A 115343-nucleotide genomic window follows, 5' to 3' on the forward strand; every position below is an offset into this window, starting at 1 on the left:
GAAAGCTTCGTAGGAGCCTGTACATTTCAAACCTGCTACTATAAATTGCCCCCTTTATATAATTATGGAAACTGAAGAATGGTTTAAACCGAAAAAATATCCGCATATTGGTTCCCCAATTACATTATTTGATTATAATTGGGTGAAAAATTATGTTATAAATCCAGAAAAAATAAGGGTTCATAGTTTCCTGCCTCTTATTCATAAAACAATTAAACAAAGAAAATTTAGAGCTGATAATAATAACAAGAAAAAAACTCCAACTAAAAAGCGATTTAGAAAAAAGGATGAAAAAAATCGTGAAATTTATTTTGCATCACATTTGGACGCTCAAATATTTTCATACTATAACAATAAGCTTGTAGAAGCTTATGAAGACTTTATTAGTAAAGAATCATTTAATGACAGTGTTGTCGCATACAGAAAAATATCAGTTTCAAAGTCATCTAATAATAACAAATGTAATATTGAATTCGCTAAGTCAACTTTTGAATTTGTTAAGAATAATCAAGATAAAAAATTATCAGTCATTGTTGCTGATGTAACATCTTTTTTTGATAACCTAAATCATAAAATTCTAAAAAAACAGTGGTGTAAAATATTAAAAGTAAAGACACTTCCACATGACCATTATAATGTTTATAAAACTCTAACAAACATTAAATATGTAGAATCTAAACAACTATTTAAGTCTTATAATAAAACTATGATTGTAGAAAGAGGAGTTCCAAATTCTTCAACCAACAAAGAATTTAAACGAAAACCTATTAAACAATCATCATATTTTAAAGAAAAGAAAGCAGTTGCTTTTTGTACAAAATCTGAATTCATTGCAAATAATCTCAATCTAATTATTTCAAAAAATAACACCAAGGGAATTCCGCAAGGAAGTCCTATAAGTGCAACATTAGCTAATGTATATATGTTAGATTTTGATAAAGTTATTTACGAAAAAATTGAACAATTAAATGGATACTATCAAAGATATAGTGATGATCTTATAATAATTTGCGAACAAAAATATGAAGACGAAATTATAAAATTATTAAGAACAAATATTGCAGATAAATATATTGCAGGTTTAGAAATTCAAAGTAAAAAAACTAAAGTTTATAGATTTGAAAATATAAACGGACAATATAAAGGATTTCAAATAGATGAAATTACAAAAGTTCCTAATTACAATTTAGCACTTGAATACCTTGGATTTACATTTGATGGAAAAAAAGTACTAATTAAAACTTCAGGTTACTCAAAATTTTATCGTTCTATGATAAAATCATTTAAGAAATCTGCATCTTTAGCAAAAAACAGTAAAAACCCTGATAAAAGCATATTCAAATCAAAATTATATAAGAGATTTACTTATAAAGGATCGAAAAGAAAACTCATATATCATCCATCAAAAGACAATCCAACTGAATATTTAAAAACAAAAAAATTCAACTGGGGAAATTATCTTAGTTATGTTGAAAAGTCAAATACAGTAATGTTTGAAATCAATAATGGAAATCATATAATAAAACAAAGCAAAAAACTTTGGAGAAATTTCCATAAATTAATGAATGAATATAAATAAAAGGACGATCGGCTAACATTGTATTGGCAAAATGCGGGTTAAATCTTGAATTGAAAAGCAGAACATTTTTTGCCGCAAATGCTTTTCAATTCTGCAATTTTTTGTAAGTTAGCATTATTGAAAAAGCATTCGCTACGTTTGGTCTGAAATTGAATATTCGTTCATTTTCTTCCCGCACTTCGCCAATACTTTTTCCGTTGCACGACATTTTGTGAAAACGACGATGAATAAAATAAAATAAAATTTTTCAATAAAATGGCAGTAAAAAATTTGATTAAATCTATTTTCTTGATAATAATATTATCGATATTTAGTTGCAATTCTATAAAAAATAATTACAAACTTGAAAAAAATCTGCCAATAGTTGATTATAATAAATCTTATGAATACTATGATAATTCTATTAGCCTGAATAATGCAATTCAGAAAAAAAATGAACAAACTCTGATTTTATACAATAAAAAGCAAATTAATAAAGAAAAATTTAATAATCTTCTAAATAAAAAGAAAATAAAATCTATTGAAATAATAGAAGATAGTGCTAAAATATCGTCTTTCGGATTTTCATTTAAAAATGTTAAAACTATAATGTTTACCAAAAGCGACGCTTCAAATTGATTATAGAATAAAAACGTCGTACAACATTGTATTGGCAAAAACGGGCTTGAATATCCAAATTGAAAATTTGAATATTCTTTGCCGCCAATGCTTTTCGTTTCAACTTTTTTTGTAATTTAGTTTCCACGAAAAAGCATTGGCTTCTACTACTCAAAATTGAATTCTCCGAATTCCTTTTTGCCCGTCTTCGCCAATACTTTTTCCGTTGTGTGCCATTTTAAACACGACACACCCGAAAAACAAATTAAAAATGAAAAACATTTTGACCATTTTAACTTTTATTCTTTTGACAAATTTTTCATTTGCACAAAGCGAAAAAGAAACCAATAAAACTGTTGCAACTAATTTTGAAAACAATTATAATACTGACAATTTTAAAGAAATTTTCGAGAGCTTTTCACCTGAAATGCAATCAGCATTACCACTTGACAAAACAACAGACTTTCTTATTGGATTAAAACAACAAGCTGGTAAAATAATTAAAAGAGAATTTGTAAAATACGAACAGAGCTACGCCTCATATAAGACAAAATTTGAAAGAGCATTATTTGCAGTAAATATTTCAATAGATGATAATTCTAAAATAAACGGACTTTTTGTAAAACCTTTTAAAGAAGACAATCTTCCTAAACTTGAGAGAAACAAAACTAAATTGACATTACCCTTTTATGAAGAATGGACTGTAGTTTGGGGTGGCGACACAAAAGAACTTAACTATCACGTTGAAAGTGAAGCTCAAAAAAACGCTTTTGATTTAGTAATTACAAACGATAAAGGAAATTCATTTAAAACCGACGGAAAAAAGAACGAAGATTATTATGCTTTTGGAAAAGAATTAATAGCACCTTGTAATGGAGAAATTGTTTTAGTGGTTGATGGTATAAAAGACAATGTTCCAGGAACTTTAAATCCCATTTATATCCCTGGAAATACCGTAATCATAAAGACTGAAAATAACGAATATCTGTTTTTCGCCCATTTCAAACAACATTCAATAGTTGTAAAACAAGGACAGAAAGTTAAACAAGGACAACTACTTGGACTATGCGGAAATTCGGGCAACTCTTCGGAAGCTCATTTACATTTTCACATACAAAATACAGAAGATATGAACTTGGCAACAGGAGTAAAATGTTACTTCGACAAAATTCAAGTTGACGGACAAATAAAAACCGATTATTCACCTATTCAAAAAAACAAAATAAGTAGCCCTAAATGAAAAACGGCACACAACAAGGGTTTTGCAATAGTGGGGCGAAACTGCAAAGTTCAACGGCAGTTCTTCGGTTCAACTTTTGTGCAAAATTGAAGATTTGTGCTTCGATTGCCCCGCCATCGCAAAGCCCCGAAACGTTAGCAGAAATAGCAAACCAAACTAATCGCATGAACAATAAAATTATTTTGAATGGATGTATTGATCAATTCAAGAATCAAAACGAATTAACAACAACAGATAGCGAGACATTCGAACTTTTTTCTTTAACTCAAATTACTAAAGATTTTGATTTAACATTTGAAACCATTCAAGATTCGGTTGTTGATGGCGGTCATGATGGCGGAATTGATTCTATAATTACAATTATAGATGACTTTGTGCCTGAATCAATTGAAGATTTAGAAGATATCGTATTTAATAGAAAAACAAATGTAAAGATTGTTATAACTCAATGTAAAAAAGAAAATTCATTTAAAGAATCTGCTTTAGATAAATTAATAACTTCTATACCTGAACTTTTTGATTTAGGAAAATCTACTGATGCTCTATTGCAAAGATTTAATTCTAGCGTTGTTGAAAAAGGAATTATAGCAAGAGAAAGTTGGAAAAAATGCACTATAGCTGGAGGAAAGCTAGAAATCATTTTTAACTATTGTGCAAATTCAGAAATAATAGAAATTAATACAACCTTTGAACAAAAAGTAACTCAATTGTTAGCTTTATGTCAATCAATTTTTGTTGGCTCATCAATTAGTTATGATAATTATAGTTGCCATGAGTTACTTAAATTATATCAAACTCAAAAAAATGAAAGACTACAAATAATTTATAAAGAAACACCGCTTTCAACAAGTTATAATGATAATGGAATTGGTTACGTTGGAACTGTGAAACTTGCAAATTATAAATCTTTTCTGACTGACGAGGAAGGAAAGATTAGAGAAGATCTTTTTGAAAGTAATATTAGACATTTCCAGGGTGCAGTAGATGTTAATACAAAAATAAAAAATTCGATTGAAGACATTTCTACCGAAGATTTTTGGTGGTTGAATAATGGTATAACAATAATTGCTTCGAATCCTTCACTTGTTGGAACTACACTAAGCCTAGACAATGTACAAATAGTAAATGGATTACAAACTTCATATTCTATTTTTTTACATCATAATAATGATCAAAATGACACAAGATCTGTACTTGTTAAAGTTATTATCAATGAGGACAAAAGAACAATTGATCACATAATTGCATCAACTAATAGTCAAAATCCTGTGTCCCCTTCATTATTAAGAGCTACCGACGATATTCAACGAGAATTGGAATTATTTTACGGGAATGAAGGATATTTCTATGATCGAAGAAAAAACTATTACAAAAATCAAGGTAAGCCCGCTAGCAGAATTTTCAGTATTCAAACATCTGCTCAGATCATTGAATCATTGTTATTTAACAATCCACATTCTGCACGTTCTAAACCTACATCATTAATAAAAGATGACACAACATATAATAGAATCTTTGACCAAAGTCGTAATTACAAGGTTTACTTAAATAGCTGTTTATTAAACAAAAAAGTTATTGAGTTTTGGACTAGCATTGAAGATAGAGATATGAAAAATAATTTGACAAACTTTAAATTGCATATCTCTAGAGTGATTACTTCCTTTATTTTTCAAAAAACAAATATCACTGCAAATGATATACAATCATTGGAGCTTGAATTGGTAAATAACGAGAATTTTGATTCTGCATCTGAGTTTTTATTAGCTAGTATAAACGGCTATCAAATTGAAAATCAAGATGCTAATTTAATTAACATGGCGAAAACCAAAAGCTTTACGGATTATTTAGTTAATAGACTAACTACACAATTCCAATAGCTACTTCTGCTAACATCGCATTGGCAAAATGGCGGGTTAAGTGCAAACTTCAACCTTTGTGCTTTTTATTCCGTCGAATGTGTTCCACATTCAGCTTTTTTTAATAATTTAGCTTCTGTGGAAACACATCGGCTAACGTCACTGCTAAATTGAACTTTTTGTCCAATTTATCCGCCACTTCGCCAATGCGTTTCCCATTAGCAGAAACGGTTCTAAATATCACGCTCAAAAGTATTTACTTAATTTTAAAGGCTTTGTTTTCTTCCTCTTTTCTTGAAAAATTAACGTTGCGGAATGCAAAATTTTAAAATGATATTTCTAGCAAAATGAAATGCAGAATTGAATTGCGAAATGCTGAAAAAATGAATTTTGAAAAAGTATGAAATGGAATTTCAAAATATTTCTGGAATTCAAAATTGGAAAAATATAAATTTCTGAATTCAACCAAATTAAGTGAATGAAATTTTCATTGAAAAACCACGAAATTGAATTCTGAAATCTATAAAAAATCGAATTCCTAAAAGAATGAAATTGAAATAAAATAATCGCAAAAAATTACCTACTGAAAGTCAATTACCGCTTCTGCTAACATCGCATTGGCAAAAACGGGCTTGAATATCCAAATTGAAAATTTGAATATTCTTCGCCGCCAATTGCTTTTCGTTCCAACTTTTTTTGTAATTTAGTTTCCACGAAAAAGCATTGGCTTCTACTCCGCAAAATTGAATTCTCCGAATTCCTTTTTGCCCGTCTTCGCCAATACTTTTTCCGTTGTACGCAATTTTACACCAACCGTTTACAAATTCCAAAGTGAAAAAACAACTTCTATTTTTAGTTTTATTATTTTCCATTACAAGTTGTTTGAATAATAAATTTATCAAACCTAAAGAAAGTACAAATGAATATAATGAAACTTTATATTTTGCAACATATGATGAAAATAGGTATCCAAAAGACACAATCAGAAATGGACCAAATGATTCACTTTCTCTATTTGTAAATAAATGGTATTCTAAGCATCTAAATTCGTTAAAAGAAACACCTATTTATAACAGAAAAAAAGAAAACATAAATATTATAAGATACACAAATTTAGGAACTTGGTCACATCCATTTATGTATAGAATTGAACAAAAAAATGGAAAGATAATTGAAATTTACAAACAAACAAATGGTTTAGGTGGTTATCAAACTGGAAAAATCACAAAAAATTCTGAAAAACAAATTAGTAATAAGAAATGGAATGAAATTATTTCAAAAACTAATGAAATAGATTTTTGGAATATAAATACTCACGATCCAAATTTTATACTTGACGGCGAAGAATGGATTTTGGAAATCTTGATTGATGGAAAATATCATTTAGTTACGCGAAATAGTCCAGAAAATTATGGTGGAAAAAAATTTGCTGAACTATGTAAAATGATAAGTAAATAAAAACTGCGTACAACATTGTATTGGCAAAATGCGGGGTTTAAGTCTGAATTGAAAATCCACAGCTTTTTTGCCGCCGTTGCTTTTCAATTCCACATTTTTTTGTAATTTAGTTCCATTGAAAAAGCATCGGCTTCATTTGGTCTTTCTTGAACTAAAGTTCTTCGAATTCCCGCACTTCGCCAATACTTTTTCCGTTATCTGTAATAACATCAAATGACTGTCCCTCAAATAATTGAAGTTATCCAAAGTGAACTAAAAAATAAAGCTTGGGGAATAACTGAACAAATTTTAGAAATTCACAATCCTATTTTTGTCGACAATAAAATTCAAATTGAAAATATTGTTAAAAATGAAAATGAAATAAGTGTATTCATTCCTATCGAAAACGAAAAATTTTATTTGACTTTTTATATTAATTCTGAGAAAATGGAAATTATTGGAATTTCAACGGAACCAAATATTTCAATTTATTTTAAAGCAACTTCTGAAGAATTAAGTGAAACCGAATTACAAAATTTCACAAAATTAGAAATCACAAAAAGTTGGAATAAAGGAGAATTAAGAAAACTTGGAAATACTTCACACAGTTTTAGCTGCATAATTATTGAACCGAATAAAAAACCGAATAATTTTGAATCCAAAATCGCTGAATTAATTGAAGAATTAGAAAAAGACAAATCTGGGATTCAAAAATTATCGGAAAATGCAAATGGTTATATTCAAGTTATAATGGAATTTCATAATGGAAATGGAATGATTGGAGGACCAAATTTATCGGAAGAAATAATAAAATCTTTAAATGGATTGAAATTGTCATTAGATTTTGATTTTTATGTCTCTGGAAATCCATATAAATCTTAAAATTGCTACTACAGATAACACGGTATTGGCAAAATGCGGGGTTTAAGTCTGAATTGAAAATCCATAGCTTTTTTATCGCCGCTGCTTTTCAATTCCACATTTTTTGTAATTTAGTTCCATTGAAAAAGCATCAGCTTCGTTTGGTCTTTCTTGAACTAAAGTTCTTCGAATTCCCGCACTTCGCCAATACTTTTTCCGTTACCTGCAATTTTCCAAAAACACTCTACAAAAACAATGAATAAAAGAATTTTTGCTTTTTTAATGATTATTGGATTTTTAAATTCTTGTGGAAAAATTTCACATAAAAAATTTGACTCTGAAATATGGAAAAATTCTAATTTAAATACTGAAGAAAATTGGGATTTACGTTGGCAAATGATGAATGATTTAAGAAATAAAAATAATTTAATTGGGATGACTAAAATTGAAATCGAAAATTTGCTAGGAAAACCTGATGAAAATTCAAAAACAGTATATTTTTACTATTTAGGTTATACAGAAAAGGGAATAAATACAGGAAGATTATCGATTACATTCAACACAAATAATATTGTAACAAAAATAAACGTAACTCAAGGATGAAAACCACCATAAAATTAATTTCTATATTTTCATCTATGTTTATAATTTTAGCTGGTTGGATGAGCGGAATTCCATTTATTCTTTGGTTACTATTTTCATTATTCGATTTCGGAAATATTGATCAGTTATTTGCATTTTTGGGAATTTCTGGAATAGTTTTAAACTTTACTAAATGGAAATCAAACATTTTAATAAACATACTTGCTTTTATATTTATGCTATCTCCAATTGTTAGCAATTAATTCAAGTACCAATTGAGGCGTTTAATTATTTGGCATTTAAAATTCCTTTAGGGATTTTCATTATAACTTATATTACATATATGATATTAAATACAAAACAAAAAAACTGCAGGTAACAAGGTATTGGCAAAATACGGGGTTTAGTCTGAATTGAAAAACCTCACCTTTTTCGCCACCGCTGCTTTTCAATTCCGTATTTTATTTGTAAGTTTACTTCATTGAAAAAGCATCGGGTCAGTTTCGTCTTTCTTGAACTAAAGTTCTTCGAAAGCCCGCACTTCGCCAATACTTTTTCCGTTAGCAGAAAGTTTCCCAATATTGCGCTTAAAATTCACACATTGAAAACGAAACTAATCATATTTATAATTTCATTGAATTTTTCACTCATTTTTTCACAAGAAAAAAAACTTGTTGAAAATTTCATCGCGGACTTTATTGAAAATAATAAAGAATATTTATCATTCAAATTAAATCCACAAAGTTTTATTCCAGAATTGAATAATGAATTGAAAAATGATGAAAATTATAAATACACAATGAATGAAGTTAAAGACAAAAATTTCATTCAATATTTTGAAAAAGCAAAAATCACAAATCAAATAAATTGGAATAAATACAAAATTCCAAAGCTCAAATTAGATGTTAAAAATTATACATTACAAATTTCTACTCCAATATTTATCAATAACAATAAAGAAGTATTAATTCAAATCAAAACAAATTATCTGAATTGGTATAATGTTTACAAAAAGAATAAAAATAATAAATGGGAATTATCCTACACATTTGGAAATAAAAGATTACCAAAAAATAAGTAAAAAAACCTTCTGCTAACACGGTATTGGCAAAATGCGGGGTTTAAGTCTGAATTGAAAATCTTCCGCACTTTTTGCCACCGCTGCTTTTCAATTCCACATTTTTTTGTAATTTAGTTCCATTGAAAAAGCATCGGCTTCGTTTGGTCTTTCTTGAACTAAAGTTCTTCGAATTCCCGCACTTCGCCAATACTTTTTCCGTTAGCTACAATTTTTGACCAACTTACAGTGAAAGACAAAGATTTTTTAAACATTGAAATTCTTAATTCAATTTTAAGTTATATTACAAATGACATTCGAAAACAATTTAAAAAACATTTAATATATGATAATAGAACTGAATATTTGTTAGAAATAAATAAGTATGAAAGAAGTAGCGTTTTACTTGCAAATTATTATGAAACTGATTTAATCGGTAAAAATTTAGCAGATACATTATTAGATTTAGTTTATTACACTTTAAATAATCCATATTTCATTTTCGACTCAGATGATAGTTTCTATATTGAAAACTCAATAAACAATACTAATTCCGATGAAAATTTTATGTTTAATAATCCTATTTACTCTTGGTTTGATTACGCAGATTGGGAATTTAATCATAGGAATGAAATAAAAACGATTATTCAAAAAATATTGCTTTCAAATGAACAAAATAGAAAGTATAATCTCAATGAAATTGACTTACAAGTTTATAAAGAAATAATAAGTAATCCAGAATTAGCAAAATCTATTAATTGGCGAAACTTTGAATATTTATTGGCTAAAATTCTTGAAAAATTTGAATACGAAGTTGAAGTATTAAAAGGTAGTAAAGATGGAGGCATTGACGTTATTGCTCTTAAAAAAAATTCCACTTTTGGTAATGAAAGATATTTAATACAGGCAAAAAAATGGTCAAACAAAGTTGGAGTTGACCCTGTAAGACAATTATTATGGGCACACAATGAATATAAAGTTACAAAATCGTGTCTTATAACAACTTCTAAATTTACAAAGGGAGCTTGGGAATTGGCTGATAAATATAAGTGGCAAATAGAATTGAAAGACTATGAAAAATTAAATGAATGGATTGATGAAGCTTCAAAAAAACTGTAGCTAACAAGGTATTGGCAAAATGCGGGGTTTAGTCTGAATTGAAAATCCAGAGCTTTTTTGCCACCGCTGCTTTTCAATTCCACATTTTTTTGTAACTTAGTTCCATTGAAAAAGCATCGGCTGCGTTTGGTCTTTCTTGAACTAAAGTTCTTCGAATTCCGGCACTTCGCCAATACTTTTTCCGTTAGCTGTAATATTTACCAAAATGACCGATAAAATAATATCAAGTTTCAGAGAAATTGAAAACCCCAATTTTAATAGTGAATACGATTTAAGATCTTGGAAATCTAAAGCAATAAATATTATAATTAGAGTTTATGGTGAAAATTCTAAACAAGAAAAAAGTATTGATGGAATTAAATTCACAACATATATAAGCATTAACGGTGCAGGAGGTGGAAATAATGGAAAACATTGTGAAAAGGAAGCCCAAGAAATAATTAAAGGTTTCATTTCTGATATTGCAAACTTTGGAATTCCTGACAAAAAAGAAACTCAAAATTCTGGCATAAATATATCATTAAATCAAAGTCAAAATCAAACAGTTAATGTAAATATTATTTGGGAAACTATAAAAGATGAATTGACAGGAAAACAAGCGAAAGAAATAGAAGAAATTGTAAACGGAAATGATGAACCCGAATCGAAGAAAAATAAAATATTCGAAAAGATTAAGAGTTTCGGTTCAGATGTAGCGTCTAATATAATAGCTGGAATACTAACAAATCCATCAATTTACGGAGGATAAAAATACTACAGCTAACACGGTATTGGCAAAATGCGGGATTTAAGTCTGAATTGAAAATCCACAGCTTTTTTGCCGCCGCCGCTTTTCAATTCCACATTTTTTTGTAATTTAGTTCCATTGAAAAAGCATCGGCTTCGTTTGGTCGTTCTTGAACTAAAGTTCTTCGAATTCCCGCACTTCGCCAATACTTTTTCCGTTATCTGCAAGCAATTCACAGCGTAACCTAAATATTATTAATTGAAGAATATCATTAACTTTTTAACCGAAAACTTTCTGAGAATTATCATTTTTGAAATTATTTTCATGATTAGTTGCTATGTTCTATTCAATTTCACAACAGAAAGTAAATTTGAAAAAAAGGAAACCCTTTCACTCTTAATTTCAATAATTTCAATAATATTTGCAATATTAGTTACATTTATATTTTCAAAATTATTTGCAGAAAAAACAATTCGTATAGAAAGAAAAAAAGAAATCGATGAATATTCGCTAAAAATAACTAATCTAAGAAATATTGCTTATCATATTTTAGGATTTCATGACTTTTGGAAATTCCGTGATGCTAATATAAAATCTGCTGTTGATTACCATTATCCAAGTTTAACCTATGAGGAATTTAGAGGCTATGATTTACCTGGCATTACACAATTTACACATGAAGAATGGACAGAAATTAATGAAAAAATTTATTCAACTAGTGGTCAAGCCTATTTAGCTCTAAAAGGATTAACAAATGGAGAAAATAATTTTTCCTTTTATCAAGTAGTTAATCCACAAAACTATTCATTAGAAACAATACGAAGTTATACCGAGTATTGTAATTCTTTCTGGTATTTACTAGAAAATTCTGATGACGGAATTGTCAACTTTAATAAGGTTCATAATTACTGGCTAGAACCTATCTATGAATCTTACTCAAGAATAACAGGAAAAAAAAATAAAAAAGAAAACCTAAAAGAAGAAATTAAAAATTTAATGGTTTTATTCACGACCTCAATTTTTGAAAAACATTATTATTTAACAAAATTAAATTCTGATTTTTTTCCAAGTATTTTTAAACATAATCTTTTTAATTTATTTATTTTCCTCATAATTTTGTTAGCTTCTCTTTTTGTTTACATAATAGATTTCTCAATATTTTATAGCTTTTTCATATCGATTATTCTTGTATCATTATTTGTGGCAAATACAATTGATTTGTTTGTACTTACTATAAAATCAATAAGAACAGAATTAGAAATTACGGAAATATTTAAGATTTAATATTTGCCTGCAGATAACAGTGTATTGGCAAAAACGGGCTTGAATATCCAAATTGAAAAATTGAATATTCTTCGCCGCCAATTGCTTTTCGTTTCAACTTTTTTTGTAATTTAGTTTCCACGAAAAAGCATTGGCTTCTACTCCACAAAATTGAATTCTCCGAATTCCTTTTTGCCCGTCTTCGCCAATACTTTTTCCGTTACCTGCAATGTTGCAAAAAACTGCATAAAATGGAAACTCTAAGTCAACAATTAACTCCAACAGATATTTTAAATATTTTAATTGAACAGCATCGAATTTCAAGCAAATTAGATTTTGAAGCAGATCCTGACGCAATATTAACATTTTATTCTACGATAAATTATTGGAGAAATGCTGGAGATTTACTTCCATGGAAACCATTATCTGAGTTTCTCAATGAATGTTTTGGAATTTCAATTACTGAAACTAAATGGAAACAGACATTAACTCCTTCTAGAAAAAGAACATTAAGAGAAGTTTGCAAATTAATTGCTGAAAATTGTGATTATCAAGATATAAAACCAATAAGAATACTTGGAAATGAATGTTTAAGTGCTTCCGTTTTTCTGACTTTGAAAAAATATTTAAAACGTAGAAATGTTGATGTTTCTAACATAAAGCCATCATCATTAATTGCACCATATTTGGAAAAATATTATTCGGAAATGTTGGAACAGATTGGAATTATTTCAAAAGGAAGTAAAATATTTGAAGAATTTGACTATAACCCAACAAGAAATTTAAAGCCGTTAGAGAAACTAAATATTTTTGATAAATCAAGATATAGTTTCCAAACAGGTGAAATTTTAACTTTCAGAGATTTAACTATGAAAATAATCGAAACAAAATAAAAAACACTGCAGGTAACATAGGTTTTGCAAAATGCGGGGTTTAGTCATTAATTGAAATTTCGTCAAAATATTTCACAACTGCTTTTCATATTGTTTTTTTAACTAATTTAGACAATCTGAAAAAGCATTTGCTTCGTTTCGGAATTCTTGAACTTTCGTTCTTCGAATTCCCGCACTTCGCAAAGCCTTTTTCCGTTGTACGTAATCTCATAAAAAAACCGTGTTAAATATTGAATATCAATTTAATATGAAGATTATTAAGAATATAACAATCATAATATTAATTATTATTTTAAGTTTGATTGGATTCTATAAATTTATTACTTATGATAGAAATTATGAATGGGCAAAACTATTTTATGAAGTAACTGAAAATACACTTAAAAACACCGAATTTAAAATCATAAAAACTAATTCAATTAATATTGATTCAATTAAAATTCTACCTGAAAAGAAGATTAAACTTGAAATTCAAAAAAAACTGAATAAAATTGGATTGATGAATTACGGAAATGAATATGGAGAACAAGTCATAGTTCAGAATCTAAAAAATACTAAATCTAAATTACTAAAAATAAAAGGGTTTTGTGTTGGAGATCATTTAATTGCGATTGAAATTGAGTATTCAAATTTAACTAAAAACGAAGTAAACAAATTACAAGATAAATTTTCTCAATCATTCAAAAATTATAAAATAACTTGGACAAACAAATCATAAAAAGAGACTACGTACAACATTGTATTGGCAAAATGCGGGGTTTAAGTCTGAATTGAAAATCCATAGCTTTTTTGCCCGCCGCTGCTTTTCAATTCCACATTTTTTTGTAATTTAGTTCCATTGAAAAAGCATCGGCTCCGTTTGGGCTTTCTTGAACTAAAGTTCTTCGAATTCCCGCACTTCGCCAATACTTTTTCCGTTGTGCGAAATTTTACAAACACACCGCTAAAAACATGGGTATAACAATTCACTTTGAAGGAAAACTAAAAAATAATGAAAATTTTGACTTGTTAATTCGAAAAGTTATTGAATTCTCTCAATTCGAAAATTGGGAATATTTCCAATTCGAAAATGATAATAAAATTCTTGAAAGAGTAAGAAATGATGAAGATTGGGATTATGAAGGTTTAACAAAAGGAATTCAAGTTCAACCTCATGAAAATTCTGAACCTTTAAATTTTGAATTTGATAAAGATTTGTACATTCAAGAATATTGCAAAACTCAATTTGCTGAAATTGAAACTCACCTAAAAATAATAGAATTGATAAAAGTTATTCAAGATAATTTTGAAACCTTGAAAATTTTCGACGAAGGAGAATTTTGGGAAACAAATGATATAAATTTACTGAAAGAACATTGGGAAAATTTTTATATTGCTATGAACGAAGCAATTGAAGAAAATAATGAATTACAAGGTCCATTCAAAATGGAAAATGGAAGAATTATTGACTTAATGTAAACAAAAACTTCGCACAACATTGTATTGGCAAAATGCGGGGTTAAAGTCTGGAATTGAAAATCCATCACTTTCCGCCGCCGCTATTTTTCCATTCCATATTATTTTTGTAAGTTTATTCCATGGAAAAAATATCGGCTTCGTTTGGTCGAACTTGAACTAAAGTTCTTCGTTTCTCCCGCACTTCGCCAATACTTTTTCCGTTAGCCGTAATCGTAACCACAATACTGCAAATAATGAATAAAATACATTTTGATCAACTAAATTTTAGAAATAACAAAGCGGAATTCTTTATATTAATTTTATGTGCTACAATTTTAATTTTTAACTTTTTTGAATTTATAAATTTTGAAAATAAAACTTGGAATAAATTAATAAACGTAATTCCTTTTTTGATTTTAATATTCTTTCATTCAAAAATATTTTGGTTTAAAAACTTTGTGCAATGGAATAAAAAAGGTATTGTGATAAAGCTAAATAATTTTTGGAGTAAATCCTTCAAATTTGAAGATATTAATAAATTTGACATACAAAATCAAACTCTTGAAATTAATAAGTACGATGGAACTAAAAATATTTTTCAATTGAATAATATTGACACTACAAGTATTGAAAAACTACAACAAATACTTATTCAAAACTTAAAATAATTACGACTACGGCTAACAGGGTATTGGCAAAAACGGGCTTGAATATCCAAATTGAAAATTTGAATATTCTTAGCCGCCAATGCTTTTCGTTCCAACTTTTTTTTGTAATTTAGTTTCCACGAAAAAGCATTGGCTTCTTTCAGTCAAAATTGAATTCTCCGAATTCCTTTTTGCCCGTCTTCGCCAATACTTTTTCGTTATACGACATTTTACCAAAAATGACCGAACAGAAATTAAAAGAATATTTCGAGAATAAAATTACGATAGATGAATTAAAATCTGACGTAAAAAATAGTCAAACAAAAACTGGATATGACACAACAAGTGTTTATATCAAACAAATTAATGAAGGAGAATTTGAAGTTAAAAAAGAACATTTAGTAAAATTGTGTGATGATTTTATTGCTCAAAAACTTGATAGTGAAGATTTAAACTCAATCGCTTTTTCATTAATTGCCTCTGAATATTTTGATTGGAATGGCGACGAAATGAGTAATGTTATTTTCGATTGGGACAATCCAATAATTGGACACGACATAAATCTAAAAAATGTTCAATTATGGAAAAATTATCTTGAAAATGGAAATTACAATCTTGACCAGAATGAGTTAAAAGAAAAATTTAGAAGCAAAGGAAAATTTCTAAATCTTTATCAACAAATTGACAAAATTTTATGGGAAGATTGGAATCCAATTGGAATTAATGATGACGCTCCAAGAGATGAATATCAAGGTTATACTCCAATAATTCTCAAGCTCGTAAAGTCTAAATCTGATTCAACCAAAATTGCGCGAAAACTTTACGAAATTGAAACAGAAACAATTGGTCTTTCTGGAAATTACGAAAATTGCTTAAAAGTAGCCGAAAAAATAAATAATTTGGAAAAGAAAAACGTCGTATAACATTGTATTGGCAAAAACGGGCTTGAATATCCAAATTGAAAATTTGAATATTCTTCGCCGCCAATTGCTTTTCGTTCCAACTTTTTTTGTAATTTAGTTTCCACGAAAAAGCATTGGCTTCTACTACTCAAAATTGAATTCTCCGAATTCCTTTTTGCCCGTCTTCGCCAATACTTTTTCCGTTAGCCGTAATTTTATGACCGAGAGTAATCAAATTCAAGAAATTTTAAATCAAATCGAGGAAGAACTATTTTCTCTAAATATTGATGTTGAAATAAAATCAAATACGATTGAATGGAAAGATAATTTCGGTGCTGAAAATTATATTGATATAAACTATTGTGCTAAATATTTAGAAAATCTTGCTTGGTGGAAATTTAATGATTCTGGAAAAGATTTAGTAATGTTCACAAAAAATAACTTTATTATAAGTTGGGATCCAACACCTCTAAATAATATGGGGCAATCTTTCGGCTGTATTTATTTAAAATTTTGTAGAGAAATATTAGTAATTGCATACCAAGATAAAAGCACACAAAGAGTTTTCAGCATAAACACAAATAATTTAGATATCAGACAACTATATTGTTGCAATAAAATTGGAGTTGCAATTTGGAGAGACTCTTTATTCATTAAAGATTATGATAGAAATGAATGTTTTTCTGTTAATCTTCATATGCCATTAATTGAAAAAACATTTCACAAAGAAGAATCTCTAAAATCTAATCAAATATATTTATCGACAAGTAATGGAATTGAGAGATTTCAAAATTTAGACTTATGAGTTATATAGTTGTAGATATAGAATCAGATGGTCCAATTCCTGGAGATTTTTCAATGATTTGTTTTGGAGCTGTAATAGTGGAGGAAAATCTTAGTAAAACCTTTTACGGTAAACTAAAACCTATTTCTGAAAAATGGATTCCTGAAGCAATTGCAATTTCTGGATTTAAACGAGAAGAAACTTTGGAATTTGACAATCCAACTGAAGTTATGTTAAACTTTGAAGATTGGATTAAACAAAACTCTAAAGGAAGACCAATATTTATAAGTGATAATAATGGATTCGATTGGATGTTTATATGTTGGTATTTTCATTATTTCATTGGGCGAAATCCCTTTGGTTATTCATCAAGAAGAATCTCAGATTTATATTGTGGACTCGTAAAAGATACTTTTGCACAATGGAAACACTTAAGAAAAACGGAACACACTCACAATCCAGTTGATGATGCAAAAGGAAATGCAGAAGTTCTACTTTATATGAAAAATGAATTGGAGTTAAAAATTAGCTTAAAATAAAAACTACGGCTAACATCGCATTGGCAAAATGGCGGGTTAAGTGCAAAACTCAACTTTTGTGCTTTTTTATCCGCCGAATGTGTTCCACATTCGCTTTTATTTTGTAAGTTAGCGATGTGGAAACACATCGGCTACGTTCTCGCTAAATTGAACTTTCGGTTCAATTTATCCGCCACTTCGCCAATGCGTTTCCCGTTATGTGCAATCACTCTAAAACTCATCCTAGAAATAAATGAACAACATTTACGAGCCAGAATTTGTCAAAAAATTGTTTAATCAAATGTCAAGTTCGTATGAAAGAATGAATTACATAACTTCATTCGGTTTTTCTATTCGTTGGAGAAAACAATTTCTAAAAAAATTAGGGAAATCGAAAGAAAATTTAAATATAATTGATTTGCTTTCTGGACTAGGAGAAAACTGGACATTTTTAAAATCTAATTTTCCAAATTCTAATTTTTATGCATTAGATTTTTCAGAGAACATGGTAAATTATTCAATAAATAAAGCGAAAAAAGTATTTCAAAATGAGCTGAATATAATTTGTGACAATATGCTTGAAAATAATTTGGAATCTAGCAATTTCGATATTATTTCATGTGCATACGGATTAAAAACATTTAATGAAAATCAACTTGAAATATTTGCGAAAGAAGTATCTAGAATTCTAAAACCGAATGGAAAATTTAGTTTTGTAGAAGTTTCAAAACCCCAAAATAAATTTCTACTCTATTTTTACAGTTTCTATTTAGGAAAAGTTATTCCCATTTTGGGAAAAATATTTTTAGGAAATCCTGAAGACTATAGAATGTTGTGGGTTTACACAAAACAATATCAAAACTCAAAAAAAGTAAAAGAAATTTTTGAAAAATATAATTTAAAAGTAAATTTAGATTATTATTTTGGAGGTTGTGCAACTGGAATTAGTGGAAGAAAATTGTGACTGCACATAACACGGTATTGGCAAAATGCGGGGTTTAAGTCTGAATTGAAAATCCACAGCTTTTTTGCCACCGCTGCTTTTCAATTCCACATTTTTTCGTAATTTAGTTCCATTGAAAAAGCATCGGCTTCGTTTGCTCATTCTTGAACTAAAGTTCTTCGAATTCCCGCACTTCGCCAATACTTTTTCCGTTGTCTGCAATTGATTCAATTCGGCGTTTTAAAAGCAGAAAATATCTGAAAATCTCCAACACTACCGTTCTCTTGCGAATGATTTGACACGTAAATCCGGTGGAGATTGCGCAAAATTAAATTCTCCAAAAATCAACTGGGTTTAAAAAACTTACGTAATATGTGAAAATAGTTGGCTGAAAAAAACTTGCTGTAAGTTTCAAATCAACCTGGAAAAAAGTAAATGTCCAAATGCTGAATTCTAATGGTCAAAATGAAAAATATTATGCTGATTTTTAAATTATGAGCGTGAAAACCTTGATTTTAGTGAAGGTAGGAGCGCAAAAAATTTGTGAAAATTAAAAAATAGCAGAGCAACTGCAGACAACATAGGTTTGGCAAAATGGCGGACGAAGTACTTTATTGAAATTTTGTGCATCTTTTTACGCCAATTGCGTTTTTATGTTACTTTTTTTGTTAATTTAGTCACAGAAAAACGCATTGGCTACGCTCGGTCTGAATTGAACTCACCTACAATTCAAGCCGCCACTTCGCCAAGCCTCGGACCGTTATGCGACATATTATCCAAAATTGCGCAAATGAAACAAAACCAAATAATTGCAGTAATATTTTCGTTATTTTTTAATATTTTATTTTCAAACTTGTATTCGCAGGATTTGGAAAACGAAATGTTTTTTAACAAAAACAAAATTGATTATAAATTTGAACAAAATGCTAAAATTGAAAAATTTTTCAATAAGAACAGTATCGATTCAATAAAAATTATATTAAGAAGTGAAAATGATTCAACTTTTTCAGTCTTCATAAAAAACAACTTAAACAAAACTCTAAAACTAAATCCTCAAGACAGTAGTTTATATCTAATTCAAGAAGCATTAGACAAAAATGGAAAATGGAATCCAATCGAATTTTGGGCATATTCAGATTGTGGAAATAGTTACGATAATTTTCTTGATTTTAAGAACAATCAAATTCTACATTTAACAACTAATAGGTATAATGGAAACTTTAAAACAAAAGTGAGAGTTAAACTTTTAATGAACAAAAAAAACTATTATTCAAATTCCATTACTGGAAAAATAAACGCTTTAAAGTTTAAAAAATCAACTTGGTATTTTCAAATTAAGGAAATGTTTTATCCTGAAAAGTCTGAAAAAGAGGCTGAAAACGAAATGTTTTTGAATACAAATCTCTAAAAAATACGTCGCATAACAAGGTATTGGCAAAATGCGGGGTTTAGTTTGAATTGAAAATCCACAGCTTTTTTGCCGCCGCCGCTTTTCAATTCCACATTTTTTTGTAATTTAGTTCCATTGAAAAAGCATCAGCTTCGTTTGGTCTTTCTTGAACTAAAGTTCTTCGAATTCCCGCACTTCGCCAATACTTTTTCCGTTACCTGCAATTTTCCAAAACACTCTACAAAAACAATGAATAAAAGAATTTTTGCTTTTTTAATGATTATTGGACTTTTAAATTCTTGTGGAAAAATTTCACATAAAAAATTTAACTCTGAAATATGGAAAAATTCTAATTTAAATACTGAAGAAAATTGGGATTTACGTTGGCAAATGATGAATGATTTAAGAAATAAAAATAATTTAATTGGGATGACTAAAATTGAAATCGAAAATTTGCTAGGAAAACCTGATGAAAATTCAAAAACAGTATATTTTTACTATTTAGGTTATACAGGAAAGGGAATAAATACAGGAAGATTATCGATTATATTCAACACAAATAATATTGTAACAAAAATAAACGTAACTCAAGGATGAAAACCACCATAAAATTAATTTCTATATTTTCATATATGTTTATAATTTTAGCTGGTTGGATGAGCGGAATTCCATTTATTCTTTGGTTACTATTTTCATTATTCGATTTCGGAAATATTGATCAGTTATTTGCATTTTTGGGAATTTCTGGAATAGTTTTAAACTTTACTAAATGGAAATCAAACATTTTAATAAACATACTTGCTTTTATATTTATGCTATCTCCAATTGTTAGCAGATTAATTCAAGTACCAATTGAGGCGTTTAATTATTTGGCATTTAAAATTCCTTTAGGGATTTTCATTATAACTTATATTACATATATGATATTAAATACAAAACAAAAAAACTGCAGGTAACACGGTATTGGCAAAATGCGGGGTTTAGGTCTGAAATGAAAATCCTCAGCTTTTTTGCCGCCGCTGCTTTTCAATTCCACATTTTTTTGTAATTTAGTTCCATTGAAAAAGCATCGGCTTCGTTTGGTCTTTCTTGAACTAAAGTTCTTCGAATTCCCGCACTTCGCCAATACTTTTTCCGTTATCTGCAAGCGTATCCGAACAAACTGCCAAAAGAAATGAGCAAAAAAATTGTTTACATTTTTCTTTTATTTTTTATCATTTCCTGTGAAAAGAATGATAAAAAAGAGATTGAAAATAAACAAATTGAAATTTGGAATAATAGAATTTCAGCCAAACCCCAAATTCTATCATTTATTTTTCAACCTGCCTTAAATGAAAATTGCGAAATCATTATTGACATAAACAGAAAAAATCTAATTTTTAGAAGCATTTATCCAGAAAGAATAATTGAGCCAAAACCAAATAATGAAAATGAAATTAATGAATACAACAATCCTGCAAATCCAAAATCTTACGTTTCAAAACTAGACGAAAATCAAATTAAAATTTTAAATATTGCAATTAACAAACTTGAAAAAAAAGATTTTAACAGAATTGAAAAGACATACGTTGATGGAATTTCATATAATTTCAGTATAATTTACTCTGACAACACAATTAAAAATGGAAATATTGCAGGTAAAAAAACGACAAATCAAAATGAGTTTGTGGATATGTTGTTAAGTTTAATTTCTGAAACAAATAAATATCCTGAAAATACAAAAATCATAAATTATTACTACAAATTTCAATAAAACGCCTGCAGATAACACGGTATTGGCAAAATGCGGGATTTAAGTCTGAATTGAAAATTCATAGTTTTTATGCCGCCGTTGCTTTTCAATTCCACATTTTTTTGTAATTTAGTTCCATTGAAAAAGCATCGGCTTCGTTTGGTCTTTCTTGAACTAAAGTTCTTCGAATTCCCGCACTTCGCCAATACTTTTTCCGTTAGCCGACATTATAAAAAAACTCAACCTCAAATTAAATTATGGAACTAAATGAAATAATTCAAAATGATTATGTCGACAAGATAATTTTAACTTTAATTCCAATAATTTTAAAAGGAATTTTTGGAAATAAAACTGAAACAAAAAAATATCTAAATATCTTCATCAATTATCTATTACCAACTATAACAATCATTTGGATAAATCTGGACGAAAGCATTTCTCTTAACAAACTAACCACAACTTTAATAGTATTTAATTTTGCATTTATTCTGTTAAGTTTTCTAAACCAAACACTTATCAAGCATTACAAAATGATTTCAACTTTTACTGAAGCAGAAACAGACAAAGTAAAACAAATAAATCACGTAAATGAAGTTCAAATTGAAAAAGTAAAAGCAATAAATGATAATCAAAAATATATTTTAGGGGAATTATCAAAAATAAATGATAGAATAATTAAATATTTTACTGAAAAATAATAACGTCGGCTAACACTGTATTGGCAAAAACGGGCTTGAATATCCAAATTGAAAATTTGAATATTCTTCGCCGCCAATGCTTTTTGTTCCAACTTTTTTTGTAATTTAGTTTACACGAAAAAGCATTGGCTTCTACTCCTCAAAATTGAATTCTCCGAATTCCTTTTGCCCGTCTTCGCCAATACTTTTTCCGTTATCTGCAAGCAGTCCAAAAATATTCATAAACTATGAAAAAATCATTATTCTTTTTAATTACAATTTTTGTTTTATCGTGTAATCAAAACTCGAAAACAAATCAAACTGAAAATTCACAAACTGAGTCTAAAACTGAAACTACCGAAAATTTTGATTGGTTAACTGGAAAATGGAAACGTTTAAATGAAGAAGCCGGAAAAGAATCTTTTGAAAATTGGGACAAAATTAGTGCAACTGAATATTCCGGAATTGGATTTACTATACAGAAAGGAGATACTGTAAGCCAAGAAAAAATGAATATAATTGAGAAAGATGGAAAATGGACTTTACTTGTTAAAATGCCTAATGAAAAAGAACCAACGAAATTCAAAAATGCAGAATTAAAAAATAATGAATTTGTTTTTGTAAATGACTCCATTGATTTTCCTAAAAAAGTCAAATATTGGATTGAAGGCGAAAAAATAAAAGCAACGGTTTCAAATGAAAAAATGGAAATTCCTTTTGAATTTGAAAAAATAAATTAATTCAAAAATTGCCTGCAGATAACACGGTATTGGCAAAAACGGGCTTGAATATCCAAATTGAAAATTTGAATATTCTTTGCCGCCATTGCTTTTCGTTACAACTTTTTTTGTAATTTAGTTTCCACGAAAAAGCATTGGCTTCTACTCCGCAAAATTGAATTCTCTGAATTCCTTTTTGCCCGTCTTCGCCAATACTTTTTCCGTTATTTGAAAGCCTATGCAAACCGTCAAAACAAAGGAAATCTTAGAAACAAATCGACTTTTATTAAGAGAATTATGTATAAATGACGATGAAAATTTCTACAAACTTAATTTGAACCCAAACGTCATAAAATATACTGGAAATTCGGCTTTTGAAAATATTGATGAAGCTCGAAAATTTTTAGAAAATTATTCTGATTATAAGTTGAATGGATTTGGAAGATGGGCCGTAATTGAAAAAGAATCTAATAAATTTCTTGGTTGGTGTGGACTTAAATATGACAATAATATTAACGAAACAGATATTGGATTTAGATTTTTTGAAGAATATTGGAATAAAGGTTTCGCAACAGAAAGTGCAAAAGCTTGTTTAGAATTTGGATTCGAAAAATTAAATCAAAAGATAATAATTGGACGAGCAATGTCTGAAAATATTGCTTCAATAAAAGTTCTTGAAAAAATTGGCCTTAAATTCGAAAAAGAATTTGACTTTGATTCAAAAAATAAAGGTGTAATCTACAAAATTGAAAATAAAAAGGCCTTCACATAACAGTGTATTGGCAAAATGCGGGGTTTAAGTCTGAATTGAAAATCTTCCGCACTTTTTGCCGCCGCTGCTTTTCAATTCCACATTTTTTTGTAATTTAGTTCCATTGAAAAAGCATCGGCTCCGTTTGGGCTTTCTTGAACTAAAGTTCTTCGAATTCCCGCACTTCGCCAATACTTTTTCCGTTGTACGCAAGCTTAAATCAAATTTACGCTTAAAATGAGAAAATCGCCAATTGATGAATTATTTTATGAACTTTATGGATTTTATCCAAATAAAGCAGGAAGTGCCTATGAAATAATTGTTGCAAGTGCAATAAAAATAATTTCAGGTGACAATATTAAATATAATCAACACTTAAAAGGAATTTATAGTGAATCTGATTATCAACTTGATGGGCTGAATATTGATAAGAAACAAATGATTGAGGCTAAAGACTATACTATAAATAAAAAAAAGGTTGGTCGAGATGATTTACAAAAACTTCAAGGAGCACTTTCTGATTTAGATGTTGAAAAAGGTATTTTTGCGTCGGCAACAGATTATACAAAACCTGCTAAAAAATATTCTGAAAGCACAGGAAAAAATCCACTTAATAAAGAAATTGAATTATACAATATTAGAGAATCAACGAAATTAGATGAAAAAGGCAGAATAAATAAATTTGAAGTAACCTTAAGTATGATTACTCCAGATTTTAAATTAGGGAAGATGAATTTTGCTTGGACAAATGATGCTATTGAAAAATTTAAACAAAACGGATTAATTGGAAAACCAATTAAATTATCAACAGATAGATTTTATAATGAAGATGGAAGTATTAATTGTTTGATCGAAGATTTTACATATAACAATCAACCAATCCACGTAAATATGGACGATGAATATGGTGAAGGATGTTGGCTTCTCCCAAATAGATTTATAAAATATGAAAATGAGCTTTATGGGTTTAAAGGCATTGAATATAAAATTCCATACAAAAAAAGTGACACAACTTTTACAGTAGAAAGTGACGGTCAACCTAAAATACTAATTAAGTCAGAAGATGGTAACATAAACAAGCTACTTACAGATGAACAATTTAGAAAATTAACAATAGAAAACGGAGAAATAAAATAAAGCCTGCGTACAACATTGTATTGGCAAAATGCGGGAGGAAGACCAAAGTTGAAATATTAGAAATATTTAGCCGCCACTGCTTTTCATATTGTTTTTTTTCTTAATTTAGACAATCTGAAAAAGCATCGGCTCACAACGGTTCTGAATTGAACTTTCAGTTAAATCCAGCCCGCACTTCGCCAATACTTTTTCCGTTAGCTGCAATATTTACCAAACGCTTTACCAAAAAGAAATGAGGACAATTAATCGAAATGAAGTTTTTCAGAATTTTCCAAAAATAAGAGATCTGATTTCCAATTTTCAAAATGCATTTTTTGATGATGAATATGACTCAAAAGATGACGAAATGTTTGACGCAATTAATTATGAAAACAAATTTGAAACCGAGAATTTTTCTCTTAGAGTTCCAAATAAAAACCTTGAAAAGCATTCCGAAAAACTAGCTGAAAAGATTAAGCAACTTCTTGATTTTCTAAAAACAAACGAATTAATTATAATTTCGCATTTGAAACTTAACTTTTTTGGAAATTTAGAAAATGATTATCCGAAAGTTATAAATGCTTATGAAAAACTTTCCAAACATTTCCCAGAAAAGAACTTCAAAGAAGCAATCGAAATTGAAAAATCTGAATTATCTGATTTTGTAGAAATATTCTTTTGGCTTGAACGTTGTGATTCAAGTATTCCTGAATATGTTTTTTGGTTTGATAAAAGTGAAAAATTTTGTTTTTATTTGTGTAAATATGGAAATATTCATTTTGTAGATTTAACAAACGGAAATTTAATAACCCATGAAGAAATATCAAATCTTGGTTTTGAATTTGACGACGAAGACCAATTTGAACAAAATGCAATTGAAGGAAGACAAATAAAAATCTAAAAAATACTGCAGCTAACAAGGTATTGGCAAAATGCGGGGTTTAAGTCTAAATTGAAAATTCACAGCTTTTTTAACGCCACTGCTTTTCAATTCCACATTTTTTTGTAATTTAGTTCCATTGAAAAAGCATCGGCTTCGTTTGCTCATTCTTGAACTAAAGTTCTTCGAATTCCCGCACTTCGCCAATACTTTTTCCGTTGTCTGCAATATTACTAAAAGCGGCGTCAAATAGGGACTTTTTCAAATTTTCAAACAATTTAAACGTGCTTTAATTTCTAAATTTTCGCCTCAAAAATCATTCTAAAAATCTCAAAATAAGTATTGAATTTAGTTTGAAATAATTCTGAAATTGAACTGAATCAAAACGCTCTGAATTTGCTTGAATTAAAGCAGAATTAAAGTGAAGTAAATCCAAAAAAGCAAACTAAATTTAAAATTAGAACAAATATTACTGAATTCAAATCATGAAAATTGGTCATGAATAATATTAAATTATGGAATAAAATTCTAAATCTAAAAACTGAATATTCAAATATTGGTTTTAATCTTAAATTCTTAAATATTGGTTTAATCTCGAATTCTAAAAAAGGGAACTCAAAAATTAAAAATCTAAAAACAAAAACGTAAAACTGTCGTCTTTGATTTTGAATTCTTCGAAACTGAATTTCACTGAAATTCATTCCCTCGAATTAAAAATACTGCAGACAACAGGATATTGGCAAAATGCGGGCTTGAATTCCCAATTGAACTACTCCACTTTTTTTGTTCGCAAAATGCTTTTTCGTTTCGACTTTTTTTGTAATTTAGTCTTCACGAAAAAAGCATTTGCTCAGTTTGGTCTTGGTTGAACTTTTAGTCTTTCAAAAGCCGCACTTCGCCAATATTTATTCGTTATCTGCAATGTTGCCAAAAAAACCGTTAAAACTATGGAAATTAACCACATAACAATTTGTGAACTATAATAATTTTATTGAAATTGAAAATGACAATTATCAAGATGAAATAATGCAAGAATTTGTGAGTAGAAATGGATTTAATGTTGATGATATTTTCGATTTTAGAGGCAAAGTTTTTTTAACAAAGGAAATTGCACTAAATATTAAGAATGGAATGTGTAATATTAATTTATACGTCGAATTTGTTGCATTCCAAAAAGACCTTGAATCAATAAATATTCTCAAAGAAGGAAACTGATAGAACTAGTTTAAAAATGGAAACTAAAAAATTGAGCGAGTCTTTCAGCGGAGCATTGAGAACTTTTGTATATTTTATGTCAAGTGGAACCCAAAACACATTAAAAGATATAGAATATTTATCTCTTTATGGTGAAGAACCTAGTGCAATTGAGCAAGTTTTTGCAATTTATGCAAATGTTATTGAACTTGATGAAAACGGACAAGTTCTAAACGCAAAATACGCAGAAAAAAGAGCAACCGATTATTTAAGAGCATATTGTGACGCTAAATTTGTGGTTGACCCACCTTTTGAAAGTTGGGAAATAAAATTACACGAACCACCACCAAAAATAGACATAATCTAAAAAAAACACTGCAGATAACAGTGTATTGGCAAAAACGGGCTTGAATATCCAAATTGAAAATTTGAATATTCTTCGCCGCCAATGCTTTTCGTTTCAACTTTTTTTGTAATTTAGTTTCCACGAAAAAGCATTGGCTTCTTTCAGTCAAAATTGAATTCTCTGAATTCCTTTTTGCCCGTCTTCGCCAATACTTTTTCCGTTGTACGACATTTTATCCAAACTCACGCAAATGAAAGAAGATTCACTAAAACGAATTGAAACTGATTTAAAAAATGGAAAAAAATTTATTGCGTGTGATAAGTTGCGAAATTAAATTAACGAGAATCCGAATGATTTTAGTTTGAGAAAAAAACTAGCTGAAATTTATTTTCAAAGTGGATTTTATGATAGAGCTGGATTATTCTGGATGCTAACAGAACCAAGAACTGAAAATATTAAAAAATGTCAAGAAATTTATCTTTCGACCGTAAATAATTCTGGAAATAAAATATTGCATGATTTTCAATTTCGTGGTGACGAAAATATGCTAAATGAATATGCAAAAACAAAATTGCATAACTTTCAAACTGATAGTTTGGAGAAAACTGGAAATGTTCCAATATTCAAGGAAAAATCAAAATATTCTAAACGAAAATCAAACATTATTACTGATAATTCTAAATTTCCAACTTTTATCTTTTTCACTGTAATAATCTCAATTATTTCACTAATTATTCTCGGAATTTATAAATTAGTTGAAATTCTTGTTGCATAAAAAAACGTCGTACAACATTGTATTGGTAAAAACGGGCTTGAATATCCAAATTTTCAATTTGAATATTCTTCGCCGCCAATTGCTTTTCGTTACAACTTTTTTTGTAATTTAGTTTCCACGAAAAAGCATTGGCTTCTACTCTACAAAATTGAATTCTTTGAATTCCTTTTTGCCCGTCTTCACCAATACTTTTTCCGTTGTACGACATTTTATCCAAAATTTCGCTTTAAAAAGAAAAATAGTTTTAAATTTGAGAAAAGATTTAAAAATGAATACGGATTTACAAATACAAAATAAAAAACTGGAATTGATTCAATGGTTATCAACTATTGAAGATTTGAATTTTCTTGAAAAAATTTCAGATTTAATTTCTCGTGAAAATAAAAAAGATTGGGCTGATGAAATTTCAGATGCGGAAAGAAAATCTATTGAAAAAGGAATCCTTCAAGCAAATGCCGGAAAATTAAATCCACATTCTAAAGCAAGAGAAATTTATGGAAAACAGTTATGAAATTCTTTGGACTGACCTATCGTTAGAAGAACTTGACGAAACTGTTAAATATCTTGAAAGAGAATTTTCTCAAAATGAAATTGATAATTTGGGAGATGAAATCGAAAGAATAACCTTAATTATTTCACATAATCCTACTATTTTTCCTTTGTCTGACAAATTGAAAACTAGAAAAGTTGTAATTCTAAAATTCAACACTTTATATTACAGAGTTATAAACGAAAAAATTGAAATTATTTCTTTCTTTTCAAATCGGCAAAGTCCTAAAACAAGGAAAATATAAAAAAACGTCGTACAACATGGTATTGGCAAAAACGGGCTTGAATATACAAATTGAAAATTTGAATATTCTTCGCCGCCAATTGCTTTTCGTTTCACCTTTTTTTGTAATTTAGTTTCCACGAAAAAGCATTGGCTTCTACTCCGCAAAATTGAATTCTCCGAATTCCTTTTTTCCCGTCTTCGCCAATACTTTTTCCGTTGTCTGCAATTTCAAACAAAATCGTACATGAAAACAAAATTATTTATTTTTCTCATTTTGGCTTTGGGAATTTTTGTGAAATCCCAAAACTGTATTGATATAGAAGAAAAGGTATTACTTAAAGATAATTTGAGCTTAAATGTGACTGATGAAGTGAGAAATTTGCTAAATGGTAAATGGCAACTCCAAAAAATAACCGATGACAAAAATAAAATTAGAACTTTATTGAATGAAAAATTCAATCCTGAAATGGATTATATTGAAAATAATTATGATGCATTCATCACATACAATATTGAAAAAGAAGGATATGAATCAATTATGACTTTTCCTGGAAATGAAGAAGTAAAACAAATTGATAACTTCAAATTTATTTATCTCAAAAAAAAAGGAACAATAAAATATTTTCCAAAAATTCAAAAAAATGGAGAATGTTGGGGCGATGCAAATGAATTTCCTTTAAATTATGTGGATGAAACAACATTAAAAACATATTACAATAAAATAAAGAAACTGCAGACAACATTGTATTGGCAAAATGCGGGGGAAAGTGCAAAATTGAAAAGCAAAAATATTATTCCGCTCATGCTTTTCAATTCTGCATTTTTTTGTAAGTTAGCAGTATTGAAAAAGCATTCGCTACGTTCAGTCTTCCTTGAACTTTCAGTTCTTCGAAATCCCGCACTTCGCCAATACTTTTTCCGTTAGCTGCAATATTTACCAAAATTATGTCTGAAAATAAAATATTTGTAACATTTGTCCTTCTTTCAGGATTATTTTATATTATATTATTGATTGTTAAATCAAAATCCAGTGAAAAAATATTACAAAAATTAAAAACTGATGATTCAAAAATATTAAAAAGCTTGGGAGGAAGTATTTGCAAATCAGGATATTTTTTAGATTTCAAATGGCATCCAGATTTTTTTGATATTATAATGAATTCTAAAGGAATTTATATAATTCCTCAAATGAATTTAAATATGTTTCAAGCTTTTGTATTCACAAATACTAATGAGAAATCTAATAACTTCTTGTATTTTAACAGAATAAAAATAGATAATAATAACAATTTAATAATAAGCTACAACCCAAATTTTTACAATTTAAGTTTAATTGGATATAAAGAAATAACTTTGAAAATAATATTAAACGAAACTGATAAGGAAATTATCAAAAAATACTGCAGCTAACATTGTATTGGCAAAATGCGGGATTTAAGTCTGAATTGAAAATCCACAGCTTTTCTGCCGCCGCTGCTTTTCAATTCCACATTTTTTTGTAATTTAGTTCCATTGAAAAAGCATCGGCTTCGTTTGGTCTTTCTTGAACTAAAGTTCTTCGAATTCCCGCACTTCGCCAATACTTTTTCCGTTAGCAGAAATTTTATACCAACAAAAATCAAATGAATCCAAAGCAAATTATTCTATTATTTTTATTGATATTCACAAACATAACAATTTCATCTCAAACTAAACAGAATTTAGTCTTGCAAAAGCAAATTGAGAAAATTCTTGAAAATAAAAAAGCCGATGTGGGTATTTCAATTATTGGAATTAAAAAAAATGATTTAACTCAAATAAATGGAGACAAATTTTATCCAATGTTAAGTACTGTAAAATTCCAAATTGCTTTGGCTATTTTGAACAAAGTTCAAAAAGGAGAGCTTTCGATGAATCAAAAACTATTTGTAAAAAAGGAAGAATTATTAGAAAATACTTACAGTCCATTTAAAAAAGAATATCCTAATGGAAATATGTCAATTACACTCGAAGAAGCAATCAAATGGATGGTTTCATATAGTGATAATAATTTGACAGATATTTTATTACGCTTAATTGATGGTCCAGAAACTGTACAGAATTTTATTAATAGTAAAAACTTTGTAATAAAAAATGATGAAGAAGATATGCACAAAGATTGGGAATCACAGTTCGTAAATAAAGTAACTCCAAATGAAGCAGCTCATTTGCTTAAAAAATTTAATGATAAAAAACTTCTAAATAAAGAAAATACAATATGGCTTTATAATGCAATGCTAAATAATAAATCTGGAGCCAACAGAATCAAAGGAAATTTATCTGAAAAGACAAAAATAGCTCATAGAACCGGTACATCATTTACAAATGACGCAGGAATGACAGGAGCAATTAATGATATTGGAATTATTGAATTGCCAGCAAATAATAAAAAAATATTCATAGCAATTTTTGTTCACGATACATATGAAACTTTCGAAAATTCAGAAAAGATAATAGCAGAAATTTCAAAATTAGTATTTGATTATTATAACAAAAAATAAAAACTTCTGCTAACACGGTATTGGCAAAATGCGGGATTTAGGTCTGAATTGAAAATCCACAGCTTTTTTGCCGCCGCTGCTTTTCAATTCCACATTTTTTTGTAATTTAGTTCCATTGAAAAAGCATCGGCTCCGTTTGGGCTTTCTTGAACTAAAGTTCTTCGAATTCCTGCACTTCGCCAATACTTTTTCCGTTAGCCGACATTTTAGAGCCAACCCTAAATCAAATTGACAGAAATTAGAAAACTAGACGAAAAAAAAATGGACAAAACTTTAGATGATCTTTTACATTATTTAAAGACAACCATTTTTATTGAAGATCAAAACTATATTCAAAACTTAAACGCAATTGACATATTCTTTTTTTGCTATGGCGAAGAGAAGGCACAAATACATAACTATACTGAACCAAAATTATATTTAGAAAAACTTTATAGTGATGGATATGTGAACTTTAAAGATTCAGAAAACACATACCAAATCAATCTAAACGGCATCGAATTCATTAATAATGGAGGTTATAAAACTAAATCTCGAAATTTATTTTACAAAAAAATATGGAATATTATAAAGGTAGTTGCTGTTTTTTTAAATGCAATAATTCTATTGATTTTTGCTTACTTTAGTTTTATGGAAGACCTAAAAGAGGCTTATAAGAATAATAAAAAAGAATTGAAAATTGAAAATCGAAAATCAAAGTAACATAAATAGTTAATTAAAAATAAAAACGTCGGCTAACACGGTATTGGCAAAAACGGGCTTGAATATCCAAATTGAAAATTTGAATATTCTTCGCCGCCAATGCTTTTCGTTCCAACTTTTTTTGTAATTTAGTTTCCACGAAAAAGCATTGGCTTCTACTCCGCAAAATTGAATTCTTCGAATTCCTTTTTGCCCGTCTTCGCCAATACTTTTTCCGTTATCTGTAATTTTATGAAAAAATACGCAAACACATTAACAAAAACAACACTTATCTCAGCTTTGTTTCTACTTTTTAATTGTACTTCTGACAGCGATGAGATAAACCAAAGTACTGATTCCCAAATAAAATCCTATAAATTAATGTATATGGAGTCTCCATATTATACTAATGATTTAATATACATTGATTATATTGATAACAAACCAAAAAAAAGGACGAGTGATTATTCGATTGTTTCAGGAACTACATCAACCATATTAGTAAAACAGTACGAAGACATATCCTATAATGGTAATGTTATTAATGTTGTTTCTAAATCCTTAATGGATAACACTGAAATTACAGGAACTAAAGAAAAAATCACAATGAACGGAAGTAATATTCAACAAAAAATATATTATAAAACAGATTTTACCCGAACAAGTAATTATTTTTATTCCGGAAATAAGTTAAATAAAATAGTTTCTACACAAGAAGGTCTTTATCCTGGTTATCTAAATTATCAGAAAGATTTTTATTACAATACAAGTAACAATTTGGATAGTATTGTTACCAAATATTCTGAATATAATACTTCTACAAACCAATATGAATTAAATTTAAACACAAAAAAACGAGAAGTTGAATATTTTTATGATTATGATAATTCAACGAATACAACCAAATTGTTAACTATTTTTGATGATGTATTTAATAGAACTCTTTCAAAAAATTGTTTTAAGAAATATAGGAAAAACATGTATGATGAAAATGGTAATCAGAATGGCTTTTCTACCAAACATTGGGAATACATATATGTGAATGATTTAATTGATTATTCAAAATAAAAGCTACAGATAACAAGGTATTGGCAAAATGCGGGGTGAAGTTCTAAATAGAAAATCCTCAGTTTTTTTGCCGCCGCCGCTTTTCAATTCCACATTTTTTTGTATTTTAGTTCCATTGAAAAAGCATCGGCTTCGTTTGGTCGTTCTTGAACTAAAGTTCTTCGAATTCCCGCACTTCGCCAATACTTTTTCCGTTGTCTGCAATATTACCAAAGCGGCGTTAAATAGAGACTTTTTCAAATTTTGAAAGAATTTAAAAGGGTTTTTCCTACTTAAATATTTTACTTAAAAATCATTCTAAAAATCTCAAAATAAGTATTGAATTTAGTTTGAAATAATTCTGAAACTGAACTGAATCAAAACACTCTGAATTTCCTTGAATTAAAGCAGAATTAAAGTGAAGTAAATCCAAAAGAGCAAACTAAATTTAAAATTAGAACAAATATTACTGAATTCAAATCATAAAAATTGGTAATGAATAATATTAATTTCTGGAATAAAATTCTAAATCTAAAAACTGAATATTCAAATATTGGATTTAATCTCAAATTCCGAAAAAGAGAACTCAAAAATTAAAAAACTAAAAACAAAAACGTAAAACTGTCGTCTTTGATTTTGAATTCTTCGAAACTGAATTTCACTGAAATTCACTCTCTTGAATTAAAAATACTGCAGACAACAGGATATTGGCAAAATGCGGGCTTGAATTCTCAGTTGAACTACTCCACTTTTTTTGTTCGCAAAATGCTTTTTCGTTTCGACTTTTTTTGTAATTTAGTCTTCACGAAAAAAGCATTTGGCTTCGTTTGGTCTTGGTTGAACTTTTAGTCTTTCAAAAGCCGCACTTCGCCAATATTTATTCGTTAGGCGACATTTTACAAAAATTCTGCATTAAAATCAAAATTTGAAATATTTTACTTATCTTTGACGTTAGTAACGTTAAAAGTATGATTGTAAATTTTGGAAATAAAGAAACCGAAAAAATATGGAAGGGAATTGTTTCCAAAAAACTTCCAAGAGAAATTCAAGAAGTTGCAAGGCGAAAGTTAAGAATGATAAATAATTCAATCGATGTAAATGACTTAAGAATTCCGCCAGCAAATCGACTTGAAAAACTAAAAGGAGATTTAAAAGAATTCTATAGCATAAGGATTAACAATCAATGGAGAGTTGTTTTTAAATGGGAAAATGGCAATGCTTTTGAGGTTGAAATTATGGACTATCATTAAAATTATAAAAATGGAAAAATTAAGAAATATAACACCTGGAGAAATTTTATTAGAAGAATTTTTAATTCCTCTTGAAATTTCGCAATATAGATTATCAAAAGATTTAGAAATTCCGCAAACAAGAGTTTCTGAAATTATCAAAGGAAACAGAAGAATTTCCGCAGATACAGCTGTAAGACTTAGTGCTTATTTTGGTAATTCTGCGAAATTTTGGCTCGGACTTCAAGATGATTATGATATTGAAAATGAAATGAACGAAAAATCAAATGAGGTAAAAAGAATTATACGAATAAGGAAAGATAAAGAAAAAAACGTCGCCTAACAAGGTATTGGCAAAAACGGGCTTAAATATCCAAATTGAAAATTTGAATATTCTTCGCCGACTATTGCTTTTCGTTACAACTTTTTTTGTAATTTAGTTTCTATGAAAAAGAATTGGCTTCGTTTGGTCTTTGCTGAACTAAAGTTCTTCGAATTCCCGCACTTAGCCAATACTTTATCCGTTAGCCGAAATTTCATGAAAGCACTGCAATTAATTGCTATACTGTTATTTACAAATTTGTTTTCTCAGAAAATCAAATATGAAATTTCATTATGTGGAAGGAATCAGAAAATAATTTTGACAAGTAAGAATGATAAAGCTTACAAAGGTTTGATAGTAAATGAATTTTTCAAAAAAAGTTCTGACAAAAAAATAATTAGAAGAGTGAAGATTAAGAAAGATGTTGCAAAACGAATTTTCAGTGAATTAACTAAGTATGGAATCTATGAACCCAAAAAAAATACTGATAGCACAGGTTGTGGCGATTTTTACCTTGATAGCGATTATTTATCTTTTACAGTTCTAAAAAATGATTTAAAACTCTTTGAAAAAAGCTTTGCGGAAGTTTATCCTGAATCCGAATCTAAAATAGAACAAAACCAATGTAGACGACAATCACAAATTCTAGTCACATTAATAGATAAAGAGCTGAATCTAAAGAAAAGATATTTTGAAATTTTCAAGAAACTTCCTGAAAAAACTTGTTATTGGAGTGGATATTCTATGGTTTGTAAAAAATAACCATAAAAAAATCATACAAAATTGTATTGGCAAAAACCAAATTTTCAATTTGAATATTCTTTGCCGCAAATACTTTTTCCGTTAGCTGTAATATTAAAAAAAATCACAAATAATGAAAAACATTAAATTTATAACTTTTCTTTTTCTAGCAAATTTTATTTTTGGTCAGAACAAAATATTTCTTTATGACTATAAATTCATTCCAGATTCCACAAATAAAAAAAATGTTAGGGATGAATTAATGATTTTAAATATCCAAAAAGGTAAATCGGAATTTTATAGTTCTGAAATGTATAATGCTGACTCAATTATGTTAGCAGAAAGTAATAAAGGAAATTTTGCAATGCCTCCAAATAAAGAAATGATTCGTGATAGAGTTATAAAATATTTTGATTCAAACCCAATAGATTATATAACTTTTATGTCTGTTAATAAGTTTATTATTAAACAGAACATTGATTTAAAATGGAAATTAGAAAATGAATTTTCAAAAATTTTAAATTATGATGTTCAAAAAGCTACAACGGAATTTGGAGGAAGAAAATGGACAGCTTGGTTTACCAAAGAAATTCCAGTGCAAGATGGACCCTACAAATTCAAAAATCTTCCTGGATTAATTTTAAAAATTGAAGATTCTAATCAAAATCATATATTTGAAATAAAAGGAATTAAAAACAATACAACAGATTTTGAATACCCAAATTTGAATAATTATCAAGAATTTAAATTAAGTTATGATCAATTTGCTAAAAAATTTAAAAATTATCGAAAGAATCCAACAGCCGATTTAGCTGATCAAATCCCTGACCAAACAGACGCTGACGGAAACTTTAGAACTTCTACACAAATATTAAAGGAATGGAACGATAAATTGTTAGACCGTTTTAAGAAAGATAATAATATAATTGAAATAAACTTGCTCAAATAAAAGATACTACAGCTAACAAGAACTATGGTAACAACCAACTTTCCTATAAGGTTTTTAGCGAAAATTCTAAAAATACACTTATCCCAATTTCAACGCAAAAAATACTATTTTAGGAAATATGGGATTAAATCCTTAATTTAAAACCCATAATATTTTTGCACGAGTTAACTTCTTACCTTAGCTAAAAGTTTAAAACAAAATCTCATTGAAAATAAATAGAAGAATTTTTAAATATTTCAATTTAATTGCATACATATTCTTTGTAAGCAGTTGTAATTCACAAACTTTCCAAAAAAAAGAATATTCATTTTCTAAAGCAAAGAACGAAAAAGCTACATTAATCCTCTTTCCCTGCTTTGTATGTGATAAAACCAATACTCAAACAGAAGCATTTTTTTTGAAAAACATCCAAAAAGCCGGAATTTCAACTCTACTTTTAGACTACAATCAAAAACTATTTTTATACGAAAATGAAAAAGAAAAATTAGCAAAAAAATTGAATTCAATTTTTAAAGAAATCAATATTTCAAATCAAAATGTATAATACATAGGCGGTTTTTCTAGCGGAGGAAATATCACTATTCTTATTTCTAACTATTTAATAAAAACTAAAAATAAGTTACAACCTAAGGGAATTTTTATTATTGACTCACCGCTCGATTTAGAAGAATTATATAAAAATGCTCAAAATGATGTTCAACTCAACAAAAATGCTGATGCCGTTGAAGAAGGAAAATATCTGATTAAATTACTGGATGAAAAAATCGGAGTTCCAGAAACTAATCTTGAAAATTACAAAAATCTTTCTCCTTATTTAATATCACAGAATTCAATTAAAAATATTGAATATTTAACTAAAATTAAAATTAGATTTTACACTGAACCTGATTTAATATGGCAATCTGAAAATAGAAATAGAAAATACGAAGACTTAAATGCCTATAAACTCGAGAAAACATATAATGCTTTAAAACAACTAGGAAATCAGCAATTAGAATTAATAAAAACTGAAAATCGCGGTTATCGAGCCAACGGTAAAAAGCATCCACACTCTTGGAATATTGTGGAAAAAGAAAATCTCATAAAATGGATTTTAGAATAAAAAACTTCTGATAATACAATGTTGGCAAAATTATCAAATACAGATTTCAGAGTTTTTACTGCTTCTTATATTCTCATTTTTTAATGTCTTAGTTTATTTAAAAAACATAAATTATCTAAAAATAACCTTGATAATGATTATTGAAACAGAAGAACTGAAAATAATTCCCCTAAACTCAAAACAACTTTTAAGTTATACGGAAGGTAATCAACTTGAAAAAGAACTGAGAATACATGAAAAAGATCGCTTCATGTCTGAAACAGTAAAAATGAAAATTCTAAGCAAAATTCTTAAAAACATTAACGAAGATGAAGAAAACTTCTATTTTTACACTTTTTGGATAATAATATTAAAAAAAGAAAATGAAATAGCTGGAGAATTTTGCTTTAAAGGAAAACCAAAAAACGGAAGAGTAGAAATTGGATATGCCACTTTTCCGAAATTTCACAATAGAGGAATTATGTCTAAATCTATAGAAAAAATTATAGAATGGGTTTTTATTAATACTGAAATTACCAATATAATTGCTGAAACAGATTCTCAAAACCTTTCATCCATTCAAGTTTTAAAGAAGAATAAGTTTAAGCTATTTCAATCCCAAGCAAATAATTTTATTTGGATGAGAACAAAATAATTGTAGTTTTCTCCTTCAAAATATGAGCATAATTGGATTAAAGACTGAATTGAATTCAGAAAAACTAATGCTTCAAATAAAGACGTAGCTATAACAAATTTCTCGTAATAAAATATTTCAAGTTATGCAGAATTTCTGCTTGCGTTAATATTTCCGAATAACGATCTCGTTACCAGTTTTTTATACGCTTCTATATCGCCTTCTCCTTTTTGAATTTTCATAAGTGCATATTGCTGAATGCTTAAAAGCGGAAGTACAATTTTCTCACGAATTTTAACAGATTTTCGGGACAGAGGATCTTCCTGCTGAAGAATTGTAAAGCCAGTCAGCTCCAACATGATGTCTTTAGAAAGATTAAATTCCTGAAAAAGTATTTCCCAAAATGCCCCAAACTTAGGATTTTCTTTAATGTAATAAGTTAGCGGAAAGTATGATTTATTCATGCTCATCATTGAATTTAAAACAAGTGTTTTAAAGAAATCAGAACCTTTGTAAAGCTCTTTAACTTCATCAAATCTGCCTTCTTCTTTCAATTGTTGCATTGCATATCCAAACCCGAAAAAACCTGGTACATTCTGTTTCAATTGCGACCAGGATCCTACAAATGGTATAGCTCTCAAGTCTTCAAATTTAAGCTCATTATCTCCACCACGTTTAGATGGTCTGCTTCCTATATTGGCTTTACCATAATATTCTAACGTACTCATTTCCTGAAGATAAGGTACAAACATTGGATGAGCTTTCAGATCAGAATATTTTTTATAACTGATGTTGGCTAACTCAGTAATTAAAGCTCTTTCTTTCGCCGATAAATCTTTTTTGGAATTTTTGAACACATCATTTTCTACACCGGCTGTTAAAAGCTGTTCAAAATTATATTTTGCCTGTTCTTTATTGCCAAAAATACTGGTAATGGTCTGTCCCTGAATGGTTAATTCAATTTTATTATTGGCAATTGTTTTACCTTGAGAAGCATAAAAATCATGGGTTTTACCGCCACCTCTTGCTGGTGGACCTCCCCTTCCGTCAAAAAACACTACTTTAACCTCATTTTCTTCTGAAATTTTTGTTAAAACTTCTTTAGCTTTATATATTTCCCAGTTTGCTTTCAAATATCCACCGTCTTTAGTACCATCCGAAAAACCGAGCATAATGGTCTGCTCATTTCCTCTTCGTTCTAAATGCTTTTTATAAATAGGATTTAGATATAATTCTTTCATGACATTTTCAGCATTCTCAAGGCCTTCCATGGTTTCAAAAAGGGGTACAATATCCATATTGATATCTTCATCACGATAACCACAGATCTTGAAAAATGTATATACATTCATAACATCTTTTACGGCATCAGAATTAGAAATAATGTAGCGATGCATTCCTCTAATACCATTAAAATCCTGAATTTCTTTAATTTGAGAAATATTTCCCAAAGTTTCTTTTACAATTTCACTATAATCATCAAAATTAAATTTCTCATTAAATTCAATAAGTTTATTGTATTTTTCAGTATAATCAGCTTCCTTTTTTCCAAAAATCGCATCGAAAATTTCATCCACAACAGTCTGATGAATTCTGCTGTCTTGTCGTATATCTAAAGTCGCAAAGTGAGTTCCGAAAATCTTTACACGATCTTTAAAATCAACCAAAATTTCTAAAAACAGAGAATTATGCTCATTAATAAGTATTTCCTCTGCTTCATCAAGCCTTTTCAGAATATCTTCACTAGATATTTTTTCGTTTTTAAAAATGGCTGTATATAATTCTGCACTCAGTTTTGTCAATACTTCGGAAACTCCACGGAAACTCAATCTCCGTCTTACATCTTTAAGATTGGCGTAATAAGATTTCAAAATAGCGGTACGCAGTTCCTCAGAAACTTTTTTAGTAACTTCGGCAGTAACAAATGGATTTCCGTCGCGATCTCCTCCAGGCCAAAAACCAAGTTGAATGATATTTTCATGAAGATGAGAATTACTGTTGCCAAATGTTTTCTTTATTTTACCATAGAGTTCTCCAATAGAATCGTAATAAACGTACCTAAGATAATGAATGATGCTTAAAGCTTCATCTATAGGAGTCGGTTTTTCTTTATTTACAAATGGAGTTTTCCCAAGCTGTTGAAGCAGCATATCGATATTGGTGATTGAATCTGCACCTATTGCCTGTCTTAAATCCTGCAGGATTCGCTGGACAGAACTTGGATAAAACTGCGTAGGATGGGCAGTAAACACCACTTTTACGGTGAAATCCTTCAGTTTTTCATGTACTTTTTCCAGTTTATGGTCATGATACGCTCTTTCGTACAGATTGGTAATGGTACCACTATCGCTTTCAGAATGAAGTCCGGGAAATGCAGCATCTTCAATACTATCAAACAAAACCACCTGTCTTTCAATATATTGTATAATTTTAAACAACAGTTCAAGCTTTTGATCTTCATTTACCAAATCGGTATGGTTGACGAAAAATTCTTCTACAATTTCCACTGGAGTTTTCCCAACCAAATATCCTTCTTTACTTTCTTCATACAGAAAAGGAAGTAGCATCCCAATATTAGTCATCTTATCATAAGGAAGACTCATGAATAAAGAATTGTAGATTTGAAATTTATTTTCTACAATCTGTCTGAATTTTTCTGCGCGCTGGTCTTGTATCATAATAACAAATTTAGGAGATTTTCAGTAAAAATTATTTGATTTACCGATAAAATTCAGATTAAAAATATTGATTATTTTTACTTATTACAAAAATTATATTTAAACATGAAAAATTTACTTCTTCTTATACTAATAATCTTCTCACTGAGCTCTTGTGGCGAAGAATGTTATAATGCACCGCAACCGGTTGTTTTTGAATTCGTAAATTCTAACAACGAAAACCTCATTGCAGACGGAAGTCTTTCTCCTTTTTACGTTCGAGATGAAAATAAAAATCTTGTGGAACTTACCACCACCTCAGATCATAAAATTATTATAGAGAATATTGGTGCCTATAACGGTACAAAAAAATATACTTTTTACTCACCAATAAGAGAATTTAATTTCGAAGTTGAGTCATCAGAATATAAAGGTGGTTGTAACGGATTTCAGATAAAGAAAATTACGTTTACCGGTTATGCAATCGACATTACGGATGAAAGTGGATTTTATAAAATAGTTTTGAAATAGAGAATTTATGTTGCAATTAAAAATATTTTTTTTCATCAAATTGAGAATTAATGCATAAAATTTGTATTCGATTAATTAAATTTGTTTCAATTTAAATTAAAATATTATGATAAGCAGAGTATTAATGTTGTTAAGTATTTTATTACTAACCTGTTCTTGCAAAAAAGACTGTTATACTGCTCCTGAAAAAGTAGTTTTCGAACTGGTGAATTCTTCAGGACAGAATCTTTTAGAAAACGGAACTCTTACCACTGTAGGAATTTCCGACAGCGATGGAGTTGGTGTACAGATTACAAAAACTAATGATTTTAAAATTGTTTTAGAACGTGTCGGAAGTTTCAACGGTACTAAAAATTACAAATTATACAATACGATTAAAATTGCAGAATTTTCGATAAAATCTTCTCCGGTTACTGATGACTGTGATGGTTTTAAAATAGATGAAATTAAGTTTGATAATGTTTCGTACACCAAAGAAAATGGGTACTACAAAGTTGTTTTAGAATAGGCTTTTAAACTATTTTATGTAAATTAAATCATTTAAAAACAAACAATTAATCATACCACAAACTTCAACATGAAAAAAATATTCTTAAGCTCTTTATTTTTATTTTTAAGCATTAAAACATTTTCGCAATATCAAAAAGTTTACCGTTTCGATGAATATCAGAAGAATTGGGCTTTAGTAAAAACAAAATCCGGTACTTTTGGATTTATTGATAAAAATAAAAAAGCTGTGGTGGCTCCAATCTACTCTAAAATTGAGAAATTTGGAATTATTCATCCAGATTTAGCATTAGTAAAATCTATTGCGGACACTTATGGACTTATTAACAGAGAAGGAAAAGAAGTTACACCCGCTATTTATGAAAAAATAGGAAAGTTTGGCGACTTTAAAAAAGGTTTCGCTGTGGTAGAATCTACGACCAACCATTTCGGACTTATCGACGAAAACGGAAAAGAGTCTGTACCGCCCAACTATTCTCTGGAAGAACTTAAAATGAAATTCCAATAGTTTTAATCGAAATAAATAATTAAAATTTTAAACTTTTATTAAGAACTATTTTGTTTTTGTATTCATAAATTTGATGTCAAAATAAAATATAAACAATGCTTAATTTCGAGTTTAAAAATCCAACAAAAATACTTTTCGGAAAAGGAGAAATCGCTAAAATTTCAAAAGAAATACCTCAGGATTCTAAAATTTTAATGATTTACGGTGGCGGAAGTATTAAAAAAAATGGTGTTTACGATCAGGTAAAAGATGCATTAAAGAATCATGAAGTACATGAGTTTGGTGGCGTTCCTGCAAACCCTGAATATGAAGTGCTTATTAAAGCATTGCACTACATTAAAGAAAACAACATTACATATTTGCTTGCAGTAGGTGGAGGATCGGTAATAGATGGAGTTAAATTTATTTCTGCAGCAGCAAACTACAACGGCGAACCGTGGGAAATTCTCACAAAACCTGTGAGAACAATGGAAGGTGAAGGAATGCCTTTCGGAACGGTTCTTACATTACCTGCAACAGGTTCTGAAATGAATTCGGGATATGTTATTTCCAGAAGAGAAACAAATGAAAAGCTTTCCAGCGGTGGTCCTGGCTTATTTCCTCAGTTTTCGGTATTGGATCCTGAAGTAATCCGGTCTATTCCTAAAAACCAAATTGCTAATGGAATTGCAGATGCATACACGCACGTTTTAGAACAGTATATGACTGCTCCTTCTTCTGCTGATCTGCAGGAAAGAATAGCAGAAAGTATATTGATGAGTCTTCAGAATACGGCTCCGAAAGTAATGGCAGAAGAATTTAATTATGATGCTGCTGCCAATTTTATGTGGTGTTGTACGATGGCTCTTAACGGACTTATCCAAAAAGGTGTTATCACAGACTGGGCGGTGCACGCAATGGGGCACGAACTTACTGCACAATTCGGAATAGATCATGCAAGAACACTTGCTGTAATTGCTCCTTCGCATTATCGCTATAATTTCGAAGCCAAAAAAGAAAAACTTACACAATACGCAGAAAGAGTTTGGGGAATTTCTGAAGGAAGCACCCATGAAAAAGCTGAAAAAGCTATTGTAAAACTTGAAGAATTTTTCCACAGCCTTCATATACAGACCAAACTTTCAGATTATACAAAAGATTTTGCCGGAACTGCAGAAAAAGTTGAGAAAGCATTTACCGAAAGAAAATGGCTTGGCTTAGGAGAACATAAAAATCTAACGCCTAAAGACGCCTTTAAAATCGTAGAAATGAGTTATTAAACCGTTTAATTTTTATTATTTTGTAACAAGAATCTAAAAACTAAACTATTTTTGAAATTAAAAAATATATTTTCTTCAAATTATTGTTTAAAAAAGCACGTTTTCATTATATATATTTCAAATTTATTTATATTTTAGCATATTATAAAATTTGTGAAAATGAAAAAACACCTACTTTTATTTGCCTTTTCTGCATTAGCACTGACTTCTTGTGAAAAAGATGACAACCAAGGGTATGAACTAGATATGCTTAAAGGCGAATGGAAAACTGTAAAAACCGAAGTAATATCGGGTGCTGATAACAAAACTGTACTTCAAACGATGATACCAACAGGTTGCGAAACAAAAAATGTTTTGGAATTCCGAACAGATTATTATGCTTCATACAACGCATTTACAGGATCTGGTGCAAACTGCAGCAATACAAAAGTTGAGGGAAAATATTCCTATGATAATGAAACTAAAATATTGGTTACAGATTTTGTAAATGATGTAGATCGACCTTACAAAGTTGTAATTCTCAGCAGTTCAGAATTAAGAATAATGACGATGAGTGACAATATAGACCAGAACGGCGATACAAAAATAGATTACACTTACATTACTTATAAAAGATAACTTAACTCCCGAAAATTTCGGGAGTTTTTATTACAACTCAAATTTCAAAAATAAACAGAAATGAAGAACATCTTTTCATTCATACTTATATTTACATTCGGTTTTTTTCTAGCTCAGATTAAAAAACCAATTTTTTGGGACGACATTCAGAATTTTAAAAAGATAGATCAGCAAACAGCACCTCCAGAAAATGCCATTCTTCTGTTAGGCAGTTCATCTTTTACCAAATGGCAGGATGTTTCAGATTATTTTCCTGGTAAAACTATTATCAACAGAGGTTTTGGGGGTTCCAGACTTAAAGATCTTAATGATTATGCCGATGATTTGCTAAAACCTTATCATCCAAAACAAATTATCATCTACTGTGGTGAAAATGATTTAGCAGATAATACTCATCTTAAACCTGAAACGGTAGTGGCTCGCTACAAAGAATTTTACGCAAAAATTAGAGAAAGATTCCCAATGGTTCAGGTAGATTATATTTCTATAAAATTTTCTCCAAGCAGAGAACACTTATGGCAGAAAATAAAGGAAGTAAACAGTAAAATATCAAAATTTATGAAGAAAGAAAAAAATGCAGATTATATTGATATTACTCAGGTAATGAACGATTCTAACGGCAACATCAGAAGAGATCTTTTTCTTGATGACATGCTTCACATCACTCCGGAAGGTTACCGGCTTTGGTCTTCTGTTATGAATCCTTACATAAAGTAGTTTCTGTTTTTTCAAAGAAGTTTATTTTCATTAGCATTATTTAAAATTTTTACTCGTGCAGAAAAGGGTATCAAAAAACATTTTGCAGATTATAAAATTTTTCATTACTTTATGAACTTTATAAACTATTTTAAATGAAAAAAATATTATTAATGGCAGTTGTAGCAGGATTCGCTCTTACTGCATGTAAAAAAGACGATGATGAAGTTCCGTCTATCGTAGGTACCTGGAAGGTTAATAAATACACTTACAAATATGCCAATGGTAAATTTGAAACTGAAACTCCAGATGCTTGTGAAGCTAAGACCAATTTTACCTTCAAAGAAGGCGGAAGCTTAATTAGTGATGAATATTATTCAGGTTCAGGAACGTGTAAATCAGATTATTCTACTGGTACTTACAATTACAAAGAAAACGAAAAAGATCTTTACGTAAGTCTGGATGGAAATACTATGCGTTTCAAAGTCATCACCATCAACAATTTTGAACTTGTTTTGTTAGGTGAAAAAGACGATTATGATGGAGACGGAAAAGATGATGAATATACAATGTATTTAAAGAGATAAAAACAAAAAAGTCCGTTATACAAATTGTAAAACGGACTTTTTTTATTTCTTTCTTTTAGATTTGGATATCGCTTTCTGTTGCGCTCTGTTGGCTCCAAATTTTTTAGGAGCTTTTCTTTTGGAAGGTCCGCCCCAGTTTTCTTTCTTGTTTTTATCTTTTTTCTCGTGGAAAGCACCGCCTCCTTCATACATTTTAACCTGATTAAGGTTTTTCATTACCACATGTTCTTCTTCTGAAGCAATCTTTTTAGGATTAATTTTAACTTCTTCAGGAAAAGCAAGATATTGTAGTTCTTTATCCATTAGAAGTTCAATATCTAAAGCAAGTGTTTCTTCTTTTTTAGTGACAAAAGTAACCGCTTTCCCGTCTTTATCGGCTCTACCCGTTCTTCCTATTCTGTGAATATATTGTTCCGGTACCTCAGGAATTTCAAAATTAACTACATGGGTAATATCGGAAATATCCAACCCTCTTGCCATGACATCGGTTGTAATTAAACCTCTTATTTCCTCATTTTCAAATCTTTTCATCGCTTTCAAACGATAATTCTGAGATTTATTGGAGTGGATTACATCAAACTGACCAGGAAATAATTCGTCTATTTTCGTAAAAACAAGATCCGCATGCTTTTTGTTGTTGGCGAAAACCAAAACTTTAGACATGTCTTCATTTGTTTTCAATAAATGCTCGAGTAGATTTATTTTAGTATTGAAATTTTCTACTTTATAGGCTGTTTGTTCTATTTTTTCGAGCGGAGTTCCAGATTTTGCCAAAGATATTTCTACTGGACTCGCAAAATACTCATCAAGCATATCATCAACAGCTTCTGTCATGGTTGCAGAAAAAAGAATATTCTGTCTTTTTTCTTTCATCATTTCAAAGATATGGGTAAGCTGTGGTCTGAAACCTAAATTCAGCATTTCATCAAACTCATCAATAATGAGTTTAGTAACTTCACGCAGGGAAATAGCATTATCAATCGCCAAATCCATCACTCTTCCCGGAGTTCCCACTAAAATATCGCACCCGTCATTAAACAATAATTTTTGGGTATTGATGTTTTTACCTCCGTAAATTCCGATTACTCTTGCAGTAATATTTTCTGTAAGCTTTTCCAGAATTTCAGTTACCTGAACAACCAATTCCCGGGTTGGAACCAAGATTAAAACAGTTGGATTTCCCGTTTTATTGTACTTCCAGGTTTTAAGAACAGGTAAAAGATAGGCTAAAGTTTTACCTGTACCCGTTTGTGCAATTCCCATTACATCTCTACCTGAAAGAATGGGTTTCAAGCTTTTTTCCTGAATTGGTGTAGGCTCAAAAAGATTGAGATCTGCCAAAACATCCAAAATTTTTACGGGTAATTCGAAATCTGCAAAAGTGATTTTATCCATTTTGCAAAGATAGGCAATTATTTGAATTGCTTTTTAAACCAATAACAGGAGTAAATTTTACAGTTCAATTATTGAATTTCAGGTAAAGTCTTGCCAACTTAAACGGTTAGATTACTTTCTGGTAATTCTCAGCAAAAGAATTACCGTTAACACCATAGAAAAGCTAAATCCTAAAACTGCAACTAAAGACAGCTCTCCTATTTTGGGACCTTTTTCGGACACAAAAACGATTGCTGTAGCAATAATATTAGCTCCTAAAACCATTGTAAGTATTAAATTGATGATGCTTGATTTAATTAAATGGTTCGTCTTTTCGATATTTTTAATTTCGCTTGAGATAGTAAACTGCTCATCATCTAACTTTTGGAGCACAGATCTGAGTTCTTTAGGAATTTCATCTACATTATCCGTGAAATTCTGAATTTTTTCTAAACTCTTTTTAAAAATTTTTTCCGGACTTAATTTTTTGGTGAAAATTTTCTTGGCATACGGATGCAGGCTTTTTACGATGTCCAAATCCGGGTTAATAGTTCTGCCAACTCCTTCAATAAGACCAATTCCTTTAAAAAGCAGATAAAAATAATCGGGCATGTAAAGTCGGTTTTCCTTCAAAACATCTTTCATTTTATTCATGATTACCTGAGGATCAATATCTTTCAGAGAGGTACTGTGAACAAAATTAACTACTTCTTCTACATCGTTTTCAAACTTTCTGTCGTTGGGAATTTCATAACTAACAGCCATTTTTTTGAGATAACGAACAATTTTTTTAGAATTTTTTGCAACAAAACTTACGATAAGATTTTCAAGAATTTCTTTATCATTTGGTTGAATTTTTCCTACGGCACCAAAATCTATAAAAACGACTTTTCCATCTTTTTTCACCATTATATTTCCCGCATGAGGATCTGCATGGAAGAAACCGTAATCTAAAATCTGAGAAACAAACAGTCTTAAACCTCTTTCTGAAACCATTACGGGATCAATTCCGTATTTTTGAAGAGTTGTGGTGTCGGTAACTTTTATTCCGTCGATAAATTCCATGCAGAGAACATTATTATTGCACAGCTCATCGTAAATTTTAGGAACATAAGTTTCCGGATTATTTTTAAAATTCTGAGTAAACTGATGAATATTATTTCGCTCATTTACCAAAGAAACTTCTTCCAACAAAGATTTTTCGAAAGTGGAAACTGCCTGTTTTAAGTTGAGTTTAGAACCTATTTCAGAATAAGTAGAAATAAGTTTTACCAAGTCTTTAATAATGAGCAAATCATCTTCGATTACAGGAAGAATATCTGGCTTTTTAATTTTCAAAATAACATCTTCACCACCGATTAAAGTTCCTTTATAAACCTGAGCAATAGAGGCTGTTGCCAAAGGTTGAGGAATAATTTCCTGAAAATAATCCGGTACAGAAATATCGAATTCATTTTCCAGAATTTCCTGTATGTTCATATCAACCGTTTCTACTCTGTCCTGAAGTTTCTGCAACTCCTGAATCATTTCAGGTGGAAGCAAATCTTCGCGGTTGCTGAAAGACTGTCCTAATTTAACAAACGTTGGTCCCAACTCTTCCAATGCAAGACGAATACGTTCATAAATGGTTCCTTTAGAAATGACTTCTTCAGAATTTTCCGGTTTTTCATCAGATTTTTTATTCCCATTCATTCTGGAAATTAAATCTTTAAAACCATACTTACTAAGAACGGAAATTAGTTTTGCAGACCTTTTGAGTTTTCGCTGTTGTTTATCGAACATAATCTTGAAAATAATAATGTAATTTAAGTCAAAAACTATTCCTTGTGCGAAAATTTATTTTGGAATATTTTTAAATACAAAGAACACAGAGATTTTTATAGCTGAAAATTTTTAAGATTTCAGCAAAAATTCTTTATAATTACCTAGAAATTTAACTTCTGCTCCAATTGCTTTTAATTCATCAATAGAATTAATATAGAGAACATTATCCCAATCGCCAACCACTGTCAGAAAAAAGAAATAATTACCCAAACCCGTTTTTAAGGTACGGCTTTCTATTTTGGAAAGATTCATATTTCGCCATGCAAAAACCGATAAAACCTGATGAAGACCTCCAGCGTGATCTTGCGGAAGCGTAATAAGAAGTCCGGTTTTCTTTCCGGAAGCATTTAAATTACTGCCAAAGCTTTTTCCTGCTGTATTTGAAGATGAATTATTAGAAATTACAATAAATCTGGTATGGTTTTGCTCAAAATCGTGTATGTTTTCATCTACAATTTGAAGACCATACAAATCTGCTGCAAATTTGTTGGCAACTGCCGCAATTTTTCTGTCCGGATTATCGGAAACCCTTTTTGCTGCCGCTGCTGTTGATGCAAAATCCTGTTTTGGAACTTGGGGATATTTATTATTCAGAAAATGAAAACTTTGGGCTAAAGCTTGTGGATGAGAGTAAATTTTCTCAATAATGTCATTGTTATGATGATTGGGATGAACCATCAAATGATGAGCAATTGGGAGAACAGCTTCCGCTTCAATTTTAATATCCTGTGTGAGATAAAGATAATCTAAGGTCATAGAAACCGTACCTTCGATAGAATTTTCTAATGGAACCACTGCTTTATCTACTTCATTGTTTAAAACTGCCAAAAAGCAGTCTAAAATATTTGCCTTCGGAACCAATTCTTCTCCTAGAAATAACTGAATCGCTGTTAACTGTGTAAAAGAAGCTTCCGGACCTAAAAATGCTATTTTCATTCCACTAATTTAAAAATTAAAATTAGAAAATGTTTGTTTTACTCTTTTTCGATGAATATTCATCATGAAAAAATCTTCGTTTAATGAATTTTCAAGAATTAAAATTAAATCTTTGCTATTCCTAATTAATTTATTATCATTACCATATAAAAATCTAATCTTTAAAAATGAGGAAAAATTTACTCACTTTATTGGGAATCTTCACATTACTGAGTTGCGGAAGAGAAATTATAGATGATGAATATATAAATTTATTTAATTATAAAAATGATACCCCATCTAACATTACTATTTTTTCTTATCAACAAGGAATAAAAACCAGACACGACTTACCGAAAGACAAGATTTACAGTCAGAAGTTGGATAATAATTTTGGTTCTACAGACAAGATTATTTTTTATGCCGACAGCGTAAAAATTGTCTATGATAATTCGAAATTTAAAGTTTGGAAATCTTCTGATGAAAGCCCAAGAAACATTATTAAAAGATTTGAAAATTACACGAAATTAAAAGAAGAACCCAATTATTCTGAATACTCATTTGCATTCGTACCATCAGATTTAGACCAGACTGCCGTTTGTAAAGGAAACTGCGATTAGTTAAAATTAATACAATCTGAAATAGTTATCAATTTGTTATTTATTGTCAGATTTTTAATCATTCGCCGTCATTTCCTTCACTGCTTACAAACATTTCGTTGGATTCTTCAGATACAATAGTGAGAAAACGCTCGTAATGCTTTAAAACATCACTAATTAATTCATTTTTTGTAAAATACTGTATATCATAACCTTCCCGCGTGTCGCCAAAATAACTTTTTGGAAAATATCTAATACTTCTATCCATTCCCGGTAAGTTTTCATCACTCACCACCTGATCTGAAATTTTACTCTTAGAAACCCGAACTCCATATAAAAATTTATTAACTATTTTGTGGCGAATTTCAAATTCTACCTTCAATGGCTTGGTGTAAATATTAATTTCTGCGTTGATTCCGTTGTTTAAAAATTCGTGTTTTAACTCCTTTAAAGCGGTAGTAACTTCTGTATTGATGAAGGTTTCGACAGATGATTTGGTTTCATAAGATAACATTTGCTTCAAACGTTCTCTCCAAAACTTTCCGGACCATGGAATTGTGGTAACAGAAATCCCTTTTTCATAATATTTATAATCTATTATCAAAGCTTTCATTAAGGATATGGCGAACAAAACCATTATGACTGCAAATGGCAAAGCTGTGATTAGAGTCATCGTTTGTAAAGCTTGTAAACCACCCGCATTCAACAACATTAAAGAAAGCACAGCCAATAAAACTCCCCAAAATATCATTTGCCATTTTGGAGTATTCTTGGCATTTTGAGAAGATATACTGTTCATCACTAAAATCCCCGAATCTGCTGATGTTACAAAAAAGATGATGATAATACCAATAACAAGATAACTCAGTATAGACGATAGTGGTAAATATTCTAAAAACTCGAACATTAGACTGTCTGGATCAGAAACTAATGAACTTAGAGCACCGTTTGCAACATTAATATCTATCCAAATAGCACTATTCCCAAAAACAGTCATCCAAATAAAATTAAACAATGTAGGAATGATAAGAACGGCAGCGATAAACTCTCTTATTGTTCTTCCTTTTGAAATTCTTGCAATAAAAAGACCTACAAATGGCGACCAAGAAATCCACCATGCCCAGTAAAGGATTGTCCAATTATAAAACCACGGAAGCGTTTCTTTTTCATAAACGTGTGTATTAAAAGTAAGATCGAAAAAGCTGTTGATATAATTTCCCAATCCGTTGGTAAAACTTCCTATTAAATATACTGTCGGACCTAATATCAAAACAAAAAGCAATAAAATAATTACCGCCAGAATATTAATATTACTCAAAATTTTTATTCCTTTATTCACCCCTGAAGTAGCAGAAATAACAGAAATTGTTACCAATACCAGAACAATAATTACCTGATAAAGAAAACCTGTATCCGGAAAAAGATTCAGTTTATCTAGACCCGAATTAATTTGGACAACTCCAAAACCTAAAGTAGTTGTAATTCCGAAAAACGTACTGCATAAAGCAAAAATATCGATTATATTTCCCCATTTTCCGGTAATTTTATCTTTCAATAAAGGATAAAGACCACTTCTTAATGATAACGGAAGACGATAACGATAGGCAAAATACGCTAAAGTAAGTCCTACCAAACCATAAATTGCCCATGCATGAATTCCCCAATGAAAGAAAGTGTAAAGTTGCGCATTTTTTGCCCGGTTAATAAAATGATTTTCTTTAAAAACATCGCTCGAATAATGCTGCATAGGTTCTGCAACGCTAAAATACATAAGACCAATCCCCATTCCTGCTGCAAAAAGCATAGAAATCCACGAGAAAAATGAATGTTCTGGTTTACTGTCATTAGAACCTAATTTGATGTTTCCGTACTTACTGAACATTAAAAAAACGAGAAAAATCACAAAAATAGTTACGCACCAAACGTATATCCAGTTGAGATTAATAAATATGAAATTTTTAATGATATTCAGCACCGAATTAACCTGCTCTGGAAAAAGCACCGAAAAAATGCAGACTCCGAAAATAAAAATAAGACTTGGTACTGTAACTCCTCTATCTAAATTGGTCTTGAATAACTTGGATAAAAGTTGATTTTTCATGGTATAAGTATAATTAAATTTTGAAATGACAGAAAAACTAACTTTAAAATCAATTTTTATGAGAAATAAAAACTTGGTTTTCTAATATTTAATTGAAGCTTTAAAAAATTAATGAAGAAAGTTTTTAATACTTCTAAAAGCGTAATAGTTACTTAGGTTACTAACAATTCTAGTTTTAGAATTATCATTTAACCGATCTGTCATTTAATAAGATTTTAAAAGCTTACAAATATTAAGCCGTTGCTATGCTACAAATAAGTAAAAAGAAAATGTATGACAACTAGAGTTTCGATAAACATTTATTTAACAATGGATTAAGCATTATTTAAAAAACTAATTCATTAAATACAAAATAAATCCCTTCTTTTAGAATAATATATTTTTATTTACATTTACTATAAAATTTCTAGAGATGATAATAAGAGAAGCTAAAATTGAAGATATAAAACAAATCCAAATAGTTAGAAATGCAGTAAAAGAAAATGCACTTTCTAATCCAAATCTCGTAACAGATAAAGATTGTGAAGAATTTATAAGTGAAAGAGGGAAAGGTTGGGTTTGCGAAATTGAAAATAATATTGTGGGATTTTCAATTGTTGATTTAAAAGAAAACAATATTTGGGCATTATTTGTACATCCCGATTATGAGAAAAAAGGAATCGGAAGATTGCTTCATAATATTATGCTAGATTGGTATTTTAATCAAACTAAAAAAAATGTTTGGCTTGGTACAGCTCCAAACACGAGAGCGGAAATTTTTTATAGAAAAAGTGGCTGGAAAGAGATTGGAACGCATGGAAATGGAGAAATAAAATTCGAAATGACAGAGGAATATTGGGCTAAAAATAATTAATAATACAGTTAATACTACTTTTAATTTGCTTAAAATAAAACTCTTCAATTCAATCTTCTGTGACTTCGCCAATTCTTTTTCCGTTAATTAAACAACAATTAAAAATCATGAAAATTATCAAACAAAAAACATTAAATGAAATTCAAAAAAAAGAAATTCTTGAACTCTGGAACAACGAATATCCCGAAAAACTCACCTATAAATCAATTGAAGATTTTGAAAATTATTTGAATAAACTTACCGAACAAAATCATTATTTGCTCATTGATGAGTATAATAAGATTAACAGTTGGGCAACAACTTTTAAAAGAGAAAATGAAACTTGGTTTGCCATAATTATTTCAGAAAAACTTCACGGAAAAGGCTTTGGAACAAGAATTTTAGACACTATTAAAGAAAATGAAACCATTTTAAACGGCTGGGTTATTGATGGTGATTCAGACAAAAAATTGAACGGGAACAATTACCGTTCGCCTTTAGAATTCTATATTAAAAACGAGTTTGAAGTGCTTAGTGACACACGTCTGGAGCTGGAAATAATGTCCGCAGTAAAAATTAAATGGGTAAAATAATTTAAAAACAAAATATTGTTTTATTCCAAAATTATAAAAATAGAATTGGGTAGTTATTTAAAGATTTGTTTAAATAAAATATTGTTAGTTATCATTTTTTTATAAATTTACAATCTAAAACAACTTTTAGATGACACAATGAGGAATCAAAATTAAAATTTTGATAACTATTTCTGTATAACTAACAACCATTATTTGAATTTTAAAAATTAAAGTTCAACATAATTTTTATAATTAAAAAAAGATTTAATATGAATGATTATAGACTCTCTAATGAAGTTTGGAAACCTATTGAATTTGACTTTGAATTTACAAGCAACAGTCGTTGGGAAATTTCTAATTTGGGAAGAGTAAGAAGTTTTAACAGAGCTTCGGATGGTAGAATTCTGAACGGTTCTTTAACAGAAGGCTACAGAGTGATAAGACTTAAACTTTATAAACCAAGAGAGGAAAAAGATCAGGAGAAATTCGACGAACTTAAAAAAGAAATCTCAGATCTGCACAAAACCCGAAGAGAAAAAATTGCCGAAAAAGATTTTTCTCACAATATTGAAAGACTCACGAAACTTATCGACAAAAAGAAAAATGAACTCAGCAAAAAACTGGATCGAAATCTAAAAAAAAGAACCATAAACCACCATTTTATGATCCACAGAATGGTTGCCACTTATTTTCTTCCTAAAACAAATCCCAATGCAACAATTGTTGGACACTTAGATTTTGATAAACTTAACAATCAGGCGAACAATCTAAAGTGGATGACACCCGAAGAAAACATCATCCATCAAAGTAAAAGCCCAAAAGTAATTACCGAAAAAAAATGGAAGAAATATACCCAGAAAAAGAGACAAAGCGGGATGAAACTTACATCTACACAGGTAATTCATATTAAACAACAGCTGAAAAGAAATAGACCTTACAAACAGATTGCTAAACAGTTCAATATTACGTCCATGCAGATTTGGAGAATAAAAAGCGGTGAAAACTGGGCACATGTTGAAATCCCTGACTAACAAGAAGTCTTTTCCTTCTTTTTCAACAATCATTTAATTCAAATAAAAAGTTTCACGATGCCGAATTAAGAATCTAACCATAAAAAACACAAATTGAAAAATAAAAGATATGGAATGCTTAGAATGTGGTGAAAAAATCTTAGGAAGATCAGATAAAAAGTTTTGTGACGACAATTGCAGAAATGCTTTCAATAATAAGCAAAATAAAGATTCTACCAATCTCATGCGTAATGTGAACAACAAATTGCGTCGTAATTACCGAATCTTGTCTGAAATAAATAAAGAAGGAAAAACAAAATTTCCTAAATCTAAACTCGATGGCTTAGGTTTTGATTTTAATTATTTTACCAACATCAAAATTTATAAAAACGGTTCAGAATACAAGTTCATCTATGATCAGGGCTACAAAATTCTGGAAGATGATTTTGTTTTGATTGTCAAAAATTAATTATGAAAGAGACAGTACTCATCACAGGAGCAAGCGGAGGAATAGCAAAAGTTCTTTCGGCAAAGTTGAAAGAAAATTATTCAATCCGATTTCTTACGAGAAAAAAAAGAGCTGAAAATGAGTTCGAATGGAATTTGGAAAATCAAACTATAGATGAGAAGGCTTTTGAAAATGTTAATCATATAATTCATCTTGCAGGAGCCAATATTTCTGAAAAAAGATGGAGCGAAGAACGAAAAAAAGAACTAATTTCCAGTAGAATTAATTCTGCAAAACTGATTTTTGAGACTTTAAAAAAGAATAATCAAACAATACAATCTTTCATTTCTGCATCGGGAATAAATTATTATGGAACAGAAACTACCGAAAAAATCTTTTCAGAAAACGATCCTCCGGGAAATGATTTTTTAAGTGAAGTTGTAATAGCCTGGGAAAATTCAGCAAACCAATTTTACACTGAAAATATCGCTGAAAGAGTAGTAAAAATCCGAACAGCTGTAGTTTTATCCGAAAAAGAGGGGGCTCTCCCAAAAATTTCAGCACCAATTAAATTGGGAATTGGTTCACCAATAGGTTCTGGCAAACAGTATGTACCGTGGATTCACATTGATGATATTTGTGGAATTTACGAATACACTTTAAAAAACAATGAACTACACGGAGTTTACAATGCTACTTCACCAGAGCATACTACAAATGAAAATTTAACCAAACTCATTGCGGAAATCCTTAAAAAACCTTTATGGATGCCGAATGTTCCGGAATTTATGCTAAAACTGATTTTTGGTGAATTATCTACCATTTTATTGAAAGGTTCCAGAGCATCTTCGAATAAAATACAGAAATTAGGATATCAATTTAAATTTCCAAATCTTAAAATGGCATTAGAAGATTTATTAAAAAATAATAAAAAAGTATTATGAAAAAGAAATTTTCAATTATAGCTCTTACGCTTTTCTCTGTTTTTTATTTTTCACAAAATACTGAAAAATTGAATGATCATAAAGCAACTGAATTTTTCAAAACTCATTATAAAAAGAAAAATTATAAAAAATTCGAAGGGAAAATGATGGTTAAGAATCATGTAATTTCCTTTGATAATAAAACAATTTATTACGATAAAAATGATAAAATCGTAGCGACAATATTAAAGCAGGGTCTTATTTATCCACAGCTTTTAACCGATTATCAAATGCAGAAATTTTTGGATGAAACAACCGATAAAACTCAGAAAAGATTTCTCAAAATGCAGAAAGATCCTAAAGCTTCTTTCGATGTAAATAATATCGAACTGAGTGATTTTTCAGAAATTTCTACTGGAAAATTAAATAATAAAGTGCGTAGATTTAAGGTCGATTTAAGGGATAACCGATTAAACACCCATTCCATCTATTATTTTGAATTAACCAACGATAATGCCTCAGCAAACCTATCACTGGAGAATTTCATTTTGGGTTCTAAGCTTACTTATATTGGTAATTAAACAAAATTTATTATTCTACAACGAAACAAAATTCTATATAACTTACAGTTTATCAATTTAAAAGCTTAATTTTGCAACCCGAAATAAGGAATTACCCACATGAAAAAATTAGGCGAATACAGAAAGCTTCTGGAAGTAGATAAAAATGTAACTTTGAAAGAGTTGAAAACCATTTACAGAAATGTAATGAAAGATACGCATCCCGATAAATTTATTAATGATGAAATCGGTAAGCAACAAGCTGAAGATATGAGCAAATCTGTAATCGAAGCCTATCATTTTTTAGTAAGCATTAATCCTGAAACTCAGGAAAAATATAAAGAAGAATATACAGAAACCATTACAAAATCTAATATTCAGGATTTTTATTTGGAGAAATCTATTCTTACCGTTCAGCATCTTAACGGAAATATCTACGAGTACATCGGCGTTCCGAGAAATACTTATATTAAAATGGTGAATTCTGATTCTCCAAGCCGTTTCGCAAGAAGACACATTTATGGCGGGTTTGTTTACAGAAAAGCAGGCGAAGTAATGGCTGACTAATTACTCATCTAAAAAAATATTGAGAGCTTCTGGATTAATTCAGGAAGCTTTTTTTATTACTCAATACTGTTTCTGATTTTTTAAATTGAATTATTCAACTCTTTTTTTTTGCTTTTAATTCTTAATAAAAAAAGTGCACCATTTCTGATGCACTTTAGGTTAATTTAAGGTTGTTATATTAATCTACATGTTTTGGCGTAAAACCATCTTCACTTAATTCTCTGTGTTCATAATCTGCTTTCATTTCTGCTTCATAATCTACTTTTTCATCTTTACCCATTCTTCGCAAAATAGAATCGAATAATGAATATACAACAGGAACAATAATTAAGGTTAAGAATAACGATGAAGTTAAACCACCAATTACTACCCATGCCAAACCTTTATTCATTTCAGCTCCTGCTCCATTTGCCAAAGCGATAGGCAACATCCCGAAAATCATGGCAATTGTTGTCATTAAAATCGGACGAAGACGTGCATGGTTTGCCTGAATTAAAGCATCATGGGTGTCTGCTCCAGCAGCTTTTCTGGAGTTGGTAAAATCTACAATTAAAATTGCGTTCTTAGCAACCAGACCAATCAACATAATCATTCCTAACATGGTAAAAATATTCAGTGAGTTGGCTGTTAATGCAAGAATTACCATAACACCAATCATCGCCAGAGGAATAGAGAATAAAACGACGAAAGGATATACAAAACTGTCATACAGCGAAACCATTACAAGATATACCAATACTACTGCCGCTAATAATGCAATCCCTAAAGTTCCAAATCCTTCCTGCTGATTTTCCATATCACCGCTCCAGATATATTCTACTCCAGCCGGTTTCTTACCACTGTTCATAAATTTTGCCGACCATTCGTTGGCAACATCTCCTACCGGTCTACCCACTGCTTTAGCTTTAACTTTTACCGAAGGAGATTTATCTCTTCTTTCTAGTAAACTAGGTCCTGAACCCATTTTAACCTCAGCAAACTGACTTAATCTCACCTGCTCTCCGCGAGGATTGGTAAACATTAAATTTTTAACATCATCAATAGACTGTCTGTTCGCATCGCCAAATCTGATGTTGATATCATATTCATATTCTCCCGCTCTGAATTTACCATCTGTATTTCCGTTAAAAGCAGTCTGCATCGTTTGTCCGACAGCCGATAGATTAAGCCCTAAAGAAGCCATTTTATCTCTGTCGATATTTACCTGAACTTCCGGGCTACCAGAATCTGTAGACAATTCTGCATCTACCGCACCAGGAACTTTTTTAAGTAAATCTAAAATTCTTGTTGCTTCTTTTACAGCAGTCTCGTTATCCGGAGCAGTTACTACCATTTCGATAGGTGCATTTTCTGCACCCATAATACCAATTGGAGCTGTTTTAAATTCTACCCCGGTAAATTTCTCTTCTAATGTTCTTTTTACTTTTGCAGCCTTAATATCTGTACTCTCAGAACGTTCAGACTTATCTGTAAGATTTACCTGAACTTCAGATTGATAAGTAGTTGCCTGTGCACCTCCAAAACCTGTAGATTGCTGACCAACAGTGGTAATAAGATCTACAACATCTTTATCATTTCTTAAAAATCTTTCCACTTCCAGAGTCAGTTGATTGGTTTTTTCGATGGTTGCATCTTTTGGAAGTTCCATCTGTACTAAAAACTGACCACGGTCTGTTTTAGGGAAAAATTCTCCCCCAATAAATCCGAATGCCACCAACATGAAAGATCCTACCAACAAAACAAATGTAATTACTACAGTAGAAATTCTTCTTAAAGTGGTTTTTAGACACCATTCAAGAATACCGGTGATCCAATGAGTAAACTTATCAATTAAACCTTCAAACCAAAGTATGAATTTCTCGAACCAGTTTTTTCCTGTTAAATGTTCCAGCTTACCAAATCTTGATGACAACCAAGGAATAATGGTAAACGAAGCCAATAAAGATAACATGGTTGCAATAACTACCGTGACGCAGAATTGTGCTAAAATATTGGCTACAAGACCAGAACTCATCGCAATCGGAAGGAATACCACCACAATTACCAATGTAATTGCCGCTACGGTAAAACCAATTTCCGAAGCACCGTCATAGGCAGCTCTAATTTTGCTTTTACCCATTTCCATGTGTCGGTAAATGTTTTCGAGTACCACAATGGCATCATCCACCAAAATACCAACTACAAGAGAAAGTCCCAGTAAACTCATCAAATTCAGCGTATATCCCATAAGATTCATTCCGATAAATGTTGCTACCAACGAAGCAGGAATGGATATCATTACGATAAATGCATTTCTGATACTGTGTAAGAACAGCAACATTACGATTGCCACCAAAATAATCGCCAAAAACAAGTCAAAAATTACGTGGTTGGCAGATTCTAAGGTAAAATCTGTTGTATCGTTTACCACTTTTACTTTTACGCCCTGATTTTTGTAGGTTTCCTGAACACTCTGAATTGTTTTCTGAATGCTTTCTGAAACGGTAACCGCATTGGCATCAGACTGTTTCTTAACCTGCATTAAAATAGTAGGAAGCTGGTTGAATCTGGCTACTTTTTCAACATCTTTCTGAGAATCGAAAACAGTTGCAATATCTGAAAGACGAACCTGTGCTCCGTTTTTATTGGAAACTACGAGATTGTTCATTTCAGCAACAGACTTATATTTCCCAGATAATCTAATGGTAGATTTTGAGGTTCTTGTCTTTAAACTTCCGGTAGGAAAATCTAAATTCGAAGATAAAATTGCCTGCTGTACATCACCTATTGAAAGACCATAACCCTGTAACTTTTTTTCATCCAGATTTACCTGAATTTCTCTTTCCTGTCCTCCGACAAGATCAACTTTAGCTACCCCATTCACACGGGAAAAAATAGGCTCAATTTTTTTGTCTAAAAGATCATAAAGTTCTTTGTTATTCAGTTTATCCGAAGAAATACTCATGGTGATAATCGGTAAATCATCTAAAGAGAATTTGTTAAGCGAAGGTGCCTTAACATCATCCGGAAGATCTGCCTGAATAGCATTTACTTTTCTTTGAGCATCATTTAGAGCATAATTTACGTCTGCTCCATTATTCAGCTGAACCATGATAACCGATAAACTCTCAAACGAAGAAGATTCTACCTTTTTTACGTTTTCCAGAGAACCTACCGCATCTTCAATTTTTCGGGTCACCGAAGTTTCTACTTCCGCAGGAGAAGCTCCCGGATAAATGGTAGAAATTGTAACCATATTGGTTTCGAATTTCGGGATCAGCTCGTACCCCATCATGGAGTAACTTAAGATACCTCCCAACGTAAGAATCGTAAACAATACGATTACTATGGAAGGTCTTTTTATTGATATTTCTGCTAACTTCATCGGTTTTCTACTTTACAATATTTACTTTAGCTCCGTTATCCAGATTAATCTGTCCGCTGGTTACTACTTTTTCTCCACCATTCAAACCGCTCAATACCTGAACTTTATCTCCAAAAACTTTCCCGGTTGTTACTTTAATTAATTTTGCAACCCCATTCTGAACAATAAACAACTGCCCGGAACTCACACCATTTACGAAAGCTTCTGCAGGCACAGTAAGTATATTTTGAGTTTCTGCACCGTTGTTGGTTTTAAATATTGCAGTAGCATACATCCCGGCTTTTAGATTTCCTCTGTTAGGCACTTCAATTTCTACAGGAAAATTTAAAGATGCATCACTTTTAGGAGCGATAAATGTAATTCTTCCACTGAAAGAATCTTCAGGCAATACATTTACATTAATCGGCACTACCTGACCTAAAGAAATTTTCCCGATTTGGCTTTCGTCTACCAAAACAGAAAGTTTAAGGGTATTGATGTTGACAATTTCGAACAAAGGCGTTCCCGGAGAAACTACACTCCCAGGTTCTACCATTCTTTTATTGATGGTTCCGCTAATACCGGCTCTTATACTGGTATCATTTACTCTTACGCCTTGTGCTCTAATTGCCGCCTGAGCATTTTTAAGCTGTAATCTTGAATTATCAAGCTGTTGTTTAGTAACACCTCCTGTTTTAAAGGCATTTTCATAACGCTGATTATCTATAATTGCATTTTGAAGGTTATTTTGAGCTTGAGAAACATCTACTTCAATAGCATCTCTTTTAATGGTTGCCAAAACCTGCCCTGCTCCTACTCTTGCTCCTTCTTTTACCATTACGCTTACAATACGTCCTGCTATTTCTGCAGACTGATTCATTTCCTGTTTCGGAATAAATGTTCCGTTCGCAGAATAATCTGTATTGATGTTTTCTCTGGTAACATCTACCACATTCACGTTGATTTTATCTACCTGCTTTGCAACTTCTTTTACTTCTGTCTTCTGTTGCTTTTTGTTATCTGCGATTTTGTATCCTGCCAAACCTATTAAAACAGCAGCTACAATAATGTATATTAAAGATTTTTTCATAACTTAATTATGGGTTTTGTAGTGTATTGAGTTCTCCTTTAGCTTTTATTAATTTAATTTCTGCCTGTTTATAATCCAGCAATGCATTGGCATAATTCTGTTTTGCCTGTGTAAGTGCATTTTCGGTATCTAAAACTTCGGTAAGTGGTGCAAGACCGTACTGATAGTTTGCCTGCGTATCTTTCTGAACTTTTTCTGCAAGAGTTACATTATTTTTCATGCTCTCAATATTAATGAGTGCATTTTCTATATTGGTAACCGCATTTTTATAATCCAGATTAAGGCTTTGTTGAGTATTTTGAATATCCTGATCCAAATCCTGAATATCTATTTCAGTCTGCTGAATTTTAGATTTTGTAGCTCCACCTGTAAATATTGGAATATTAATATTTAAACCTATTGCAGAATAATCGCTCCACAAAACACCATTGTTAAAGCCGTTGGTAAGAGGAAATTTAGAACCCATTCCTGCCCATCCGTAATTTGCCTGCAATGCTACAGTAGGATAAAGATATGCTTCGGTTGCTTTTTTATTGAAAACCAAAAGTTCTCTGTTTTTATTCAAAACTTTAAGTTCTGTTCTGTTGTCTAGATTTACAGCACTTTCTAAAAGTTGTGGTTTTGGTTCAATAGATTTTTCTTCAACTTCAATTGCAGTATCAATAGGTATTCCCATGTAAAACTTCAATGCATTTTTCGAAAGCTCAACTGCATTAATTAACTGCTGTCTGCTAGAACCTATATTGGTAAGCTGTACGTTGGTTCTATCTAAATCTATCGCTTTTGCCAAGCCATTATCCACAAGACTTTTAATAACGTTTCTTACTTTTTCTGTATTGGCATAGCTTGCCTTAATGGTTTTCAGATTTTCTTCCTGTACAAAAACCTGATAATAAGCAGTTGCTACATTTTCGATGAGCTGTTCGTTGGTAAGCTGAGCATTTAAAATATAAAATTCTCTTGTAGATTTGGCAGCTTTAAGACCTGTGAAAACTCTTTGGTCGAAAATATTCTGATGAAGCTGAACGGCAGCCTGCGAAACCCAAGGCTGCCCCAATTGAGCTCTCATTCTTTGTCCGCTAAATTCAAGAAGCGATTCCTGAATTATGGGGTTATAAGTTAAACCCGCAGTCGCACTAATTTGCGGTAACGCTCCGGCTCTAGCTTCATTAATTTTGTACTCAGCTTTTTTTATCTGCAGTGCAGCTTTTTTAGCTTCAGCTTTATTTTCAAGAGCCTGTTTTATGGCTTCCTGCAAAGAAATCTGCTGTTGTGCAAATAAAGAAGAAGAGGTAAACAACATAAATGCAGCAGCAACTCCCATTTTGAGTTTTTTAGCAGTTATACGTTTTCTGTTCATAATTTATATTTCGTTTATTATTTTAATGTTATTGTTAAAAGACGGCGTAAACCAGCATTTACTTTAAAAATTATTTTTTAAAAAGCATGTTGATAATTATTTCCCGACGTTCAGATATTATTTTATTGAATTCGTCTTCGTTAATCATCAAATTCTCCATCAATAAAGGTCTTACTGCACTTGGGAAAACCAAAAGAGAAATCATGTTGATAATAAACTGAATAGGTGACATTTTTTCTATATTCCCTTTATCCATTTCTAATTCAATATCGTTGTATAGCTTTTTAAGATCTTCTTCCTCAATATCTTTCTGATGGCAAGTTCCCTTGTTGAGCTGCGAAACAATGTACGTTTCCAAGTAAGGATATTTTAAACTTGCAGAAAGACTACTTTCTATAAACTGGCTTATTTTCTGTTTAAAAGGAAGATCAGAATTCATAATAATTTCCGATTTTTCTTTATCCACACGTTCTGCTTCATCAAAAACTATCTGAATAAGATTATCTCTGGATCTGAAATAATAATTAATCAGCGTTCTGTTAACCCCCGCTTCATCGGCAATCTCCTGAGTTGTTGCATTAAATTTTCCCTGTACAAAAAATAAATTCTTCGCAGTTTCTTTAATTAACTCCTGAGTTTGTTCCTTTTTAGTAAGATTTGACATTTTTGTTAAACAAATTTGTGCAAATTTATATCAAACAAATGTTTTGACAAAATTGTTAAACAAAATAATTAAAATTAAAACTATGATATGCATCATATTTTTAATTGATATTGAATCGAAACTTGAAAAATTAACGCAAAAAAAACGGACAAATTTTGTCCGCTTATAATAATCTTATTTTATCTTCGAGTATATCGATAATTTTATCTTTGTAAAGTCCGCCAATGGCTTTTTTAAAATTCTTTTTACTCATCTGAACTTCATCTTTAATTTCTTCCGGCGAAGATTTGTCGGACAAATGAAGCAATCCAAAATTTTCTTCAAGCTTATCTAAAATTTTCTGTTTAAATTCATCAATATTTTCAAAACCTTCAGGCTGCAACGACACATCTATTTTGCCATCTTCCCGAATCGTTTTAATATATCCCGATTCCTCAGAAAGCGGATAAATCTTTTTAAACACATCCGAACTGTAAATTAGTCCTATATATTTTTTGTTAATCACCACATTCCATCCCAGTTCACTTTCATTCATCATAATTAAATCTACTTTGTCTCCTTTTTGAAATGGAAGATTTTCATACTGAGGATTTCTCTTGAACTTTGTAGTACCGGTAATAAGCTCCAAATCTTCATCTACATACAAGTAAACCAAATATCTTTTTCCTTCGATAATTTTGGTTTTTTGCTGTTTGTAAGGAATAAAAAGGTCTTTAATAATTCCCCAATCCATAAAAGCACCGCTTGGAAGACTTTGCACACAATTCATTACCGCATACTCTCCTACTTCTGCCAAAGGAATTTCGGTGGTTGCTTTCAGTTTATTGTCGTCCTGAAAAATAAAAACTTCAATCTCCTCTCCGATTTCTTTTTCTTCATCAATAAAAATTTTAGACAGAAAAGCCTTTTCTCCTGTAGCATCTTCCAAGATCCATCCTGAATTGTTTTTTTCTGAAATTTTTAAAGTCTGAGTTTTTCCGGGTTGCATTGATGATTGATTTAGTTGGCAAAGGTAAGAAAATTAGTTGGAGCAGATGAATTAGAGAAAAATTCGGAATTGATTAAAAAAAAATTTACTTGTATTGTTTTAAATCATTAATGAGATCCAAAGATTCTCGAACATAATCGGGATTTTCTTCTCCGTCTTCATTTCCTGTTTTTTTATATAATTTAAAATTCATAAAATAGAATCTTTTCTCCGACACCAATTTAGGGTTAATTACCTCCGCATTTTCTCCTCTTGTTAAATATCTTTTTTCATAAACAAAAATTATTTGATTTTTTTCTGAGAAAAAATATTGGGTAATAACATTCCAGACAGATAAACCCACAAAATACTCCATCTTTCTAAGTTTTCCATTTTTGTAGAAGCCTTTAAGTTCAATTCCGCTGTCGGTTACCACAGATTTATTTAAATAATAGGAATATGGAACTGTTTTAATCTTAAAATCTTTAGTTTTATTAATAGATTGTACCATATTTTTAATTTCATTCATACTTTGTCCGAAAGTAAATCCAGAAACAGAAATAAGTAAAAACAGAAGTAAATTTTTCATTGAATTTTAAAATAAACTGCAAAAAAAGAGAGACCAAAGCCTCTCTTCGTAATATTATAAAATCTTATTGAGATTACATGTGAATTGCTCTTTTCCCTGTAGCATCCAAAGCAGCTTCTTTTACAGCTTCTGCATACGTTGGGTGAGCGTGAGAACTTCTTGCGATGTCTTCTGCACTTGCACGGAATTCCATTGCCATTACACCTTCTGCAACCAAATCTGCTGCTCTTGCTCCAATCATGTGGAAACCAAGAACCTCATCGGTTTTTTCGTCTGCAATAATTTTCACCAAACCGTCTATATCACCACTTGCACGGCTTCTTCCTAATGCTCTCATTGGGAAAGTTCCTACTTTGTAGGCAACACCTTCTTCTTTCAATTGCTCTTCAGTTTTACCTACTCCGGCAACTTCAGGCCATGTATAAACCACACCAGGAATTAAATTATAATTAATGTGAGGCTTTTGTCCTGCTAAAGTTTCAGCAACAAAAACTCCTTCTTCTTCAGCTTTGTGAGCCAACATTGCCCCTTTTATTACATCTCCGATAGCGTAAATATTGGCAACATTAGTCTGTAAATGATCATTGGTTTTAATTCTACCTCTTTCATCCAGCTCAACACCTGCTTTTTCTAAGCCTAAACCTTCTGTATAAGGTCTTCTACCTACAGAAACTAAACAGTAATCTCCTTCAACAGTTACCTCTTCACCTTTTTTATCTTTAGCAGTAATTTTAACACTATCTCCGTTTCTTTCTACTGCAGAAACTGCTGTAGAAAGCATAAATTTCATTCCCTGCTTTTTAAGAACTTTAGTTAATTCTTTACTTAAAGCACCATCCATTGTAGGGATGATTTTATCCATAAATTCTACTACAGTAACCTGAGAACCTAGTCTTAAATAAACAGAACCCAATTCCAGACCGATTACTCCACCTCCGATTACGACCAAATGCTTAGGAATTTCTTTTAAATTTAAAGCTTCTGTAGAAGTAATCACTCTTTCTTTATCTAAAGTAATGAAAGGTAAAGATGACGGTTTAGAACCTGTTGCAATAATGGTATATTTAGATTCGATGGTTTCGGATGAACCGTCGTTTTTAGTTACTTTAATCTGAGTGGCAGATTCGAAACTTCCCAAACCTTCAAAAACAGTAATTTTGTTTTTATCCATCAAAAAGTTGATTCCTTTTGTAGTCTGGTCTACCACTTCATTTTTTCTGGCAACCATTCTCGCAAGATCTGCTTTCGGCTCGTTGATGATAATCCCGTGGTTTTCGAAATTATGCTTAGCGTTTTCAAAATGCTCAGAACTGTCTAAAAGTGCTTTTGACGGAATACATCCTACGTTAAGACAAGTTCCTCCCAAAGTTGAATATTTTTCGATAATTGCAGTTTTGAAACCCAATTGTGCTGCACGAATAGCAGCTACATAACCTCCAGGACCAGAACCGATTACGGTAACATCGAATTGACTCATTTTATATTTTAATTTATTTATTATCTGATGATTAATTCTTACAAATTTACTGATTTATTACCATGTGAGAAAGTGAATTTAATCAAGTTTTTTTTCAAAACTGAATGAGGGTTGATTAAATTTAAAAAAACGATTAAAAATCCAAAGCCAGTTTACCTTCTCCAAAAGTTTCTTTATTTCCAAAAAAATTTCCACCACAAACATACCATGGTAGATTTTCTAAATATTCTACTGCATTTTCAGGTTTCATTTCTGCAACTTCTTTTTTGGCGATAATTCCTTTATACCATCTGCTTAATTCTGGAGATTTTTCTGATTCTACGAGATATTTAAGCCAGATTCTTTGGCAAAGTCTGCATTGAATAATGCTTACTTCAGCATTTCTACCTTCTGTAAAATCTGTTCCGACAATTGAAGTTCTGTATTCAGATTCTATTAAATCATGCTTTTCACAAGCACACCCTAATTTCGGGAGTTTTTTCATGAGAATAAAAAATTTGTCCGCAAATTTAGAAATATTATCGGTTTATGTTTATTTTACAATATCCATTAAAACCTTTTCGTAGCGGTTAAGAATAATATCTTTGGAAAATTTAGATTGTATACAGTTTTTAATGGCGTCTTCATCATGTTCTCTGTGCAAAATCTGAAGAATCATTTGCGAAAACTCTTCATGGTTTTCAATATCTGAAATTTCTCCATTTATTCCTTCCTGAATAATTTCAGTAATTCCACCAGGACAGTTGTTGGCTAAAGCATACGTTCCACACGCACCCGCTTCTAGCAAAACATTGGGAAAACCTTCGTAGCGCGAAGAAAGTATAAAAAGATCTGCAAACTTCAAAAATTCATACGGATTCTCCTGCCTTCCGTGAAAAATTACGTTTTTCAATCCCAAAAATTCTTTCATCTGATGAAGAATTTCTTTATCTCTCCCATCTCCCAAAATATGAAGAAGAACATTCTCATTTTTCAGTCTTGAGAAAACTTTAAGCAGATTATCAAACCCTTTTCTGGCAGATAAATTGCCAATTGCAACCACATTTTTAAAATTATATTTAAAGCTTTCAGGTTTTGAAGAAAAATTCAGTTTAGAATTGATAAAATCGAAATCTATAGGATTATTAATTTTAATAATTTTAGATTCTCTTACACTAAAATTCCCGATAAGATCCTGTTTCATATCATCACTTTGAGCAATGATCTGATGGTAATTATTGTAAAATTTATAAAAAAACCTTATCTCTTTTCTGGTAACGTGTTCAGAAACAACATTGGTTTCTCTCGCGATAAATTTTGTACTTGGAAAAAGCTTTATGAATAACGATAAATAAGCATTAACTTCCCCGAATCCTGAAAAAACTATCTGTGGTTTTCTTTTGTATATTTCTTTCAAAATAGGCTTCAGAGAATGACGTATTCTTTCGGTATCTATATCTATAATTTCAACATCTTCTTTTACTAAATTCAGATAACCGCCTTCTTTCCTGAGAAGGAGAATTTTAGGATCGAAAAGATCTCTTGACAAATGATTGGCAATGGTGGTGACAATTCTTTCTGCACCTCCGGTTTCCAAATCTGGCAAAATAAATATGATGGAAATCTTCTTTTTCATAATAAAAAACCTTACCCAAAACGGGATAAGGCTGTATTCTAATTGGCTACGTCGCTAATAAACTTAATTCTGAGCATTCTTACTTCTTCATCCGAAAGTTCGTCTCCAAACTCATCTAACAAAACTTTCATATTGTCGCTTTCAGATTCCCGCATAAATTCCATGAAATCGTCTACGATATCTTCATCAAAATTATCTTCAATGTAATAATCAATATTCAATTTAGTACCCTGATACACAATACGTTCCATTTCTTTCAAAAGTTCACTTATGGAAAGATTTTTGGCTCTTGCAATATCTTCAAGATCAATTTTTTTATCCGTATTCTGAATAATGAAAACTTTATGGCTGGATTTATTCGCAACCTGCTTCAGAACCATGTCCTGAGTACGTTCTATATTGTTATCTTCAACATATTTCGCAATAAAATCGGCAAATTCTTTACCGTATTTTTTAGCTTTACCCTCACCTACGCCGTATATTTTCGCGATTTCTTCTACTGTAACGGGATACTGAACGGTCATATCCTCCAAACTCGGATCCATAAACACCGTGTAAGGCGGAATTTCGTGCTTTTTGGCAATTTTCTTTCTTAAATCTTTCAGAAGTGCAAAAAGATTTTGGTCTAAACCTCCACCAGACTGCATCTGAACCTGATCGCTTTCTGCTTTTGTCTGAGATAAATCGAACTCCCTATCTTCTGCAATTTGAAAAGGTTCTTTAAAATTACCATTCAAAACCTGTTTTCCCTTTTCGGAAATTTTTAGCACACCGTAGGTTTCTATATCTTTATTTAAAAAATTCTGAACAGTTGCCTGTCTTAAAATTGTTTTCCAATAATTATCTTTCTCATTTTTCCCGAAACCAAAGAATGAACTCTGCTCTAATTTATACGACTTTGTAACAGCATTTTCTTTCCCGACAATAACAGAAATTAAATCTTTGGATTTGAATTTTTCTTTTGTATCATCTATAAGTTCAAGAACCCGTTTTAAATCTCCGGTAGCATCTTTCAATTTTGGAGGATTGGAAGAATTATCGCACATATTGGCTCCATCACCATGCACAGGATCAAACTGTTCACCAAAATAATATAAAATATATTGCCTTCTGCTCATGGAAGTTTCGGCATAACCAACTACTTCGTTAAGAAGCTGCAAACCGATTTCTCTTTCGGAAACAGGTTTTTGAGCAAGAAATTTTTCAAGTTTTTCAATATCTTTAGGATCATAGAAAGCCAAACAGTAACCTTCTCCGCCATCTCGACCTGCACGACCCGTTTCCTGATAATAACTCTCCAAAGATTTTGGAAAATCGTAATGAATTACAAAACGTACATCCGGCTTATCTATCCCCATTCCGAATGCTATTGTTGCAACAATAACATCGGCTTCTTCCATAAGGAACTTGTCCTGATTGGCAACCCTTACTTTTTGGTCCAGACCCGCATGATAAGGAAGTGCATTAATGCCGTTTACCTGCAGAAGCTGTGCAAACTCTTCCACTTTTCTTCTGCTGAGACAATAAACAATCCCCGATTTTCCTTTATTTTTATTGATGAATTTTACAATTTCCTTATCAATATTTACTTTCGGTTTTACTTCATAAAACAAATTGGGTCTGTTGAAGCTTTCTTTAAAAACCATTGCATTAGTCATCCCTAGAGTTTTCTGAATATCATCCTGAACTTTAGGAGTTGCCGTTGCGGTTAAAGCAATAACAGGCACATCTGCTATTTTATCGATAATAGATTTTAAATTTCGGTATTCCGGGCGGAAATCGTGTCCCCATTCTGAAATACAGTGTGCTTCGTCTATGGCAAAAAAAGATATTTTTACATCTTTTAAAAAATCCACATAATCTTCTTTAATTAAAGATTCCGGAGCTACATATAAAAGTTTGGTTTTTCCAGATTTAATATCATCAAAAACCTGCTTGGTCTGAGTTTTGTTGAGAGAAGAGTTAAGAACATGCGCAACGCCGTTTTCTGAAGACAATCCGTTAACTGCATCCACCTGATTTTTCATCAGGGCAATTAATGGGGAAACAACAATCGCTGTACCTTCCGATATAAGAGCCGGAAGTTGGTAACAAAGCGATTTTCCTCCACCAGTAGGCATTAGCACAAAAATATCTTTACCTTCCTGAAGATTACTGATGATTTCTTCCTGCTGTCCTTTGAAGGTTGAAAACCCAAAGTATTTTTTCAATTCGCCCGATAAATTGGCTTTTTTTGCACTCATCTAATTTTGTATTGCTAAATTTGCATCTAATTCAAAGTTATAAAAATTTTAGTTAAAACAAAAGCAATAGAATTTTTAAGACCTTTATTTATATATTTTACAAATTAAGAACTTTGATATTCTATACATTAATTTTCAATGAAAAATGGAAAGAGACAAGATCATTTCAATTGCAACAAGTACACTTTCGATAGAAATTTCAGAACTGGAAAAACTTAAACAGAGAATAGGTGACGAATTTGTAAAAGCCGTAGAAATTATTCATTCAGCAAAAGGAAAATTAATTGTAGTAGGCATCGGAAAATCTGCCCATGTGGGAAATAAAATTGTTGCTACACTCAATTCCACCGGAACTCCTGCACAGTTTTTACACGCTTCGGAAGCAATACACGGAGATTTAGGCGTTATCCAAAAACAAGATGTCGTTCTATGTATTTCCAATTCCGGAAATTCTCCTGAAATTGTTAACCTTGTAACCTATCTTAAAGATTATTCTTCCGCTTTAATAGGAATGACGGGTAACAGAAAAAGCAAATTGGCAGAATTTTCTGACGTAATATTAGATACGCACGTAGATGTTGAAGCCTGTCCTATACAATTGGCACCAACAAGTTCTACCACAAACCAAATGGCTTTGGGAGATGCATTGGCAATCTGTCTGATGGAATGGAATCATTTTAAAGAAAATGATTTTGCAAAATTTCATCCGGGTGGCAGTTTGGGTAAAAATTTAACCGCCAGAGTGGAACAGTTTGTATCTTCGCAAAAACCTCAGGTAAGCCAGGAATCTTCCATAAAAGAGGTAATTATTTCCATTAGTGCTTCAAGCCACGGAATTACAGTGGTTACCGACCACGAAGAAATTATTGGAGTTATTACCGATGGAGATTTACGAAGAATGCTTCTAAATGGAGATGATATTTCTAAAGTTTTGGCAAAAGACATTATGTCTGTAAACCCTAAAACAATCGAAAAAGATGCTTTGGCAAAAGATGCTATGAAAATCCTAAAAAACAACAATATAGGACAACTCATTGTTACTGAAAACAGCAAGTATTTTGGGATTATCGATTTGCATAAACTGTTGGATGAAGGAATTAATTAAATGTTAACTGCTTTCTTAAAAATCTCAGAAAACATATCAGAATTTGTAGAGATAAAGGATTAAACTTCTTTTACTGAAACTTTTTCCTAAATTTGAATCTTTAAAAAATTACCCGTGAGTGAAGAAAAAGAAATGTCTTTTTTTGGACATATTGGCGAACTGAGAGGGCATCTTATCCGAGCTATCATTGCAATAGTAATTGCTGCATTTGTAGTAGGTTTTAATATTAACTGGATTATGGACCACATCTTTTTTGGTCCTACAAGAAACGATTTTCCTACTTTCAAGCTTGTAAACGATTTTTCAAGATGGATTCTTGGGAGCGACAGCATTACTTTACCCGAAGAATTTCCTGTGCGTGTGCAAAGGTTATATCAGCAGTTTAATGTAATGATGGCGGTTTCTATTTTTGGAGGTTTGGTTATTGCATTTCCTTATATTGTTTGGGAACTTTGGAGATTTATAAGTCCGGCACTGCATCCCAACGAAAGAAAAAACTCAATCTTTATTATTAATGCCGTCTGGATTCTTTTCATGACCGGAGTTTTATGCGGATACTTCCTTATTTTGCCTTTTGCTGTAAATTTTGGGGTGATTTTTAAAATATCGGATATTATCATTCCCCTGTATGATTTAAGCGATTATACTACTCTTTTTTTACAGGTGGTTTTAGGTATGGGAGTTGTTTTTCTGTTTCCTATCGTTATTTATTTTCTTACCAGCATAGGAATTCTTACTCCAAAATTTATGAAAACATACAGAAGACATGCAATTGTACTTATTATGATTGTTGCAGCAATTATTACTCCTGCAGATGTTTTAAGTATGATTATGGCAGCGTTGCCACTATTGTTTTTATATGAATTCAGTATTATTATGTGTTCTTACACCTATAAAAAAACACTTAAACGAGAAATGGGTTTAGAAAAAATGAAATAAGCTAAAATATAATTCAATTCCGTTTACAAAGACACTTATTTTTAAATATCATTCATTACAGATATTCAAAAATATTTATATGATATCAATCCGTTACACTTCATTGTTGTAACGGATTTTTTTAGTTTAAATCTTATCATTAAAACGCCTAAAGTCATCCTGAAATACAGGATTTATTAAATTTCAGAATTTGTTGAATAATATTCTTTATTTTTGAATATCATTTATAAAATTTAAGATGAAAATAATTTCGTTGGCACTTTTATTCTGTTCAACTTTACATTTTGGGCAACTTTTTAATCATGATAAAACGTTCACAAAACAGGATACTTTAAAAGGATCTAACACAGAATACAGAAATTTTTGGGATGTAAAAAGGTATGATCTGTCTATTGAGCCTGAATTTGAAAAGAAAAGCATTTCAGGAACTAATAAAATCAGTTTTGAAATTACCAAAGATATTTCCAATCCTATATTTCAGATAGATTTGCAGCAACCCTTAGTTGTTCATGCAGTACAATGCAGTTTTCCGACTTCTAAAGCTTTTAAAAGAGACGGCGATTTTATTTTTATTTCTTCTAACAAAGATTTCAAAAAAGGAGAAAGATTCTCAATAGAAATTTCTTATTCCGGAGAGCCTATTATTGCTAAAAATGCACCTTGGGACGGCGGATGGATTTTCACTAAAGATGAAAAAGGAAATCCTTGGATGAGTGTTGCAGACGAAGGAATTGGTGCTTCTGTCTGGCTTCCTGTAAAAGATATTTGGAGCGATGAGCCAGATGAAGGAATGACCATGAACATCATTACCAAAATGGGATTGGTCGGCGTCGGTAACGGAAGACTGATAGACAAAAAAGTAGCAATTGGAAATTCTATTGGAGATAACAGAACGGTCTGGACTTGGGAAGTAAAAAATACCATTAATCCTTATTCTATTATCCCGAGTATCGGAAAATATGTCAATTTTAAAGATACTTATGACGGCGAAAAAGGAAAGCTGGATTTAGATTATTGGGTAATTGACTATAATTTAGAAAAAGCAAAAAAACAGTTTCAGCAGGTAAAACCTATGTTGAAATCTTTCGAATATTGGTTCGGTCCGTATCCTTTTTATGAAGATTCTTACAAGTTGGTAGAAACGCCGTATTTAGGGATGGAACACCAAAGCAATATTGCTTACGGTAATGGTTACGCAAACGGTTATTTAGGAACAGATCTTTCGGGAACCGGAGTGGGGCTTAATTGGGATTACATTATTATTCATGAAAGCGGACACGAATGGTTTGCCAATAATATTACGGCAACCGACAAAGCAGATATGTGGATTCATGAAGCTTTTACCATGTATTCTGAAGTTTTGTTTACTGAAAGTTTTATGGATAAAAAGTCTGCTGATATTTATGCCCAAGGGCTTCAAAAAAATATAGAAAACGACATTCCGCTTATTGGGAAATATGGTGTAAATAATGAAGGAAGCAGCGATATTTACAATAAAGGAGCAAGTTTAATCCACACCATAAGACAGGTCATTAACAATGATGAAAAGTTTAGACAAATTCTTAGAGGATTAAACAAAGATTTCTACCATAAAAATATTACTACACAACAGGTTGAACGATATATTTCTGAAAAATCGGGTATCGATTTTTCTACGGTATTCAATCAATATTTAAGAACTACAAAAGTTCCGGTCTTAGAATATGTACAAACAGGTAATAAACTGAAATTCCGTTATACGAATACAGTAAAAGGCTTAAAGCTTCCCATTAGAATTGATAATCAAACAATTAACCCGACAGAAGATTGGCAGACTGTAAAGCTTTCCAACTCAAATGCAGTGGAATTCAACAGAAATTATTATATCAAATATAAAACGGCTAATTAAGAGCCACTTAAAACTATACTTACTCAGTAAAAATTAAAAAGTCGGAAGAAAAATCCTTCCGACTTCCACAGGAAAATCCCTGTACTTTACTACTTCAAAATTATTTATATAAATCTGGTTCTATAAAATTATTATTCTTTTTAAAACTCTCTCTTAGGTTTTTTTCGATTTCCCTAAAAACTTGGTTTGGATCTGAAATCTCTCTACCATCTGCAGATTTGGATTTAAAAATAACCTTATTATTACCATCCGAATTCTTCATCATCATTTCCCGCATATTTTTAGTAGGATCGTTTACGTAGTTTTTCCATACTTTTTTAAATTGCTTTTCATTGGTTTCGATTTCTTTACCACCCATCCCGAACAATTGAATCCCTGCCGGAAGATCCTGCTCCTGAGTTTTTACGGTTTGAAAAGTTTTATTACCCACCAAAGTCATCGAGTGAGAACCTGTTTTATCTTCAATTTTCACAATTAAACCGGGAAGACCGTAAAATTTATAAGGTCCGTCCTGAAAAGGGATGTCTGTAGAAAACCAAGCAACCCATTCTCTTCCGCCAAAATTGGTAGTTGCTTTTTGAGCATTATATTCTCCTATTTTCTGCTTATCCTGCAATATTTTCCATTCTGGTTTCTGGTCTTCTTCAACTTTGTAGGTATCTGAAGAAACTTTTAAGTAGATAAACGTTTTAAAATCCGGATACTGCTTTGTTACTTTATACCCTACTACGCCACCTTTTTCGGTTCTTTTAATGGTGAAATTTCCGGAAGAAACTTTCATTTGCTTTTCCAGTTCCGCTTTTGTGGTAGAATCTGAAATATATTTGTCTTGACTATAATAACTGGATCCGTTTTTATCAATATCCAAAAGCATCATTTCTTTTTTTACATCCGCTTTATTGGTAGAATCCGGGATAAATTTATACTCGTAAAAAAAACGATTTTGTGCAAAGCTGAAAAAACCGCTTATTATCATTAAAAAGGCAATAATTTTTCTCATTATTGGGTTTTGTTTAATTTAGTTCTATTAGTTTTTTTCATTTAGAATAAATGATACTGTATTTTGAAAGCTATTTTTTCTTCAATTTAATATGAATCTCTCCTGCTTGCTTTCCATCAACCTTTGTTTTATTAACATTCATAGATTCTATATCTTTAGGATTAATATTCTGCATTTCTTCTTTTGATATAGGATTTCCATCGACAAAATATTTAATATTTTCATCAGAATTAGCTTTAATCATCTCTGCAGCAGTAGTTTTGAAAACCGTGCCACGAGAAAGAATTGGAGCATTTGGTGGAATTGGAGGATTTGGAGTTTCTGTATATTTCGTTGTTGCAGTATATTTTACTTTAGAATCGTATGCATTCACAGAAATCATCCATGGATTTCCCTGCAAATCTTTTTGTTGCTTTTTAATATCGCGTAACTTTTCTTCAACTTTAGCTCGCTCTTTTGCAAGTTTTTCTAGTTTTCGAAGTTCTTTTTTAGAAAGGTTTCCTTTGCCATTTATAATTTCATTATTCAAATTACTAAGTTCATTAAATAAAAATTTACCGCCAAGATCTTTATCCAAATCAAGTCTTTTAACACTTGGGAAACTACTTTTACTATCTCTACTCTGTATATAAATATTATTAGTTTTACCAAGCTTTTCTTTAAAATCTGAAGAATTAAACTTATCTCTTAAAAATTTTAATACTTTGGCATCAACATTCAAATCTTTAAAAACTTTTGCATCAAAAATTTTATCGAAATCTTTTTCCTCTCCATTTACGGTTACTTTATAATTGTCTCCGTCCGGAAAAATTCTTTTAATCTCTACTTTATCAACATTAAATTTGGGACTAATTGCTGCAATATTATTTCTAATATCTTCTACCCTTTTCATATCCATATCGAATAATTTGTCTTTATCGACAATTTTATCCATTTCTCGGGTAAGACTTTTAAGTTCTTTTGCTTTTAGCTCAAACTCATAGCTATTCTCACCCTTTTCTTTGGCAATTTTTTTAAGTTCTGCAGATTTTTCTTTGGATTTTTCGCTTAGTGTTTTTAGTTTTTCAGATTGTATTTTCAGTTTTTCATTGGCATTAGAAATTTTATCCTGCTGCAATTGTACTATCTGCTCAACTTCATTTTTGGGTGATAAAGTGTCTTTTTTTATTTCGGAAACAGCTTTATCGATTTCGATATTGGTTTCCTTAATTTCTTTATTTTTTGCATTTACCATATAAGCAAAGGCAACAGTAAAAAGCACAGGTAGGGCAAATATTCTTCGCGCATAACCGAATTTTGTTTTGGGTTTTTGTAACATTTTAAGTCTTTTTTTAAGGTTTGAACTAAGAAACGGACTTGTAGCAGGCAACTGTGTTCCGGAAAAGTGGCTTGCTAAAAGCATCTGCGCAAATGCTTTGGTATCCGATTGTTTAACGGCTTTTTTATCAGCCAGATATTCGTGTATAAGATTGATTTCTTTTTTAATGATGTGGAAGAAAGGGTTAAACCAAAAAACTGAAGTTATAATTTCCACAATAATTTTGTCGACAGAATGTTTCTGTTCAATATGAACCATTTCGTGCTTCAGAATCTGTTTTCCTACTTCAGAGTTCAGCGTAATGGTGTTTTTCCAAAAAAGATTTTTGAAATAAGAAAATGGTGCTTCCGAAAGATTGGTCTGATAGAAATTAACTCCTTCAAAACTTTCTTTCTGAAACTGTGTTTTCAGTTGTTGTATTCTGAAAATTCCGTAAAGAAATTTCCCTAAAAAATAGAAAGAAACCACTCCCAGAGCTGAAAAAATAATTTTAAGATAAATGTAGTCATTGTTTATAGTATTTTCTTGGTTAATATTCTGAAACTGACTGAGTAATAAAAACAGATTCTTACTTACTTCAATGGTAAAATCTTCTACTTTTATTAAAGGCAGCAAAATGGAGATTCCCATAGCCGAAAGAAGATAAAACCTATTGTAATGATGAAACGTCTTGTCTTTTAAAGACAACTGATAATAGAGAAACATTACACCGGAGCATAAAATTACTTTACCTAAATAAAAAAATACAGCTTCCATCATTAATCTTTATTTTTTAGTTCGTTAAGCAGCATCTCCAGATCTTCTACGCTCATTTCATTTTTTTCTACCAAAAAAGACACGGCACTTTTGTAAGATCCTTTGAAATAATTTTTCACAAGATTTTTCATGGTTTTACCAGAATATTGTTCCTTCGTTATTAAAGGGTAATACTGATGTTGTCGCCCAAAAACTTCATAATCAACAAAATCTTTTTCCTTCAAAACTTTAAGAATCGTAGAAACCGTATTGGTATGAGGTTTTGGTTCCGGAAAAAGATCCAGTACATCTTTAAGGAAACCTTTCTGTAATTTCCATAAAAACTGCATTACCTGTTCTTCTGCTTTGGTTAAAGTGTGTATTTTCATAATTTTATTTCAATCTAAATGGTAGAAACATCTACTTTTTCATTATATAAAAAGCATTTAACTTTTTACTGTTTTAAACTACGATCTGCATTGGTACAGATTTTAGTTTTCCGACAATTATTTTCAAACTTCACTTTGAAAAACTATCACTAATGAATTAGTTATACAAATGTAGAAATTATTTCTAATCATACAACTATTTTTATAGTTATAAACTGTTAAATTATATAACACCTTGAAAATAAAACAATTAAATTAAAATTGAATATCAAATCTAACTGATTACCAATCTCAAGTTATCAGTAAAAGTTAAATAAATGGAGAAAATCCCTAAAAATTGTTAAATTATATTAAATAAAATCGAAATGAATAGGCATAAAATGAGAAAATATATTTATTTTAGTGCTTTAAAAATTACTCATGAAAAGATATACGTTATTTTCTGTATTATTGTTATTAATATTTAATGTTGCAGCCGCACAGTCTTCATCTGTTTTTGGAGCTGTTTCGGAAGCAAAATCTAAAATTGAAAACACTGTTCCTGTTGTTTTAGAACATCTTAAAAAAATAAGTGAAGCACAAGGCGACAATTCTATTTATACCAATGGAAAACAAGCTCTGAAAAAAGAATATGAAACCTTATCTGCAGAATTTGATCTCTACAAAGGCAATATGGCAAGCTGTATTGTAAACAAAAAAAACTCTACAAAATGTATGAACTATCATACATTATACTTTAGAAATACTTTGGGAAATTATAATAACTACATTAATTACATCACCAAAAAAAATGGTTACCTTGGAGTAGAAGATGAATCTGTAAAAAAAGATTTTAAACCAACAGAGATTGCTACAAAAGTAGATTCAGATTTCTTAGCAGCTTCCAAAGCCATGAAAAAACTTAAAAGCAACAGCAAATCTTCTTATTTTGAGCAGGTAAAATCTGATGATTTTAAATTGGCACCTTTCGACACGCTCGTTAAATAAAAGATACTTTATCTAAATATTAATCCGGCTTAATGCCGGATTTTTTTGTTTTTACCTAAGTTTGAGATAAGGATTTATAAAACGCAAAGCTAAACAATAGGTTAAATTTTTGATTTATATATGTTTAAGATAAACCATGACGTATAACTTAGCAAAGTAATACAAAACTTTGTGTTATTTTGCTAAGCAAAGTGCCTTTGTATAGCTCAAAAGCATTTCAAGAAGTAAACTTATCTTTGTTTTTCTTTGCGATAAAATAATTAATATCTGAATATCAGAACTATTTAAATATTTCTTATCCGAACTCAGGTTGAATTAGCCATTTTATTAAACAAAAAAATTGGGAATGCACATTCTGTACATTCCCCAAAATATATTATTGAAAAAATTTCAATTACATATAAGCTTCAATAGGTTCGCAAGTACAAACCAAATTTCTGTCGCCATAAGCTTCATCAATTCTTGAAACCGAAGCGAAGAATTTATGATCTCTTACCCAATCCAACGGGTAAGCTGCTTTTTCTCTAGAATAAGGCTTATCCCAAGAATCTGAAACAACAATTTGTTCCGTATGAGGAGCATTTTTCAACACATTATTCGCAGGATCTGCTTCTCCATTGGCAATCTCATCAATTTCATGCTTAATGGAAATTAAAGCTTCCGCAAAACGGTCAATTTCTGCTTTACTTTCAGATTCTGTTGGCTCTATCATTAATGTTCCGGCAACCGGGAAAGAAACTGTAGGAGCGTGGAATCCGTAATCCATTAATCTCTTTGCAACATCAGCAACCTCAATTCCTAGAGATTTAAACTGTCTGAAATCTACAATACATTCGTGTGCTACTCTTCCGTTTGCATTAGAATATAGAATCGGGAAATGTTCTGCCAAAACTTCTTTTAAATAGTTGGCATTCAAAATTGCATGTTCGGTAGCTTTTTTCAATCCTGCTGTACCCAACATTTTAATGTATGCGTAAGAAATATTTAGAATTAAACCAGAACCGTAAGGTGCAGCCGAAATTCCTTCGATAGCTTCTTTAGAACCTACATTAATATTGGCATTGGTTGGAAGAAATGGAACCAAGTGTTTTGCTACACAAATAGGACCAACTCCAGGACCTCCACCACCATGAGGAATGGCAAAAGTTTTATGAAGATTTAAATGACAAACATCTGCACCAATATTTCCCGGACTGGTATAACCTACCTGTGCATTCATATTAGCTCCGTCCATATAAACCTGACCTCCATGCTCATGAACTAAAGAAGTAATTTCTTTAATGTTGGCATCAAAAAATCCGTAAGTAGAAGGATAAGTAATCATTACACAAGCAAGATTTTCAGAATGCTGCTCTGTTTTAGCTTTCAAGTCTTCGAAATCTATTTCCCCGTTTTCAAGGTTTTTAACAACAACAATTTTCATTCCTGCCATTGCTGCAGATGCAGGATTGGTTCCGTGTGCAGACTGAGGAATTAAAACAACATTTCTGTGACCTTCACCTCTCGAAATATGATACTCTCTAATTACCATTAAACCTGCATACTCTCCTTGAGCTCCGGAATTCGGCTGTAAAGAAGTTCCTGCAAAGCCTGTAATTTCTGCAAGATCCTTTTCCAATTCATGAATCATTTCCTGATAACCTTTAGCCTGTTCTACAGGAACAAAAGGATGTACACTTCCCCAGTTATCCCAAGAAAGCGGAAGCATTTCTGTAGCTGCATTCAACTTCATTGTACAAGAACCAAGAGAAATCATAGAATGTGTTAAAGACAGGTCTTTTCTTTCCAAACGCTTGATATAGCGCATTAATTCGGTTTCTGTATGGTATCTGTTGAATACTTCTTCTGTAAGAATTTCATCTTTTCTTAAAATATCCGACGGAATGCTGAATTCTTCTTTTAATTCTAATTTGAAAGCCTGCTTATCTTTAAACTGGGCAAAAGAAGTCATAAGATAATTCAGTTTTTCTAGCGTAGTACTTTCATTAAGAGCAATACTTACCACGCCTTCTGTGAAATAATTGAGATTGATTTTATGATCTTTCATCATTCTCATCAATTTCGATTTTTCATCTTCATTCATCAGGATTTTTACAGTATCAAAAACAGGTTCTTCCACTGTGTTATATCCTAAAGCTTTTAAACCGTTATTTAAAGCATTTGTTTTAAAATGTATTTGGTCTGCAATATAATTTAATCCTTTCGGACCATGATAAACTGCATACATCCCTGCCATAACAGCCAATAAAACCTGTGCTGTACAGATATTAGAAGTCGCTCTTTCTCTTTTTATATGCTGTTCTCTTGTCTGAAGTGCCATTCTTAAAGCACGTTTGCCGTAAGCATCCTGAGAAACACCAATAATTCTTCCCGGTATATCTCTTTTGTAATCTTCTTTACAAGCGAAAAATGCTGCGTGAGGACCACCGTATCCCATAGGAATTCCGAATCTCTGCGTAGTTCCTACAGCACAATCTGCTCCCATAGAAGCAGGTGATTTTAATTTAACCAATGCCATCGGATCACAAGCTACAACAACCTGAAGATCTAATTTCTTGTATTCTGTAATATTTTCTGTATAATCTAAAACAATTCCGTTCTTACCAGGATACTGCAATAGAACACCATAATAAGATTCATCAAAAGAATGGTTACTGTGATCTCCAACTACGATTTCTATACCTAAACCTTCTGCTTTAGTTTTAAGAACAGATACTGTTTGAGGCAACACCAAATCTGATACAAAAAATTTGTTGGCATCCGATTTTTTCTGATCTTTCGTTCTGTTGTTAAAAAACATGTGCATAGCTTCTGCAGAAGCTGTAGCTTCATCTAAAAGTGATGCGTTTGCTAAGCCAAAACCGGTAAGATCGCATACAACAGTCTGGAAATTAAGGAGAGCTTCTAATCTTCCCTGAGCAATTTCAGCCTGATAAGGAGTGTACGCAGTGTACCAACTTGGGTTTTCGAAGATGTTTCTCTGAATTGCCGATGGAAGCAGCGTATTGTAATATCCAAATCCTATATAGCTCGTAAACTCTGTATTTTTAGAAGCTAATTCTTTAGAATGATTCAGCATTTCGTATTCGGAAAGCGGCTCCGAAATCTGAAGATCTTTTTCTAAACGGATAGATGTTGGGATAGTTTGAGAAATAAGTTCCTCGATATTCGAAACGCCAATTTTCTCCATCATTGCCTGCTTATCTGCTTCATTCATGGAAATGTGACGGCTCACAAACTGTTCTGTATTCATTTTTATATTAGATTTTGTTTGTAAAAAAGATTCGTAAAAATACGATTTTTTCAAAGATTGTGCAACAGTCGTTCACATAATGAAAATAACAAATACTATTGTTTAAAATCTAAATTTTCCTACAAACAAGCAATCTTTAAAACAATCTCCTATTTAAAGTTAAAATTCAAAAAAATTAATTATATTTATTCTAAATTAATATATTTGCAATATGAATGCAATAATTCCTTTTAAAGTTCCGCCATTGGTTCCCATATTTTCTTCAGCAGGCCAAGAAATGCTATGTGAGAAAAAGTCTTGTTGTAAAAAATTCAAAAAAGGTAAAAGGTGTAAGAAATGCCCTGGAAGAAAGAAATTGGCATAAAAAATATCTACTTACAGTAAACTGTTGATTAAAAAATACAACGCCAAAGCCAAAAGCAAAATAGCCAATATTATTTTTACTATTTTTGGCTGACCGTGAGGGTTTATCGCTGTTTTTGGCTGCGATTTGAACAAATCTTCGGCCTTATCTATAATTCTTTCTTTATTACTTTCAAAAACTTCGGTAATAGTAATACCCTGCACCACCGTTTTATGTAAAAGTGAGTTAGTTGCGTGCAGCAAAATCTGAAATTTACCGTCTTTAAACTCAGTTATTCTAAAAATTCTTTCCCCGTAAGCTTTTTCAAGACCAAAAGGCAAAACTTTTACCACATCTGCGTTCTGAGTCTGCCATGTAATGATGATTTCTTCACCCTTTTTAGCATGAACTTTATTAGAACTGAAGCTTTTGATGGATGGCGGAGTATTATATCTGAACGTTTTTTGATGACTATCCAAGTTTTCGTCGTAGGTTTTTCTTTTGCTTTTATCACTCAGCATTTCATACGCTTCCTGAATTTCTCTAAATCGGTTTGCAAAGAAATCATCATTATCATTTTTATCCGGATGATATTTTAATGAAAGTTTTCTGTACGATTTTTTGATGTCTTCTTCTGAAGCATCCCGAGAAATTCCAAGAAAATAATAGTAATCTTTCATAGACTGCTGCAAAAATAAGGATTTGATTTTTTATTTTGAGAAAACAGTTCAGTAATTAAATAACCATTTTTTAAAGTTTCAAAAAATCTATTATTAATAGTAAAAAGATCACTTTATATTATGTTGGATTTTAAATATCACATTGTTCAAATAAAAAACAGCTATACGAAAAACGTAAGCTGTCTTTTATTTTTTTTCAAGAAAATTTAAAACCGACACGAAACAATATAATTTCGCATCGGTTATTGCATTTGTGTTTTATTATATATACTGTGTTTTTTTTAGGGCTATTAATACAAATATTTTTTATAGTTGAATAAGCTTTACAGGTTTAGCAATAATAGCTTTTTAATTCACTTTGTTTCTTAATCATAGATAAATGCAACTTGTTTCAACAATACTTCAGTACAAAAATCTCCTCGTTAGTAACCTTAATTCTCTTTTCTATAAAAAAATATTACACCATAATCATTTGGATTTATATCTTTGTGAGTAAGTAGGGATAAAGAATATTTGATCACAAAAATTATATGAAAACAATAACCATATAACCCCTAAATATTTTTCACAAACAATAAATTACAAATCTTTTCATTAAGTATGGAGCAAATATAAATCGATTTACAATTACAAATAAACCATAAACCAAAGAATTACAGTAAATAGTTTAGAATTAATAGTTATCACATTTTCAATAACTTACACAAATCAATTACTATAAATAACTTATACAATGATAAATTCTAGAGACAGAGACGAAAAAATAGTACAGCTGAAAGAGAAATTAGCAAAAACATATGTGTGGATGATGACGTTTCTTTTATTGGTAATTGCTATTTATAGTTGGCTCTTTCTGAAGAATAATTTTGTAGGCTATTACATGCTTTTTGGGAGCATAACCATTTCTGTCTTGTGGCTTTTCTTTAAAGACAAGTTTGAAATTCATAAAATTGTTAAGATCTATTTAATTTTTGGACCTCTTTACAATATATTAATGATGTTCTTATTTTGGACTAATTCTATTGTTAGTTTTGTCTGGCTAATTCCTGTTCCTCTTATAGCTTATATATTCTTTTCCAAAAAATATATATTTTATTACAGCATTTATTCTGTTGTTTTAATTGTAATAGTATCAATTTTTGCAAAGAACTTCTCTACTTATAATTTAAAGCTTCCTTTATCAATTATTAGAGTAGGCGATTTGCTTCTGCTTTTATCAAACATTGCAATTATTACTCATTTATTAATTTTCAACGATAAAATCAGAAAGTTACAGGCTGTAGCAGAATATAAAGAACGAGAGAAAATTGATGTTTTAAATTCTTTTGATAGTAAAGAAATAAAACAGTATAGCGATTTATTCGACAGAATAGATGATTTGATGAAGACTGAACAAATCTTTAAAGATCCCAACTTTAATATTTCTTCTTTATGTACAACTCTAAATGTTAGTACAAGCTATATTTCTAGAGCAATAAGATATAAGGAATATCCTAACTTTAATAGCTACATCAATAAACTTAGAATAGATTATGTGGTTGATTTATTGAACACTACAGATTTGGAGAAAGTTACGCTGTTATATATTTATACTGAAGCCGGATATAAAACGCAATCTACTTTTAACAGGGTTTTTAAAGAAATAAAAGGAGTTACCCCATCCGAATTCATTCAAAAAATGAAAGTAGTTGAAGATGAAAAATAATTATTTTTCCATTTACAATAAATTCGGCTCGGAAAACTTTGCTTTCCGAGCCGATTTACAATTTCAATAAGACTCCTGAAGATTATGCCTCTACAAAATTTTCTTTTCTATCGTCTCTTCGGCAACATTTAGAAGCAAATTCATGCTTGAATTTACCTTTCAACTGCTGATAATCTTCATCACTCATTTCTCTGATTTTGTCTGCCAAACCAAATGGCGATTTCTCTTTAATGCCATATTCTTCGAAAACACCTTTCAAAAATCTTTTTCTCCGAATAGCTTTTTTGGCAACCACAGCAATTCCTGCTACTGCAAGTGCTCCAAGAGCACCTTTTAATACTGAATTTTTCATTTTTTTTAAATTTTAAATTTTACTACTTTTTTATAAAGACGAATGAACATCAATTTTACTTTTACTACTTCTTAAAATTGTATCAATCGTTATTTTTATTAAAAAAACCTCCAGAACATCTTTGTTTCCATATTTCTTTGAACTTTTCTTTTTCTTCAGCAGACATTCCTTCCATTCTGTGCTCGAAATGTTTGGCTCTTATTTGCTTCATGCCTTGACCAAATTTACCGTGAAAACCTCCAAAAAGAATTTTACTTAAAACAAGAATTCCCATCGCCTGCCAAAATCCTATGGTTTTAACACCTAAAATTTCGGGTAAAAGACAATTCCAAAGCAACATTACGATCCATGAAATCAGTAAGAAAATAACCGGCGGACAAAGTATTATACAAAACCACCAACCTTTATTATATTTATATTTGTTTCTCATTTCCATTTTAATTTTTTAAATCCTCATATAATCTTCTCAATCGGTTTCTCAAATGTTTTACCGCGTAATTTTTTCTACTGATGATGGTTTTAATATTATCTCCCTGTTCATCTGCAATCTGCTGTAAAGTTTTATCATTGAGTTCGTTTTCTATATAGACCAATCTTTGTTTTTCTGGCAATTCATCCAAAGCATCAAAAAGTTTTTTCCATATTTCGTCCTGAAACATTTTTATTTCCGGACCGGCACTCTCATCCATCAGCAAAATATCTTTAATAGAAAACTCGCCGTCTTCATCTTCGTAAACAAAATCTTCAAGATTTTCTGTTTTCTTTTTTCTGTATTTATCGGTTATTTTATTAGCTGTAACTCTATACAGCCAACCACCAATATTTACTATTTCAGAAAGATTGGTAAGACTGCTGAACTGATACCATACTTCCTGAAGAATATCTTCTGCATCTTCCGTATTTTTTACTTTTGGACGAATATAAGACATCAGTTTCCCACCGTAACTAAGTACGGTCTGAGAAATAATGTTTTCCTTTTCGTTCTGTGGCATTGATATTTTTTCGACAATCTCCATATTGCTATGACGATTATTGTTTTGCTTTTACTTTATTAATTTAATTTTTTTTTAGGCTGAATCTTCAATCGCTTTGTCACAAATAAAAAACAGGAAATCTGGTGATTTCCTGCCTAAATATTCTTTTAATTTTTATCTGTAAATAACTACATTATCTTTTTTCAGCTGATATCCATATTTTTTATACGGAACCAAAATATAATTACCTTTCTTCCAGATTTTGCCCTTTCCTATTCTGTATAAAATAATACTTCCAGATTCCTGATTTGGAAGAAAAACCTCTGCTTTCTTTTTATTGGAACTGAAAATAACAGGAGTAAAAGAAGTAGATGTACTCTTTGGATTAACCTCAGTAAGTTTGATTTTTTGATCAAAAAGTTTTACACAATCATTTTTTACCTGAGAATAGGTATAACCTGCAGAACCAATACAGCCATGCTTATCTTTATCATTCCCCACCATCTGAGAAAATGCCATTGAAGTACAAAACAAAGCGAAAGAAACAATTATCTTTTTCATATTTTTAAATTTAAAATTTTTCTAAAATTATTTGAGTTTTTTCAATTTCAGATGATAAGAAAATTCTTACGAATCATTCATAATATCCTTACTTGAAACTGACTATAAATTTAATGCAAAAAAATAATTTTAGCAATAAAGTAAACCTTGAAATCAACAATTACGCCAATTTTTTAATTATAAATTTTCAATTGCTTTCAAAATCTCATTTTTATCTTTGGTTTTCATTCCCTGCAGATGTTCTCCCGAAAATTCCAAAAACTGCTTAGGTTCCGGAGCATTGTTATAAATAAGCTGTCCATGTTCAAACGGAACAGAAGAGTCATTCTTGCTGTAAATAAAAAGCTTTGGAAGCCCCTGTAAAGATTTAATATCTTCTTTCGCAGAATACGGAGAAATAATAACTTTCTGTATAAATTCTTTATATTCTGGCTTATATTTAATCGCAATATCTGTAAAAGACGACATCCCTCCGTCTAATATTAATCCTGATATTTTAGACTGATTATCTTTAGCCAAATGTGTTGCCACCTGCGATCCTAAAGATGCCCCATAAATATAAATTTTGCTGTCGCTTATCTCTTTTTTAGACAAAAGATAATCAAACATTTTCTGTGCATCTTCTGCAACATTTTTATGGGTAGGTTTACCGGTAGATTTTCCGTATCCTCTTACATCCACCATTACTACCTGAAAACCGTCTTCAACCAGTGGTTTTGTCATGTATTGATAGGTAGACACATTTCCGTTGGCTCCATGAAAAAATAATATGGTCTTTTTAACTGAATTAGATTCCGGCTTCAAAACAATTGCGGTAATGGTATCATTTTCCACTGGCAGACTAAGATTTTCAACTTTTTTAAACTCTAACTTTTGCATTTTTTTGTCTGGCTGATAGAATTTATCATCCATTTGAGCTTTGGATAACGTTGATGAAAAGGCTAATAACAAAGAGAAAAATATTGTTTTTTTCATTATAGTATGAATTATTTTATGCCTCAAAAATAGTATTTTAATTACTTTGAAAAAAATTTTATAATACTGAATTGTTGAAATCAATACTTTGTGTAATAAATCTTTCGTATATTAAAATACCCAAGATTAATTTTCAAAATATTAACATCATACTATAATAACTAAAAAACTGCATTACTGCAGTTTTTTTTAATATTAAATAAGTATAACATTTAATCCTTATTTGTCCAATAAATAAGTGTAACTTTTATGTTCGCAATATTTAAAACAAACTTTCATCCACAAAATTCGGTAACGTCACTTTCAGATTGGGTTCGGCATCCATTGCACGTTGGATGGCGAAAACAGCGCCTTCGTTTCTTGCCCAGCTTCGTCGGGAAATTCCGTTGTTCACATCCCAGAAGAGCATTGATTTTAAACGTCTGTCGGCATCATCGCTACCATCCAAAAGCATCCCGAAGCCGCCATTGATGACCTCTCCCCAGCCAACGCCGCCGCCATTGTGAATGCTCACCCAAGTTGCGCCACGGAAACTGTCGCCAATCACATTCTGAATTGCCATATCTGCCGTAAATCTGGAGCCGTCATAGATATTGGAAGTCTCACGGTACGGCGAATCTGTCCCCGAAACATCGTGATGGTCTCTACCCAAAACTACGGCACCGATTTTTCCATTTTTGATGGCTTTGTTGAAGGCTTCTGCAATTTTCATTCGGCCTTCTGCATCGGCATAGAGAATTCTTGCCTGCGAGCCAACTACTAATTTGTTTTCCTGCGCCCCTTTAATCCATTGGATGTTGTCTTTCATCTGCTGTTGGATTTCCTTTGGCGAAGTTTTAATCATTTCCTCTAAAACTTGGCAGGCGATGTCATCGGTTTTTTGCAAATCTTCCGGTTTTCCGCTTGTGCACACCCAACGGAAAGGACCGAAACCATAATCAAAACACATCGGTCCCATAATATCCTGAACATAAGATGGATATTTGAATTCTCTTCCCAAGCTCGGATTGGGGTTCATTACATCAGCTCCGGCTCGCGAGGCTTCCAGTAAGAACGCATTTCCATAATCGAAGAAATAGGTTCCTTTTGCTGTGTGTTTGTTGATGGCTGCAGCATGTCTTCTCAACGTTTCCTGAACTTTTTCTTTGAATAACTCAGGATTTTCTGCCATCATTGTATTCGATTCTTCAAAACTTTGCCCAACCGGATAATAACCGCCCGCCCAGGGATTGTGAAGCGAGGTTTGGTCTGAACCGATGTCAATTCTCAAGTTTTCTTCATCAAATTTTTCCCAGACTTCAACAATATTTCCGAGATAGGCCAAAGAAACTGTTTCCTTATTTTGCTGAGCTTTTCTTACTCTCTCTACCAATTCATCCGGATTTTCGTGGATTTCGTTCACCCATTTCTGGTCGTGACGGATTTTGGTGATTTTTGGATTCACTTCTGCAATCACCGTTACACAACCTGCAATATTACCGGCTTTTGGCTGAGCTCCGGACATTCCGCCCAGACCAGAAGTTACAAATAATCCGCCTTTTGGTTCTTTATTGATTTTTCTGAAAGCGTTGAGAACCGTAATCGTCGTTCCGTGAACAATACCTTGCGGACCGATGTACATATAGCTTCCCGCCGTCATTTGCCCATACTGAGTCACCCCCAAGGCATTGAATTTTTCCCAATCATCCGGTTTGGAATAATTCGGAATCATCATTCCGTTGGTTACAACCACTCTTGGTGCATCTTTATGAGAAGGAAACAAGCCCATCGGATGACCGGAATACATTGTCAAAGTCTGTTCGTCCGTCATTTCAGAGAGATACTTCATCGTCAGAAGATATTGCGCCCAGTTGCTGAAAACCGCTCCGTTTCCGCCATAGGTAATCAGCTCGTGCGGATGTTGTGCCACAGCATAATCCAGATTATTCTGAATCATCAGCATAATGGCTTTCGCCTGTTCAGATTTTCCGGGATACTCTGCAATATCTCTGGCTTTCATCTCGTAATCCGGACGGAATCGGTACATATAAATTCTTCCGTATTTCTCTAATTCTTCTTTAAATTCCGGCAATAATTCTGCGTGGAATTTCGGTTCGAAATACCGTAAAGCATTTTTAAGCGCAAGTTTTTTCTCTTCTTCCGTTAAAATCTCTTTACGTTTAGGAGCGTGGTTGATGTTGTTATCGTATGGTTTCGGCTGCGGTAACTCGGAGGGAATCCCTTGTTGTATTTGCTCTTTAAAAGTCATGATATTGGGTAATCTTCTTTAATTTAAGGTTGAAATTACAATTGAAAAATCAAGTTTTTAAAGATATAAAGAAAAATTTACCCGTGAAACAGACTGCAATAGATGTTCAGAGCAAGAAATGAAAAATATTTTGAGATTATTTACGTGTTTTTAGGATAAATTTTATTGAAACTATTAAAAAAACAAAGCAAGTTGTTTATATTTGGCACTTCACAATAAGGAGATAAAATCTATGTAATATTTGCAGGTTATGGAAGAAAAATTTATTGTTTATTATGCCGGAGACAGAAAAGGACCTTTTACAATTAAAGAATTAAAGCAATTTAAAATACAGAGGTATGATCTTATTTGGCAGGAAAATACTTCTACCTGGATTGAAGCCCATAAAGTTGAAGCTCTGAAAAGTCTTTTTGATGATTTTTTACCCGCTCCAAGAAAAGAAAATTTGCCAGAAGTTGATAAAAGAGCAATGTACAGCAATTCCAATGTCGGTAATATTGAATTTCTTTCTAACCGTACTGTAAAAATCTACTATCCCAATTATATTGTGCATTATCGTTATGCAAGCTTTATAGAAAGGCTGTTAGCGAGAATTATTGATATTTTCATCATTATTATTCCTGCTGCAATTATTCCTATTTTACCGGCTTGGCTGTATTTTTCTCTCATGCATTGCAGTACAGACCAACAGACTTTGGGACAAAAAGTTTTCAATATTAAACTGGAAAGTGCAGACGGAAAAAAAGTAACTTTCGGACAGTCTACCGGTAGATTTTTTGCCAATATACTTAATGCTCTTACTTTTCTTATTGGATATCTGATGTTTTTCTTCAACAGTAAAAATCAGTGTCTACACGATATGCTTGCGGATACCATTGTAGTCTCTGAAATTGGGAGGGAAAAGAGATAACAAGAATATAAATATCATTTTATCAGGCTTTATCGTGCTTCACCCAAATTAAATCATCTGTATTATATCCTAACTTTTGGGCTTTGGCAATAAATCTCTGTTTGAAACTTTCGGGAATTTCGGTGGTTCGGGATAAAATCCAAATGTATTTTGTATTATTTCCTACCACTAAAGCATATTGATAATTTTCGTCAATATCAATAACATTGTATCCAGACCAAATAGGTTTAAAAAACGAAACTTTAAGTCTTGCTTCGGATTTATCATTAACAAATTTTGCTTCTCCTATAGATTCTTTCCATTGTTTTTTCACATAATCGTAGCCTCGATTCTGAACTTTAATGGTTCCATCCGGATTTAGAGAATAAGAAGCGGTAACATTATCCAGATTTTTCTCGAATTTATAATCGAATCTAGCAATTTCGTACCATTTGCCGAGATATTGATCGGAATTAAAATTTTTAACAGCTACAGCTCCCTTGGGAATTCCTACTGAACAAGAATTCAGAATCACAAATCCTAAAACACCTAAAGAAATCGGAATGGCAATTTTTTTAAAGCTTTTCATAATATTTTGTTTATGATATATGAAAATTCAAAAACAATGCCCAAAATAGCCTTTTAGAACTGATTTCGATTTAAAAATTTAGAATTTTTACGCAAAAACTCTCAGAAACTGATCTTTAAAACTTCCTGAAATTTCAATCTCTGTTTGATCGGAAAGTGTTGCGGTTCCGCTTTTGTGATACGATTTCACAAAATTGGTATTGATGATATGAGAACGGTGAACCCTTACGAAAGGCTTTTCCAGCAAATCATCAAAATGCTTCAGAAAACGGCACACCATTTTCCTGGAACCGTCCGTAAGATAGACCTGCGTGAAATTTCCATCTGCCTGAAGTCTCATAATATCTTCCGTTTTCACGACATCAAAACCTTGGAGAGTAGGCAGAATCAGCTGTTGCTTTTCGGGCTTTAATTTTAGATTTTCGAGGAGAATTTTATTTCGGTTGAGCTCTTCTTTATTCTGAATGCTGTCTGCTGCTTTATTTACCGCCAAAATCAGCTCCTGAATGTCTATCGGTTTTAAAATATAATAGCTCGCAGATTTATTTAAAGCCTGAAGAGAATACTGTGAAAATGCGGTAATGAAAATAGTTTCATAGGAGAAATCTTTGGTAGCTTCCAATACATCAAAAGCATTTCCGTAAGGCATTTCAACATCAAGAAAAACCAGTTGCGGCTGTTTTTGGGCAATCATGGGAACAGCTTCTTTAATATTTTCCGCTTCACCCAAAATTTCAATCTGCGGACAGTATTTTGTGACATAACTCCGGAGAACTTCTCTTGCAATAAGTTCGTCATCTACGATTACGGCTTTTATTTTCATTCTGTAAGTTTGGTTTAAAGTTTAACCTTTTTAAATTAAAATCTAGTTTGATAATTTATAAGTTATTTCAACAAAAACACCTTGTGAATCTATCTTATCCGTGATTTTGCATTCTATATTTTGTTTGTACAAATCATTCAACAGCGCAATTCTCTCCAAAGTATTTTTCATTCCGCGGCCTTTTCGGGTTTTCTGATGTTCTGTTTTTTGCTTTTTGCTTTCTTCAATGCCGATTCCGTTGTCTTCAATGGTAATTTTCAGGCTTTCTGAAGATTTTTCGAATTTTAATTTTAAAAAACCTTTAGTTGTTCGGTATCTTAAGCCGTGCCAAACCGCATTTTCCATAAAAGGCTGCACCAGCATTCCGGGAACTTTCAGGTTTTGAGTGTTTAAATTTTCATCAACTTCAATTTCGTAATCAAATTTGTCGGCGAAGCGGGTTTTTTCTAAAGCTAAGTAATTTTCCAGCAAATCTAATTCCTGCTGAAAAGGAATAAAATCATCCGCAGAATTTTCCATCACGCCACGCATCAGTTTTGAAAATTTGGTTAAATATTGGTTGGCTTCCAATTCATTATTCGTTGCTATAAAATGGTTTACGGAGTTTAAGCTGTTAAATATAAAATGCGGATTCATCTCACGGCGAAGCGATTGTAAAGCAATTTTTTTGTTTTTAACCTGAACTTTTTTCAAGGTCCTGAAAATGAAAAAAATTAAGCCTATTAAAATAATTAAAGCTCCAATCAAGCTATAATTGAATAGATTTTTTTTGCGGATAAGCTCGTCTTTTAATTTTTTTTCCTGCTCAAGCTGTTCAATTTTCTGTTCGGTATCTTCCAGAATTTTTTCATCTACCAGACTTTTGTCTTTAGAAACCAGGGCGGGTAATTTTCCCAGAAAATCTCGGTATAAACCTATGGATTCATCAATATTTTTAGAAACCTGATACAAGCTGTCGAGCTTTTTTACACTTTTCTGAGCTTCCAGAGTGTGACCTTTTTCAAGGGCAATTCCGTAAGATTTTTTCAATAAATTAATAGCTTCTTTAGGGTCATCTTTCTTGATGTAAATGTCTGCAAGCTCCTGAATTTGCTCTACCTGCTTTTTTGAATTTTCTTTTACGAAGTCTTCTTTCAAAACCTTTTTTTTGACTTCAATTGCTTTGTCAAAATTTTTATTTTCAACGTAAAGGTCTGCTAATTTCTGATTAATCGCTATTGCCTGCAAAGGGGCTTCCTCTTTAGAGATTTTATAGGCTGTATTAAGGTTTTCTTCTGCCTTAGGAACATTATTCTGTTCAATATTTATGTCTGCCATCTGGCTGTATCCTGCAGCAAGATCTTCTTTATTATTCTCTTTTTCGCTGATGACAAGATTGTTCTTTATCGCCAAAGCTTTTTGCACGGTTGAAGGAGCAGAAACTCTGGATGCATCATTAGAATTCATCGTTTTCGCTGCTTTGGAATATCCTATTTTTGATGCAGTTTCGTAATTGGACACGGCATCTTTAAGCTTATTCTGGCTTTCCTGGGATTGGGCGAGCTTTCTCGTGGCTTTTTCTAAATTCTTTTTGTCATTGATCTTTTCGTAAAGGTTTTTCGACTTTAAAAAATACTCTTCACTTTTGGCAAAATTTCCGTTTTTCAGATAAGTTTCTGCAATATTATAGTAAGAATCGGCTTCTGCAGATTCGTCTTTAGAATCCACTGCTTTTTTGAGCTTTGAAGATTCTGCCACAATTTCTTTTGTGTTCGCACTCTGCGAATAGAGACAACCCGCAGAAAGCAAAAAAGAAAACAGCAAAAAAGTCCTGAACAAATTCATAAAACAAAGATATACATATAATTGATGTGCAGAAAATGATTCACCAAGTGAAAAGTTTGCTTCACCAAGTTTAAGGTAATATACTTTTGGTAAGCCACTAAGTTTGCTTCATAATTTAAAAATTAATCGTTATGAAAAAGCTTATTCTATCATCTTTAGTTTCATTGTCGTCATTTGTTTTTGGGCAAGTTTCAGGAAATATTAATTATCAAAACCAACAGAACAGCCAATACCAGTTTAGATATCCTGATTATAACATCAATATAGGTTCTCCGTCGTCAAATGATATTTTTGTTAATATTAAAGGTTTGGCAAACGTAAAAGCAGATCAATACGTTGCTATTTTCAGTTTAACACAGGTTGCAGAAACCGCAGAAGAGGTTAACCATTTGATTGATAAGCGGATTAATTCTTCAATTGCTCAGATTAAACTTTTAAAAGGGATAGACACTTTTACAGACATGATATCATTTGTTCCTGTATACAATTATGAGGTAGAAAATAAAATATTTAGTAAAAAAACGTACAATGAAGTTCCTAAAGGATTTGAATTAAAGAAGAATCTCCATATAAAATTTTCGGATCCTACAAAGCTTAACGAATTAATTATGATACTTTCTAAAAATGAAATTTATGATTTGGTAAGAGTAGATTACTTTGCAAATAACCTTGAAGCAGTAAAAAAAGAATTAATGAATAAAGCAAAACTTTCTTTGCAGGAAAAAATTAAAAATTATGAATTGATGATTGGCGAAACTTTTACAAATTCTGCTAAAAGCTTGAGCGATGGCTATAAGATTGTTCTTCCTGTAGAAATGTACAAATCTTATGAGGCTTACAACAGTTCGTCTTTTTCATTTACCAAATCGGCTAATGTGAATCAGGTAAATAAATCTACTACAATGTTTTATCAGCCAATAATGGATAAGGAATTTGATTTTGTGATTAATCCTACCATTTTAGAACCAGTAATTCAGATTATGTACGAAGTGAAAATCTTGATAACTAAAGAGAAAAAACAAGAATCTAAAGACAATAAAAATTATATTCTGATTACGCCTAACGGAGAAATGAAAGATTTGAATATTGTTAAATAGATGATTAAAACTAAAAAACCGTCTTGAAATACTCTTCAAAACGGTTTTTTACAATATTTAATCTAAATTTTATAAACCTGCCACCAAATCTTTCCACTCCTGAAGTTCGGGAACGCCAGGTTTTCTTTTTCCGAAAAGCTGAACGATAAATTCTCCATCTTTATTAAAGACCTCAACTGCAGTAACTTCTCCATCTTCAGTAGGTTTTTTCACAATCCACGCTTCTGCAATTTTGGTAACGTCCAGATGAAGATTAAAATCCGGATCCATCACGTTAAACCATTGCTGATGCCATAGAGTTTTTTTCACATTCCCTGTATGAATCTGTATAATTCCTCTGTTTCCTACAAAAACCATGATAGGAAACTGTTTTTCTGAAGCATCTTCAAGCAGATTAACCACTTTAGAAGGCTCTATTTTTATGGCAAAACCTTCAGGAGCCAGTCTTAAAGCCTGTGTTCTGTTTACTCCGAATTTTCTGGTCATCATAAAGAAATCATGGGTATCTTTAAGGTTTGTCCAAGCATTTTGGAATCCTTCTTTATCAATTTCAGAATCGGCTTTTTCAGGAGCTTTTGATGCAACAGATTCAAATTCTGGCTTAATATTTTGATCTTCTGCTGAAAACTGTTCTACCAAAGCCTGAAAAGCTTCTTCATTGCTATCTTTTGTAAGGTAAATTTTATGCAACGCCAAACCATCTTTCCCGAAAAACTGAATGCTCTTTTTATCTCCTTCTACAACTGCAACTGCAAATTTCCAGTGATTAAGGAAAATTCTAAGATCAATATCCTCACCCACAAAAAGCTGAGCATGAGGGCTGCTGAAATCACCATTCTGGTAAATTCCTTTTCTTTCGTGCACACATTCATCATTTCTCGTGAGTGCCATTACTTTTCCTAATTTTTCTACTTCTGTTAAGATATTGGCAAATTCCGGCTTCAATACCGTAACTCCCTCACCTACATTGGTTAACAGTAATTCTGCTTCGCTTACCCCAAGCTGATCTGCTGCATTTCTTATTCTTACATGTGGGTTTTCTGCTTTTAGAGCTTCCCATTTTTCTTTCAGTTCGTTTACTAATGTGCTCATTTTTACTTATTTATTTATGGTTAAAACTGTGTATTTTCTTTTGATAAATTCTTCTCCGGTTTTGCTTTTTATTTCTTCTTCTTTTTCGGAGATTTTCATTCGTTTGAAATGGCTTTCAGAAATCAACTGTTCCATTTCATCATTATTGTAAAGCTTAAAATTATAGGACGTAAAAGGTAATTTCTCCATGAAATTTCTTTGCCCAAATGTGAGAACAAATGTTCCGTTATCTTTAAGGATTCTGTAAATTCCGTTTAAAAAATTCACTGGGTTTTCCCAGAAGTAAACAGTGTTTACGGTAAAAATTTTGTCGAAAGTTTTATCCTCAAACGGAAGTATTTCTCCTTCATATAAAACAAATTCAGCCTTATCTTGAAAGTTTGTATTGTTTTTTTCTGCTTCAACATGCATTGTTTCAGAAATATCAATACCTATATACCTTAGATTTTCTGCTCTCGCCAAAAGGTTTTCTACGTGTCTGCCATTGCCATGTCCGATTTCCAGAATATGGTTGCCATCTTCAATCGACAAAGCTTTTATGCTTTCTAACGTCATCCCGAGATTGGTTTCATTCATCATTTCTCCAATCTCAATACCTTTCTCACCTTGCGGATTTGCAAGATTCTGTGCCAATATTTTCAGTTCGTTCTGTTCCATTTATCCAAAAACAATCATTGGGTTATCATTTACGGGATGTTTGCAAATTGTACAAGGAAAATGATATGCTGCCGAAATATTTTCTTCGGTAAAAACTTCCTTTGGTGTTCCGTATTTTGCAACTTTCCCTCCTTTCATCAGCAAAATTTTATCTGCAAACTGGGCTGCAAGATTCAGATCATGAAGCACCACTATGGCAGAATTCGCTTTTTGAGTAAATTTTTTAATGATCTCTAATGCTCTGTACTGATGCTTAATGTCTAAATTATTAAGAGGTTCATCCAAAAAAACCAATTTGTGAGCGATTTCATTTTTCATCTGTGCCATGACTCTCGAAATATGTACCCGTTGCTTTTCGCCTCCCGACAAAGAATTATAATCTCTCTCTTTTAGATGAATAATTTCCGTTTCCAGCATCAGTTCATTTACTGCTTCTACATCATTTTTGTGCGGTTGAGCATCAAAATAAGGATAGCGTCCCATCATTACCACATCTTTTACCTGTAAAGGAATTTCGGCAGAGTTATGCTGGGAGAATTTAGACTTATGTTTCGAAATTTCTCTCAAATCCCAATCGGCAATCGGCTTATTTTTGAATATAATTTTGTCTTTTTCTGCTTTCATTTCATTGGCAAGAATGCTGAGAAGACTAGACTTCCCTGCTCCGTTTGGACCTACTATGGCTAAAAATTCTCCATATTCTACCGAGACGTTTACCGCATTGAGAATATGAAAATCTTTATGCTTATAATTAATATGATCTGCCTTAATCATTACAGTGTTTTTCTGAATTTAATTAAAATAGCGATGAAAACAGGACCTCCCATTAATGCCGTTAAAATTCCTATTGGCAATTCTGAAGGGGCAACTATACTTCTGCTTACTGTATCTGCCGACAAAAGCAATATACTTCCCAAAACTGCCGATAACGGAAGTATGAAAACATAATTAGATTTAAACAAAAGCCTAAGAATATAAGGGGCAATTAAACCTACAAAGCCAATAGTTCCTGAAAATGCTACACAAGTTCCTATCATGAGTGCTGTGGTAAGAACTATTTGCTTTTTCAGTCTTTCTACATTAATACCCAAATGTTCTGCATCTTTTTCGCCCAACATCATTGCATTCAAAGCCTTTCCTTTCGGTAATAAAATGAGATAGGAAACTATAAGAACAACAGTAAGGATGAGATTTTTCGTCCATGTTGCTGCCGCAAGACTTCCCATATTCCAAAAAGTAAGATCTCTCAGCTGCTCATCTTTGGCGATATAAATTAAGAATCCAGTAATAGAGAATCCTATTGCGGTAATGGCAACCCCACTTAGTAACATCATTACAACATTGGTTTTTCCTTCGCTAGTAGAAATCCTGTATACCAGAAGCATTGCTAATAATGCTCCCACAAATGCAGAAATTCCTACTAGAGAAAACTGAACTGCTTCCGGCAAATATTCTTTAAAATAACTGCCTAAAACAATTGCTATTGCTGCAAGTAATGTTGCTCCGGAGGTTAACCCTATTAAATCTCCGGTTGCCAAAGGATTTTTGAACATTCCCTGAAGACTTGTTCCAGATACTGCAAGAAGGCTCCCCACCAAAACAGCCATCACAATTCTGGCACTTCTCACTTCCCAAATTACATATCGGTCGCTTAAAGAGACATCTGTACTACCCGCCAATATTTTTTGCAGGATGATGAATGGTGAATTTCCTCCGAAATCGTAAACACCAATATTAAGAGAGCCTATTGCAAGTAGAACCAGCAATAGAAAACTCAAAAAGAGATAAAAATATAATTTACTTTGTGCTTTCAACTAAAAGTTTATTTAATGCTACCGCTGCTTCACCTAATCTTGGTCCGAATGACGAAACCAAACCACCGTCCATTGCAATAATTTTCTTATTCTTACCTGCATTTGTCTGCAAAACTCCCGGCATTTTCAGCACTCCTTCATTTCCGCCTGCACCTTGCAAACCAGAAGAAAAGAAGAATAATACATCCGGATTGGCTTTTACAACAGCTTCAGGTGTAAGAGGTTTAAAATCTTCAAAATCTTTTACTGCATTTTCTCCGCCTGCAATTTCTATTAATGAGGCCATAGGAGTATTTTTACCAGAAACCATCATCATATTTCCTCTTGCATAAATAAAGAGCACTTTAGGCTTTTTTGCAATGGGCTGAATCTGTTTTAAATCTGCATCTATTTTATCATTAAGTTTTTGATAATCTGTATTTCCTAATGCTTTTGCTACTTCTTCAATCAGCTTTTTGGTTCCGTCTACCGTATATTCCTGCTTAAAAAGTTCTGTTTTAATTCCGGAAGATTTCATTTTACCTAAAAGTTCAGGATTAATGTCTTTATCTGAAGCCAAAATTAAAGTTGGGTTTACTGCCATAATTGGCTCAATCGTCATAGATCTTACGTGTCCTAAATCTTTGGAAGTAGATTTCAGCGATTCGGGATAGGTACTGGTAACATCGTTTCCTACAATTTCATTTTCGTGTCCCAGAGCACTAACAATTTCTGTAATTCCGCCACTTAGAGAAACAATTTTCTGATTAGATTTCGGAGTTTCCGAAGCAATTTCTGTTTTATTTTCTGCCTGATTCTGATTTTCTTTTTTACAAGAATAAACTACAGCCAATAAAGATGCTGCAAGAATTATTTTTTTCATTTTTACTATATTTTTATAAAGGTTGATATTCGAATTGAGGATAACCGCGTTCTCCCAAAGTATTGGTTATTCGTGTAAATTTTAATTTAAAATAAAATCCGTCTGCATCTTTTATAACATAAAAACGATCTCCATACACTTCCAGACCATTGGCTCCTACAGGGTTTCTCCAGTTTCCGCCAATAACTCTCTGGTCGTTATAAACCAGTTTTGAAGGATCTATATTTTCTGCCTTAAAATTATTATACGCTTCTGTTCCCGATGTCTGTGCTGCTACTTTAACTTCATAAGCTCCCACTCCACCAACATTATTATTTAAAACAAAATCTGCATAAACATAACTTCCTGCATTGAAAATTATATTGGTAAATACTGTGAAACACAAATCCCACTGTTTTTTCTCAGGCTGAATAAATACTTCTTTATCCTTTGTAAGACTTACAAAATTGTAATTGTATGAAGGATTTTTTTCTACCAGCAATTCTTTATGAGTTGTATCATTCAGTTTGGCATATTTTATTTTGTACCCCGAAGAATTTCTTACAATCTGAACTTTCATCCAACCCCGGGAATCTCCACCAGTAGCTACAGAACCAACTGCAACGCTTCCAGTGTAAATTTCTTTACCCATATTTACAAGATAAACAGCATTTTGTCCTTCGTTTTCTTTTATACCTTCTATTGCTGTATAGCCCGTTGGGAAATTTCCTTTTACATCATCTATATAATGTTCGTTATCCGGATTGAAACTTCCTACCTGAACCAGTTGCATTAAAGCCGAAACATCCGACTGAGTAACAAGATCAATATTATTGGCACCTTCAATTTTAGCTGCCGCCATCATTATGGATGAGTTGAGGATTACTTTAAAATCGTTTCCGGTATATAAAGCAAGATCCCAATCGGTACGTTTGGTAAGAATTTCTTTTCCTTTGCTTAAATCGAACCATATTTGGTTAGGCTGCGTTGCTCCTCCAACATGCGGACTTACAACAGAACCCTGAACCGGTGCAACAGGCACAGGATCTTCATTATCGTTTATGCAGGAATGAGAAATAAAGGACGTTCCCAAAATGAACGCAAACAGTATTTTTTTCATATCTAAATTTTATTTTTCTTGTTGATGTATAATCTTACAGATTTCTATGCTTCAAAATTTAAAACTGATAATTGAGTCTCGCGAAATAGCTTCTTCCATAGAACAAATTTTGTGATCCTGTTCCGGAATTGTGTGCACCACCGGAAATCACCGTATTTCTTACATCAGAAACATCAAAAATGTTTTTAACGCCAAGACTTACCTCTAAATGATTATTAAAAAATGGCTGACTCACCGTAAAATTCATCATATTAAATGCCCCTATTTCTCCCAAAACATACTCTGGCGTTTGACCAGGATTTTCTAATGCTTTCTGCGTAAACTGTTTTTGCACACCTGTATATTTATAGTAGAGCGCGAAAAGCGTTTTCACTTTTGGAAGGGTATAATTTGCAGAGAAATTGGCTTCTGTATAAAAGTTGTAATTTTCTGGTGAATTCATATTGCCCGTTGTAAGACTTTGCGAAATACCCATCACTGAAACCTCACCATTGAATGAAAGCTGATCTTTTCTCACACTGAAACCTCCTCCAAAAAGCAAAGAATTATAATTATTGACATTCAGAAATGTGTATTTTAGCGGACTGTTGCTTATAATAACACTTTCAATTCTGCCTTTCACATCCAGATACATTGCCGAAATACTGATATTGGTTCTCCATGCATGGGTTTTAGAATTGCTGAAATCATAAAACAAACCTAAAGAATAGCCCGTTTCAGGCTTAAGATTTTCATTTCCTCTGATGTCGTGGTTGTTATCTACTACAAAAGTGTAGAGTTCATCGTAGACAGGAAATCTGTTTGAAGATCCAAAAACAGCCCTAAAATCCGATTTTTCCGATGGATTAAATCTTGCCGTAAATGAATAATTATATTGAGAATCGAATTTATCGCTCAGTGCTAATCTCACACCGGGACGAAAGGAAATTTGGTTGTTTACTTTCCATTCAGCAGAAAGAAAATTGGCATAATTAAAAATAGATCTGTTGATATTAATTCCGTTATTGTTAAATGCAAATGTTTCAGATCCGGCAAAACCACTGGTACGATCTAATTCGTAACCCAACTGAAAATCTATTTTTTCGTTATCCAGAAAATTACTGAACATTCCTCTTGAATAGAATACCTTAGATTCATAGAATAATTTTTTATCTTCTTCAGACAACGTTTTTCTGTTGGGAATATCGTAAACAAAGTCCTGAGATTTTCGTTCCTGACTCTGATATGAAAAATCTCCCAAATAATTAATTCTAGAACCTATTTTTGTCTGAATATTAAACTGATGAATCCATCTTGTAGTAAAATAATTCCTATCGTTTGCAATATAGGTACGGTTACCATTTCCTAAAGGTAAATCTTCAATTACGCGGTTATAAAAGTTAATATTTTCGTTGAGAAAATTCGATTTTAAAAAGAATGAAGTATTATTTTTAGAATATCTTACGGCTGCATTAGCTGTAATCTGGTCTTTTGGCAACCAATTATAACCTCTTTTTTTATCATTGTTATCGCTAAAATATTTGTAACCTTCTAGTTCGCCCTTATATCCCTGAAAATCGTTACGGTTGACATCTGCTGTAAGAGACCAATTTTCTGAGATCCTGAAACCCAGATTAAGGTTCTGAATATGGCGACCGTTTCCTTTCTTATACCAATCATAATCTTTACCAACGGTTTCCTCCTGCAATGAAACCAAAGCAGAAACTTTCTTAGAATAATTTTTCTTAGTAATTATATTAATAACTCCCGCAACAGCATTATTACCGTACTCTACACCCATCGCCCCTTTTACGATTTCAATTCTTTCGATGTTGTTTACGTTAATTTTACTTAAGTCAACCTGATTTCCCATACCCTGATCGCTTACTACAGGAATATTGTCGATTAAAACTTTAGTGTAAGCTCCTCCAAGTCCCATGATTTTAGCATTAGAATCTCCACTCCCACTATTAGGTTCAATAAGGATATTAAGATTTTGGCTTAAAACTTCAGATGCGGTTGTTGCAGCCATATTTTTAATCTGTTGCGCATCAATCACTTCAACTTTATAAATTGATTTATTAATAGACTGCTGCTTATACTGACCGGTGATAACCACCTCATCTATTTTTGAGAACTGTAAAGAGTCTTTATTCTGAGCTTTTATCCAAAAAACAGCAGACAATAAACCAACAGACAATACCTTCCTATTCATTACCTAAATAATTTTCAGCAAATATATAATTTTATTTAGAATGAATAAAAATTAATTATTACTTTTGTGGAATAATTCTAAATAAATTTAAATAATAAATTATGAAAACAAAGCTACTTTTAGCAGCAGGACTTATTTTAGGCATTCAGCAGGTAAACTTTGCACAGACAGATGCAAATGGTTACACCACAGTAAATATGTCTATGGGCAACGGTTATCAAAACAGAGTCTTTTTCGATTTATCTTCTAATACAAGCATTTCTCAGGCAGCAGATACTTGGGATATTGCATTTTACAGAAATAATGCAATGGATAAGGGAATAAAAATTAACGATGCCAAAAATGTAACCGTTTATCAGACTTCTGCTACTCCTTCGTCTTTCGATACGGTATTACCTTCGCAAAAATCTTCTTGGGGAAGTCCTATTTATAACCCAGATCAAACAACAAGGATTCAGGACGGGGTTTTCGATTCTGCAACACTAATTCCTGCAGGACCTATGAATTTTGGCTGGGGAACCTACGACGTGGCAACTCATAAAGTATTGGGACAGGTGGTTTTTGTACTCGATTATGGTAATGAAAATTATTATAAATTCTTCATCAACGAATTTTCTGGGGGATATACATTTAAGTATGCCCAATGGAACGGTACTTCTTGGAATGCAACCCAAACCAAAACACTAGCCAATGGTACAGATGATGCTTTCTTCAATTACTTTTCCTTTACAACAGGTGATAAAGTGAATAATCTTGAGCCACAGAAAACCAATTGGGATTTTATGTTCACCAGATACTACACAAATTATACTTATCCGGGTGGAGCAATGATGTATAAAATGGCGGGAGTTATTCAGAATCCAAGTATCTCAATAGCGAAAGTACAGCCAGAAACACAAGCTACTTCAACAGCAACATTACCTGCATCGACATCTTTTTCAAATATTATTACCAGTGTTGGTCATTCTTGGAAACCTGCTACTGGAGCACCTTACTCTGATGTTGTATATTATGTAAAACAGGGGTCAGACTATTACAGAATGTATTTTATAACAAACGAAGGTACTGCTACGGGAAATATGTATTTTAAATATAAAAATATTACTTCTACATTAGGTGTAAAAGAAATTGGTAAAGCAGCAAACTTTGGAATTTATCCAAATCCTACAACCGCTGACAAAAAAGTAACTGTTCTCTTTGATGTAAAAGAAAAATCTGACAGCAAAGGAAATATTGAAGTATTCGATATGAATGGCAGAAAAGTTTACAGTGCCGAACTTACCAACAATACAGGCTTTTATAAGCAGGATATCAGTTTATCTCATCTTACATCAGGAAATTATTTAGTTAAAATTACTTATGCAGGAAAAACCGAAACCAAAAAACTGATTGTTAAGTAACATCATCTCTTACACAAATAACAAACTCTTAATATTAGTACTTTCTATTTTTTCTAAGAAAGGCAGATTCAAACCACTGAATCTGCCTTTTATTTTTAATAAATCTTAAATCCTTTATATACCTGTGTACTTTCTTCTAGAATTGAAGAAATATTTTTTCTGAAATCCACGAGATGCTCAACACTGTCATGAATATGATGATGTTCTTTGCTTTCCCAAAGCTCAATAAGGAAAAAAGTTCCTTTATTTACAGAATCTTCAATTAAATCATACTGAAGACATCCACTTTCTTTTCTTGTTGCATATACCAGTTTCTGAAAAAGCTCAACAGCTTCCATCAAATGATTTTCTTTAATTCTGAAAAGTGCAACGATATGTAAATTCATATTTTATTTTTTTGAAATATAAATGTATAAAAATTTTCCTCTGAAAAAAGGGCTTAAATAATTAATTCAGCCAAAATTCAAAACTGTAATCTGTTTCATCAATACGAGTATTTGATGGTTTCGATAAAAAAATCACTAACTTTGAAGTTCAATTTTTAGAAATGGAGAATTTAGTTCAGGATACAACCGTTCAGAAACCGAAATGGATTAGAGTAAAACTTCCTACCGGTAAAAATTACCGAGAACTTAGAACTTTAGTAGATAAGTATAAACTCAATACCATTTGCCAGAGCGGAAGCTGTCCTAATATGGGAGAATGTTGGGGTGAAGGTACAGCAACTTTTATGATATTAGGAAATATATGTACAAGAAGCTGTGGATTTTGCGGTGTAAAAACGGGAAAACCTCTTGATGTAAATTGGGATGAGCCCGAAAAAGTGGCAAGATCCATCAAACTCATGAAAATAAAACATGCTGTTTTAACTTCCGTAGACAGAGACGATTTAAAAGACATGGGTTCTATTCTCTGGGCAGAAACTGTAAATGCTGTAAGAAGAATTTCTCCAGGAACTACAATGGAAACTCTTATACCAGATTTCCAAGGAATTACAAAACATATCGACAGACTTGTGGATGTGGCACCCGAAGTAATTTCCCATAACATGGAAACGGTTAAAAGATTAACACGCGAGGTGAGAATCCAAGCTAAATATGAAAGAAGTCTGGAGGTTTTAAGATATTTGAAAGAAGCTGGACAAAGACGTACCAAAACCGGAGTTATGCTTGGTTTAGGAGAAACAAAAGATGAAGTTTTTCAGACCATTGAAGATATTAGAAATGCCAATGTAGACGTAATTACACTTGGACAATATCTGCAGCCAACCAAAAAGCATCTTCCTGTAAAAAAATTCATTACTCCTGAAGAATTTGATGAGTTTGGGGATTTTGCAAGAAATTTAGGTTTCAGACATGTAGAAAGTTCTCCACTCGTAAGAAGTTCTTATCACGCAGAAAAACATATACATTAAAACTTAAAAATCGCTTCTTTTATGAAGCGATTTTTTTATAAATAAATTTCCTAATCAAACTAAACCTCTACTCTACTCAAATGTTTCTTTTTGAATGCAGATGGAGTTTCTCCAATATATTTTTTAAATAATTTATTGAAATAAGAAAGACTTTCAAAACCCACATGAAAGCAGACGTCTGTTATAGATTCATTCTGAAGAAGCAGTAATTTTGCCTGATTGATTCTGTAATTATTTACAAAATCTGTAAACGTCATGTTCGTTTGTTTCTTGAAATAACGACAAAAAGCAGGTGTACTGAGATTTACGTCTTCTGCAATTACATTTACATTGGGATTTTTATCATAATTTTCGTGGATATAATCATAAATAGTTCCCATTCTTATTTTATCATTAAAGAACCATTTCACTCTTGTATCTTCTGTGTTCAACTCTTTACAATCGTTACTTTTCGAAAGAATTTGTAAAATTTCTATTAAACTCATAAAAGAGTTAAAAGAATCTTCATTTTTAATTTGAAGAAGCTTTTTTACAACCATTTCTTTGGTTTCTCCGAAGAATGATAAGCCGAGATAAGAACGTTCCAACAATTCTTTAATACCTTGAAATTCTGGAACAGGCATTATTACTTCATGAAAAAAATTTTCTCTCATCTGTAAAACAAGCTGTTTGCATTCGGTCTGAATTTTATAATCGAAATTAAGATGCGGAACATTAGAACCAATCAGCAACAGATCACTTTCTTCAAAATCAGAAATATTTTTTCCGACATGCCGAATTCCTTTCGATGCTTCCACATAAACCAATTCTATTTCGGGATGATAATGCCAGAAGAAACAATCCTTCAAAGAAGGCGAAAACAATTTAAAAGATTGATTATCTTCAAAATAAATTTCTTCTTTCTGAATTTTCATTTTGTTCTCTTTTGATTAATATTATATTCAAAAATAATTAAAAAAGTTAATACAGAGCAAACAATTATCATTTCAGTTAAAGTGAGAATAATAAATTCTTTAGAATTTTGCATCTTAAAAAGTAAAATATCATTTTTACTAAAAAATAGGTTTTAAAATATTTTCAGATGCAGATTGATAAAAGAATAATTCCGCTCGCAATTGGCGGTTTGGGAATAGGTACGACAGAATTTACCATCATGGGACTGTTGCCCGATGTAGCAAAAAGTCTGCATATAACGATTCCGGAAGCAGGTCATCTCATTTCTGCTTATGCTTTTGGAGTAGTTGTTGGTGCACCGCTATTAATAGGATATTCGGTAAAACATCCTCCGAAAAAGGTTTTAATAGCACTTATGATTATTTTTACATTATTCAATGCTTTATCTGCGATTGCTCCGGATTACGGAACGATGATGGTTATCCGATTTTTATCAGGACTTCCACACGGTGCATTTTTTGGGGTAGGAACCGTTGTTGCAACAAGAATGGCAGCCAAAGGTAAAGAAGCTTTCAATATTTCTCTAATGTTTACAGGTCTTACTATTGCCAATTTGGCAATGGTTCCTTTGGTTACTTATATTGGGCACGAATTTCACTGGCGGTGGTATTTTGCTATCGTTGCCGTAATTGGGCTTTTCACTTTATTATTCCTGAAATTATGGTTGCCCGCAATGGATGCGAATCAGGACACCCATTTCAAAAAAGAAATTAAGTTTCTTCAGAGAAAGCAGACATGGTTCGTTCTTGCCATTACAGCGATAGGTTTTGGTGGTCTTTTTACATGGTTCAGTTATATCACGCCTTTAATGACGGTCGTTTCAGGAATTTCTCAAAGCAATATGGCGTATGTAATGATTCTTGCCGGTGCAGGTATGGTAGTTGGAAATCTTGTGGGCGGTTATTTATCGGATCGATTAAGTCCGGAAAAAACATGCATTATTCTTCTCGCATTAATGATGACAGCTTTATTAGGAGTGTTTTTATTTTCAGAATATCAAAACATTTCTTTAGTTCTTACATTTATCTGTGGTACACTATCCATGTCTGTTGCACCTCCTATTAATATCATGATGATGAAGGCTGCTCCAAATAGTGAAATGATGGCGGCTGCTTTTATGCAGGCTGCTTTTAATATCGCCAATGCAATGGGAGCATTTTTAGGCGGAATCCCTTTAGATCAGGGTTTATCTTACAACTACGCATCTTTAGTAGGCGTTTTTATGACATTAATTGGATTGATGATCAGTATAAGATACTTTTACAAATACAGCTCTCAGAAGTCATTAGAAGAGAACGTAATGATGTAATTTCATTGGTTTTAATCTAAAAAAAACAACAGCCGATTTAATATCTGAATCGGCTGATTTATGATGTATGAAGAAATATTAGAAACCTTTAATTTAACTCTGAACTTCATTACCGTTTTGGCACCAAAACAGAGCATTATAAAGGTTTTCTTTAGGAAAAGATTTGAATTCTCCAGGCATTAAAACGCTAAATATTTCAGTAAAATTTTGTACTCCGGATTTATCTGTTACAATCGCTGCACGATTCCATTTAGAAAGATTTTTTATACCAAGTAAAACATCCTGAAACCAAGCTCCTGCGGTAAAGTTTTCTAAATCTGTATCTAAATACATAAGATAATTGAGTTCATCGAACTGTTCTACTTTCTTTTTAACACGCGGAATAACAACATTTTCGAAATCTTCTTTGGTAATCTCTCCACTTGCACAGAATGCGGCAACATTTTCTGGGGTATCATTAATAATTGTGATCATATATTTTAATTTTTATTGGTGTTTGTGTGATGAATTTATCAATAATTAAACCATATCGAAAAATTGCGACAGTTAAGGCTTAATTATTGATAAGTTTTTGAAAAATAAATTTTTATGGATCTGAAATCTAATGAACCTTTTTGGCTGATTAAAAATGGATTGATTTCTTCTTATCCGTCCTTGAAATCTGACGAAGAATGTGATGTTCTGATTATAGGAGGCGGAATTACAGGAAGTCTTATCGCCCATCAAATGATAAAAGACGGACACAAAACTATTCTCATCGATAAAAGAGAAATTTGCAACGGAAGTACTTCTGCAACAACCTCCATGCTTCAATATGAAATTGATACTCCTTTATACGAATTAATGGAATTGATCGGCGAAAAAGGAGCAGTAGAAAGTTACAAAGCCTGTTCTAAATCTATAGATGAATTGGAAAAACTCACCAAAGAAATAAAATCCAGAGCAGGCTTCAAAAGAAAACAATCCCTTTATTTTGCAAGTAAAAAGAAAGATGCGGTATGGCTGGAAAAGGAATTTGAAGTCAGAAAAAAAGCAGGTTTTGAAGTTTCTTGGCTGGATAGTAAAGATGTAGAAGAAAAATTCAGTTTTCAGAATACATATGGAGGAATTTTATCTAAACAGGGTGCAAGTATTGATGCTTTTAAATTCGCCCATGAACTCCTCAGATTTAATGAAAAGAAAGGACTTAAAATATTCGACAAAACCGAAATGAAATCGGTGAAATATCTGCGAGATTACAATTTGGCTTTAACGACAACAGGACACAATATTAAGGCAAAAAAAATAATTTATTGTGTTGGTTATGAAAGCAGTACAATGATTAAAGAGCATTTTGTAGATTTAAAAAGCACGTATGCCATTGTGTCTGAAATAGATCAGGATAAATTTAAAAATATTGAAAGTACCTTAGTCTGGAATACCGATGATCCTTATATTTATATGCGAACTACCGACGATAACAGATTATTGATTGGTGGTGGCGATGAAGATTTTTCTGATCCTAAAAAAAGAGATTCTCTTATTGACAAAAAAGAAAAAGAAATCTTACGTGTTCTGAAAAAAATAAAACCCGATTATCCTTTTTACACCGATTTTGTCTGGACAGGAACTTTTGGAGAAACAAAAGACGGACTTCCTTACATCGGAACGCACGATAACTTTAAAAACTCTTATTTTGTTTTAGGTTTTGGCGGAAACGGAATTACTTTTTCTGTTACCGGAATGGAAATGGCTTCTGCCTATCTTAAAGATAAAAAACATCCACTTACAGAATATTTCAGATTTGGAAGATAGTTTACTTTATTATTTCATCTTGTAAATTATCGGGCACGGCAAAGCCGTGCCCGATAATTAAGAAATATTTTCTTATCAGAAACTGTAACCATTTTTCTTTGCAATTTCTTCAATAGATTTTTCTATTGCTTTTCCCAAATCATCCTGATCCGAATTACCCCGTTTTTTAACTTCAGAATTAATAAAATCTTGTCGTTTTTTAGCTAAAACTTCAATTTCTCGTTGAATTTTTTCTCTATCGGCTGATTTTTGAGAAATAATATTTGTAATTTCTGCTATTGTTTTTCCTTTCAGTTCCGCAGGTAAATCTTCTTCTTTGAGAGTTGAAATATAAGACTGATCTTTTTCTACCTTATCAACCAAATCCCAATGATCGTTTTTGTAAGCATTTTTCTTAGATTTGCTTACTGTTCTTTCTACAGCATTAGAGGCCGATAAAGATTTTGCATTCGAATCCTGCAACATCTGTTTATTTTTCATCTCATAGCCTTTGTTTCCGTAAGAAATATAAGTATCATTAAGCAAACCGTTGCACTCATAAATTTTCTCATCAAAAGGAGTTTTAATAAAGATGACTTTCTCGTTACTGTCGATATTGAAATATTTTCCTTCACCCAAAACAGAACCATTTTGCCATAATGCCTTAATTCCCTCTTCCTTTCTGCCACAGAAAATCGTATTGGTATAGATATTTTTATTTTTTGCCTGATTAACAGCATCTTTATAATTAATTCTACCTTGGTTAAACGGTTCATTTCCGGCTATATAAATGAGTTTCATGCTTTTTTCATTGGCATCCCAATTCAAATTTTCAGATGCATCTCGAATTACCGCTCCACAATATTCGTTTCCCCCATTGGTTTGTAAGGCGAAGAGTTTTTCCGAAATCAAATCTAAATCCTGCGTAAGCGGAGTCACCTGTCTTATGTAATTTTCGTCCTGCAATCCATCGTTTCCATATTCATACAGTGCAATTTCCACTTCGGGAGCTTTTCCGTTATACTTTAAAGTTGTTAAAGTGTTTACAATATTCCAAAGTCGGGATTTTGCCTGTTCGATAAGTCCGTCCATACTATTGGAAGTATCCAGAAGTAAAGCAACCTGAATTTTATTTTCCTTATAAACTGAATGCTTTGGATGAAATGAAACATTTTTTTGAATTATTATTGAGTCTTCTATTTTTCCGCTGTTGAAATTTTTAAAAATTTCTCCTGTCCCGATAAAAACAACGGAAGTTGCAGCTAATGCTATAAATTTTATTGTGTTCATAATGATTCTTTTTATTAATATTTTTGATGAATTTTCAATTGAAACCAATATCTGCACTCCTATCGACTGTAATATTGAATCTGCATTTCTTTCGGATATTTTATCTCATAAGAAAAACTGATTTTTTCGGTAGTTCCGCTGTTTATTTTTCTATTCCAAAGAATGCTTCCTGTTTTATCATCATACAACCCATCTCCGAGATTTAAAGTTTTAACGGTAATTTTCTGATTTTCACTTAGCGGAATTTGGTCTAAAATTTCGAGTTCAATATTTTCTTTAGTATTGTTTCTTACAGATATTTCGTAAGCTTCGGTTTCAAACTTATTGGAGCTGAAAGATTTTTGAGCAGTCTTGTCCTCCAATTTATTTCGTTTTAGCACAATTCTTTCATCAACACCGAGAGAAATAGGAAATTCATCCTTTACATAATTACTTGTAATGTTGGTTTTCCCGATATAATTGTCTTCAAAATAAATATTTGCTTCACCGGAAATAAGGTTTAAATTCTGCCAGTTTTTCACAAATGCCATTAAGAATACCTGATTGTTTATCTTCGGAACTGTGTGATATTTATATGTAGATTCCACATTTTTTTTATCTAAAATGACATATTGTTCTTTTTCCTGACTCAGAATGGTTTGGCTGTAATTCAATTCATACAAAATATTCATCTGACTGTCTGAAACGGTTGCCACAGGAATCTCACTAGGTGTTGCAACTTCAGCTCTCATCTGATAAGAATTGGATATATCGGCTGCCATTTTCTTAGTATATCCCAACTTTACGTCTTCATTATTATATGCTCTATATTCTGCAACATACAATGGAGATAAAATAGGCCGGTTTTGGTTGTAAGAAAGTCTGTAAGTAGAAACAAAAAGCTTAATATTACTCCAATCCTGACCGGTTTTTTGGTAAATTTTACCTTTATAGACAATTTCTAACGGTTTTTTAGTAGATAAAGCTCGCAAATCATACGATGGAACCCAACCTGCATTAGAAACAATATAACTTAGTCCGAGATTCAGATTCATTTCATTTTCTGCAAGAATCTCAAGAATCAATTCTTTTCTGTTGGTATTTTTATGAGTCTGTTCTTCAGAAAACTGATTGTTGATTTTGGTAATACTTTCATCCAAAACAGATTTTTTTTCGTTAAGTTCAAAAACCAGATTATCTATTTCCAGCATTCTTTTTCTGTAAAATTCAGTCAGTTTTATAAGCTGTTCCTGAGGCGTAGATTTATCATTGGTAGAAACTTTAAGATTATCTTGAATGATGTTTTGTTCACCAGTAAGATTTTTAATCTGAATAGCAAGCAAATTTACCTGTCTTTGCAATTTTTTTCTTTCATCGTCGAGTTTTTTTTCGCTCTCTGTAAGTTCATCGTTTTTAAGATAGTTGCTTTGCGGTGTAATGGATAGAAGTGTTGTATTTTTTTCCAGATTTATTTTGTAGGTATTTTCGTCCAGATCATTAGGAAGATTAAAAATAGTAACAGTATTTCTACCTTTTTTAAGATTTACATTGGTGGTTCCAAAAACTTTGGCACCTTGCAGAAATACAGTTGCCTGTTTTACCTCAATTTCTTTTTTAATTTCCTGAGATTTCAAAAATAAAACCGCAAAAACGAGTATGAGAGAATAGATTTTCATTGTTTATTATTTAAAGTTCTAGAGTAAAATTACCCTGAAATAACAATGAATCTCTTCAGACTTGGTAAACTGCCATTTTCACTTGGTGAAATTTAAACTAACCTGAATTCTTATAACTGTTTTAAAAATATTCTCAAAAAATGAATACAATTTTTCTTAAAATGTTTTTACAAGATGATTTTTATCTATTTCAATTCTCAAAAAAAATTGAAACTAGTTGAGAAAAAATGCTCTTAAATGAAAAAAACTTCACGACCTTTACATGCTGTAACCATTTTATAATTTTTATGAAAAATATTCTTGTTGCGATTTTCGTTGTAGGGTTTTCCGTCTTAAATGCACAAAACTTTAAGCCATATCAGTTTTACAATAAAAAAGGAAAAGCAGTGAAAGCAGAGAAAATGATTAAAAATCTGGCAGATCACGATGTCGTTTTCTTTGGTGAGTTTCATAATAATTCAATCGTACATTGGCTTCAGCTGAAAGTTACCCAAGCTATGTACGAAAAAAAGAACAAAGAAATTACGCTGGGTGCTGAAATGTTCGAAAGGGATAATCAACCACAGATTAACCAATATTTAGCCGGAAAAATTGATGCGAAAAACCTGAAAGATTCTGTTCGTTTATGGAATAATTACAACACCGATTACCAACCTCTTTTGAATTTTGCCAAAGATAAAAACCTGAATTTCATTGCCACCAATGTACCCAGAAAATATGCTTCCCAAACAGCCAAAGAAGGTTTAGAATCTCTCAATAAACTGTCCCAAAAAGAAAAATCTTATATCGCAGAATTGCCCATAGAAGTAAGTTTAGAAACTCCGGGGTATCCCGAAATGAAAAAAATGATGGGAGACCATGCAGAAGGAACCAAAGTAATGAATTTTATTTCTGCACAAGCTATAAAAGATGCTACAATGGCAGAATCTATCATGCGAAATTTACAGCCGGGTAAAACTTTCATTCACTTTAACGGTAATTTTCACACTAAGGAATTTGGCGGTATTTACTGGTATTTAAAAAAGAAAAATCCCAACCTTAAAATAGCGGTTATCTCAGTTTTCGAAACGGAAAACCCAGAATTAAAGATACCTGAAAAAGATTACTTCCCAACAGATTATAATTTAGTTATCCCAAGTGATATGACAAAGACTTACTAAAAATTCTATAAATTTTAATTTTTAAAAAATATTCTACTTACAAATCTGAATTTGCTCCATAATTTAAAATGAAAAAAAGCCTATTATTTTTTATTGCATTCACTACTTTTTTCCAGGCACAGAAACTATCGAGAGATGAAATTAAGCTCATTAATGAAGGCGATCTTCATTTGGCGTTACCCATTTATCAGTCTACAGACGAACTTCAGCATCGAACTTTGCTTGCAGTTTCCCAAGAAATAGATCCTTTGGATAAAAATACTGCGGTTCTCGTAGACAGAATGAAACTTGCACTACTTTCTACCGATGGCGGTGTAGGAATTGCCGCTCCACAAGTCGGAATTAACAGAAAAGTAATTTGGGTACAGCGTTTTGATAAACCTAACGAACCTTTAGAATATTTTATCAACCCAATTATCACCTGGAAATCTGAATTGCAGAATCTCGGGCCGGAAGGAGATTTATCGATTCCTGAGTTTAGAGATTTATTTTATAGAAGTAAAGTCATTCAGCTTGAATATGTAGATCTACAAGGTAAAAAACATACAGAAATTGTTGAAGGCTTTACAGCAGTCATTTTTCAGCACGAAATCGACCATCTTTTCGGAATTTTAATTTCAGACAAAAAAAAGAAACAAGAAAATGATGAATATCTTAAAGTGGATGCCTTTAAAAAGAGTGATTCTCTCGGAAGATAATTCTGCATGGTGTTTAAGATTCATGCGTTCATTCATATTAAATTATATATAACAAAAAGTTCTAAAGTTTCATGTTTTGAAAGGCAAAATTGTAGTGCAAAATGATTATTTAATCTTCCGTAATTTCGCTATTTCTTAAAAAAACACGACATTTGTACACTCAAAATTCATGGTTGTGAAGCATTACAAAAATGATGAATTCACCATCTGAAATTTAAATTTTAAAATTCTACCAATGAAAATATCAGGTAACTGGCTGAAAGACTACATTAAAACAGATTTAAAAACCGAAAAAATAGGAGAATTTCTTACCGATATCGGTCTTGAAGTAGAAGGAATTGATAAGTTTGAAAGCATAAAAGGAAGTCTTGAAGGCATCGTTGTAGGAAAAGTTTTGACGTGTGAGAAACATCCGAATGCAGATAAATTAAATAAAACAACAGTAGACGTAGGAAACGGAAAAATCCTGAACATTGTTTGTGGTGCACCAAATGTTGCAGAAGGACAAACAGTTCCGGTAGCTGTAGTAGGAACTAAAATTTATGCGAAAGACGGTAGCTTTTTCGAAATTAAAGAAGCAAAAATAAGAGGTGAAGTTTCTCAGGGAATGATCTGTGCTGAAGACGAATTAGGTTTAAGCAACGACCACGGCGGAATTATGGTTTTGGACGAAAGCAAATATGAAGTCGGAAAAAACTTTGCCGATTATTTTGAACTCTCCAATGATGAAGTTTTCGAAATTGGTTTAACGCCGAACAGAACAGATGCCATGTCTCATTATGGTGTAGCAAGAGATTTGCATGCATATCTATCTACCAATCAGCAGAAATCTGAGTTTGAAAAACTTTCAAGTGTTTCTT

Annotated in this window: 114 protein-coding genes (1 of these 114 only partly in view); 72 read left to right on the forward strand and 42 right to left on the reverse strand. The window is 31.5% G+C overall.

All coding sequences use genetic code 11. The features are described 5' to 3' along the window. Positions 1-64 precede the first annotated feature (64 nt). The 4 genes from MTP08_RS07925 to MTP08_RS07940 all read left to right on the forward strand — a co-directional run bounded on the left by MTP08_RS07925 (position 65) and on the right by MTP08_RS07940 (position 5293). Complete coding sequence (locus MTP08_RS07925; protein ID WP_243575509.1) at positions 65-1579, forward strand: reverse transcriptase domain-containing protein; 1515 nt, start codon at positions 65-67, stop codon at positions 1577-1579. Positions 1580-1834: 255 nt separating this feature from the next. Further along, the gene (locus MTP08_RS07930; RefSeq protein ID WP_243575510.1) at positions 1835-2197 is read left to right on the forward strand and encodes a hypothetical protein; all 363 of its coding nucleotides are present in this window, start codon (positions 1835-1837) and stop codon (positions 2195-2197) included. A gap of 250 nt (positions 2198-2447) precedes the next feature. Next, complete coding sequence (locus MTP08_RS07935; RefSeq protein ID WP_243575511.1) at positions 2448-3416, forward strand: DUF3887 domain-containing protein; 969 nt, start codon at positions 2448-2450, stop codon at positions 3414-3416. Further along, entirely contained in the window at positions 3413-5293 is a 1881-nt protein-coding gene (locus tag MTP08_RS07940) for an AIPR family protein (RefSeq protein ID WP_243575512.1), read from the forward strand. The genes MTP08_RS07935 and MTP08_RS07940 overlap by 4 nt, the downstream gene beginning before the upstream one ends. A 569-nt stretch (positions 5294-5862) precedes the next feature. Here the strand turns inward: MTP08_RS07940 and MTP08_RS07945 are convergent. Next, a complete protein-coding gene (locus tag MTP08_RS07945) occupies positions 5863-6144 on the reverse strand; it encodes a hypothetical protein (protein ID WP_243575513.1) in 282 nt (93 codons plus the stop codon). A gap of 10 nt (positions 6145-6154) precedes the next feature. Between MTP08_RS07945 and MTP08_RS07950 the strand changes: the two genes are divergently transcribed. The 39 genes from MTP08_RS07950 to MTP08_RS08140 all read left to right on the forward strand — a co-directional run bounded on the left by MTP08_RS07950 (position 6155) and on the right by MTP08_RS08140 (position 38021). Continuing rightward, entirely contained in the window at positions 6155-6730 is a 576-nt protein-coding gene (locus MTP08_RS07950; RefSeq protein WP_243575514.1) for a hypothetical protein, read from the forward strand. A gap of 213 nt (positions 6731-6943) precedes the next feature. After that, positions 6944-7591, forward strand: coding sequence for a DUF4279 domain-containing protein (locus MTP08_RS07955; RefSeq protein ID WP_243575515.1), 648 nt, complete (start codon positions 6944-6946; stop codon positions 7589-7591). A 234-nt stretch (positions 7592-7825) separates the two neighbouring features. Continuing rightward, positions 7826-8173, forward strand: coding sequence for a hypothetical protein (locus MTP08_RS07960; protein WP_243575516.1), 348 nt, complete (start codon positions 7826-7828; stop codon positions 8171-8173). A gap of 580 nt (positions 8174-8753) precedes the next feature. Further along, positions 8754-9233, forward strand: coding sequence for a hypothetical protein (locus MTP08_RS07965; protein WP_243575517.1), 480 nt, complete (start codon positions 8754-8756; stop codon positions 9231-9233). A gap of 225 nt (positions 9234-9458) precedes the next feature. Next, positions 9459-10328, forward strand: a complete 870-nt coding sequence (locus tag MTP08_RS07970; protein ID WP_243575518.1) for a restriction endonuclease — start codon at positions 9459-9461, stop codon at positions 10326-10328. Positions 10329-10533: 205 nt separating this feature from the next. After that, positions 10534-11076: a hypothetical protein gene (locus tag MTP08_RS07975; protein WP_243575519.1), complete on the forward strand. Its 543-nt coding sequence runs from the start codon at positions 10534-10536 to the stop codon at positions 11074-11076. A 237-nt stretch (positions 11077-11313) separates the two neighbouring features. Continuing rightward, on the forward strand, positions 11314-12339 hold the full coding sequence (locus MTP08_RS07980; RefSeq protein ID WP_243575520.1) for a hypothetical protein: 1026 nt from the start codon (positions 11314-11316) through the stop codon (positions 12337-12339). Positions 12340-12569: 230 nt separating this feature from the next. Continuing rightward, positions 12570-13211 (forward strand): hypothetical protein, encoded by a 642-nt coding sequence (locus MTP08_RS07985; protein ID WP_243575521.1) that lies wholly within the window; start codon positions 12570-12572, stop codon positions 13209-13211. Between the two features lie 247 nt (positions 13212-13458). Further along, positions 13459-13929: a hypothetical protein gene (locus MTP08_RS07990; protein WP_243575522.1), complete on the forward strand. Its 471-nt coding sequence runs from the start codon at positions 13459-13461 to the stop codon at positions 13927-13929. Positions 13930-14162: 233 nt separating this feature from the next. Next, entirely contained in the window at positions 14163-14669 is a 507-nt protein-coding gene (locus MTP08_RS07995) for a hypothetical protein (protein WP_243575523.1), read from the forward strand. A 233-nt stretch (positions 14670-14902) separates the two neighbouring features. Next, positions 14903-15316, forward strand: coding sequence for a hypothetical protein (locus MTP08_RS08000; protein WP_243575524.1), 414 nt, complete (start codon positions 14903-14905; stop codon positions 15314-15316). Between the two features lie 218 nt (positions 15317-15534). Beyond that, a complete protein-coding gene (locus tag MTP08_RS08005; RefSeq protein ID WP_243575525.1) occupies positions 15535-16218 on the forward strand; it encodes a hypothetical protein in 684 nt (227 codons plus the stop codon). A gap of 196 nt (positions 16219-16414) precedes the next feature. Further along, positions 16415-17002 (forward strand): hypothetical protein, encoded by a 588-nt coding sequence (locus MTP08_RS08010; protein ID WP_243575526.1) that lies wholly within the window; start codon positions 16415-16417, stop codon positions 17000-17002. Then, entirely contained in the window at positions 16999-17520 is a 522-nt protein-coding gene (locus MTP08_RS08015) for a 3'-5' exonuclease family protein (protein ID WP_243575527.1), read from the forward strand. Before MTP08_RS08010 ends, MTP08_RS08015 begins: the two co-directional genes overlap by 4 nt. 280 nt (positions 17521-17800) lie before the next feature. After that, the gene (locus tag MTP08_RS08020; protein ID WP_243575528.1) at positions 17801-18463 is read left to right on the forward strand and encodes a class I SAM-dependent methyltransferase; all 663 of its coding nucleotides are present in this window, start codon (positions 17801-17803) and stop codon (positions 18461-18463) included. A gap of 769 nt (positions 18464-19232) precedes the next feature. Next, positions 19233-19850: a hypothetical protein gene (locus MTP08_RS08025; protein WP_243575529.1), complete on the forward strand. Its 618-nt coding sequence runs from the start codon at positions 19233-19235 to the stop codon at positions 19848-19850. Positions 19851-20081: 231 nt separating this feature from the next. Continuing rightward, entirely contained in the window at positions 20082-20429 is a 348-nt protein-coding gene (locus tag MTP08_RS08030; protein ID WP_243575530.1) for a hypothetical protein, read from the forward strand. Next, positions 20426-20788, forward strand: a complete 363-nt coding sequence (locus tag MTP08_RS08035) for a hypothetical protein (protein ID WP_243575531.1) — start codon at positions 20426-20428, stop codon at positions 20786-20788. The genes MTP08_RS08030 and MTP08_RS08035 overlap by 4 nt, the downstream gene beginning before the upstream one ends. Positions 20789-21006: 218 nt before the next feature. Then, entirely contained in the window at positions 21007-21585 is a 579-nt protein-coding gene (locus MTP08_RS08040) for a hypothetical protein (RefSeq protein ID WP_243575532.1), read from the forward strand. Between the two features lie 236 nt (positions 21586-21821). Next, a complete protein-coding gene (locus tag MTP08_RS08045; protein WP_243575533.1) occupies positions 21822-22262 on the forward strand; it encodes a hypothetical protein in 441 nt (146 codons plus the stop codon). A gap of 227 nt (positions 22263-22489) precedes the next feature. Continuing rightward, on the forward strand, positions 22490-22981 hold the full coding sequence (locus MTP08_RS08050; protein WP_243575534.1) for a DUF6265 family protein: 492 nt from the start codon (positions 22490-22492) through the stop codon (positions 22979-22981). 217 nt (positions 22982-23198) lie between these two features. Continuing rightward, positions 23199-23732, forward strand: coding sequence for a GNAT family N-acetyltransferase (locus MTP08_RS08055; RefSeq protein WP_243575535.1), 534 nt, complete (start codon positions 23199-23201; stop codon positions 23730-23732). A gap of 216 nt (positions 23733-23948) precedes the next feature. Further along, positions 23949-24848, forward strand: a complete 900-nt coding sequence (locus MTP08_RS08060) for a restriction endonuclease (protein WP_243575536.1) — start codon at positions 23949-23951, stop codon at positions 24846-24848. A gap of 232 nt (positions 24849-25080) precedes the next feature. Then, on the forward strand, positions 25081-25728 hold the full coding sequence (locus MTP08_RS08065) for a hypothetical protein (protein ID WP_243575537.1): 648 nt from the start codon (positions 25081-25083) through the stop codon (positions 25726-25728). Positions 25729-26679: 951 nt separating this feature from the next. Further along, positions 26680-26922, forward strand: a complete 243-nt coding sequence (locus MTP08_RS08070; RefSeq protein WP_243575538.1) for a hypothetical protein — start codon at positions 26680-26682, stop codon at positions 26920-26922. A 16-nt stretch (positions 26923-26938) separates the two neighbouring features. Then, positions 26939-27268: a DUF7677 family protein gene (locus MTP08_RS08075; protein WP_243575539.1), complete on the forward strand. Its 330-nt coding sequence runs from the start codon at positions 26939-26941 to the stop codon at positions 27266-27268. A gap of 340 nt (positions 27269-27608) precedes the next feature. Continuing rightward, positions 27609-28022, forward strand: a complete 414-nt coding sequence (locus MTP08_RS08080; RefSeq protein ID WP_243575540.1) for a DUF6584 family protein — start codon at positions 27609-27611, stop codon at positions 28020-28022. 268 nt (positions 28023-28290) lie between these two features. Continuing rightward, on the forward strand, positions 28291-28533 hold the full coding sequence (locus MTP08_RS08085; protein ID WP_243575541.1) for a hypothetical protein: 243 nt from the start codon (positions 28291-28293) through the stop codon (positions 28531-28533). Then, positions 28517-28816, forward strand: a complete 300-nt coding sequence (locus tag MTP08_RS08090) for a type II toxin-antitoxin system RelE/ParE family toxin (RefSeq protein ID WP_243575542.1) — start codon at positions 28517-28519, stop codon at positions 28814-28816. Before MTP08_RS08085 ends, MTP08_RS08090 begins: the two co-directional genes overlap by 17 nt. Positions 28817-29041: 225 nt before the next feature. Further along, positions 29042-29722 carry a hypothetical protein gene (locus tag MTP08_RS08095; RefSeq protein ID WP_243575543.1) on the forward strand — a complete coding sequence of 227 codons (681 nt, stop codon included), beginning with the start codon at positions 29042-29044 and terminating at the stop codon, positions 29720-29722. A gap of 20 nt (positions 29723-29742) precedes the next feature. Further along, positions 29743-30207, forward strand: a complete 465-nt coding sequence (locus MTP08_RS08100; RefSeq protein ID WP_243575544.1) for a hypothetical protein — start codon at positions 29743-29745, stop codon at positions 30205-30207. Between the two features lie 212 nt (positions 30208-30419). Continuing rightward, the gene (bla, locus tag MTP08_RS08105; RefSeq protein ID WP_243575545.1) at positions 30420-31316 is read left to right on the forward strand and encodes a class A beta-lactamase; all 897 of its coding nucleotides are present in this window, start codon (positions 30420-30422) and stop codon (positions 31314-31316) included. A gap of 261 nt (positions 31317-31577) precedes the next feature. Further along, the gene (locus tag MTP08_RS08110) at positions 31578-32018 is read left to right on the forward strand and encodes a hypothetical protein (RefSeq protein WP_243575546.1); all 441 of its coding nucleotides are present in this window, start codon (positions 31578-31580) and stop codon (positions 32016-32018) included. A 231-nt stretch (positions 32019-32249) separates the two neighbouring features. Then, positions 32250-33065 (forward strand): hypothetical protein, encoded by an 816-nt coding sequence (locus MTP08_RS08115; protein ID WP_243575547.1) that lies wholly within the window; start codon positions 32250-32252, stop codon positions 33063-33065. 947 nt (positions 33066-34012) lie between these two features. Beyond that, a complete protein-coding gene (locus tag MTP08_RS08120; protein ID WP_243575548.1) occupies positions 34013-34294 on the forward strand; it encodes a type II toxin-antitoxin system RelE/ParE family toxin in 282 nt (93 codons plus the stop codon). Between the two features lie 10 nt (positions 34295-34304). Continuing rightward, positions 34305-34616 (forward strand): HigA family addiction module antitoxin, encoded by a 312-nt coding sequence (locus tag MTP08_RS08125; protein WP_209391446.1) that lies wholly within the window; start codon positions 34305-34307, stop codon positions 34614-34616. Positions 34617-34718: 102 nt separating this feature from the next. After that, positions 34719-35357 carry a hypothetical protein gene (locus tag MTP08_RS08130; RefSeq protein WP_243575549.1) on the forward strand — a complete coding sequence of 213 codons (639 nt, stop codon included), beginning with the start codon at positions 34719-34721 and terminating at the stop codon, positions 35355-35357. 112 nt (positions 35358-35469) lie between these two features. Further along, positions 35470-36285 carry a GLPGLI family protein gene (locus MTP08_RS08135; protein WP_243575550.1) on the forward strand — a complete coding sequence of 272 codons (816 nt, stop codon included), beginning with the start codon at positions 35470-35472 and terminating at the stop codon, positions 36283-36285. Positions 36286-37520: 1235 nt separating this feature from the next. Further along, complete coding sequence (locus MTP08_RS08140; RefSeq protein WP_243575551.1) at positions 37521-38021, forward strand: GNAT family N-acetyltransferase; 501 nt, start codon at positions 37521-37523, stop codon at positions 38019-38021. A 122-nt stretch (positions 38022-38143) separates the two neighbouring features. On the opposite strand, the gene MTP08_RS08145 is transcribed toward MTP08_RS08140, so the two are convergent. Next, positions 38144-40678 carry a phosphoenolpyruvate carboxylase gene (locus tag MTP08_RS08145; protein WP_243575552.1) on the reverse strand — a complete coding sequence of 845 codons (2535 nt, stop codon included), beginning with the start codon at positions 40676-40678 and terminating at the stop codon, positions 38144-38146. A gap of 105 nt (positions 40679-40783) precedes the next feature. On the opposite strand from MTP08_RS08145, the gene MTP08_RS08150 reads away from it, so the two are divergent. The 7 genes from MTP08_RS08150 (at position 40784) to MTP08_RS08180 (ending at position 45363) form a co-directional block, all read left to right on the forward strand. Further along, on the forward strand, positions 40784-41188 hold the full coding sequence (locus MTP08_RS08150; protein ID WP_243575553.1) for a hypothetical protein: 405 nt from the start codon (positions 40784-40786) through the stop codon (positions 41186-41188). A gap of 106 nt (positions 41189-41294) precedes the next feature. Further along, a complete protein-coding gene (locus MTP08_RS08155; RefSeq protein WP_243575554.1) occupies positions 41295-41696 on the forward strand; it encodes a hypothetical protein in 402 nt (133 codons plus the stop codon). Between the two features lie 69 nt (positions 41697-41765). Continuing rightward, positions 41766-42203: a WG repeat-containing protein gene (locus tag MTP08_RS08160; protein WP_243575555.1), complete on the forward strand. Its 438-nt coding sequence runs from the start codon at positions 41766-41768 to the stop codon at positions 42201-42203. 95 nt (positions 42204-42298) lie between these two features. Then, positions 42299-43462, forward strand: coding sequence for an iron-containing alcohol dehydrogenase (locus MTP08_RS08165; protein WP_243575556.1), 1164 nt, complete (start codon positions 42299-42301; stop codon positions 43460-43462). A 159-nt stretch (positions 43463-43621) separates the two neighbouring features. After that, complete coding sequence (locus tag MTP08_RS08170; protein WP_209391320.1) at positions 43622-44080, forward strand: lipocalin family protein; 459 nt, start codon at positions 43622-43624, stop codon at positions 44078-44080. Between the two features lie 60 nt (positions 44081-44140). Next, a complete protein-coding gene (locus MTP08_RS08175) occupies positions 44141-44797 on the forward strand; it encodes a GDSL-type esterase/lipase family protein (protein ID WP_243575557.1) in 657 nt (218 codons plus the stop codon). 134 nt (positions 44798-44931) lie between these two features. Then, entirely contained in the window at positions 44932-45363 is a 432-nt protein-coding gene (locus tag MTP08_RS08180; RefSeq protein ID WP_243575558.1) for a lipocalin family protein, read from the forward strand. A gap of 42 nt (positions 45364-45405) precedes the next feature. Here the strand turns inward: MTP08_RS08180 and MTP08_RS08185 are convergent, their stop codons facing one another. From MTP08_RS08185 to pheA, 3 genes are all read right to left on the reverse strand, one after another. Then, positions 45406-46758: a DEAD/DEAH box helicase gene (locus tag MTP08_RS08185; protein ID WP_209391323.1), complete on the reverse strand. Its 1353-nt coding sequence runs from the start codon at positions 46756-46758 to the stop codon at positions 45406-45408. Positions 46759-46869: 111 nt separating this feature from the next. After that, the gene (locus MTP08_RS08190; protein ID WP_243575559.1) at positions 46870-48519 is read right to left on the reverse strand and encodes an ABC1 kinase family protein; all 1650 of its coding nucleotides are present in this window, start codon (positions 48517-48519) and stop codon (positions 46870-46872) included. A 111-nt stretch (positions 48520-48630) separates the two neighbouring features. Then, positions 48631-49497, reverse strand: coding sequence for a prephenate dehydratase (pheA, locus tag MTP08_RS08195; RefSeq protein ID WP_243575560.1), 867 nt, complete (start codon positions 49495-49497; stop codon positions 48631-48633). 167 nt (positions 49498-49664) lie between these two features. Between pheA and MTP08_RS08200 the strand changes: the two genes are divergently transcribed. Then, positions 49665-50096 carry a hypothetical protein gene (locus tag MTP08_RS08200; RefSeq protein WP_243575561.1) on the forward strand — a complete coding sequence of 144 codons (432 nt, stop codon included), beginning with the start codon at positions 49665-49667 and terminating at the stop codon, positions 50094-50096. 58 nt (positions 50097-50154) lie between these two features. Here the strand turns inward: MTP08_RS08200 and MTP08_RS08205 are convergent, their stop codons facing one another. Then, positions 50155-52176 carry a BCCT family transporter gene (locus tag MTP08_RS08205; protein WP_243575562.1) on the reverse strand — a complete coding sequence of 674 codons (2022 nt, stop codon included), beginning with the start codon at positions 52174-52176 and terminating at the stop codon, positions 50155-50157. A 412-nt stretch (positions 52177-52588) separates the two neighbouring features. On the opposite strand from MTP08_RS08205, the gene MTP08_RS08210 reads away from it, so the two are divergent. From MTP08_RS08210 to MTP08_RS08240, 7 genes are all read left to right on the forward strand, one after another. Beyond that, positions 52589-53029 (forward strand): GNAT family N-acetyltransferase, encoded by a 441-nt coding sequence (locus MTP08_RS08210; protein WP_243575563.1) that lies wholly within the window; start codon positions 52589-52591, stop codon positions 53027-53029. Between the two features lie 107 nt (positions 53030-53136). After that, on the forward strand, positions 53137-53601 hold the full coding sequence (locus MTP08_RS08215) for an N-acetyltransferase (protein ID WP_243575564.1): 465 nt from the start codon (positions 53137-53139) through the stop codon (positions 53599-53601). Positions 53602-53852: 251 nt separating this feature from the next. Further along, positions 53853-54614 (forward strand): NUMOD4 domain-containing protein, encoded by a 762-nt coding sequence (locus MTP08_RS08220; protein WP_243575565.1) that lies wholly within the window; start codon positions 53853-53855, stop codon positions 54612-54614. A gap of 109 nt (positions 54615-54723) precedes the next feature. Further along, a complete protein-coding gene (locus MTP08_RS08225; protein WP_243575566.1) occupies positions 54724-55062 on the forward strand; it encodes a DUF2116 family Zn-ribbon domain-containing protein in 339 nt (112 codons plus the stop codon). 2 nt (positions 55063-55064) lie between these two features. Beyond that, positions 55065-55985, forward strand: coding sequence for a TIGR01777 family oxidoreductase (locus MTP08_RS08230; RefSeq protein ID WP_243575567.1), 921 nt, complete (start codon positions 55065-55067; stop codon positions 55983-55985). Next, complete coding sequence (locus MTP08_RS08235; protein ID WP_243575568.1) at positions 55982-56545, forward strand: hypothetical protein; 564 nt, start codon at positions 55982-55984, stop codon at positions 56543-56545. The genes MTP08_RS08230 and MTP08_RS08235 overlap by 4 nt, the downstream gene beginning before the upstream one ends. 99 nt (positions 56546-56644) lie before the next feature. Beyond that, entirely contained in the window at positions 56645-57091 is a 447-nt protein-coding gene (locus MTP08_RS08240; protein ID WP_243575569.1) for a KTSC domain-containing protein, read from the forward strand. A 178-nt stretch (positions 57092-57269) separates the two neighbouring features. Here MTP08_RS08240 and MTP08_RS08245 read toward each other — a convergent pair whose 3' ends face one another. From MTP08_RS08245 to recQ, 10 genes are all read right to left on the reverse strand, one after another. Continuing rightward, the gene (locus MTP08_RS08245) at positions 57270-60455 is read right to left on the reverse strand and encodes an efflux RND transporter permease subunit (protein WP_243575570.1); all 3186 of its coding nucleotides are present in this window, start codon (positions 60453-60455) and stop codon (positions 57270-57272) included. Positions 60456-60462: 7 nt separating this feature from the next. Next, entirely contained in the window at positions 60463-61524 is a 1062-nt protein-coding gene (locus tag MTP08_RS08250) for an efflux RND transporter periplasmic adaptor subunit (RefSeq protein WP_243575571.1), read from the reverse strand. Between the two features lie 7 nt (positions 61525-61531). Beyond that, on the reverse strand, positions 61532-62884 hold the full coding sequence (locus MTP08_RS08255; RefSeq protein WP_243575572.1) for a TolC family protein: 1353 nt from the start codon (positions 62882-62884) through the stop codon (positions 61532-61534). A gap of 70 nt (positions 62885-62954) precedes the next feature. Further along, positions 62955-63548: a TetR/AcrR family transcriptional regulator gene (locus MTP08_RS08260; RefSeq protein WP_243575573.1), complete on the reverse strand. Its 594-nt coding sequence runs from the start codon at positions 63546-63548 to the stop codon at positions 62955-62957. A gap of 163 nt (positions 63549-63711) precedes the next feature. Next, on the reverse strand, positions 63712-64536 hold the full coding sequence (locus MTP08_RS08265) for a CvfB family protein (RefSeq protein ID WP_209390448.1): 825 nt from the start codon (positions 64534-64536) through the stop codon (positions 63712-63714). A gap of 85 nt (positions 64537-64621) precedes the next feature. Next, positions 64622-65104, reverse strand: coding sequence for a hypothetical protein (locus MTP08_RS08270; RefSeq protein ID WP_243575574.1), 483 nt, complete (start codon positions 65102-65104; stop codon positions 64622-64624). Between the two features lie 73 nt (positions 65105-65177). Then, positions 65178-66581, reverse strand: a complete 1404-nt coding sequence (gene lpdA / locus MTP08_RS08275) for a dihydrolipoyl dehydrogenase (protein WP_243575575.1) — start codon at positions 66579-66581, stop codon at positions 65178-65180. Positions 66582-66714: 133 nt separating this feature from the next. Next, positions 66715-67065: a hypothetical protein gene (locus MTP08_RS08280; RefSeq protein ID WP_243575576.1), complete on the reverse strand. Its 351-nt coding sequence runs from the start codon at positions 67063-67065 to the stop codon at positions 66715-66717. A gap of 48 nt (positions 67066-67113) precedes the next feature. Next, positions 67114-68196 (reverse strand): glycosyltransferase, encoded by a 1083-nt coding sequence (locus MTP08_RS08285; protein ID WP_243575577.1) that lies wholly within the window; start codon positions 68194-68196, stop codon positions 67114-67116. Positions 68197-68234: 38 nt separating this feature from the next. Continuing rightward, complete coding sequence (gene recQ / locus MTP08_RS08290) at positions 68235-70439, reverse strand: DNA helicase RecQ (RefSeq protein WP_243575578.1); 2205 nt, start codon at positions 70437-70439, stop codon at positions 68235-68237. Between the two features lie 145 nt (positions 70440-70584). On the opposite strand from recQ, the gene MTP08_RS08295 reads away from it, so the two are divergent. The 3 genes from MTP08_RS08295 to MTP08_RS08305 all read left to right on the forward strand — a co-directional run bounded on the left by MTP08_RS08295 (position 70585) and on the right by MTP08_RS08305 (position 74371). Continuing rightward, positions 70585-71544, forward strand: a complete 960-nt coding sequence (locus tag MTP08_RS08295; protein ID WP_243575579.1) for a KpsF/GutQ family sugar-phosphate isomerase — start codon at positions 70585-70587, stop codon at positions 71542-71544. A gap of 114 nt (positions 71545-71658) precedes the next feature. Continuing rightward, positions 71659-72483, forward strand: a complete 825-nt coding sequence (gene tatC, locus MTP08_RS08300; RefSeq protein WP_243575580.1) for a twin-arginine translocase subunit TatC — start codon at positions 71659-71661, stop codon at positions 72481-72483. Positions 72484-72721: 238 nt separating this feature from the next. Further along, positions 72722-74371, forward strand: a complete 1650-nt coding sequence (locus MTP08_RS08305; RefSeq protein ID WP_243575581.1) for a M1 family metallopeptidase — start codon at positions 72722-72724, stop codon at positions 74369-74371. A gap of 100 nt (positions 74372-74471) precedes the next feature. On the opposite strand, the gene MTP08_RS08310 is transcribed toward MTP08_RS08305, so the two are convergent. The 3 genes from MTP08_RS08310 to MTP08_RS08320 form a co-directional block, all read right to left on the reverse strand. After that, positions 74472-75371, reverse strand: coding sequence for a GLPGLI family protein (locus tag MTP08_RS08310; protein WP_243575582.1), 900 nt, complete (start codon positions 75369-75371; stop codon positions 74472-74474). 70 nt (positions 75372-75441) lie between these two features. Next, complete coding sequence (locus MTP08_RS08315) at positions 75442-77448, reverse strand: M56 family metallopeptidase (protein ID WP_243575583.1); 2007 nt, start codon at positions 77446-77448, stop codon at positions 75442-75444. Next, complete coding sequence (locus MTP08_RS08320) at positions 77448-77813, reverse strand: BlaI/MecI/CopY family transcriptional regulator (protein WP_243575584.1); 366 nt, start codon at positions 77811-77813, stop codon at positions 77448-77450. The genes MTP08_RS08315 and MTP08_RS08320 overlap by 1 nt, the downstream gene beginning before the upstream one ends. 420 nt (positions 77814-78233) lie before the next feature. Here MTP08_RS08320 and MTP08_RS08325 point away from each other — a divergent pair, with 420 nt between their 5' ends. Further along, positions 78234-78800 (forward strand): hypothetical protein, encoded by a 567-nt coding sequence (locus MTP08_RS08325; RefSeq protein WP_243575585.1) that lies wholly within the window; start codon positions 78234-78236, stop codon positions 78798-78800. A gap of 394 nt (positions 78801-79194) precedes the next feature. Here the strand turns inward: MTP08_RS08325 and gcvP are convergent, their stop codons facing one another. Both gcvP and MTP08_RS08335 read right to left on the reverse strand, forming a co-directional pair. Beyond that, complete coding sequence (gene gcvP / locus MTP08_RS08330) at positions 79195-82053, reverse strand: aminomethyl-transferring glycine dehydrogenase (protein WP_243575586.1); 2859 nt, start codon at positions 82051-82053, stop codon at positions 79195-79197. Positions 82054-82428: 375 nt separating this feature from the next. Next, positions 82429-83076, reverse strand: coding sequence for a J domain-containing protein (locus tag MTP08_RS08335; RefSeq protein WP_243575587.1), 648 nt, complete (start codon positions 83074-83076; stop codon positions 82429-82431). 733 nt (positions 83077-83809) lie between these two features. On the opposite strand from MTP08_RS08335, the gene MTP08_RS08340 reads away from it, so the two are divergent. Beyond that, positions 83810-84781, forward strand: coding sequence for a helix-turn-helix domain-containing protein (locus tag MTP08_RS08340; protein ID WP_243575588.1), 972 nt, complete (start codon positions 83810-83812; stop codon positions 84779-84781). Positions 84782-84863: 82 nt separating this feature from the next. Here the strand turns inward: MTP08_RS08340 and MTP08_RS08345 are convergent, their stop codons facing one another. From MTP08_RS08345 to MTP08_RS08370, 6 genes are all read right to left on the reverse strand, one after another. Continuing rightward, positions 84864-85133, reverse strand: a complete 270-nt coding sequence (locus MTP08_RS08345) for a hypothetical protein (RefSeq protein ID WP_243575589.1) — start codon at positions 85131-85133, stop codon at positions 84864-84866. Positions 85134-85215: 82 nt separating this feature from the next. After that, positions 85216-85563 carry a hypothetical protein gene (locus tag MTP08_RS08350; protein ID WP_243575590.1) on the reverse strand — a complete coding sequence of 116 codons (348 nt, stop codon included), beginning with the start codon at positions 85561-85563 and terminating at the stop codon, positions 85216-85218. A gap of 7 nt (positions 85564-85570) precedes the next feature. After that, the gene (locus MTP08_RS08355; protein ID WP_243575591.1) at positions 85571-86125 is read right to left on the reverse strand and encodes an RNA polymerase sigma factor; all 555 of its coding nucleotides are present in this window, start codon (positions 86123-86125) and stop codon (positions 85571-85573) included. Between the two features lie 156 nt (positions 86126-86281). Next, entirely contained in the window at positions 86282-86668 is a 387-nt protein-coding gene (locus MTP08_RS08360) for a hypothetical protein (RefSeq protein ID WP_243575592.1), read from the reverse strand. Positions 86669-86845: 177 nt separating this feature from the next. Then, positions 86846-87643, reverse strand: coding sequence for an alpha/beta hydrolase (locus tag MTP08_RS08365; RefSeq protein ID WP_243575593.1), 798 nt, complete (start codon positions 87641-87643; stop codon positions 86846-86848). A 262-nt stretch (positions 87644-87905) separates the two neighbouring features. Beyond that, entirely contained in the window at positions 87906-89891 is a 1986-nt protein-coding gene (locus MTP08_RS08370; protein WP_243575594.1) for a urocanate hydratase, read from the reverse strand. 250 nt (positions 89892-90141) lie between these two features. Here MTP08_RS08370 and MTP08_RS08375 point away from each other — a divergent pair, with 250 nt between their 5' ends. Further along, complete coding sequence (locus tag MTP08_RS08375) at positions 90142-90801, forward strand: RDD family protein (protein WP_243575595.1); 660 nt, start codon at positions 90142-90144, stop codon at positions 90799-90801. A gap of 22 nt (positions 90802-90823) precedes the next feature. On the opposite strand, the gene MTP08_RS08380 is transcribed toward MTP08_RS08375, so the two are convergent. The 3 genes from MTP08_RS08380 to MTP08_RS08390 all read right to left on the reverse strand — a co-directional run bounded on the left by MTP08_RS08380 (position 90824) and on the right by MTP08_RS08390 (position 93928). Then, a complete protein-coding gene (locus MTP08_RS08380) occupies positions 90824-91369 on the reverse strand; it encodes a lipocalin family protein (RefSeq protein WP_243575596.1) in 546 nt (181 codons plus the stop codon). A gap of 87 nt (positions 91370-91456) precedes the next feature. Further along, positions 91457-92191, reverse strand: a complete 735-nt coding sequence (locus MTP08_RS08385) for a LytR/AlgR family response regulator transcription factor (RefSeq protein WP_243575597.1) — start codon at positions 92189-92191, stop codon at positions 91457-91459. A 42-nt stretch (positions 92192-92233) separates the two neighbouring features. After that, entirely contained in the window at positions 92234-93928 is a 1695-nt protein-coding gene (locus tag MTP08_RS08390; RefSeq protein ID WP_243575598.1) for a histidine kinase, read from the reverse strand. A 218-nt stretch (positions 93929-94146) separates the two neighbouring features. On the opposite strand from MTP08_RS08390, the gene MTP08_RS08395 reads away from it, so the two are divergent. After that, positions 94147-95112, forward strand: coding sequence for an SIMPL domain-containing protein (locus MTP08_RS08395; RefSeq protein WP_243575599.1), 966 nt, complete (start codon positions 94147-94149; stop codon positions 95110-95112). 69 nt (positions 95113-95181) lie between these two features. Here the strand turns inward: MTP08_RS08395 and MTP08_RS08400 are convergent, their stop codons facing one another. From MTP08_RS08400 to MTP08_RS08430, 7 genes are read right to left on the reverse strand one after another with little or no spacing between them, the layout of a single operon-like run. Beyond that, the gene (locus MTP08_RS08400; RefSeq protein WP_243575600.1) at positions 95182-96204 is read right to left on the reverse strand and encodes a hemin-degrading factor; all 1023 of its coding nucleotides are present in this window, start codon (positions 96202-96204) and stop codon (positions 95182-95184) included. Between the two features lie 6 nt (positions 96205-96210). Next, positions 96211-96861: a class I SAM-dependent methyltransferase gene (locus MTP08_RS08405; RefSeq protein ID WP_243575601.1), complete on the reverse strand. Its 651-nt coding sequence runs from the start codon at positions 96859-96861 to the stop codon at positions 96211-96213. Further along, the gene (locus tag MTP08_RS08410) at positions 96862-97635 is read right to left on the reverse strand and encodes a heme ABC transporter ATP-binding protein (RefSeq protein ID WP_209389643.1); all 774 of its coding nucleotides are present in this window, start codon (positions 97633-97635) and stop codon (positions 96862-96864) included. Next, positions 97635-98675, reverse strand: coding sequence for a FecCD family ABC transporter permease (locus MTP08_RS08415; protein WP_243575602.1), 1041 nt, complete (start codon positions 98673-98675; stop codon positions 97635-97637). The genes MTP08_RS08410 and MTP08_RS08415 overlap by 1 nt, the downstream gene beginning before the upstream one ends. Next, positions 98659-99537: a heme/hemin ABC transporter substrate-binding protein gene (locus MTP08_RS08420; RefSeq protein ID WP_243575603.1), complete on the reverse strand. Its 879-nt coding sequence runs from the start codon at positions 99535-99537 to the stop codon at positions 98659-98661. The genes MTP08_RS08415 and MTP08_RS08420 overlap by 17 nt, the downstream gene beginning before the upstream one ends. A gap of 13 nt (positions 99538-99550) precedes the next feature. Continuing rightward, a complete protein-coding gene (locus tag MTP08_RS08425) occupies positions 99551-100636 on the reverse strand; it encodes an HmuY family protein (RefSeq protein ID WP_243575604.1) in 1086 nt (361 codons plus the stop codon). Between the two features lie 58 nt (positions 100637-100694). Next, positions 100695-102830 (reverse strand): TonB-dependent receptor plug domain-containing protein, encoded by a 2136-nt coding sequence (locus MTP08_RS08430; RefSeq protein WP_243575605.1) that lies wholly within the window; start codon positions 102828-102830, stop codon positions 100695-100697. Between the two features lie 101 nt (positions 102831-102931). On the opposite strand from MTP08_RS08430, the gene MTP08_RS08435 reads away from it, so the two are divergent. After that, positions 102932-104230 carry a T9SS type A sorting domain-containing protein gene (locus tag MTP08_RS08435; RefSeq protein WP_243575606.1) on the forward strand — a complete coding sequence of 433 codons (1299 nt, stop codon included), beginning with the start codon at positions 102932-102934 and terminating at the stop codon, positions 104228-104230. 95 nt (positions 104231-104325) lie between these two features. Here MTP08_RS08435 and MTP08_RS08440 read toward each other — a convergent pair whose 3' ends face one another. Continuing rightward, on the reverse strand, positions 104326-104616 hold the full coding sequence (locus MTP08_RS08440; RefSeq protein WP_243575607.1) for a putative quinol monooxygenase: 291 nt from the start codon (positions 104614-104616) through the stop codon (positions 104326-104328). A gap of 161 nt (positions 104617-104777) precedes the next feature. Between MTP08_RS08440 and lipA the strand changes: the two genes are divergently transcribed. After that, complete coding sequence (gene lipA, locus MTP08_RS08445; RefSeq protein ID WP_209389650.1) at positions 104778-105644, forward strand: lipoyl synthase; 867 nt, start codon at positions 104778-104780, stop codon at positions 105642-105644. Between the two features lie 59 nt (positions 105645-105703). Here the strand turns inward: lipA and MTP08_RS08450 are convergent, their stop codons facing one another. After that, positions 105704-106558, reverse strand: a complete 855-nt coding sequence (locus MTP08_RS08450) for an AraC family transcriptional regulator (protein WP_243575608.1) — start codon at positions 106556-106558, stop codon at positions 105704-105706. Between the two features lie 167 nt (positions 106559-106725). On the opposite strand from MTP08_RS08450, the gene MTP08_RS08455 reads away from it, so the two are divergent. Next, positions 106726-107907, forward strand: coding sequence for an MFS transporter (locus MTP08_RS08455; protein ID WP_243575609.1), 1182 nt, complete (start codon positions 106726-106728; stop codon positions 107905-107907). 93 nt (positions 107908-108000) lie between these two features. On the opposite strand, the gene MTP08_RS08460 is transcribed toward MTP08_RS08455, so the two are convergent. Further along, positions 108001-108381: a SpoIIAA family protein gene (locus tag MTP08_RS08460; RefSeq protein ID WP_243575610.1), complete on the reverse strand. Its 381-nt coding sequence runs from the start codon at positions 108379-108381 to the stop codon at positions 108001-108003. 114 nt (positions 108382-108495) lie between these two features. Between MTP08_RS08460 and MTP08_RS08465 the strand changes: the two genes are divergently transcribed. Then, positions 108496-109701 carry an NAD(P)/FAD-dependent oxidoreductase gene (locus MTP08_RS08465; protein WP_243575611.1) on the forward strand — a complete coding sequence of 402 codons (1206 nt, stop codon included), beginning with the start codon at positions 108496-108498 and terminating at the stop codon, positions 109699-109701. Positions 109702-109776: 75 nt separating this feature from the next. Here the strand turns inward: MTP08_RS08465 and MTP08_RS08470 are convergent, their stop codons facing one another. Next, positions 109777-110970 carry a vWA domain-containing protein gene (locus MTP08_RS08470; RefSeq protein WP_243575612.1) on the reverse strand — a complete coding sequence of 398 codons (1194 nt, stop codon included), beginning with the start codon at positions 110968-110970 and terminating at the stop codon, positions 109777-109779. A gap of 59 nt (positions 110971-111029) precedes the next feature. After that, a complete protein-coding gene (locus MTP08_RS08475) occupies positions 111030-112625 on the reverse strand; it encodes a DUF4139 domain-containing protein (protein ID WP_243575613.1) in 1596 nt (531 codons plus the stop codon). 287 nt (positions 112626-112912) lie between these two features. Here MTP08_RS08475 and MTP08_RS08480 point away from each other — a divergent pair, with 287 nt between their 5' ends. The 3 genes from MTP08_RS08480 to pheT form a co-directional block, all read left to right on the forward strand. Continuing rightward, complete coding sequence (locus tag MTP08_RS08480; RefSeq protein ID WP_243575614.1) at positions 112913-113785, forward strand: ChaN family lipoprotein; 873 nt, start codon at positions 112913-112915, stop codon at positions 113783-113785. 68 nt (positions 113786-113853) lie between these two features. Next, the gene (locus MTP08_RS08485) at positions 113854-114483 is read left to right on the forward strand and encodes a peptide deformylase (protein ID WP_243575615.1); all 630 of its coding nucleotides are present in this window, start codon (positions 113854-113856) and stop codon (positions 114481-114483) included. A 235-nt stretch (positions 114484-114718) separates the two neighbouring features. Further along, positions 114719-115343, forward strand: partial view of a phenylalanine--tRNA ligase subunit beta gene (gene pheT / locus MTP08_RS08490; RefSeq protein ID WP_243575616.1) — the beginning only. Its footprint extends 1775 nt past the window's final position; 625 of the gene's 2400 nt are visible here — the first part of the coding sequence; it begins with the start codon at positions 114719-114721; its stop codon lies beyond the right edge, outside the window.

This window comes from Chryseobacterium oryzae (assembly GCF_022811665.1).
GTDB lineage: Bacteria > Bacteroidota > Bacteroidia > Flavobacteriales > Weeksellaceae > Chryseobacterium > Chryseobacterium oryzae.

What these genes read in the sequence shown, in the direction of transcription:
- MTP08_RS08425 (WP_243575604.1), bottom strand. Translation starts at nt 100,636, where the DNA reads ATGAAAAAAATACTGTTTGCGTTCATTTTGGGAACGTCCTTTATTTCT.
- MTP08_RS08095 (WP_243575543.1), top strand. Translation starts at nt 29,042, where the DNA reads ATGAAAACAAAATTATTTATTTTTCTCATTTTGGCTTTGGGAATTTTT.
- MTP08_RS08380 (WP_243575596.1), bottom strand. Translation starts at nt 91,369, where the DNA reads ATGAAAAGCTTTAAAAAAATTGCCATTCCGATTTCTTTAGGTGTTTTA.
- MTP08_RS07960 (WP_243575516.1), top strand. Translation starts at nt 7,826, where the DNA reads ATGAATAAAAGAATTTTTGCTTTTTTAATGATTATTGGATTTTTAAAT.
- MTP08_RS08305 (WP_243575581.1), top strand. Translation starts at nt 72,722, where the DNA reads ATGAAAATAATTTCGTTGGCACTTTTATTCTGTTCAACTTTACATTTT.
- MTP08_RS07975 (WP_243575519.1), top strand. Translation starts at nt 10,534, where the DNA reads ATGACCGATAAAATAATATCAAGTTTCAGAGAAATTGAAAACCCCAAT.
- MTP08_RS08230 (WP_243575567.1), top strand. Translation starts at nt 55,065, where the DNA reads ATGAAAGAGACAGTACTCATCACAGGAGCAAGCGGAGGAATAGCAAAA.
- MTP08_RS08015 (WP_243575527.1), top strand. Translation starts at nt 16,999, where the DNA reads ATGAGTTATATAGTTGTAGATATAGAATCAGATGGTCCAATTCCTGGA.
- MTP08_RS08400 (WP_243575600.1), bottom strand. Translation starts at nt 96,204, where the DNA reads ATGAGCACATTAGTAAACGAACTGAAAGAAAAATGGGAAGCTCTAAAA.
- MTP08_RS08040 (WP_243575532.1), top strand. Translation starts at nt 21,007, where the DNA reads ATGAGCAAAAAAATTGTTTACATTTTTCTTTTATTTTTTATCATTTCC.
- MTP08_RS08465 (WP_243575611.1), top strand. Translation starts at nt 108,496, where the DNA reads ATGGATCTGAAATCTAATGAACCTTTTTGGCTGATTAAAAATGGATTG.
- recQ (WP_243575578.1), bottom strand. Translation starts at nt 70,439, where the DNA reads ATGAGTGCAAAAAAAGCCAATTTATCGGGCGAATTGAAAAAATACTTT.
- MTP08_RS08480 (WP_243575614.1), top strand. Translation starts at nt 112,913, where the DNA reads ATGAAAAATATTCTTGTTGCGATTTTCGTTGTAGGGTTTTCCGTCTTA.
- MTP08_RS08085 (WP_243575541.1), top strand. Translation starts at nt 28,291, where the DNA reads ATGAATACGGATTTACAAATACAAAATAAAAAACTGGAATTGATTCAA.
- MTP08_RS08215 (WP_243575564.1), top strand. Translation starts at nt 53,137, where the DNA reads ATGAAAATTATCAAACAAAAAACATTAAATGAAATTCAAAAAAAAGAA.
- MTP08_RS08285 (WP_243575577.1), bottom strand. Translation starts at nt 68,196, where the DNA reads ATGAAAAAGAAGATTTCCATCATATTTATTTTGCCAGATTTGGAAACC.
- gcvP (WP_243575586.1), bottom strand. Translation starts at nt 82,053, where the DNA reads ATGAATACAGAACAGTTTGTGAGCCGTCACATTTCCATGAATGAAGCA.
- MTP08_RS08185 (WP_209391323.1), bottom strand. Translation starts at nt 46,758, where the DNA reads ATGGATAAAATCACTTTTGCAGATTTCGAATTACCCGTAAAAATTTTG.
- pheA (WP_243575560.1), bottom strand. Translation starts at nt 49,497, where the DNA reads ATGAAAATAGCATTTTTAGGTCCGGAAGCTTCTTTTACACAGTTAACA.
- MTP08_RS08385 (WP_243575597.1), bottom strand. Translation starts at nt 92,191, where the DNA reads ATGAAAATAAAAGCCGTAATCGTAGATGACGAACTTATTGCAAGAGAA.
- MTP08_RS08430 (WP_243575605.1), bottom strand. Translation starts at nt 102,830, where the DNA reads ATGAATAGGAAGGTATTGTCTGTTGGTTTATTGTCTGCTGTTTTTTGG.
- MTP08_RS08420 (WP_243575603.1), bottom strand. Translation starts at nt 99,537, where the DNA reads ATGAAAAAAATAATTCTTGCAGCATCTTTATTGGCTGTAGTTTATTCT.
- MTP08_RS08065 (WP_243575537.1), top strand. Translation starts at nt 25,081, where the DNA reads ATGAGGACAATTAATCGAAATGAAGTTTTTCAGAATTTTCCAAAAATA.
- MTP08_RS08210 (WP_243575563.1), top strand. Translation starts at nt 52,589, where the DNA reads ATGATAATAAGAGAAGCTAAAATTGAAGATATAAAACAAATCCAAATA.
- MTP08_RS07995 (WP_243575523.1), top strand. Translation starts at nt 14,163, where the DNA reads ATGGGTATAACAATTCACTTTGAAGGAAAACTAAAAAATAATGAAAAT.
- MTP08_RS08005 (WP_243575525.1), top strand. Translation starts at nt 15,535, where the DNA reads ATGACCGAACAGAAATTAAAAGAATATTTCGAGAATAAAATTACGATA.
- MTP08_RS08265 (WP_209390448.1), bottom strand. Translation starts at nt 64,536, where the DNA reads ATGCAACCCGGAAAAACTCAGACTTTAAAAATTTCAGAAAAAAACAAT.
- MTP08_RS08345 (WP_243575589.1), bottom strand. Translation starts at nt 85,133, where the DNA reads ATGAAAAATTCAGTATTAAAAGGTGCTCTTGGAGCACTTGCAGTAGCA.
- MTP08_RS08395 (WP_243575599.1), top strand. Translation starts at nt 94,147, where the DNA reads ATGAAAAAGCTTATTCTATCATCTTTAGTTTCATTGTCGTCATTTGTT.
- MTP08_RS08115 (WP_243575547.1), top strand. Translation starts at nt 32,250, where the DNA reads ATGAAAAAATACGCAAACACATTAACAAAAACAACACTTATCTCAGCT.
- MTP08_RS08295 (WP_243575579.1), top strand. Translation starts at nt 70,585, where the DNA reads ATGGAAAGAGACAAGATCATTTCAATTGCAACAAGTACACTTTCGATA.
- MTP08_RS08155 (WP_243575554.1), top strand. Translation starts at nt 41,295, where the DNA reads ATGATAAGCAGAGTATTAATGTTGTTAAGTATTTTATTACTAACCTGT.
- MTP08_RS08470 (WP_243575612.1), bottom strand. Translation starts at nt 110,970, where the DNA reads ATGAACACAATAAAATTTATAGCATTAGCTGCAACTTCCGTTGTTTTT.
- MTP08_RS08030 (WP_243575530.1), top strand. Translation starts at nt 20,082, where the DNA reads ATGAATAAAAGAATTTTTGCTTTTTTAATGATTATTGGACTTTTAAAT.
- MTP08_RS08270 (WP_243575574.1), bottom strand. Translation starts at nt 65,104, where the DNA reads ATGAAAAATTTACTTCTGTTTTTACTTATTTCTGTTTCTGGATTTACT.
- MTP08_RS08355 (WP_243575591.1), bottom strand. Translation starts at nt 86,125, where the DNA reads ATGCCACAGAACGAAAAGGAAAACATTATTTCTCAGACCGTACTTAGT.
- MTP08_RS08350 (WP_243575590.1), bottom strand. Translation starts at nt 85,563, where the DNA reads ATGAGAAACAAATATAAATATAATAAAGGTTGGTGGTTTTGTATAATA.
- MTP08_RS08325 (WP_243575585.1), top strand. Translation starts at nt 78,234, where the DNA reads ATGAAAAGATATACGTTATTTTCTGTATTATTGTTATTAATATTTAAT.
- MTP08_RS08160 (WP_243575555.1), top strand. Translation starts at nt 41,766, where the DNA reads ATGAAAAAAATATTCTTAAGCTCTTTATTTTTATTTTTAAGCATTAAA.
- MTP08_RS08075 (WP_243575539.1), top strand. Translation starts at nt 26,939, where the DNA reads ATGGAAACTAAAAAATTGAGCGAGTCTTTCAGCGGAGCATTGAGAACT.
- MTP08_RS07985 (WP_243575521.1), top strand. Translation starts at nt 12,570, where the DNA reads ATGGAAACTCTAAGTCAACAATTAACTCCAACAGATATTTTAAATATT.
- MTP08_RS08100 (WP_243575544.1), top strand. Translation starts at nt 29,743, where the DNA reads ATGTCTGAAAATAAAATATTTGTAACATTTGTCCTTCTTTCAGGATTA.
- MTP08_RS08170 (WP_209391320.1), top strand. Translation starts at nt 43,622, where the DNA reads ATGAAAAAACACCTACTTTTATTTGCCTTTTCTGCATTAGCACTGACT.
- MTP08_RS08460 (WP_243575610.1), bottom strand. Translation starts at nt 108,381, where the DNA reads ATGATCACAATTATTAATGATACCCCAGAAAATGTTGCCGCATTCTGT.
- MTP08_RS08450 (WP_243575608.1), bottom strand. Translation starts at nt 106,558, where the DNA reads ATGAAAATTCAGAAAGAAGAAATTTATTTTGAAGATAATCAATCTTTT.
- MTP08_RS08180 (WP_243575558.1), top strand. Translation starts at nt 44,932, where the DNA reads ATGAAAAAAATATTATTAATGGCAGTTGTAGCAGGATTCGCTCTTACT.
- MTP08_RS07935 (WP_243575511.1), top strand. Translation starts at nt 2,448, where the DNA reads ATGAAAAACATTTTGACCATTTTAACTTTTATTCTTTTGACAAATTTT.
- MTP08_RS08120 (WP_243575548.1), top strand. Translation starts at nt 34,013, where the DNA reads ATGATTGTAAATTTTGGAAATAAAGAAACCGAAAAAATATGGAAGGGA.
- MTP08_RS08225 (WP_243575566.1), top strand. Translation starts at nt 54,724, where the DNA reads ATGGAATGCTTAGAATGTGGTGAAAAAATCTTAGGAAGATCAGATAAA.
- MTP08_RS08220 (WP_243575565.1), top strand. Translation starts at nt 53,853, where the DNA reads ATGAATGATTATAGACTCTCTAATGAAGTTTGGAAACCTATTGAATTT.
- MTP08_RS08135 (WP_243575550.1), top strand. Translation starts at nt 35,470, where the DNA reads ATGAAAAACATTAAATTTATAACTTTTCTTTTTCTAGCAAATTTTATT.
- MTP08_RS08175 (WP_243575557.1), top strand. Translation starts at nt 44,141, where the DNA reads ATGAAGAACATCTTTTCATTCATACTTATATTTACATTCGGTTTTTTT.
- MTP08_RS08280 (WP_243575576.1), bottom strand. Translation starts at nt 67,065, where the DNA reads ATGAAAAAACTCCCGAAATTAGGGTGTGCTTGTGAAAAGCATGATTTA.
- MTP08_RS08025 (WP_243575529.1), top strand. Translation starts at nt 19,233, where the DNA reads ATGAAACAAAACCAAATAATTGCAGTAATATTTTCGTTATTTTTTAAT.
- MTP08_RS08045 (WP_243575533.1), top strand. Translation starts at nt 21,822, where the DNA reads ATGGAACTAAATGAAATAATTCAAAATGATTATGTCGACAAGATAATT.
- MTP08_RS08485 (WP_243575615.1), top strand. Translation starts at nt 113,854, where the DNA reads ATGAAAAAAAGCCTATTATTTTTTATTGCATTCACTACTTTTTTCCAG.
- MTP08_RS08060 (WP_243575536.1), top strand. Translation starts at nt 23,949, where the DNA reads ATGAGAAAATCGCCAATTGATGAATTATTTTATGAACTTTATGGATTT.
- MTP08_RS08190 (WP_243575559.1), bottom strand. Translation starts at nt 48,519, where the DNA reads ATGTTCGATAAACAACAGCGAAAACTCAAAAGGTCTGCAAAACTAATT.
- MTP08_RS08455 (WP_243575609.1), top strand. Translation starts at nt 106,726, where the DNA reads ATGCAGATTGATAAAAGAATAATTCCGCTCGCAATTGGCGGTTTGGGA.
- MTP08_RS08475 (WP_243575613.1), bottom strand. Translation starts at nt 112,625, where the DNA reads ATGAAAATCTATTCTCTCATACTCGTTTTTGCGGTTTTATTTTTGAAA.
- MTP08_RS08150 (WP_243575553.1), top strand. Translation starts at nt 40,784, where the DNA reads ATGAAAAATTTACTTCTTCTTATACTAATAATCTTCTCACTGAGCTCT.
- MTP08_RS08035 (WP_243575531.1), top strand. Translation starts at nt 20,426, where the DNA reads ATGAAAACCACCATAAAATTAATTTCTATATTTTCATATATGTTTATA.
- MTP08_RS08165 (WP_243575556.1), top strand. Translation starts at nt 42,299, where the DNA reads ATGCTTAATTTCGAGTTTAAAAATCCAACAAAAATACTTTTCGGAAAA.
- MTP08_RS08310 (WP_243575582.1), bottom strand. Translation starts at nt 75,371, where the DNA reads ATGAGAAAAATTATTGCCTTTTTAATGATAATAAGCGGTTTTTTCAGC.
- MTP08_RS08050 (WP_243575534.1), top strand. Translation starts at nt 22,490, where the DNA reads ATGAAAAAATCATTATTCTTTTTAATTACAATTTTTGTTTTATCGTGT.
- MTP08_RS08440 (WP_243575607.1), bottom strand. Translation starts at nt 104,616, where the DNA reads ATGAATTTACATATCGTTGCACTTTTCAGAATTAAAGAAAATCATTTG.
- MTP08_RS08255 (WP_243575572.1), bottom strand. Translation starts at nt 62,884, where the DNA reads ATGAACAGAAAACGTATAACTGCTAAAAAACTCAAAATGGGAGTTGCT.
- MTP08_RS08140 (WP_243575551.1), top strand. Translation starts at nt 37,521, where the DNA reads ATGATTATTGAAACAGAAGAACTGAAAATAATTCCCCTAAACTCAAAA.
- MTP08_RS08090 (WP_243575542.1), top strand. Translation starts at nt 28,517, where the DNA reads ATGGAAAACAGTTATGAAATTCTTTGGACTGACCTATCGTTAGAAGAA.
- MTP08_RS08250 (WP_243575571.1), bottom strand. Translation starts at nt 61,524, where the DNA reads ATGAAAAAATCTTTAATATACATTATTGTAGCTGCTGTTTTAATAGGT.
- MTP08_RS08130 (WP_243575549.1), top strand. Translation starts at nt 34,719, where the DNA reads ATGAAAAAGAATTGGCTTCGTTTGGTCTTTGCTGAACTAAAGTTCTTC.
- MTP08_RS08315 (WP_243575583.1), bottom strand. Translation starts at nt 77,448, where the DNA reads ATGATGGAAGCTGTATTTTTTTATTTAGGTAAAGTAATTTTATGCTCC.
- MTP08_RS08240 (WP_243575569.1), top strand. Translation starts at nt 56,645, where the DNA reads ATGAAAAAATTAGGCGAATACAGAAAGCTTCTGGAAGTAGATAAAAAT.
- bla (WP_243575545.1), top strand. Translation starts at nt 30,420, where the DNA reads ATGAATCCAAAGCAAATTATTCTATTATTTTTATTGATATTCACAAAC.
- MTP08_RS07955 (WP_243575515.1), top strand. Translation starts at nt 6,944, where the DNA reads ATGACTGTCCCTCAAATAATTGAAGTTATCCAAAGTGAACTAAAAAAT.
- MTP08_RS07930 (WP_243575510.1), top strand. Translation starts at nt 1,835, where the DNA reads ATGGCAGTAAAAAATTTGATTAAATCTATTTTCTTGATAATAATATTA.
- MTP08_RS08000 (WP_243575524.1), top strand. Translation starts at nt 14,903, where the DNA reads ATGAATAAAATACATTTTGATCAACTAAATTTTAGAAATAACAAAGCG.
- MTP08_RS08235 (WP_243575568.1), top strand. Translation starts at nt 55,982, where the DNA reads ATGAAAAAGAAATTTTCAATTATAGCTCTTACGCTTTTCTCTGTTTTT.
- MTP08_RS08405 (WP_243575601.1), bottom strand. Translation starts at nt 96,861, where the DNA reads ATGGAACAGAACGAACTGAAAATATTGGCACAGAATCTTGCAAATCCG.
- MTP08_RS08125 (WP_209391446.1), top strand. Translation starts at nt 34,305, where the DNA reads ATGGAAAAATTAAGAAATATAACACCTGGAGAAATTTTATTAGAAGAA.
- MTP08_RS08410 (WP_209389643.1), bottom strand. Translation starts at nt 97,635, where the DNA reads ATGATTAAGGCAGATCATATTAATTATAAGCATAAAGATTTTCATATT.
- MTP08_RS08340 (WP_243575588.1), top strand. Translation starts at nt 83,810, where the DNA reads ATGATAAATTCTAGAGACAGAGACGAAAAAATAGTACAGCTGAAAGAG.
- MTP08_RS08435 (WP_243575606.1), top strand. Translation starts at nt 102,932, where the DNA reads ATGAAAACAAAGCTACTTTTAGCAGCAGGACTTATTTTAGGCATTCAG.
- MTP08_RS08110 (WP_243575546.1), top strand. Translation starts at nt 31,578, where the DNA reads ATGGACAAAACTTTAGATGATCTTTTACATTATTTAAAGACAACCATT.
- MTP08_RS07940 (WP_243575512.1), top strand. Translation starts at nt 3,413, where the DNA reads ATGAAAAACGGCACACAACAAGGGTTTTGCAATAGTGGGGCGAAACTG.
- MTP08_RS08205 (WP_243575562.1), bottom strand. Translation starts at nt 52,176, where the DNA reads ATGAAAAATCAACTTTTATCCAAGTTATTCAAGACCAATTTAGATAGA.
- lpdA (WP_243575575.1), bottom strand. Translation starts at nt 66,581, where the DNA reads ATGAGTCAATTCGATGTTACCGTAATCGGTTCTGGTCCTGGAGGTTAT.
- MTP08_RS08145 (WP_243575552.1), bottom strand. Translation starts at nt 40,678, where the DNA reads ATGATACAAGACCAGCGCGCAGAAAAATTCAGACAGATTGTAGAAAAT.
- MTP08_RS08245 (WP_243575570.1), bottom strand. Translation starts at nt 60,455, where the DNA reads ATGAAGTTAGCAGAAATATCAATAAAAAGACCTTCCATAGTAATCGTA.
- MTP08_RS08360 (WP_243575592.1), bottom strand. Translation starts at nt 86,668, where the DNA reads ATGAAAAAGATAATTGTTTCTTTCGCTTTGTTTTGTACTTCAATGGCA.
- MTP08_RS07945 (WP_243575513.1), bottom strand. Translation starts at nt 6,144, where the DNA reads ATGGAAAATAATAAAACTAAAAATAGAAGTTGTTTTTTCACTTTGGAA.
- MTP08_RS08335 (WP_243575587.1), bottom strand. Translation starts at nt 83,076, where the DNA reads ATGAAAGATTACTATTATTTTCTTGGAATTTCTCGGGATGCTTCAGAA.
- lipA (WP_209389650.1), top strand. Translation starts at nt 104,778, where the DNA reads ATGGAGAATTTAGTTCAGGATACAACCGTTCAGAAACCGAAATGGATT.
- MTP08_RS08370 (WP_243575594.1), bottom strand. Translation starts at nt 89,891, where the DNA reads ATGACTTTTAAAGAGCAAATACAACAAGGGATTCCCTCCGAGTTACCG.
- MTP08_RS07925 (WP_243575509.1), top strand. Translation starts at nt 65, where the DNA reads ATGGAAACTGAAGAATGGTTTAAACCGAAAAAATATCCGCATATTGGT.
- MTP08_RS08260 (WP_243575573.1), bottom strand. Translation starts at nt 63,548, where the DNA reads ATGTCAAATCTTACTAAAAAGGAACAAACTCAGGAGTTAATTAAAGAA.
- MTP08_RS08320 (WP_243575584.1), bottom strand. Translation starts at nt 77,813, where the DNA reads ATGAAAATACACACTTTAACCAAAGCAGAAGAACAGGTAATGCAGTTT.
- MTP08_RS08365 (WP_243575593.1), bottom strand. Translation starts at nt 87,643, where the DNA reads ATGAAAAAAACAATATTTTTCTCTTTGTTATTAGCCTTTTCATCAACG.
- MTP08_RS08055 (WP_243575535.1), top strand. Translation starts at nt 23,199, where the DNA reads ATGCAAACCGTCAAAACAAAGGAAATCTTAGAAACAAATCGACTTTTA.
- MTP08_RS08375 (WP_243575595.1), top strand. Translation starts at nt 90,142, where the DNA reads ATGGAAGAAAAATTTATTGTTTATTATGCCGGAGACAGAAAAGGACCT.
- MTP08_RS07990 (WP_243575522.1), top strand. Translation starts at nt 13,459, where the DNA reads ATGAAGATTATTAAGAATATAACAATCATAATATTAATTATTATTTTA.
- MTP08_RS08200 (WP_243575561.1), top strand. Translation starts at nt 49,665, where the DNA reads ATGAGGAAAAATTTACTCACTTTATTGGGAATCTTCACATTACTGAGT.
- MTP08_RS08020 (WP_243575528.1), top strand. Translation starts at nt 17,801, where the DNA reads ATGTCAAGTTCGTATGAAAGAATGAATTACATAACTTCATTCGGTTTT.
- MTP08_RS08010 (WP_243575526.1), top strand. Translation starts at nt 16,415, where the DNA reads ATGACCGAGAGTAATCAAATTCAAGAAATTTTAAATCAAATCGAGGAA.